At 70.1% G+C, this 115,343-nt stretch carries 86 protein-coding genes and 1 pseudogene; 58 read left to right on the top strand and 29 right to left on the bottom strand.

The window, feature by feature from the left end; translation table 11 throughout:
• Positions 1–532 precede the first annotated feature (532 nt).
• The 6 genes from ABD333_RS35715 (at position 533) to ABD333_RS35690 (ending at position 5,477) form a co-directional block, all read left to right on the top strand.
• A complete protein-coding gene (locus ABD333_RS35715; protein ID WP_344546993.1) occupies positions 533–1,507 on the top strand; it encodes a PstS family phosphate ABC transporter substrate-binding protein in 975 nt (324 codons plus the stop codon).
• Positions 1,508–2,458: a phosphate ABC transporter permease subunit PstC gene (pstC, locus tag ABD333_RS35710; protein ID WP_344546992.1), complete on the top strand. Its 951-nt coding sequence runs from the start codon at positions 1,508–1,510 to the stop codon at positions 2,456–2,458.
• Positions 2,455–3,345, top strand: coding sequence for a phosphate ABC transporter permease PstA (gene pstA / locus ABD333_RS35705; RefSeq protein ID WP_344546991.1), 891 nt, complete (start codon positions 2,455–2,457; stop codon positions 3,343–3,345). The genes pstC and pstA overlap by 4 nt, the downstream gene beginning before the upstream one ends.
• Before the next feature lie 155 nt (positions 3,346–3,500).
• Positions 3,501–4,322 (top strand): phosphate ABC transporter ATP-binding protein PstB, encoded by an 822-nt coding sequence (gene pstB, locus ABD333_RS35700; RefSeq protein WP_410557087.1) that lies wholly within the window; start codon positions 3,501–3,503, stop codon positions 4,320–4,322.
• A 19-nt stretch (positions 4,323–4,341) separates the two neighbouring features.
• Entirely contained in the window at positions 4,342–5,082 is a 741-nt protein-coding gene (locus ABD333_RS35695) for a response regulator transcription factor (protein WP_344547145.1), read from the top strand.
• Between the two features lie 119 nt (positions 5,083–5,201).
• A complete protein-coding gene (locus ABD333_RS35690) occupies positions 5,202–5,477 on the top strand; it encodes an ArsR/SmtB family transcription factor (RefSeq protein ID WP_344546990.1) in 276 nt (91 codons plus the stop codon).
• Positions 5,478–6,089: 612 nt separating this feature from the next.
• Here ABD333_RS35690 and ABD333_RS35685 read toward each other — a convergent pair.
• Complete coding sequence (locus ABD333_RS35685; RefSeq protein ID WP_344546989.1) at positions 6,090–6,287, bottom strand: hypothetical protein; 198 nt, start codon at positions 6,285–6,287, stop codon at positions 6,090–6,092.
• 18 nt (positions 6,288–6,305) lie between these two features.
• On the opposite strand from ABD333_RS35685, the gene ABD333_RS35680 reads away from it, so the two are divergent.
• From ABD333_RS35680 to ABD333_RS35665, 4 genes are all read left to right on the top strand, one after another.
• The gene (locus ABD333_RS35680) at positions 6,306–6,659 is read left to right on the top strand and encodes an ArsR/SmtB family transcription factor (RefSeq protein ID WP_344546988.1); all 354 of its coding nucleotides are present in this window, start codon (positions 6,306–6,308) and stop codon (positions 6,657–6,659) included.
• A 267-nt stretch (positions 6,660–6,926) separates the two neighbouring features.
• Positions 6,927–7,973 (top strand): ACR3 family arsenite efflux transporter, encoded by a 1,047-nt coding sequence (gene arsB / locus ABD333_RS35675; protein WP_344547144.1) that lies wholly within the window; start codon positions 6,927–6,929, stop codon positions 7,971–7,973.
• 10 nt (positions 7,974–7,983) lie between these two features.
• Positions 7,984–8,649 carry an arsenate-mycothiol transferase ArsC gene (locus ABD333_RS35670; RefSeq protein WP_344546987.1) on the top strand — a complete coding sequence of 222 codons (666 nt, stop codon included), beginning with the start codon at positions 7,984–7,986 and terminating at the stop codon, positions 8,647–8,649.
• A gap of 8 nt (positions 8,650–8,657) precedes the next feature.
• Positions 8,658–9,068: an arsenate reductase ArsC gene (locus tag ABD333_RS35665; RefSeq protein WP_344546986.1), complete on the top strand. Its 411-nt coding sequence runs from the start codon at positions 8,658–8,660 to the stop codon at positions 9,066–9,068.
• A gap of 500 nt (positions 9,069–9,568) precedes the next feature.
• Here ABD333_RS35665 and ABD333_RS35660 read toward each other — a convergent pair whose 3' ends face one another.
• A complete protein-coding gene (locus ABD333_RS35660) occupies positions 9,569–10,366 on the bottom strand; it encodes a PrsW family intramembrane metalloprotease (RefSeq protein ID WP_344546985.1) in 798 nt (265 codons plus the stop codon).
• Positions 10,367–11,103: 737 nt separating this feature from the next.
• Positions 11,104–11,622 carry an SRPBCC family protein gene (locus tag ABD333_RS35655; protein WP_344546984.1) on the bottom strand — a complete coding sequence of 173 codons (519 nt, stop codon included), beginning with the start codon at positions 11,620–11,622 and terminating at the stop codon, positions 11,104–11,106.
• 67 nt (positions 11,623–11,689) lie between these two features.
• Between ABD333_RS35655 and ABD333_RS35650 the strand changes: the two genes are divergently transcribed.
• The gene (locus ABD333_RS35650) at positions 11,690–12,277 is read left to right on the top strand and encodes a TetR/AcrR family transcriptional regulator (protein ID WP_344546983.1); all 588 of its coding nucleotides are present in this window, start codon (positions 11,690–11,692) and stop codon (positions 12,275–12,277) included.
• Positions 12,278–12,995: 718 nt separating this feature from the next.
• On the opposite strand, the gene ABD333_RS35645 is transcribed toward ABD333_RS35650, so the two are convergent.
• Positions 12,996–13,283 carry a hypothetical protein gene (locus ABD333_RS35645; protein ID WP_344546982.1) on the bottom strand — a complete coding sequence of 96 codons (288 nt, stop codon included), beginning with the start codon at positions 13,281–13,283 and terminating at the stop codon, positions 12,996–12,998.
• Positions 13,284–13,486: 203 nt separating this feature from the next.
• Between ABD333_RS35645 and ABD333_RS35640 the strand changes: the two genes are divergently transcribed.
• Complete coding sequence (locus ABD333_RS35640; RefSeq protein ID WP_344546981.1) at positions 13,487–13,756, top strand: hypothetical protein; 270 nt, start codon at positions 13,487–13,489, stop codon at positions 13,754–13,756.
• 32 nt (positions 13,757–13,788) lie between these two features.
• Here ABD333_RS35640 and ABD333_RS35635 read toward each other — a convergent pair whose 3' ends face one another.
• A complete protein-coding gene (locus ABD333_RS35635) occupies positions 13,789–14,193 on the bottom strand; it encodes an ArsR/SmtB family transcription factor (RefSeq protein WP_344546980.1) in 405 nt (134 codons plus the stop codon).
• 101 nt (positions 14,194–14,294) lie between these two features.
• On the opposite strand from ABD333_RS35635, the gene ABD333_RS35630 reads away from it, so the two are divergent.
• From ABD333_RS35630 to ABD333_RS35600, 7 genes are all read left to right on the top strand, one after another.
• Positions 14,295–16,292, top strand: coding sequence for a heavy metal translocating P-type ATPase (locus tag ABD333_RS35630; RefSeq protein WP_344546979.1), 1,998 nt, complete (start codon positions 14,295–14,297; stop codon positions 16,290–16,292).
• Between the two features lie 102 nt (positions 16,293–16,394).
• On the top strand, positions 16,395–17,381 hold the full coding sequence (locus ABD333_RS35625) for an ABC transporter substrate-binding protein (protein ID WP_344546978.1): 987 nt from the start codon (positions 16,395–16,397) through the stop codon (positions 17,379–17,381).
• Positions 17,378–18,460, top strand: a complete 1,083-nt coding sequence (locus ABD333_RS35620) for a FecCD family ABC transporter permease (RefSeq protein WP_344546977.1) — start codon at positions 17,378–17,380, stop codon at positions 18,458–18,460. Before ABD333_RS35625 ends, ABD333_RS35620 begins: the two co-directional genes overlap by 4 nt.
• Positions 18,423–19,496, top strand: a complete 1,074-nt coding sequence (locus ABD333_RS35615) for a FecCD family ABC transporter permease (protein ID WP_344546976.1) — start codon at positions 18,423–18,425, stop codon at positions 19,494–19,496. Before ABD333_RS35620 ends, ABD333_RS35615 begins: the two co-directional genes overlap by 38 nt.
• A gap of 32 nt (positions 19,497–19,528) precedes the next feature.
• Positions 19,529–20,392 (top strand): ABC transporter ATP-binding protein, encoded by an 864-nt coding sequence (locus tag ABD333_RS35610; protein WP_344546975.1) that lies wholly within the window; start codon positions 19,529–19,531, stop codon positions 20,390–20,392.
• A 161-nt stretch (positions 20,393–20,553) separates the two neighbouring features.
• Positions 20,554–22,287 (top strand): ABC transporter ATP-binding protein/permease, encoded by a 1,734-nt coding sequence (locus tag ABD333_RS35605; RefSeq protein WP_344546974.1) that lies wholly within the window; start codon positions 20,554–20,556, stop codon positions 22,285–22,287.
• Complete coding sequence (locus ABD333_RS35600) at positions 22,284–24,002, top strand: ABC transporter ATP-binding protein (protein WP_344546973.1); 1,719 nt, start codon at positions 22,284–22,286, stop codon at positions 24,000–24,002. Before ABD333_RS35605 ends, ABD333_RS35600 begins: the two co-directional genes overlap by 4 nt.
• A gap of 97 nt (positions 24,003–24,099) precedes the next feature.
• On the opposite strand, the gene ABD333_RS35595 is transcribed toward ABD333_RS35600, so the two are convergent.
• Positions 24,100–24,705: a hypothetical protein gene (locus tag ABD333_RS35595; protein ID WP_344546972.1), complete on the bottom strand. Its 606-nt coding sequence runs from the start codon at positions 24,703–24,705 to the stop codon at positions 24,100–24,102.
• Between the two features lie 385 nt (positions 24,706–25,090).
• Between ABD333_RS35595 and ABD333_RS35590 the strand changes: the two genes are divergently transcribed.
• Entirely contained in the window at positions 25,091–25,504 is a 414-nt protein-coding gene (locus ABD333_RS35590; RefSeq protein WP_344546971.1) for a hypothetical protein, read from the top strand.
• Between the two features lie 145 nt (positions 25,505–25,649).
• Positions 25,650–26,039, top strand: coding sequence for an STAS domain-containing protein (locus tag ABD333_RS35585; RefSeq protein ID WP_344546970.1), 390 nt, complete (start codon positions 25,650–25,652; stop codon positions 26,037–26,039).
• Positions 26,040–26,045: 6 nt separating this feature from the next.
• Here the strand turns inward: ABD333_RS35585 and ABD333_RS35580 are convergent, their stop codons facing one another.
• The gene (locus ABD333_RS35580; protein WP_344546969.1) at positions 26,046–26,510 is read right to left on the bottom strand and encodes a CBS domain-containing protein; all 465 of its coding nucleotides are present in this window, start codon (positions 26,508–26,510) and stop codon (positions 26,046–26,048) included.
• 50 nt (positions 26,511–26,560) lie between these two features.
• Here ABD333_RS35580 and ABD333_RS35575 point away from each other — a divergent pair, with 50 nt between their 5' ends.
• The 4 genes from ABD333_RS35575 to ABD333_RS35560 all read left to right on the top strand — a co-directional run bounded on the left by ABD333_RS35575 (position 26,561) and on the right by ABD333_RS35560 (position 31,982).
• Positions 26,561–27,841 carry an ArsB/NhaD family transporter gene (locus ABD333_RS35575; RefSeq protein WP_344546968.1) on the top strand — a complete coding sequence of 427 codons (1,281 nt, stop codon included), beginning with the start codon at positions 26,561–26,563 and terminating at the stop codon, positions 27,839–27,841.
• Between the two features lie 168 nt (positions 27,842–28,009).
• Positions 28,010–28,501: a hypothetical protein gene (locus tag ABD333_RS35570; RefSeq protein ID WP_344546967.1), complete on the top strand. Its 492-nt coding sequence runs from the start codon at positions 28,010–28,012 to the stop codon at positions 28,499–28,501.
• 230 nt (positions 28,502–28,731) lie between these two features.
• On the top strand, positions 28,732–29,520 hold the full coding sequence (locus tag ABD333_RS35565; RefSeq protein ID WP_410557064.1) for an ABC transporter ATP-binding protein: 789 nt from the start codon (positions 28,732–28,734) through the stop codon (positions 29,518–29,520).
• Positions 29,514–31,982 carry an ABC transporter permease gene (locus ABD333_RS35560; RefSeq protein ID WP_344546965.1) on the top strand — a complete coding sequence of 823 codons (2,469 nt, stop codon included), beginning with the start codon at positions 29,514–29,516 and terminating at the stop codon, positions 31,980–31,982. The genes ABD333_RS35565 and ABD333_RS35560 overlap by 7 nt, the downstream gene beginning before the upstream one ends.
• A gap of 37 nt (positions 31,983–32,019) precedes the next feature.
• On the opposite strand, the gene ABD333_RS35555 is transcribed toward ABD333_RS35560, so the two are convergent.
• From ABD333_RS35555 to ABD333_RS35545, 3 genes are read right to left on the bottom strand one after another with little or no spacing between them, the layout of a single operon-like run.
• Positions 32,020–34,299: an acetoacetate decarboxylase family protein gene (locus tag ABD333_RS35555; protein ID WP_344546964.1), complete on the bottom strand. Its 2,280-nt coding sequence runs from the start codon at positions 34,297–34,299 to the stop codon at positions 32,020–32,022.
• Positions 34,296–34,565, bottom strand: a complete 270-nt coding sequence (locus ABD333_RS35550) for a hypothetical protein (protein WP_344546963.1) — start codon at positions 34,563–34,565, stop codon at positions 34,296–34,298. The genes ABD333_RS35555 and ABD333_RS35550 overlap by 4 nt, the downstream gene beginning before the upstream one ends.
• The gene (locus ABD333_RS35545; protein ID WP_344546962.1) at positions 34,562–36,331 is read right to left on the bottom strand and encodes a peroxidase family protein; all 1,770 of its coding nucleotides are present in this window, start codon (positions 36,329–36,331) and stop codon (positions 34,562–34,564) included. Before ABD333_RS35545 ends, ABD333_RS35550 begins: the two co-directional genes overlap by 4 nt.
• 120 nt (positions 36,332–36,451) lie before the next feature.
• Here ABD333_RS35545 and mdlC point away from each other — a divergent pair, with 120 nt between their 5' ends.
• Genes mdlC through ABD333_RS35530 form a run of 3 tightly spaced genes read left to right on the top strand, consistent with a single transcriptional unit; the run spans position 36,452 to position 40,860 of the window.
• On the top strand, positions 36,452–38,092 hold the full coding sequence (mdlC, locus tag ABD333_RS35540; RefSeq protein WP_344546961.1) for a benzoylformate decarboxylase: 1,641 nt from the start codon (positions 36,452–36,454) through the stop codon (positions 38,090–38,092).
• Positions 38,089–39,498 (top strand): FAD-binding oxidoreductase, encoded by a 1,410-nt coding sequence (locus ABD333_RS35535; RefSeq protein ID WP_344546960.1) that lies wholly within the window; start codon positions 38,089–38,091, stop codon positions 39,496–39,498. Before mdlC ends, ABD333_RS35535 begins: the two co-directional genes overlap by 4 nt.
• Positions 39,499–39,522: 24 nt before the next feature.
• Positions 39,523–40,860 carry a cytochrome P450 gene (locus tag ABD333_RS35530; RefSeq protein WP_344546959.1) on the top strand — a complete coding sequence of 446 codons (1,338 nt, stop codon included), beginning with the start codon at positions 39,523–39,525 and terminating at the stop codon, positions 40,858–40,860.
• Positions 40,861–40,880: 20 nt separating this feature from the next.
• Here the strand turns inward: ABD333_RS35530 and ABD333_RS35525 are convergent, their stop codons facing one another.
• Positions 40,881–42,587 (bottom strand): serine/threonine protein kinase, encoded by a 1,707-nt coding sequence (locus ABD333_RS35525; RefSeq protein ID WP_344546958.1) that lies wholly within the window; start codon positions 42,585–42,587, stop codon positions 40,881–40,883.
• A gap of 175 nt (positions 42,588–42,762) precedes the next feature.
• Entirely contained in the window at positions 42,763–43,434 is a 672-nt protein-coding gene (gene lexA, locus ABD333_RS35520; RefSeq protein WP_425546957.1) for a transcriptional repressor LexA, read from the bottom strand.
• A 142-nt stretch (positions 43,435–43,576) separates the two neighbouring features.
• Here lexA and ABD333_RS35515 point away from each other — a divergent pair, with 142 nt between their 5' ends.
• A complete protein-coding gene (locus ABD333_RS35515; RefSeq protein ID WP_344546956.1) occupies positions 43,577–45,415 on the top strand; it encodes an ABC transporter ATP-binding protein in 1,839 nt (612 codons plus the stop codon).
• Between the two features lie 41 nt (positions 45,416–45,456).
• Here the strand turns inward: ABD333_RS35515 and ABD333_RS35510 are convergent, their stop codons facing one another.
• The gene (locus tag ABD333_RS35510; RefSeq protein WP_344546955.1) at positions 45,457–46,341 is read right to left on the bottom strand and encodes an NAD(P)-dependent oxidoreductase; all 885 of its coding nucleotides are present in this window, start codon (positions 46,339–46,341) and stop codon (positions 45,457–45,459) included.
• A gap of 49 nt (positions 46,342–46,390) precedes the next feature.
• Here ABD333_RS35510 and ABD333_RS35505 point away from each other — a divergent pair, with 49 nt between their 5' ends.
• Positions 46,391–46,798 carry a MerR family transcriptional regulator gene (locus ABD333_RS35505; protein WP_344546954.1) on the top strand — a complete coding sequence of 136 codons (408 nt, stop codon included), beginning with the start codon at positions 46,391–46,393 and terminating at the stop codon, positions 46,796–46,798.
• 50 nt (positions 46,799–46,848) lie between these two features.
• Here ABD333_RS35505 and ABD333_RS35500 read toward each other — a convergent pair whose 3' ends face one another.
• Together ABD333_RS35500 and ABD333_RS35495 are read right to left on the bottom strand one after the other, a co-directional pair.
• Entirely contained in the window at positions 46,849–47,694 is an 846-nt protein-coding gene (locus ABD333_RS35500) for an NAD(P)H-binding protein (RefSeq protein ID WP_344546953.1), read from the bottom strand.
• Positions 47,695–47,823: 129 nt separating this feature from the next.
• On the bottom strand, positions 47,824–48,861 hold the full coding sequence (locus tag ABD333_RS35495) for a saccharopine dehydrogenase family protein (RefSeq protein ID WP_344546952.1): 1,038 nt from the start codon (positions 48,859–48,861) through the stop codon (positions 47,824–47,826).
• Positions 48,862–48,962: 101 nt separating this feature from the next.
• Between ABD333_RS35495 and ABD333_RS35490 the strand changes: the two genes are divergently transcribed.
• The 3 genes from ABD333_RS35490 to ABD333_RS35480 all read left to right on the top strand — a co-directional run bounded on the left by ABD333_RS35490 (position 48,963) and on the right by ABD333_RS35480 (position 52,141).
• Positions 48,963–49,910: a GlxA family transcriptional regulator gene (locus tag ABD333_RS35490; RefSeq protein WP_344546951.1), complete on the top strand. Its 948-nt coding sequence runs from the start codon at positions 48,963–48,965 to the stop codon at positions 49,908–49,910.
• 316 nt (positions 49,911–50,226) lie between these two features.
• Positions 50,227–51,096 carry a DUF5753 domain-containing protein gene (locus tag ABD333_RS35485; protein ID WP_344546950.1) on the top strand — a complete coding sequence of 290 codons (870 nt, stop codon included), beginning with the start codon at positions 50,227–50,229 and terminating at the stop codon, positions 51,094–51,096.
• A gap of 133 nt (positions 51,097–51,229) precedes the next feature.
• A complete protein-coding gene (locus tag ABD333_RS35480; protein ID WP_344546949.1) occupies positions 51,230–52,141 on the top strand; it encodes a hypothetical protein in 912 nt (303 codons plus the stop codon).
• Positions 52,142–52,185: 44 nt separating this feature from the next.
• Here ABD333_RS35480 and ABD333_RS35475 read toward each other — a convergent pair whose 3' ends face one another.
• Positions 52,186–53,286, bottom strand: a complete 1,101-nt coding sequence (locus tag ABD333_RS35475; RefSeq protein ID WP_344546948.1) for a ligand-binding sensor domain-containing protein — start codon at positions 53,284–53,286, stop codon at positions 52,186–52,188.
• A 1,143-nt stretch (positions 53,287–54,429) separates the two neighbouring features.
• Here ABD333_RS35475 and ABD333_RS35470 point away from each other — a divergent pair.
• Entirely contained in the window at positions 54,430–55,095 is a 666-nt protein-coding gene (locus ABD333_RS35470; protein ID WP_344546947.1) for a hypothetical protein, read from the top strand.
• A gap of 104 nt (positions 55,096–55,199) precedes the next feature.
• Here the strand turns inward: ABD333_RS35470 and ABD333_RS35465 are convergent, their stop codons facing one another.
• Positions 55,200–55,631: a hypothetical protein gene (locus ABD333_RS35465; RefSeq protein WP_344546946.1), complete on the bottom strand. Its 432-nt coding sequence runs from the start codon at positions 55,629–55,631 to the stop codon at positions 55,200–55,202.
• 412 nt (positions 55,632–56,043) lie between these two features.
• Between ABD333_RS35465 and ABD333_RS35460 the strand changes: the two genes are divergently transcribed.
• Positions 56,044–56,580, top strand: coding sequence for a hypothetical protein (locus tag ABD333_RS35460; protein WP_344546945.1), 537 nt, complete (start codon positions 56,044–56,046; stop codon positions 56,578–56,580).
• Positions 56,581–56,728: 148 nt separating this feature from the next.
• Here ABD333_RS35460 and ABD333_RS35455 read toward each other — a convergent pair whose 3' ends face one another.
• From ABD333_RS35455 to wrbA, 3 genes are all read right to left on the bottom strand, one after another.
• Positions 56,729–57,220 (bottom strand): cupin domain-containing protein, encoded by a 492-nt coding sequence (locus ABD333_RS35455; RefSeq protein ID WP_344546944.1) that lies wholly within the window; start codon positions 57,218–57,220, stop codon positions 56,729–56,731.
• Positions 57,221–57,261: 41 nt separating this feature from the next.
• Positions 57,262–57,828, bottom strand: a complete 567-nt coding sequence (locus tag ABD333_RS35450; protein WP_344546943.1) for a YceI family protein — start codon at positions 57,826–57,828, stop codon at positions 57,262–57,264.
• A gap of 87 nt (positions 57,829–57,915) precedes the next feature.
• Complete coding sequence (wrbA, locus tag ABD333_RS35445) at positions 57,916–58,524, bottom strand: NAD(P)H:quinone oxidoreductase (protein ID WP_344546942.1); 609 nt, start codon at positions 58,522–58,524, stop codon at positions 57,916–57,918.
• Positions 58,525–58,665: 141 nt separating this feature from the next.
• Here wrbA and sigJ (ABD333_RS35440) point away from each other — a divergent pair, with 141 nt between their 5' ends.
• From sigJ (ABD333_RS35440) to ABD333_RS35430, 3 genes are all read left to right on the top strand, one after another.
• Positions 58,666–59,601: an RNA polymerase sigma factor SigJ gene (gene sigJ, locus ABD333_RS35440; protein WP_344546941.1), complete on the top strand. Its 936-nt coding sequence runs from the start codon at positions 58,666–58,668 to the stop codon at positions 59,599–59,601.
• A 50-nt stretch (positions 59,602–59,651) separates the two neighbouring features.
• Positions 59,652–60,524, top strand: coding sequence for an RNA polymerase sigma factor SigJ (sigJ, locus tag ABD333_RS35435; RefSeq protein WP_344546940.1), 873 nt, complete (start codon positions 59,652–59,654; stop codon positions 60,522–60,524).
• A gap of 62 nt (positions 60,525–60,586) precedes the next feature.
• On the top strand, positions 60,587–61,744 hold the full coding sequence (locus tag ABD333_RS35430; RefSeq protein ID WP_344546939.1) for an NAD(P)/FAD-dependent oxidoreductase: 1,158 nt from the start codon (positions 60,587–60,589) through the stop codon (positions 61,742–61,744).
• Positions 61,745–61,957: 213 nt separating this feature from the next.
• On the opposite strand, the gene ABD333_RS35425 is transcribed toward ABD333_RS35430, so the two are convergent.
• On the bottom strand, positions 61,958–63,448 hold the full coding sequence (locus ABD333_RS35425; RefSeq protein WP_344546938.1) for a serine/threonine-protein kinase: 1,491 nt from the start codon (positions 63,446–63,448) through the stop codon (positions 61,958–61,960).
• Positions 63,449–63,764: 316 nt separating this feature from the next.
• Here ABD333_RS35425 and ABD333_RS35420 point away from each other — a divergent pair, with 316 nt between their 5' ends.
• Positions 63,765–64,190, top strand: coding sequence for an MmcQ/YjbR family DNA-binding protein (locus ABD333_RS35420; RefSeq protein ID WP_344546937.1), 426 nt, complete (start codon positions 63,765–63,767; stop codon positions 64,188–64,190).
• Here the strand turns inward: ABD333_RS35420 and ABD333_RS35415 are convergent, their stop codons facing one another.
• Positions 64,191–64,757 (bottom strand): TetR/AcrR family transcriptional regulator, encoded by a 567-nt coding sequence (locus ABD333_RS35415; RefSeq protein ID WP_344546936.1) that lies wholly within the window; start codon positions 64,755–64,757, stop codon positions 64,191–64,193. It lies immediately after the preceding gene.
• A gap of 84 nt (positions 64,758–64,841) precedes the next feature.
• On the opposite strand from ABD333_RS35415, the gene ABD333_RS35410 reads away from it, so the two are divergent.
• Both ABD333_RS35410 and ABD333_RS35405 read left to right on the top strand, forming a co-directional pair.
• Entirely contained in the window at positions 64,842–65,246 is a 405-nt protein-coding gene (locus ABD333_RS35410; RefSeq protein ID WP_344546935.1) for a nuclear transport factor 2 family protein, read from the top strand.
• A gap of 96 nt (positions 65,247–65,342) precedes the next feature.
• Positions 65,343–65,987: a DNA alkylation repair protein gene (locus tag ABD333_RS35405; RefSeq protein ID WP_344546934.1), complete on the top strand. Its 645-nt coding sequence runs from the start codon at positions 65,343–65,345 to the stop codon at positions 65,985–65,987.
• Positions 65,988–66,025: 38 nt separating this feature from the next.
• On the opposite strand, the gene ABD333_RS35400 is transcribed toward ABD333_RS35405, so the two are convergent.
• Both ABD333_RS35400 and ABD333_RS35395 read right to left on the bottom strand, forming a co-directional pair.
• A complete protein-coding gene (locus ABD333_RS35400) occupies positions 66,026–66,364 on the bottom strand; it encodes a hypothetical protein (RefSeq protein WP_344546933.1) in 339 nt (112 codons plus the stop codon).
• 100 nt (positions 66,365–66,464) lie between these two features.
• Complete coding sequence (locus ABD333_RS35395; protein WP_344546932.1) at positions 66,465–67,349, bottom strand: helix-turn-helix domain-containing protein; 885 nt, start codon at positions 67,347–67,349, stop codon at positions 66,465–66,467.
• A 112-nt stretch (positions 67,350–67,461) separates the two neighbouring features.
• Here ABD333_RS35395 and ABD333_RS35390 point away from each other — a divergent pair, with 112 nt between their 5' ends.
• The gene (locus tag ABD333_RS35390) at positions 67,462–67,659 is read left to right on the top strand and encodes a hypothetical protein (protein WP_344546931.1); all 198 of its coding nucleotides are present in this window, start codon (positions 67,462–67,464) and stop codon (positions 67,657–67,659) included.
• A gap of 121 nt (positions 67,660–67,780) precedes the next feature.
• Here the strand turns inward: ABD333_RS35390 and ABD333_RS35385 are convergent, their stop codons facing one another.
• The gene (locus ABD333_RS35385; protein ID WP_344546930.1) at positions 67,781–68,152 is read right to left on the bottom strand and encodes a hypothetical protein; all 372 of its coding nucleotides are present in this window, start codon (positions 68,150–68,152) and stop codon (positions 67,781–67,783) included.
• Positions 68,153–68,233: 81 nt separating this feature from the next.
• On the opposite strand from ABD333_RS35385, the gene ABD333_RS35380 reads away from it, so the two are divergent.
• The 4 genes from ABD333_RS35380 to ABD333_RS35365 all read left to right on the top strand — a co-directional run bounded on the left by ABD333_RS35380 (position 68,234) and on the right by ABD333_RS35365 (position 78,185).
• Positions 68,234–68,833, top strand: a complete 600-nt coding sequence (locus ABD333_RS35380) for a hypothetical protein (RefSeq protein WP_344546929.1) — start codon at positions 68,234–68,236, stop codon at positions 68,831–68,833.
• A gap of 63 nt (positions 68,834–68,896) precedes the next feature.
• Positions 68,897–69,997, top strand: a complete 1,101-nt coding sequence (locus ABD333_RS35375) for an NAD(P)/FAD-dependent oxidoreductase (protein WP_344546928.1) — start codon at positions 68,897–68,899, stop codon at positions 69,995–69,997.
• A gap of 113 nt (positions 69,998–70,110) precedes the next feature.
• Positions 70,111–72,471, top strand: coding sequence for a phosphoketolase family protein (locus tag ABD333_RS35370; protein WP_344546927.1), 2,361 nt, complete (start codon positions 70,111–70,113; stop codon positions 72,469–72,471).
• Positions 72,472–72,701: 230 nt separating this feature from the next.
• Complete coding sequence (locus tag ABD333_RS35365; RefSeq protein ID WP_344546926.1) at positions 72,702–78,185, top strand: ATP-binding protein; 5,484 nt, start codon at positions 72,702–72,704, stop codon at positions 78,183–78,185.
• Between the two features lie 19 nt (positions 78,186–78,204).
• On the opposite strand, the gene ABD333_RS35360 is transcribed toward ABD333_RS35365, so the two are convergent.
• The gene (locus ABD333_RS35360; protein WP_344546924.1) at positions 78,205–82,395 is read right to left on the bottom strand and encodes a trypsin-like peptidase domain-containing protein; all 4,191 of its coding nucleotides are present in this window, start codon (positions 82,393–82,395) and stop codon (positions 78,205–78,207) included.
• A 13-nt stretch (positions 82,396–82,408) separates the two neighbouring features.
• Positions 82,409–82,720 (bottom strand): CU044_2847 family protein, encoded by a 312-nt coding sequence (locus tag ABD333_RS35355; RefSeq protein WP_344546923.1) that lies wholly within the window; start codon positions 82,718–82,720, stop codon positions 82,409–82,411.
• Positions 82,721–83,052: 332 nt separating this feature from the next.
• Between ABD333_RS35355 and ABD333_RS35350 the strand changes: the two genes are divergently transcribed.
• Positions 83,053–83,256, top strand: a complete 204-nt coding sequence (locus tag ABD333_RS35350; protein ID WP_344546922.1) for a hypothetical protein — start codon at positions 83,053–83,055, stop codon at positions 83,254–83,256.
• 104 nt (positions 83,257–83,360) lie between these two features.
• Positions 83,361–83,711 (top strand): annotated as a pseudogene (locus ABD333_RS47655) (MauE/DoxX family redox-associated membrane protein); the annotation flags it as partial.
• On the opposite strand, the gene ABD333_RS35345 reads toward ABD333_RS47655, so the two are convergent.
• Positions 83,676–83,912 (bottom strand): hypothetical protein, encoded by a 237-nt coding sequence (locus ABD333_RS35345; RefSeq protein ID WP_344546921.1) that lies wholly within the window; start codon positions 83,910–83,912, stop codon positions 83,676–83,678. The pseudogene ABD333_RS47655 and the gene ABD333_RS35345 sit on opposite strands and share 36 nt — an antisense overlap.
• Between ABD333_RS35345 and ABD333_RS35340 the strand changes: the two genes are divergently transcribed.
• From ABD333_RS35340 to ABD333_RS35310, 7 genes are all read left to right on the top strand, one after another.
• Positions 83,905–84,456, top strand: coding sequence for a TlpA disulfide reductase family protein (locus ABD333_RS35340; RefSeq protein WP_344546920.1), 552 nt, complete (start codon positions 83,905–83,907; stop codon positions 84,454–84,456). The two genes, ABD333_RS35345 and ABD333_RS35340, sit on opposite strands and share 8 nt — an antisense overlap.
• Positions 84,457–84,481: 25 nt before the next feature.
• Positions 84,482–86,302 (top strand): ABC transporter ATP-binding protein, encoded by a 1,821-nt coding sequence (locus tag ABD333_RS35335; protein ID WP_344546919.1) that lies wholly within the window; start codon positions 84,482–84,484, stop codon positions 86,300–86,302.
• Positions 86,299–86,790 carry a S26 family signal peptidase gene (locus ABD333_RS35330; protein WP_344546918.1) on the top strand — a complete coding sequence of 164 codons (492 nt, stop codon included), beginning with the start codon at positions 86,299–86,301 and terminating at the stop codon, positions 86,788–86,790. The genes ABD333_RS35335 and ABD333_RS35330 overlap by 4 nt, the downstream gene beginning before the upstream one ends.
• Positions 86,791–86,849: 59 nt before the next feature.
• Complete coding sequence (locus ABD333_RS35325) at positions 86,850–87,425, top strand: hypothetical protein (RefSeq protein WP_344546917.1); 576 nt, start codon at positions 86,850–86,852, stop codon at positions 87,423–87,425.
• 328 nt (positions 87,426–87,753) lie between these two features.
• Entirely contained in the window at positions 87,754–88,887 is a 1,134-nt protein-coding gene (locus ABD333_RS35320; RefSeq protein WP_344546916.1) for an MFS transporter, read from the top strand.
• 52 nt (positions 88,888–88,939) lie between these two features.
• Positions 88,940–92,059 carry an AfsR/SARP family transcriptional regulator gene (locus tag ABD333_RS35315; protein ID WP_344546915.1) on the top strand — a complete coding sequence of 1,040 codons (3,120 nt, stop codon included), beginning with the start codon at positions 88,940–88,942 and terminating at the stop codon, positions 92,057–92,059.
• Between the two features lie 401 nt (positions 92,060–92,460).
• Positions 92,461–93,429 (top strand): ParB N-terminal domain-containing protein, encoded by a 969-nt coding sequence (locus ABD333_RS35310; RefSeq protein ID WP_344546914.1) that lies wholly within the window; start codon positions 92,461–92,463, stop codon positions 93,427–93,429.
• 62 nt (positions 93,430–93,491) lie between these two features.
• On the opposite strand, the gene ABD333_RS35305 is transcribed toward ABD333_RS35310, so the two are convergent.
• Positions 93,492–93,917: a cold-shock protein gene (locus tag ABD333_RS35305; RefSeq protein ID WP_344546913.1), complete on the bottom strand. Its 426-nt coding sequence runs from the start codon at positions 93,915–93,917 to the stop codon at positions 93,492–93,494.
• 323 nt (positions 93,918–94,240) lie between these two features.
• Between ABD333_RS35305 and ABD333_RS35300 the strand changes: the two genes are divergently transcribed.
• The 3 genes from ABD333_RS35300 to ABD333_RS35290 all read left to right on the top strand — a co-directional run.
• Complete coding sequence (locus ABD333_RS35300) at positions 94,241–94,450, top strand: MbtH family protein (RefSeq protein ID WP_344546912.1); 210 nt, start codon at positions 94,241–94,243, stop codon at positions 94,448–94,450.
• A 139-nt stretch (positions 94,451–94,589) separates the two neighbouring features.
• Complete coding sequence (locus tag ABD333_RS35295) at positions 94,590–110,585, top strand: amino acid adenylation domain-containing protein (RefSeq protein WP_344546911.1); 15,996 nt, start codon at positions 94,590–94,592, stop codon at positions 110,583–110,585.
• Positions 110,582–115,343, top strand: a 4,762-nt coding sequence (locus ABD333_RS35290) for an amino acid adenylation domain-containing protein (RefSeq protein ID WP_344546910.1), incomplete at its 3' end; no start/stop codon positions are given. The genes ABD333_RS35295 and ABD333_RS35290, both read left to right, overlap by 4 nt.

Here is a 115,343-nt window from a genome sequence, read left to right as displayed (position 1 = left end):
GTCGGCTGGGTGTCGGCTGGGTGTCGGCTGAGTGTCGGCTGGGTTGCGGGCTCCTTGCTGATGGCTGAACGCCGTTGGGTGCATTACGGCACGAGACGGACTTGTCGGCAAGGTGTCATGGAGAAGGCTCGGACCGTCGCGGAGGTGCAGCGTCGCCTCCTATCCCGGGCCGGCGTCGGCCTATAGACGAAGATCGATGCCTTCGTGCTGCTCTCCCGGTGTCCGAGGCTGGACAGCCCGCTACGTCCAGGTTCCGTTTTGACTGTGGAGCGCCCGCGTTTCCTGACATGGACTCACTGATCGTTCACTCGCCGCCTGTCCGTTCCGGCGCGGCGGTGTGCACCCGGTGATCAGGGCCAAAGCCACATGTGGCCTAGATCACCTCATAGACATTTATCTATATGACTGCCGGGGTTCATGACCGGTTCATATAGGCGGCCTTCGATGTGTACCGACAGAGTCGCGCCAACCTATGGAAGCGACCTCTCGCGGCGGAGCGGCTGCGGGCAGACACGAGATAGAAGGACACGACGTGGGCATCCCATTGCGTAGCTCGACCAAGGCCGTCACGGCCTCGGCGGCCCTGGTCGCGGCGCTCGCCGCGTGCGGCGGCGGTTCGGGCGATGACGGCGGTGGCGGCTCGGGGGGCAAGGAACTGCGCGGCACGGTCAAGGTCGACGGGTCGAGCACGGTGGCGCCGCTGACCACGGTGGCGTCGGAGTTGTTCAAGGAGGAGCAGGGCCGGGTGCAGATCCCGGTCGCCACGTCCGGCACCGGCGGCGGGTTCGAGAAGTTCTGCGCGGGCGAGACCGACATCTCCGACGCCTCGCGGCCGATCAAGGACGAGGAGAAGGCGGCCTGCGAGAAGAAGGGCATCAAGTACTCGGAGTTCGCGATCGCCAACGACGCGCTCACCGTGGTGGTGCACAAGGACAACACCTGGGCCCAGTGCCTGACGGTCGCGCAGCTGAAGAAGATCTGGGAGCCCGGCTCCAAGGTCAGCAACTGGAACCAGATCGACCCCACGTTCCCCAGCCAGCCGCTGAAGCTGTTCGGCGCGGGCACCGACTCGGGGACCTTCGACTACTTCACCGACGAGATCAACGGCAAGGAAGGCGCCAGCCGCAAGGACTACCAGCCCAGCGAGGACGACAACGTCACCGTGCAGGGCGTCTCGGGGTCCAAGGGCGGCCTGGGCTACTTCGGCTTCTCCTACTTCGAGGAGAACGCCTCCAAGCTGAAGGCCGTCCAGGTCGACGGCGGGAACGGCTGCGTCGCGCCCAGCGTGCAGACCGCGCAGGACGGCACCTACAAGCCGCTGTCGCGGCCGCTGTTCATCTACCCGTCGGCCGCCGCGCTGAAGAAGCCCGAGGTGCTGGCCTTCGTGGAGTTCTACGTCGCCAAGCACGCCGAGATCGCCAAGCGGGCCAAGTTCGTCCCGCTCAACCCGACGCAGGACGCCAAGCTCAAGCAGGCTCTGGCTCAGTTGAAGTCGCAGGCCGGCTAGATGGCGCACGCAGCCTCCGCGCGGCCGGCCGCGGGGACCCCGGGCGGGTCCCTGCGGCGGCAGCGTCCCCGTTACGGCGAGGCGATCATCAAGGGAGTGTTGCTGGCCGCCGCGCTGGTGTCGGTCGCCACGACCGTGGGCATCGTGATCTCGCTGCTGCCGCCGACGCTGCGGTTCTTCGAGCGCGTCGGCGTCTGGGAGTTCCTGACCGGCACCGAGTGGAGCGCCCTGTTCGATCCGCCCAGCTACGGAGTCCTGCCGCTGGTCGGCGCGACCCTGCTCATCACGGTGATCGCGATCGCGGTCGCGGTCCCGCTGGGGCTGGCCGCGGCCATCTACCTGAGCGAGTACGCCCATCCGCGCACCCGCAAGGTCTTCAAGCCCGTGCTGGAGGTGCTGGCCGGCATCCCCACCGTGGTGTACGGCTTCTTCGCCCTGGCCGCGATCACGCCGCTGCTGCAGGACCACTGGCCGTGGGGCGAGGGCCCCGAGGTCTTCAACGCCCTGTCGGCCGGCCTGGTGATGGGCGTCATGATCATCCCGACCGTGGCGTCGCTCTCGGAGGACGCGATGACCGCCGTTCCCCAGTCGCTGCGTCAGGGCGCGTACGCGCTCGGCTCGACCAGGCGGATCGTCGCCATCCGGGTGGTGCTGCCCGCCGCGCTGTCGGGCATCGTCGCCGCCGTCGTGCTGGCGATCTCCCGGGCGGTCGGCGAGACGATGATCGTGGCGATCGCGTCCGGCAACCGCGCCAACCTCACCTGGGACCCGCTGCAGGGCATGCAGACGATGACCGGCTACATCGCCCAGGCCGGTGAGGGCGACCTGCCGATCGGCTCGTTCGACTACACGACCATCTTCGCGGTGGGCGGGCTGCTGTTCCTGCTGACGTTCATCATGAACGCGGTCAGCATCCGCCTGGTCCGCAGGTTCCGGGAGGTGTACGAATGACCGCGACGCTGCAGCAGACACCCGCGGCCGGCACACTGGAGGGACGCCGGCGGCCCCTGGAGCCGGTCTTCAAAGCGATCCTGCTCGCCAGCCTGGCCGTGGCCGTCATCTTCCTGGGCATCCTGCTCGCCTACGTCATCACCGAAGGCTGGGGACGCCTGGACTCGCGGCTGTGGACCAACTTCCCCTCCAAGCTCTATCCCGAGCGGGCCGGCGCACAGTCGGCCATCATCGGCACGGTCTACGTCGTCGGGCTCACCGCGATGTTCTGCGTGCCCATCGGCGTGATGACGGCGATCTACCTGGAGGAGTACGCCGACCGCGACCGATGGTGGAACCGGATGATCGAGCTCAACATCCAGAACCTGGCGGCCGTGCCCTCCATCGTCTACGGCATCCTCGGCCTGGGCATCCTGGCCCGCGGCTTCGGACTCGGCCGGACGCTGATCACCGCCGCGCTGACGTTGTCGCTGCTGGTGCTCCCGGTCGTGATCATCGCGGCGCGGGAGGCGATCCGCGCCGTTCCCGGCTCCATCCGGCAAGGCTCGCTGGCGCTGGGCGCCACCCAGTGGCAGACGATCTGGCGTCAGGTGCTGCCCGCGTCGGTGCCCGGCATCGCCACCGGCACCATCCTCGCGCTGTCACGGGCGATCGGCGAAGCGGCACCGCTCCTGCTGCTGGGCGCCGTCACCCACATCACGTTCAACCCCGAAAGCGTCACCGACTCCTACACGGTCCTGCCGATCCAGATCTTCAACTGGATCAAGCTGCCGGAGGCCGAGTTCCACACCCTGGCGTCGGCGGCGATCGTGATCCTGCTGGCCATCCTGCTCGTCATGAACTCGCTGGCCATCTGGCTGCGCAACCGCTACCAGCAGCGATGGTGAGGCCGGTGACGACCCCGACATCCCATGGAGCTTCCGTGCCGGACACCACCAGGCAACAGAAGACGACCGGGCACGACCAGGCCACCCGGCATGACCGGAGCCGGCAGAACCAGACCGGGCACGACCAGACCGAGCGCGATCAGGAAGACCTCCCTGTGCAGACCATTCACTTCGACTCTGACCGCGAAGCCCCCGACCTGGTAGACCCGGTGTTCGAGGTGTCGGACCTCAGCGTGTTCTACGGCGACTACGAGGCGGTCCGAGACGTCACGATGACCATCGGGCGACGGCAGATCACCGCGATGATCGGCCCGTCCGGCTGCGGCAAGAGCACCGTGCTGCGCTGCTTCAACCGGATGAACGACCTCATCCCCGGTACCCGCATCGCCGGCAAGATCTCCTACCACGGCCAGGACCTGTACGGCACCGACGTCGACCCGATCGAGGTGCGGCGCCGTATCGGCATGGTCTTCCAGAAGCCCAACCCGTTCCCCAAGTCCATCTACGACAACATCGCCTACGGCCCGCGCGTCAACGGCGTCAGGCGCGGCCTGGACGACATCGTCGAAGAGTCGTTGCACGAGGCGGCGTTGTGGGATGAGGTGAAGGACAAGCTCAAAGACAGCGCGCTGGCGCTGTCGGGCGGCCAGCAGCAGCGGCTGTGCATCGCCCGCACCATCGCCGTCAAGCCCGAGGTGATCCTCATGGACGAGCCCTGCTCGGCCCTGGACCCGATCGCGACCGCCAAGATCGAAGACCTCATGCAGCGGCTGGCCCAGCGATTCACCATCCTCATCGTCACCCACAACATGCAGCAGGCCGCCCGCGTCTCCGACCGCACCGCGTTCCTCACCGCCGACGTCGACGATGACGGAGTCCGGCACGGCCGGCTCATCGAGTACGACATCACCGGGCACATCTTCACCACCCCGTCCGACAACCGCACCGAGGCCTACATCACCGGTCGCTTCGGCTGAGGAAAGGCCCTTGACCGCCATGACCGACCAGGCCGCCAAGGTGGCCGGATTCCTCACCGCACCAGAACCGGTGCACGTGCCTTTGCTCCTGGTCGCCGACCCCGACGAACGCCTGGGGCACGAGCTGGTCTTGGCCATGGCCGAACTCGGCATCGAGGTCAGCGTCAGCACCGACGGCGCCGGGGCGCTGCTGCGCACCGGCGCCCTGCACCCGGACATCGTGCTGCTCGCCGCCAACATCACCGCGGTCGACCCGGTCACCTTCGTACGGACCGTCCGCCAGAACATGTCGACCCCGGTCATCGTGGGGGTCGGCCCCGACGACGCCGACGACGCGGTCAAAGCCCTGGCGGCCGGCGCCAACGTCTGCGTCGCCCGCCCCTACCGGCTGCCCGAACTGCTCCCTCTCATCCAGGGCATCCGCGGCGAAGGCGCCCCAGGCGAAGTCGGCTCGCCGACCCAGACCTGCGGGCCGATCACGCTCGACCCGGTCTCCCACGTGGTGCGGGTCGGCGGCGAGGTCGTCCAGATGCCGCTGCGCGAGTTCGAGCTGCTGCACTACATGATGCTCAACGCCGACCGCGCCGTCAGCCGCGAGCAGATCCAGAACCATGTCTGGAAGGCCGAGAAGCTCATCACCAACACCATCAACGTGCACGTCCGCCGGCTCCGCGAGAAGCTCGGCGACGACCCCGAGAACCCAAAGATCATCTTGACCGTGCGGGGAGTCGGCTACCGGCTCACGACCGGCACCGGATGACCTCAGCCAACGAATCGGCTCCCTCTGCACAGCGGGCCCACTGTGCCAGATTGCTCCCGATGACCCCGCGACCCGCGCCAACGGCAGACGGTTGTCACGACCGCCCGCCGATCGCCGCCATGGAGCGGGACGAGGCGGAACGGATCGCCCGCGTCCTCAAAGCCGTGGCCGAGCCCACCCGCCTCCAGCTCCTCAGCATGCTCCAGGCCAGCCCAGCCGGTGAGGCCTGCGTCTGCGACCTCACCGCGCCGCTCGGCCTGACCCAGCCCACCGTCAGCCACCATTTGAAGGTCCTCGTCGACGCCGGGCTGATCGCCAGGGAGAAACGCGGCAGATGGACCTGGTACCGCATCGTCTCCGGCGAGCTTCCTGCCGTCCGCAACCTCGCACGCTGAAAAGAAGCAGGGTCGGCGTCGCGGCACCCGCCCCGGCGGATCGCCTACCGCGACGCTGGCATCCTTGCGCCCGTGATCATTTCGCCCCTGAACGCGATGGTGAAACCGAGAGCCGGACTCGACTTCGTCATCCTGGACGCCCAGGAACATGCCGGTGGCGCATGGCAACACCTTCCCGTGCGACGACCCGTACGGGTACGCGGCGTCCACCGCGACGGCGAACTGCTGCGCGTGGAGACCGACCACGGCACCTGGCGCGCCCGCCGGGTCATCAGCGCGACCGGCACCTGGTGGCAGCCTTACGTCCCGTACTACGCCGGCCGCGCCCTGTTCGAGCTCGCCGCACGCAGGCGAGCGGCGATGTTCAACGGGGACGACGGCGACCAGGGAATCGCCGGGCTGGGCGACATCGTTGCCGTCCCACCCGTACGCCAGGCCCGCGATCGCGGCGCGCTGAAGGCTCGGCCGCCTCGACTGCGATGCCATCATCTCGTGCACCGGATTCCGGCGTGCCCTACGGCATCTCACGCCCGTCCGGCTCCGGCGCGCCTCGGGACTCGTCCAGGTCACCGGCACCCAGGCCGACGACGAGCCACGCCTGCATCTCGTCGGCTACGGCGACTGGACGGGAGCGGCCTCGGCGACGCTCGTCGGCGCGGGCATCAACGCCCGCGACGCCGTGGACCACATCGCCGTCTCCCTCGGCAGGCCCTCCATCCGCCGCGGCCGCCGTACCGTGACCTGAACGTCCGCCGGCCCGGCGCCACAGCCGCTGACGTCGATGTTCACCACAGGTTGCCGTTTGTTCACTTTTCATACACTGACTGCGTGGACGATGTCAGAGTGCTGCAGATGATCGATCCCGTCGACGAGGACACCTGCCAGGAACACGTCGAGCTCGTTCCCATGGAACGTGCCGAGGCAGAGCGCGCGGCACGGATGCTCAAGGCGGTCTCCGACCCGACGCGGCTGCAGCTGCTCAGCATGATCCAGTCCAGCCCCAAGGGCGAGGCCTGCGTCTGCGACCTGACCAAGCCATTGGGGCTCACGCAGCCGACCGTCAGCCACCACCTCAAGCTCCTCGCCGACGCCGGCCTGCTCACCCGCGACAAGCGCGGCATCTGGGTGTGGTTCGCGATCGTGCCGGAGCGGCTGGAAGCCATCCGGGCTTTGCTTGCCTGAGCTGCACAAACTTCATCCCCTGTTGGATTGACATCCGTCAATATAGATGTATATCTATATCTGGTGGATCGACGGGTGGCGACGCGACCGTCGCAGAGCCGTTCCGGACGATCGTTCGACGGCGATCCACCGGCGGGACCGTGAACCCACGACCTGCACCGCCTCGTTCGAATTCGTCCGACACGGAAGGTCGTCATGCTGCCCAACGCCGTCGAAGAGGATGCGGCCGGCTCCCCATCGGCCCCGCCGTCCGGAGTGGTCGGCGGGATGTCGTTCCTGGACCGTTTCCTGCCGCTGTGGATCGGCGCCGCGATGGCGGCCGGACTGCTGCTGGGCCGATCGGTATCCGGCCTGGACGACGCGCTGGACGCGATCAAGGTCGGGGAGGTTTCGCTGCCGATCGCGCTCGGCCTGCTGTTCATGATGTACCCGGTGCTGGCCAAGGTCCGCTACGACAAGCTCGGGTCGGTCACCGGCGACAAGCGGCTGCTGGTCAGCTCGATCGTGCTCAACTGGGTCCTGGGTCCGGCGCTGATGTTCGCGCTGGCCTGGATCTTCCTGCCGGACCACCCCGAGTACCGCACCGGCCTGATCATCGTGGGCCTCGCCCGCTGCATCGCGATGGTCATCATCTGGAACGACCTGGCCTGCGGTGACCGCGAGGCCGCCGCGGTCCTGGTGGCGATCAACTCGGTGTTCCAGGTCATCGCGTTCGCCGCGCTCGGCTGGTTCTATCTGGAGGTCCTGCCGTCCTGGCTCGGCCTGGACACCTCGGCACTGGACGTGTCGGCCTGGGACATCGGCAAGAGCGTGCTGATCTTCCTGGGCGTCCCGCTGCTGGCCGGCTACCTCACCCGCAGGTTCGGTGAGCGTGCCAAGGGCCGCACCTGGTACGAGGAACGCTTCCTGCCCAGGATCGGCCCGGTCGCGCTGTACGGCCTGCTGTTCACCATCGTCATCCTGTTCGCCCTCCAAGGCGACACCATCACCTCCCAGCCAGGCGACGTGGCCCGAATCGCGCTGCCGCTGCTGGTGTACTTCGCGCTCATGTGGGGCGGCTCGTTCGCCCTCGGCCGCGGCATCGGCCTCCCGTACGACCGGTCGGCGACCCTGGCCTTCACCGCCGCGGGCAACAACTTCGAACTCGCCATCGCCGTGGCCATCGGCGTCTTCGGCGTCACCTCAGGCCAAGCCCTGGCCGGAGTCGTCGGCCCCCTCATCGAGGTTCCCGTCCTGGTGGCGCTGGTGTACGTCAGTCTGTGGGGCCGCAAGTTCTTCCGGCCCCGTACCGCCACCCCTGCCTCGGAGCGTTGAGGTGACCTCGATGACCGACCACGGTCCCCCTGGCCGGCCCCCGCTGGTTTTCCCCGAGAACGTCCTCTACAGGGTCTCGGACGAGCTGGCCGACGACTTCGCCGGGACTTTCTCCCGCGAGACGATCGACCGCTACCTCATCGACTCCTACGACCTACTGCGCATGACTGCCAAGGTCGGCATCCACCTCCCGGTGCTGGCCTCACGCTTCGCCGCCGACCGGCTCACGGCCCTCGCCTACGCCGAGGGATTGCAGGTCAAGAAGATCCTGCAGATCCTCTTCGTCTGCGTACACAACGCCGGACGCTCCCAACTCGCAGCCGCCCTGCTGCACAAACGTCTGGGCGAAGCCGTTCAGGTGCGCTCGGCGGGCTCCTCCCCAGGTGCCGAACTCGACCCCGGCATCGTCACGGTCGCCACCGAAATCGGCCTCGACCTCAGCCACGAGATCCCCAAACCGCTCACCGACGAAATCGTGCGCGCCGCCGACATCGTCGTCACCCTCGGCTGCGGCGACGCCTGCCCCATCTATCCGGGCAAGCGCTACCTCGACTGGCCCGTCGCCGACCCCGAAGGCGCGTCCCCGGCCGCCATCCGCCGGATCGCCACCGACATCGACACCCGCCTGGCCAGCCTCATCCACGAACTACTTCCGGACCATCCGGCCGATCTCTAGGGGAACCCATGTCCGACAAGCCCAGCGTCCTGTTCGTGTGCGTGCACAACGCCGGTCGCTCCCAGATGGCGGCCGGCTACCTCTCCCACCTCGCGGGCGACGCCATCGAAGTCCGTTCCGCCGGTTCCGCGCCCGCCGACACCATCAACCCCTCCGTCGTCGAAGCCATGCGCGAAGAGGGCATCGACCTCACCGACCAGAAGCCCAAGATCCTCACCACCGACGCCGTCCAGGCCAGCGACGTCGTCATCACCATGGGCTGCGGCGACGTCTGCCCCGTCTTCCCCGGCAAGCGCTACCTCGACTGGCAACTCGACGACCCCGCAGGCCAAGGCGTCGACGCCGTCCGCCCCATCCGCGACGAAATCCGCACCCGCATCGAAAAGCTCATCACCGAACTCATCCCCGCCAACGGCTGACACCGCGCTCTAATCCTGGCTCGGGAAGGCCCGCCAAAGCCGCCTCAGCTCAGCGGCGCCTGGATGGCCGTCATGCGAACCGAGGCGGGAGCTCAAATCTTCTGGCCCGGTCATGAGATCGGTGTCATCGGCCCGGAGTTTGTGTGGTGCAGGGGCGGTCTCGGCGTTCGTCGCGCCTGACATCCCGCGCGCGCGTTGGGAGGCCGAGGCGGCGCATAGCCGCTTCAACCGCGCGCAGGTCGTTGATTTCGCGGCACCGTGCGTGCAGTGGTGTTCGAGCCGGGCCAAACAGTTCCCGCGTTGCTGCGTGTCGGCGCCAACGTCCCGGCCTTTCTCCACACCGATGGACGGATCAGCATGGTCGGCTACCGCGAAGGCGTGTTCAGAGCCGGGCGAACCATCGCCCGGCACGGTCGGCGCTGCCAGTGCCGAGGGCGACCATCAGCGCGATGCGAGTACGAGGCTCGGCGGCTGACACCGCGACCGTGCCGCTCTCACAGTCAACTGTGACGGGATGCGGCCGGCGGGGTGTCGTACCGCACAGTGTTGCTGCGGTGCAGTTCCCAGAGCAGCCAGCTCAGGGAGATGACCCCGACAACGAGGTAGGTGATCAGGCCGCCGATGCCGTCCCAGCACGTGTGCAGGGCGATGGCGGCCACGTACGTGGCGAGCGCGCCGATGACGGTCTTCGCAGTCGGAGTGGTGGCCAGGCGCCAGAGGGCGCCGCAGGTCAGGCCGGTCCAGGCGATGTGCCCGGCGGGGGAAAGAAGCCCGCGCAGGAACAGCGTCTGTTCGACGTCTCCGACATTGCCGCGAGAGGCGATCAGCGTGGTGAAGGCATAGCCCATGGTTTCCAGAGCGGCGAACCCCATTCCGACTGCGACACCGATCACCAGCCCGTCTCCGGGGTGCAGGCGTTTGCGTGACCAGGCCCAGATCACGATGGCGACCGGGACGATGAGCTTGGTGGTCTCCTCGATCACCGCGATGAACAGTGCGGGCAGGACACCCAGGTCTCGGATGGTGTCGTACTCCAGCAGCCCCGCCGTGACCGTGCCGATCACCCCTCCGAACAGCGCGGCGAACCCGAGCGTCAGCGCAGGCACCTGCCAGTGGCCGCTGCGGCCGGCGGCGAAGGTCAAGAACGTCACCGGCACGACCGTGGACCCCAGAAGGATCATCGAGGGCACATAGTTGGGGTTGTCGGTGTCCACCAGGGCCGCCAGCACCACCAGATACAGGACCAGCCCGACCAGCAGCACCAGCACCCATGCCCACCTACGGATCACGCTCGCCATACCGGCATGCTCGCATCTGAGCAGAGCGATGCCCAGCGACCTTCGACTATGGCAGATCGGGCCTCCGTTCACGTGCCATCGGCCCAGGCGCTCATCCCGACCCGACAGACCAGCCACGCACAGTGGACAGCCCACGTTCAGCAGCATCAAGCAGGTGCTCAAGCGCTGCCGGGATGTGGACGTGCACCTCTCCCTCGTCCACATCCAGCGCGTCCCGACACCTACGCGCGGTACCGCGAGCACGGCGCCCAGATCGTCACCCGTCGCCCCTGGCCGAGACGTGGTCATATCCCGCATTTGCAGGCCAGCGCCAGCCACACCGCCCGCTCGCGGCTGGCGACCAACTCACCGTGGTTGTCGAGGCGAGACGCCCAATCTCGACCGGCGAGCAGAGCACCAGCGACGCTGAGGAGCGTGACGGCAACGACCACGACGGCGCCCCGCAACCCGATCCAGCGTGAGACCTGGGCCGACGAACTGCGGGCGGCACCATCTGGCGACCAGGGCAGCGGCGGCGGCCGGCCACCGGTCGGCCTCACCCCGTCATATGGACTGAGGCCCTCGCCGATGCTTGCCTGCAGCGGCCTCGTGCACCTACCCGGCGTCTCCTGCACTACGGGTGTGTACGCATCTCGTCGACCTCCCGCTTCCAAGATGAGTCGATGGCCCTCCCACCCCACTGCGCCATGCCATAGATAAGAGGGGTGACCGGCATCGTCGACAGGCCCCCAGGTGCTTCAGGTAGGACGGCTGACTAGACGTGCCGCGAGCCGGGCAAGCCGGCGAAGTGTCCGCACGTATCCGCTCCACTGGTTCGGGTGCTCCACAGAGCCGTGCACGGCGAGTTCGGCCCGGTCCAGGCAGTCCTCCAGCAGTGCGTCGTGCATGCGGCGGAAGAACAGGGGCCAGGTCAGCCTGGCACGGCCACGCAGGCGTACGGCCATGGTGTGGCGGAGCAGGGAGCCGGAGTCCGGCGCCGGGTGGACGGTGAACTCGTGGAAGCCGTGTACCCCGGCCGGGCCGCAGAAGCTGAAGCGTACCCACTGGCCCGGCGCGTAGCCCTCGACGGTGTAGCGCACCGGCCCGTGCCCTCCACGTGCGCCCACGCCGAGCGGGCGGTCGAAGCGCATGGAGGGCCACTGCCCGCGCTCGGCGGGCCAGAGCCGGTCGTCGGGGCCGGCCAGGGAGTCGAGGATCGGGGCGAGGTCGGATGGCTCCGCTCGCAGCAGTCGTTCGTGGATGTTCAGCACGGCCATGGCGGACCCCTCTTCGCAGAGTTTCAGAGAACACTCTCTAATTGAAGTAGAGAGTACTCTCTATTACATGGTCAGACCATCCCGCTACGACAGCGGACAGTTCCTCGACGCCGCCGCCCGGCTCGCGGCGACAGGCGGCCCTCCAGCGGTCACCATGGCGGCTGTCGCAAGGGAGATCGGCGCGCCGAGCGGCTCGGTATACCACCGCTTTCCTGACCGGGCGGCGCTGCTGTCAGAGCTGTGGCTGCGCGCTCTGGAGCGCTTTCACGCCGCCTACCTGCCGGCCTTGGACGACCCCGCCGACCCACGGGCCGGCGCGGTGGCTGCCTCCCGCGAGATGGTGCGCTTCTGCCGCGACCAGCCGCTGGACGCCGTCGTGCTCGGGCACGGCGCCGCGGACTTCGGCAAGGACACCTGGCCGCCGGAGGCGGTAGAGCGGCTGGACCGTGCGAACGCGAAGGTCATGGGTGCGGTGAAGACACTCGCCCGGCGGCTGGGGGCACAGGACATGATCTCCAGGGAACGTGTGCAGTTGGCGGTCATCGACTTGCCCTATGCCCTCGTCCAACGCTATCTACGGGACGGCGATCCGCTTCCGCCACACGCCATCGCCCTTGCGGCGGACTGCACTGACGCAGTGCTACGCGACCTGTAAATGTCGACCCCGTGTACCCCTCTCGAGAAGCCACACCCGCCCCCTTGTGGGTGTTGAACAACCGCCGAGGTGGGGAGTTGCTCAGCGATCTGCAGATCGGTAAGTGAGGTGCTGACCGGGACGTCGCAGTATCAGCGATCGTCTTGACGCCAGCGGAGCACGCACGGATATGCCGCTCATCTTTAGCGGCATCTCCGTCACCCAGATCAGATCTGAGATCACCTCACGATCATGGAAGGTGCCGGTATAACCACCGCTGGAACTGTCCGCCGTTGCACGGCAGGACGTAAACATTCCCTCGGTCCGGCGACCTGACCTCCGACTGGGACGCCAATCACGTAGGCGACGACATCCCGTCCAGTCTCCCGTCCTGAAGAATCGACGCCTCGGAAGCCTCACGGAACGGCTGGCGGGCTGACAGCCAGGACGCCGTCGCCCTGCTTGAACCGGCGGCTGGCTGAAAGACATCGACCAGCAGATAGCTCAAAAAGAAGACGTCGTCACCTGGAAGGCCGGGCCGGCGACCTGGCCCTACCGTCGAGCAGCGCAAAGGCACGGGAATTGAAACGTCGAAGCCTGGTGTTGAACGCATGTCGTACAAAAGCCTCGCTCCTTGAGGGGCGAGGCTTTTGCATGATCACTCAGCCTGTGTCCGCGCTTTACAGGTACATGAGCGAGTGAATGTACCGGCGGGCGAACGGCTTCATCCCGCCGGCCGCTACCTCCATCGATAATACCCGTAATCCAGGCCACCAAGATTCGCGCAGTAGGCATACGACCAGCCATTGTAGTTGATGCTGCCGTGGGCATAAGATCCGTTATTGCACTTTGCCATTGCCTGGTACCAGCGCTTGGAGCCTGAGCAGTTTGCGCCGTAGGTGTTTCGGTCCTGCCACTCTTCACAGGCAAGGACGGTGGACTGCGCGCTGGCGGGCGCGCCAGACATCGGCACCCCCAATGCCCCGACGATTGCGGTGGTGGCCACGACGGCGAACGAGCGTTTCACATTTCCTCCTGGACGAGGATCCTGGCGCCGCGCGGTCGGACCGTTCAAAGCAGTTGAACCCGGCGAACACCCGGCGCTTGATCTCGGTCATCACTGACTTTGATCGTGGCCCGTTGCCCTAAGTCGGGATAGGGCCCTAGGACCCTATGTCTGGATAGGGCCCTAGGGCCCTGCTGGAGTCCACGGGCGCGTTCAGCACGCTGATGGGGCGCTGGCTGATCCAACCGGCTGACGCCGATGCCAATCGCCGTCATATCGCCGAGCCTGCCAAGGCGCCAAACGCCTCACCACCCCACATACTCTCCAAACTCGTCGAAGCCCGCGCCCGCGCCCACGCTGGTGACCGCCGCGCTGCCGGACTCCTCTTCGGCAAGGCCAGGCCGTCCGACGACGAACCCGACTGGATCGACTTTCACGTCCACGCCTTCTTGCCAGCGTTCGATCAACCGGCCGCAGGTGAAGGACATCCGTGACCGCGCTGGCGTGTGCTGAGATCCACTGCCGATCACGGGCGTTGGCGCGCCACCTCGGCGGACTGGTCGGGGAGTTGCTGGCGAGCAGGCATGTCGGTGAGGCCGAGGCTGAGGTGCTCTACGTGATAGACGGCCTGGTCGAGCAGTGCCGCTACGTGGTCGTCATGGAGGGCGTAGACGATCCTTCGGCCTTGCCGGGTGCCGGTGACCAGGCCGAGGTTGCGCAGGAGTCGTAGCTGGTGGGAGCAGGCGGACGGCTCCATGGCGACGGCGTCGGCGAGTTCGGTCGCGGCGCAGGGACCCTCGCGCAGGCGCGCGAGGATCAACAGGCGCGACGGTGTGGCGAGGGCCTGCAACGTGGCGGCGACTCGCTGAACGTTCGTCGAGGTCAGCCGGGTATCCGGTGTGTTTTCTGGGGGCGCTGCTCCATGGCCCATGACGCCATCCTACGGATATCTGGACTTGAACAATTGAATTCTTCTTCAAGTGTTTCTAGATTGGGCCCTTCGTCGGCCTCCCTGAAGGAAGTTGTGATCGCATGCCCTCCGCCACGCTCGCCGTCCCTGCCCCTCCCGGTCGTGCTCGCCGGCCTCCCCGGCGGCGCACCCGGGTGCTGGAGGTGCCGGAGGCCCGATGGGCTTTGGTCGCCTTGGGGTTGTTCCTGGTGGCGCTGCCGATCCAGATATCGGGCGGGCCTTCCTGGCTGTGGGGAGCCTTGTACGCCGCGGTGTACGCGACCGGCGGATGGGAACCGGGATGGGCCGGGCTCAAGGCTCTCCGGGGACGGGCACTGGACGTCGACCTGCTCATGGTCGTGGCGGCGCTGGGCGCGGCGGCGATCGGTCAGGTGACGGACGGCGCGCTGCTCATTGTGATCTTCGCGACGTCGGGGGCGCTGGAGGCGGTGGCGACCGCGCGGACCGCGGATTCGGTGCGCGGCCTGCTCGATCTGGCGCCCGCCCGTGCGACCAGGCTCCGGCCCGGCGGTGGTGCTGAGGAGACCGTGCCCGTCGATGCCCTGGCGGTCGGTGACCTGGTGCTCGTCCGGCCGGGGGAGCGGATCGCGGCCGACGGCCGTGTCGTCTCGGGGGAGAGCGAGGTCGACCAGGCCACCATCACCGGTGAGCCGCTTCCCGTCGCCAAGCTCGCCGGGGAGGAGGTGTTCGCCGGCACGGTCAACGGCACCGGCGCGCTGACGGTACGGGTCGAGCGCGAACCCGCGGAGTCGGTGATCGCCCGCATCGTCCGGATGGTCGAGGAGGCATCGGCGACCAAGGCTCCGACGCAGTTGTTCATCGAGAAGGTGGAGCAGCGGTACTCGATCGCGATGGTCAGCGCCACCCTGCTTCTGTTCTTCGTGCCGCTGGCCTTCGGGGCCGACGTGGCAGGCGCGTTGTCGCGTGCCATGACGTTCATGATCGTCGCATCGCCGTGCGCGGTGGTCCTGGCGACGATGCCGCCGCTGCTGTCCGCGATCGCCACCGCGGGCCGCAACGGCGTCCTGGTCAAGTCGGCGGTCGTCATGGAACGGCTCGCCCAGGTCGACATGGTCGCTCTCGACAAGACCGGCACTCTCACCCAGGGCGCCCCGCGTGTCGCCGAGATCCGTCCGATCCCCGGCGGGAAGGCGCTGACCGAAGGCGCGCTGCTCGCGCTGGCGGCGGCTGCCGAGCACCCCAGCGAACATCCGCTGGCTCGTGCGATCACCGAGGCCGCCCGAGACCGGGGACAGCAGGTCTTCCCGGTCACGGATTTCTCCTCCACGCCGGGCGTCGGGGTCGCGGCCACGGTGGCGGGAGGCCTCGTCGAGGCCGGTGCGCCCGCCCGGCTGCTGACCGGCACTGACGTCCGGACGGCGGCGGCCCGTGACGTCGCGGCCGATCTGGAGGCCGACGGCCTCACCGCGGTGGCCGTTCTGCTCGACGGGAAGGCGGTGGGGCTGCTGGGCGTCGCCGACGCCCTGCGCGCCGACGCCGGTGCCGCGGTCGCCGGCCTCGCGACGCTGACCGGCCGGACGCCCGCTCTGCTCACCGGAGACAACCGCGCGGCGGCTCGCCGTGTGGCCGCGGACGTCGGCATCACTGACGTGCGCGCCGGCCTGCTGCCCGCCGACAAGGTCACCGCCATCGGCGACCTGACCCGGCAGGGGCGCAAAGTGCTGTTCGCCGGGGACGGGGTCAACGACGCTCCGGCTCTCGCCGCCGCGCACACCGGCATCGCCTTGGGCCAGGCCGGATCGGACCTCGCCCTCGACACCGCCGACGCCATCGCGGTGCGCGACGAACTCGCCGTGATTCCCGCCGTCATCGGGCTGGCTCGCGCCGCCCGCCGCCTGGTCGTGCAGAACCTGCTCATCGCCGCGGCGTTCATCACCGTTCTGGTCGCCTGGGACCTGCTCGGCCACCTCCCGCTTCCCCTCGGCGTCGCGGGTCACGAGGGCTCCACCATGATCGTCGCTCTCAACGGGCTGCGCCTCCTGCGCCAGAGCGCCTGGAGCCGCCATGCCCCAACGGCCCGCACGAGTATGCAAGGATAATGAAAACGGTTATCATCCCGTCTCATTGCCTGCGGAAACGCCTTGATGAGGCCATTTCCACCGGCGTGTCACCGCCCCAGAACGAAAGAGAACGCCCCGATCATGCGCACCCTGAACCGCCTCCTGCGGCATGCCGCCGTGCTCGCCACCGCCGGCGCCCTGCTGTCCGCCTGTGGCGGAGACTCCGCCGACGAAGGTCCCGGTGCGGGCGCCGGAGCCACGAGCGGCGCGGCCACGAGCGTGGGACCCGTCTCGCCTGTCGCCGACGCCGACGCCATCACCGATGTGCGGGGCCGGAAGGTCGCCCCCAAACGCACTCCCGAACGCATCGTGTGCCTGGTCGCGCTCTGCGACGACATGCTGACCGAGCTCGGCATGGTGCCGACCGCGACCAACTCGGTGCTCCTGGCCCATCCGCGGTTCCTCGGCAAGGAGAAGGCCAAGCAGGTCGCGGTCATCCCGGGAGGATTCATCAGCCCTGAGGTCGAGGCGATCCTCTCCCACAAGCCCGACCTGGTCATCGGGCTTGAGGACACCCACGGCAAGCTCGCTCCGGCGCTGCGCGGCGCCACCACGTTCTGGGCGGTGCAGCCCACCAAATGGCAGGACAGCATCGCCTACCTGCGCGACCTGGCCGCGCTCACCAACCGGGGCGATAAGGCGGTCACCGCCGAGCAGCGGTTGCGTGACAAGCTGGCCCGCGCCGAGAAGGCCAAGAGCGACAAGACCGTGCTGATCGTGTTCGGCAGCGACGAGAACTTCGGCGTGGCCTCGCCGGGCCGGGACGTGGCCGCCGGGATGTTCCCCCAGATCTCCGACTACCCGTGGAAGGACCGGGGCATCGAGGGCACCTACAGCCTGGAGGAGATCCTGGCCAAGAACGTCGACGTCCTGTTCGTCGAGACGATCGCGTTCGGCGCGCCGGGCAAGAAGCTGTCGGAGAAGATGGCCGGGAACCCCTTGTGGTCGCAGATCCCGGCGGTCAAGAACGGCAAGGTGATCGAGGTCGACCCGGAGGTGTGGGCCAAGGGCCGCGGCACCCGGTCCCTCGGCATCGTCCTGGACGAGGCGACGGCCGCACTGCGATGAGCCGGACGGTCGTCCTTGCGGCGGGGCTGCTGGCCATGGCGGCGCTGTGCGCGCTCTGCCTCGGCACGCCGAACATCCCGCCGTACCGGCTGGTCACCCTGGCGTCCGGCGGGTCGGGGGATGGGCTGGAGGCGCTGGTGGTCCGGGAGATCCGGCTGCCGCGCCTGCTGCTGGCCCTGGTCGCAGGGGCCTGCCTCGGCGCGGCCGGGCTCGTCATGCAGGAGGCGTTGCGTAACCCGCTGGCCGTTCCGGAGATGCTCGGCGTCTCGTCGGGCGCGGCCCTGGGCGTCGCCGCGCCGCTGGTCCTCACGCTCACGCTGCCCGGCTGGGCGTCCCCGATGCTCGCCCTGGCGGGGGCCGCGCTCGGCGGGGTGGTGACGCTGATCGCGGCCGCGTTCGGCCGCAACCCGTCGGCGGTGCTGCTCACCGGGGCGGCGGTGGCGGCGGCCTTCCAGGCCGCGCTGCTGGTGCTGATGCTCATGGCCGACCAGCTCGATCTCCAGGTGATCTTCCGTTACCTGCTGGGCAGCCTGTCCGGACGTACCTGGCAGTCCTGGCAGGGCGTCTGGCCGTGGCTGCTGGCGGCCGTGCCGCTCCTGGTGCTGTGCGCCCCGATGCTGGCGGTGCTCCGGCTCGGCGACGAGGACGCCACCGCCCTCGGGCTGCGGGTACGGCATGCCCGGCTGGGCGCGCTGGCCGTCGCCGTGCTGCTGATCTCCCCTGTGGTCGCGGTCTGCGGGCCGATCGCCTGGGTCGGGTTCCTCGCCCCGCACCTGGCACGGCGGCTGCGCCCGCAGGCCGACGTGGTGCGCTGGCTGCCCTGGGCGGTGGTGTGGGGAGCGGTGGTCACCGTGTGGGCCGACCAGGCCGCCCGACTGGCCCTCAAGCCGGTGGAGACCCCGGTCGGGGCCTGGACCGCGCTGGTCGGCATACCCGCGGGGGTGGCACTGCTGCGCGGCTTCCGTACCCCGGCGGACTCCGCAGCGAGCCGCCGCACAGGGCCGCCGCAGAGCCGCCGTACCGAGCCGAGGGAGGTGCCCGATGACGCTCACCGAGCGCGCGCCGACCACGGCTCCTGATCCGGCACGGTCCAGGCCACGCCGGCGACGGCCCCTGCTCGTCTTGGGCGCGCTGCTGCTCGCCGTCCCGCTGGCGGCCATGCTCGACCTCGTCGCGGGACGGGCACTGTCGATCGGTGAGACGTGGCAGGCCCTCACCGGCGGCGCCGCGGATCCGACGGCTCACCACCTGGTCTGGCAGGTCCGGCTGCCCAGGGTGCTGGTGGCGCTCGGCGCGGGTGCCGCACTCGGCCTCGCGGGGCTGATCCTCCAGGCGGCCCTGCGCAATCCGCTGGCGGCGCCCGAGGTCACCGGGGTCACCCCTGGCGCGGTGCTCGGCGCGGTCGCCGCGACCGGAGCGGGTCTGGCCGACTGGGCGTCACCGGCCGCCGTGATGCTCGCCGCGGTCGGCGGCGGCCTCGGGGGAGCGGGCCTGCTGTGGCTGCTGACCGGCCGCAGGCACACCGACCCGGCCGAGATCGCCGTGCACGGCGTGCTCGTCTCGGCGGCCCTCGGTGGGCTGACGGCGGTGACCCTGCTGGCGGCGCCGGGCGAGATCGGCAGCGTCGTGCAGTGGATGGTCGGTACCACCGAGGCACGCACCTGGCAGCACTGGACTCTGCTGTGGCCTTGGGCGTTGGGCTGGGGCGTCCTGGGCTGCCTGACCTCCGGTCCGCTCATGTTGCTGCGCTGTGGTGAGGAGGTGGCCGAGGCGGCGGGCCTGGCACCGGTCAGGGCACGCGGCTTGGCGCTGCTGTGCGCGGTGGCTCTGACCGCAGGAGCGGTGGCCTCGGTCGGAGCCCTCGGATTCATCGGACTCGTCGTGCCGCATGCCGCGCTGGCCCTGCTCGGTGCAGACCTGCGGGTCGCGCTGCCCGGGGCGGCCCTTGCCGGCGCCGTCGCGGTGTGCGGCGCCGACGCGGCAGCCCAGCTGATGTCACGAGTGGTCAACGCCTGGGGAGCCGAACATCTCAGCGTCCCGGTCGGCGCCGTCACCACCCTCGCGGGCGCCGCCGTGCTCCTGGTGGTCGCCCGCCGCCATGCCGTCGAACCGTGATCCGTCCGTCCAGAACGAGGAGTGCACTGACCGTGTCCGAGCTGATCGGCGAACCCGAGCCCGCGACCGCGAACCCGCCCGCGGATCTCGCCGTCCCCGGGCCTCCGGCCGCGCTGGACGTCGACCGGGTGACCTTCGGCTATCCCGACCGACGGGTACTCGACCAGGTGAGCCTTCGGGTCAGGCCCGGCGAGTTCGTCGCGCTGGTGGGCCTGAACGGCTGCGGCAAGAGCACCCTGCTCCGCCTCGCCGCCGGCGTGCTGCGTCCGGAGTCCGGGCGGGTGACCGTGGACGGCGCCGACCTGTCCCGGGTCTCACGCCGCGAGGCCGCTCGCAAGGTCGCACTCCTGCACCAATCCGCCCCTGCGGTACCGGGGCTGACCGTACGTCAGTTGGTCCGGCAAGGCCGCTACGCCTCACGAGGCCCGCTGGGCATGCTCCGCGTCGGCGACGACGAGGTGACCGCCCGGGCGATGCGGGACGTCGGCGTCGAGGACTGGGCGGACCGGCCGGTGGACGCGCTGTCGGGCGGCGAACGGCAGCGCGTGCGACTCGCCCTCGCACTGGCCCAGGACACACCCGCCCTGCTGCTCGACGAGCCGACCACCTACCTGGATCTGCGGCACCAGCTGGAGGTGCTGCGACTGGTGGGACGGCTCCGCGACGAGCGGCGGCTCACGGTGCTGATGGTCCTGCACGACCTCGACCTGGCCGCTCGCTTCGCCGAACGCCTGGTCGCGTTGCGCGACGGGCACGTGGCCGCCGATGGCCCGCCGGACAGTGTGGTGACCCCCGGCCTGCTTCGGACGGTGTTCGGGATCGAGGGACGGGTCGGCCGCGATCCCGAGCGCGGCTGGCCGGTCTGCTATCCCGACCGGCCTCTCGACCTTCCTTGAACGCGGTCGCGCGCCGTCCATGAACGCGGTCGCGCGCCGTCCATGAACAGCCGGGCACCGGCCCACCGCCTAGCGCCCCCGCCTCCCTCCCCGTCTCGCGCCCCCGCCTCCCTCCCCGCCTCGCGCCCCGTCTCCCTCCTCGTCCCCTGGAGCGACCGTCGATGATGCTTCATCCTGAGCTGCTGCGTGCGGCCCGTACCGCTCCGGGTCCTCTCGTGCGCGCCACCGGCCTGCTGATCGCGGTTACCTGCGCCCATGTCGTCCAGGCAGTGCTGCTCGCCATGGCGCTCGCCGACATGGCCGGTGGCCGCACCGGCCGGTTGCCGGTCCTGCTCGGCGCGGTCGCTGCGGTACTGCTCCTGCGCGCGCTCCTCATCTGGCGGCAGCGGGTCACCGCCGCCGACGCCGGGGCACGGATCCGGGCGACGCTGCGCGACGAACTGCTCGTCCAGCTCAGCCGTCTCGGGCCGGCGCATCTCGGCACCGCGAGGGCAGGGGCGCTGCGCGCGACCGTCGTTGACGGTGTCGAGGGCGTCAACATCTACCTGTCGCGCTACCTGCCGCAGTTCGCCGTGGTGTGCCTGGTCACGCCGGCGCTGCTGGTGGCGGTCGCCGTGGTCCACTCGCAGGCGGCCGCCGTCCTCGCCGTGGCGGTCGTGCTGGCGCTCCTGGTTCCGCGGCTGTGGGATCGGGCGCTGGCCAAGCGCGGCAAAGAACACTGGGACAGCTACGAAGATCTGGCCGCCGACTACCTGGAAGCGTTGCAGCAGATGCCGACCCTGCGCGCGACCGGAGCCGTACTGCGCAAGCGCGCGTCCCTCGAAGAACGGTCGCAACACCTGCACAGGGCCACTGTCGCCAAGTTGCGTGTCTCACTGGTCGACACCGCCCTCACCGACCTGGCCATCCAGGCAGGCACCCTCCTCGCCGTCCTGTTGGCGTGCCTGTCAGCCGCCACCGGCCGGGCCACGAGCGCCGAGTCGTACCTGCTGCTCATGCTCGCCGCCGAATGCTTCCGGCCACTGCGCGACCTGTCCAGGGAATGGCACGCCGGGTACGTGGGTGTCTCCGCCGCTGATGGAATCGCGGCGCTGCGCACCGCCCGTCCCCTCGTGCCGGACACCGGGACGCTCGTCCCTCCGCTGTCGCCGTCGCCCGCCGTCTCGTTCGTCAACGTCCGTTTCAGCTACCCGGGCGCCGACCGTCCCGCCCTCGACGGCATCGACCTCGAATGTCCCGCAGGCCGCACCACCGCGCTGGTCGGACGGTCCGGAGCGGGCAAGTCCACACTGCTGGCGCTCTTGCAGCGCCACTACGACCCTGACGGCGGAGCGGTGCTGCTGGACGGCGTCGACCTGCGCGAACTCTCGCTGGCCGCGCTGCGCCGCTGCGTCGCCGTGGTTTCCCAGGACGTCCATCTCTTCGCCGCCTCCATCGCCGACAACCTGCGGCTGGGCGATCCCGACGCCGACGACGGACGGCTCGTCACCGCCTGCCGGGACGCCGGAATCCACGACGAGATCGTCGCGCTCCCCGACGGGTACGCGACCGTGCTGGGAGAACGCGGCGCCACGTTGTCGGGGGGCCAGCGCCAGCGCCTGGCCCTGGCCCGCGCGCTGCTCAGCGACGCCCCGCTCCTGCTGCTCGACGAGGCCACCAGCGCGGTGGACGAACGGCGCGAACACCAGATCACCGAGACGCTGCGCCGGGTCGCGGGGGACCGGACCTGCCTGATCGTCGCCCATCGGCTGGCGGCCGTCCGGCACGCCGACCAGATCGTGGTCGTGGACCACGGCCGCGTCGACGCGGCCGGTGATCATCAAACCCTGGTCGGTACGGGCGGCACCTACGCCGCGCTGGCCACCGCCGACCTGAGCCACGGAGAGACCGGATGAGCGACCGTCCACACGCCTTGCGCGGACTCCTGCCGGCCCTCAGGCCGCACCGCCGGATGGTCCTGCGCACGACGCTCGCGTGCCTGGTCGATCAGGTCGCGCTCGTCGTCCTGGTCACCTGGCTGGCGCACAGTGTCGGACGAGCCGTCATCGACGAAGCCGCACCCGGCCTCCCGATCATCTGTGCTCTCGCCGGCCTGGTCGTCCTCCGTGCCGTCGCGACCTGGCGGCAGATGGACCTGTCGCACGACCTGGCATACCGGGTGCTCGCAGAGCTGCGGGTGCGAATCTACGACGGCCTCGCCCGCAGCGCTCCCGCCCGCATCGCCGGGCGACGCAGCGGGGACCTGGCGGCGACCGCGATGAACGACATCGAGAAGCTGGAGTTCTTCTACGCCCACACCACAGCCCAGCTGGTGGCCTCCAGCCTGGTCGTCGGCGCTGGGACGATCGCACTCGGCGTGCTCGACCCCTGGCTGGCGCTCGCCGTCCTGACCACGGCCGCCGCTCTGATGGCGCATCCGCTCCTAGACGACCGCGGCCGTACCGCCCGTGGAGAAGAGGTCCGCACGGCCACGGCACGCCTGTCGGCCGATGCCGTCGAGACCGTCGACGGCATGCGCGAACTCCTCGCCCGCAACGCCTTCGACCGGCACCGCATCCGACTCGCCGACGCAGGCGACAGGCTCGCGCTGGCCCAGCGCGCCGAGGCCCGTCACGACGGCGCCTTCACCGCCGTCCAAGACGTCCTGGTGGTGCTGGCCCTGATCGCGGTGGTCGCCGCGGGAAAGGGCACCTGGGCTCCGGCCGCGCTGGCACTGGCGGTCTCGATCCTTGCCCCGGTGGCCGCCTCCGCGGACGCCCTGCGCCAGGCCGGCAGCCTGCGCGCCGCCGCCGCACGGGTGCAGGCCGCGACCACCACCCCGCCGACCGCGCCACCCTCCCGGCGACCGCGACCGCTTCCCGGCGGGCCGCTCGGTGTCCACCTGCGCAACGTCCATTTCTCCTACGGCGCCACCCCGGTGCTGCGCGGCCTGGACCTCGCCGTCCCCCCGGGGAGCACCATTGCCCTGGTCGGAGCCTCCGGCGCTGGCAAGACGACACTGGCCCACCTCATGGCCCGCTTCTGGGATCCCACAGAAGGCACGGTGGAGCTCACCAGCGCCAACGAAGCCGTCGACCTCAGGGACCTGACCGACGACGACCTGCGTTCCGCCATCGCCCTCGTCGGCCAGGACGCCGCCCTCTTCCACGGAACGCTCCGCGACAACCTGCGCATGGCCGCTCCCCAGGCCGACGCCGAACGGCTCGACCACGTCATCGAACGATGCGGCGTGGACCGGATCGCCGCCACCCTTCCCGACGGACTGGACAGCCTCGTCGGGGAACGCGGCGCAACCCTCTCCGGCGGCCAACGAGCGCGCGTCGCCCTCGCCCGAGCCCTGTTGACCGACCCCAGAGTGCTGATCCTCGACGAAGCCACCGCCCACATCGACACGCTCGGCGACGCCGAACTCGCCCGCCGCCTCGCTACGAGCGACACCACCACGATCGTCATCGCCCACCGTCCCGCCACCATCCGCCGCGCTGACCACATCGCCGTCCTCGAAGCCGGCCGGATCATCGAAGAAGGCACCTGGACCACCCTCACCGTCACCCCAAGCGCACTGACCGACCTGCTGGAAGCCAAAGCCGAATCAGACGTCCGGCCTTGACCGAGGCATTGGAGCCACGCCGATGGTCAAGAACATGGGCGCTCGAGAGATGGCCCTGGCCTGCGCTGACTCATGTCGGGCCTGATTCGGGCAGGGTTCAGGCCGTGCGGTCACTCTGAGCGAGCGAGCTGTCTGTGCTGGGCGAAGGCCGCGGTACCACCGTGGTGATCCTGGCTGCCATGGTCGTGGAGACCGCGCTGCTCAGCGTGGTGGTGATCGATCCGGGCAACTGCTGGTTCAGCTGCCGGAGCACGTATCGTCCGGTGACCAGCGCAGGAAGGTAGGCGGCCGCGCCGCCGCCCAGCAACAGCAGCGCCATCGGCCAGGTCCCCTGCAGCAGGTACGCCGCGCCGAACAGCAGCAAGACCAGCGTCAGCGCCAGCAGTAGCGCGCTCGTCCCGGCCAGCAGGCCCAAGAACACCATTGCGGCCAGCGTGCGCCCCGCCACGGCCGCCGCCCGTCCCGCGCGCAGCTGCCCGGTCCGCCACGCACGCAACGCCTCAGATCGGGGCGGGAGGACCGACAGCGCCACCGCGACCCAGCACGCCGCTCCCCAGCACGCCGCGGTCAACGCGGCCTGCGTCGTCGACAGAGCCGCCCGGCTCGCCACCCGCGCCTCGCCGCGGTCATGGAACTGTTCCGCGTGCCCGCCTGGCGGGACTCCCTGTGTGGATCCTGGTGAGATATCCGGTCTGGTGCTCATGTGCTGTCCGCTGCTGATCATTGCTCGTAGTCGCCCCCAGTATTGCCATCGAGGTTGCCACCAGCCGTTCACCGGCTGTGGGACGCCCAATCAACCCGGAGGTTCCCGACAGACGACCCGCTCACCGATCGACGGGCGAGATCGGTGTGGGCGACGACGTGGCCACGAACATCACCACCATCGGAAACCAGGTCCAGGTCAAGACCCGCCCAAGAAGACGACCTACGGGCGGTACGGCGTGTGGCGAGAGCAGACCTGGGGACGTCTGACCTATCTGACCAAGGACTGTCGGATCACCAAGAACGTGGCCACCACGGCATGGGCACCGCGCCGGGTCGGCTGGCAAATCTGGGAACGCTGACCGAATATGCCTAGCACACGAGCGGTGGCGGCAGCCGCCTGCGGCCTTGTGGCCGTGCTGGCAGGATGCTCCACGGGCGCGCCGGACGAACCGTCCGCGAACCCGCGAAGCACCACGCCGGCAACCAAGCCCGCCGTTCTGCGGGTGCCCAAGCCCGAACCGGACCTAAAAACCCTCGTGGTGGCCAAACCGCACCGCGGCAACGGCGTTATCGGGACCTTCAAGGCCACCAAGGCACCGCTCTGGCTGGCCATCGACTGCCAAGGGCCAGGCGACCTGAAACTTCTGATGCCCGGGATCGGCAGCTTTGAGATTCCCTGCACACAGGGCCGGGTCAACTCCACCCTCAACCAGATCGACGTCAAGAAGAGCCGCACGCTCACGCCCCGAATACAGGCACCGCACGCGGTCCAATGGTCGGTGAGGGTGCAGCAATAGAGTTCAGAGCGCTCGGGTCTTGGGGCGCGGCGGCGCTCGGTATCGCCGTGGTCCGGTGGCCGCACTCGATATGGTGGGCGTAGGTGTGCCGGGAAGTCTGGTCGGCGATGTGTACGTGCATGGTCGAGCTGACAGGGAGCCCCCGGTGGAGCCACGTGACGAGGGCGTGAGCACCTCGGGTCCACTCTTGACGATCGTTCCGGGGCTGCACGGTCCGTGCGCGATTCTGCGGCTGGCGGGCGCGGTGACCAGTTCCACGGCGTTGCTGCTTCACGAGCACCTCACCCAGGCGCTGGCGTGGGTGAGGCCACCGCTGCTGGTCGTGGAGCTGGCGCGGGTCACCGCCCTCGACGGTCATGGTCTGGCGTTGTTGTCGGCCGCGGACCGGCAGGCCGTGAACGACCACGGCAGAATGATCGTTGCCGAGGTGCCCGATGCTGTCAGCCGGGAGTTCCGGGCGTCGGCGCATGAGTTCGGCTGCGCGCCGTCCACCGCGGAGGCGATCGCGGCGCTCACGTCCGGTGGCTTGGCCTGATGTCGGCTATGGCTGCGCGGGGAGGAGCCGGGTGAGCAGTTGCGCCACGGTGATGACGCCGATCATCGGCGCGTTGGTGCGGTGGGTGTCGTCGGAGACCGCGACGACGGGACTGTGGGCGCTCGCCATCACGCTGGCGATCTCCATGGCGGTCGCGTTGGCGTCCACGATCGGCGGTGGCCTGCGGTCCGGCTCGATCAGGTCGGCGACGCGCTTGCCGGCGAGCCGCTCGCAGAGTTTGTCGGCGTGGTCCTCGTCGAAGACGCGGGCGAGGGCGGGATCGTCTTGAACGTAGCGCGGGATGATGGCGCGCAGTACTTGGGAACCCGGCAGGACCGCCGTCGGGCGGCGCTCCGCGTCGACCACGATCAGCCCCGGCAGCCCGTGGTCGGCCAGCAGCCGCGCCGCCTCCATCGCGCTGGTGTCGGCGGACACGGTGGGGAAGTCCGCGGCGAGTTGTCGTGCGCGCACAGGTCCGACAGTAGCCCACGTCGGCCGTGCCGCAGCCGACAGGAGGCTTCTTGGCCGCCGTAGCTTTGACGATCTTCGCCGTCGCCTACGTGTTGATCGCGTCAGAGAAGATCGGCCGTACCAAGGTGGCGCTGGGCGGCGCGGCACTGATGCTGCTGTTCCACATCACCGACGCCGAGGCCGCCTTCTTCTCCGAGGACAGCGGGATCGACTGGAACGTCATCTTCCTGCTGCTGGGGATGATGGTGATCGTGTCGGTGCTGCGGCAGACCGGCGTCTTCGAGTACGTGGCGATCTGGGCGGCCAAGCGTGCCCGCGGCAGGCCGTACCGGCTCATGGTCATGCTCGTGGTCATCACCGCCGCGGCCTCGGCGCTGCTCGACAACGTCACCACCGTGCTGCTGATCGCCCCCGTCACCTTCCTGGTCTGTGAACGGCTCGGCCTGAAAGTCGCCCCGTACCTGATCGCGGAGGTGATGGCGTCCAACATCGGCGGCACCGCCACGCTGGTCGGCGACCCGCCCAACATCATCATCGCCAGCCGCGGCGACCTGTCGTTCAACGACTTCCTCGTCCACCTCGCCCCGTTGGTCGTGGGGCTCATGGTGGTGTTCTGCCTGCTGTGCCGCCTGCTGTTCCGATCGGCCTTCACCTACGACCCCGGCCGCGTGGCGGCGGTCATGGCGCTGGAGGAACGCGAGGCCATCACCGACCGCCGGCTCCTCTTCCAGGGGCTGGCGGTGCTCGCCGTGGTGGTCGCCGCCTTCGTCCTGCATCCCGTGCTGCACTACGAGCCCTCCGTCGTCGCCCTCCTGGGCGCCGGCCTGCTGGTCGCCGCGACCAAGGTCACCACCGAGCAGGCGCTGGAGGAGGTCGAATGGCCCACTCTGGTGTTCTTCGCCGGCCTGTTCGTCATGGTCGGCGGACTGGTCGAGACGGGCGTCATCGGCGGCGTCTCCAAGGCCGCCGCCGACGCCACCGAAGGCCGCCTCGGCCTCGCCACCATGCTCCTGCTCTGGGCGTCCGCCGGACTGTCGGCCATCGTGGACAACATCCCCTATGTCGCCACCATGAGCCCCATCGTCGCCGACCTCGTGCGGCAGAACGGCGGCAACGACCAGGCCCAGGTCCTGTGGTGGGCGCTCGCACTCGGTGCCGACCTGGGCGGCAACGCCACCGCCATCGGCGCCAGCGCCAACGTCGTCGTCCTCGGCATCGCCGCCCGCAACGGCCACCCGATCTCCTTCTGGCAGTTCACCAAGTACGGCCTCGTCGTCACCCTGATCACCGTTGCCCTGGCCACTCCTTACCTGTGGCTCCGCTACCTGTAGGAGCGCGAGCCGAGCCCGCGCGGCGTCGGGCGAAACTCCACGGTGGACCGCCCCACCGGTTGAAGCATTAACTGTTAAGAATCTTTCACTTGATCTTGGTTTCCGGTCCTCCATAAGGTCGTCTTCGCCGGACCAAAAATCCGGCACACCTTCCCGAATGGAGAACACATGAAGCTGCGGATGCTGGCGACCGGTGTGGCCGTGACGTCCCTGACCGGACTGGCCGGCCTGGCCTACGCGACTCCCGCCAACGCCGCCTCCCAATGCGCGACCACCTCGAAGGAGTTCCCGACCAGCGGCTTCAACGCCGACGTGAAGGTGCAGCTCTGCATCGCCCGCAACTGGGGCGGCCCGGGCGGTAGCAACAGCTACACGTGGGCGTACGCCAACGTCAGCTGGGGCGACTCGGGCGCCGGCAAGTTCGAGAACTTCGACGTCCAGGTGCGCATCGAGCAGAACGACTCGGTCGTCAAGAGCGGCACCTGCGACATCACGTCCAAGATCAACACCGGGTCCGGCTCGACGACCTGCCGCATCCCCGGCTCGGGCTCGTACCTCAACATCAGCGGCAACACCGCCGACGGCAAGGTGACCTACAACGTCAACGACGACGGCCTGGGCAACCAGCCCTGGGAGCTCGCGGGCACGCCCAAGATCTGATCCTGCCGGCAGATCACAGCCGGTCGGACTCGTCCGGGCGACCATCGTCGGCGGCGAGCCGACCGGCTTGCGCATCCCACGCCTGGTCCGAAAGCCCCGAATCGCCGCGGTCTCAGGGGACGCAGGGGTGTAGCTAGTGCCACCCCAAGACTGCCACCTATGCCAGTGCGGGCCCCGGGCCTGCGCGTTTGGGTAGTGGCATGGATCGTATGCAGACCAACCCTCATGGGATGGGGCGTCCAAGCACGCTGCCCGTAGGTGAGAACGGTGGGGCCGGGGCAACATCCGGTGATGTGGTGAGCCTCGTATCGGTGACCAGGACTTATGGGTCCCGTGACAACAAGGTGACCGCACTGGCAGGACTGTCGGTCGGCTTCCCGGCCGGACGGTTCACGGCGATCATGGGGCCGTCGGGGTCGGGCAAGTCGACGTTGCTGCAGTGCGCCGCCGGGCTGGACCGTCCGGACGAGGGCAAGGTCATCGTCGGGGGCACCGATCTCACCGAGCTGAGCGAGGCCAAGCTCACCCTCATGCGCCGCGACCGCATCGGGTTCGTGTTCCAGTCGTTCAACCTGCTCGCGTCGCTGACCGCGGAGCAGAACGTCGGGCTCCCCATGCGCCTGGCCGGGCGCCGCCCGAAGCAGGCCGAGATCGCCGAGGTGCTCGATGCCGTCGGCTTGGCCGACCGTGCGCGGCACCGGCCCAGTCAGCTGTCGGGCGGGCAGCAGCAGCGGGTGGCGATCGCCCGGGCGATCGTGACCCGGCCCGAAGTCCTCTTCGCCGACGAACCGACCGGGGCGCTGGACACGTCGACCTCGCGCGACGTTCTGGAAATACTGCGCGACCTCGCTGACCAGTACGGTCAGACGATCATCATGGTGACCCACGATCCGGTGGCGGCGTCCCACGCTGACCGGGTGGTGTTCCTCGCCGACGGCCGGCTCGTGGGGGAGATGCACCAGCCGACGGCGGAGGCCGCCGCGGCACGCATGGCCCGCTTGGAGACGGGCCCGTGCTGAGGATCGCGTTGCTCACCATCCGGACGCGCTGGGTCGCGTTCGTCGGCTCGACCATCGCCCTGACCATGGGCGTCGGCCTGGTGGCCACCATGGGTCTCGCGCTGGCGGCCGCCTTGGACACCACGGCCACGGGCGGGGCGAACCGGTACGGCGCCGCACCGGCTTTGATCAAGGCTTCGGACACGCTGCGGGTGCGGGTCGGCGACAAGACCAAGGGCCGTCCGCTGAAGGCACCGCGCGGTCTGGACGCCGCGACGGCCGACCGGGTCAGCGCGCTCGGTGGTGCCGTCAAGGACCGGGTGTTCTACGCCCAGGTCCCGGGCGCGGGCTCCGACGGCCCTGTGATCGGCAGGCCCTGGTCGGTGGCCCCGTTCGCCCCCTACCGGCTCGTCGCGGGCCGCGCTCCCGCCTCGTCCGGCGAGGTCGTCCTGCCTGCCGAAGCGCCACGCGCGGGCAGCACGGTCCGGATCCTCACCGAACGGGGGCCGGTGACGTACCGGGTCGTGGGACTGAGCGCGTCCAGCGGGACCGAACCCGCGATCCTCTTCCATGACGCCGAGGCCGCCCGGCTTTCTCCGCGGATCGACGCCATGGTCAGCACGGCCCCCGCCGCCGCGCTTCGCGGCGTCGTCGGGACATCGGCCGAGGTCCTCACGGGCGGCCGGGCCCGTTCGGCCGGACTCGCGGCGGACGAGGAGAAGCGAACGCTCAACGGGACCCGGATCATGCTGGGTACTTCGGGCGGGATCTGTGGGTTCGTCGCGGTCTTCGTCGTCGCCTCCACGTTCGCCCTCGCGGTCGCTCAACGGCGACGCGAGCTGGCGCTGCTGCGTGCCCTCGGAGCCACGCCCAGGCAGGTACGGCGGATGCTGCTCGCCGAGGCGTTCTTCGTAGGAGTGATCGCCGCGGCTCTCGGCTGCGCGCTGGGTCCGGTCTGCGCTCCCTTGCTGGGGGACTGGCTGGTCGACCGGAAACTGGCTCCCGCCTCGTTCTCGGTCCCGCTGACGCCGTGGCCATTGGCCGTGGCGTTCGCGACAGGGCTCTCGGTCTCCCTGCTCGGCGTCTGGTTCGCCTCGCGGCGGGCCGCGCGGATCCGGCCTTCCGAGGCGCTGCGCGAAGCGGCGCTGGAGACCCGCGCCATGACGGCCGGCCGCTGGGTCCTTGGAATCGGCGGTACGGCGGCAGGTCTCTGGATCATGGCCTCGGCATGGGGAGAGCCTGGCAGCGCCATCAACCGCAAGCAGTACATCCCCCTGACCATGGTGCTGATCGCGGGCTTCGCGATGCTGGCACCGGTCATCGTCCCGCCACTGGCCAGGCTGGTCACCGTGCCGCTGAGGGCGCTGCCGGGCGCCGGCTCCATGGTCGTCCGGGAGAACGCGCTGACCGCGGCACGCAGGACGGCCTCGACGGCCGCCCCGGTGCTGGTCACCGTCGGGCTGACGCTCTCACTGCTCGCGATCAACGCCAGCGTCGAGGAGGCGAAGACCGCCGAGCTGCGCCGCCACCACCAGGCCGACTTCATCGTGACGCCGTCCGGCACCCCCGGTCTTAACCAGGCCGTGGTCGAGGGCATCGCCGTGGTGCCCGGTGTGGACGCCGTCGTCCGCACGTCCACCACCCTGTACGCGATGGAGGACGGCAACGCCGTGGTGAAGTACCCCGCGCAGGGAATCGACATCGACGATCTCGGCAGAGTCGCCAGGCTCCCGGTGATCGAGGGCGACCCCAACGCTCTGCGGGACGACTCGATCATCGTGTCGCAGGAGTGGAGGCGGAAGGTGGGGGAGCGCGTCGACGTGTGGCGGGCGGACGGCTCCCGGGTCTCGCTGCGCGTGGTGGCCGTGCTGCGAACCGGCACCGGCGACAACAGCGTGTTCGTGACGTCCCGCAATGCCGTCGGATCGGGGCTGGCCGACTCGATCGATGTGAGGCTGCACCCGGGCACCGACCGTGCCGCCACGCTCGCCGCGCTGCGGATCGCCACTCACGGTCTGGGGGCCAGGCCGGTGGCGACCGGTGACTGGATCGCCGCGGGCAAGTCCGACAGCGGACGGCAGGGCCGGCTGGGCATGTACGTGGTGCTCGGCGTGGCCTTGCTCTACTGCGCCATCGCGATCGCGAACACGCTCGTGATGGCCACCGCGGAGCGGATGGGCGACCAGGCCCTCCTGCGCCTGTCCGGAGCGACTCGCCGGCAGGTGTTCCAGGTGGTCGCGGGCGAGTCAATGCTGGTCGTCGGCATCGGTACCCTGCTGGCGGTCCTGGTGTCCGTCCTGAGCATCGGGGTGGTGGTCAAGGGCTTGGACGGGCTCACCGGCCGGATCGCGGTCGCGGTGCCCTGGCCGCCGGTGATGGGCGTGGCCGCCGCCTGCGTGGTCATCGCGCTGCTCGCGTCGCTGCTGCCGGCGCACACGGCGATGCGCCTCAGTGCCATCGAAGCCCTTGGCCGCCGCGAGTAGGGCGCGGCGGCCATCGTGGTCCGGCGTCGGTCGCGGGTCAGCGTGGAATGTGGACGGGCAAACTTTCGTCGAGTCGGGCCTGGTAGGAGGGAGCGACGAGAGCGAGGATCGGCCGGGCCCGGTCGAGTCCCAGAGCGTGGACGCGGTCGGTCATCGGATGACCGGGCGTCGCGGTGAGCCGCAGGTTGCTCGCCGGATGGGCACGCTGGAGGCCGTGGGCGTTGACGAGCGAACGCAGGCCCTGGCCTTCCTGTAGCGAGTAGCAGACCAGATCGGTCGCGGGCGCGGGTGCCCAGGGACCGAGCCGGCCGGCCAGAGTCAGCAGGGTCTGGCCGTCGCGGCGGATGGCCGCCGTCAGCCGACCCTTGCCGAAGGTGGCCGTGACCTGGGCGGCGAACGCCGGAAATCCCCAGACCTCGTCGGCGACGGCGCGGGGGAGTTCCTGGTCGACGGCCAGGTCGAGCACGTGCAGGCCCGAGCGGCGCCGATCGGCGGGTTTGAGCAGGTCGGGCCAGCAACGCAGGCTGCCCGGACGCCAGGGGTCTTGGACGAGTACCGCGAGCGCCACCTCGTTGTGGGGCCCTACAGAGGTGTCGTGCAGGGCGCGCACCATCACGGCGGCCACCGCGCGGCCGCGGACGGTCACCGGGGCCAGGCCGGTGCCGGCCAGCGCTTGGGCGGCGGCCGCGGCGGGAACGGCGAACAGCAGCGTGGCGGCGGTGCCGTCGAAACAGCGCACCGGCGTCTCCACCGTGCCGGTCGAGATCTGGCGGGGCGTGGTGGGCACGGCCAGGAAGGGGAACCCGGCGGGCGGACGTATCTCGTCGAACAGCTGGTAGGCCTGGGCTCGGCTGACCTGGCCCTGGTAGGGAGCGAGGGCGGAGTCGATGTGCTCGCGCGCCTCGTGCAGATCGTTCTCCAGGTTGGCCAGGTACTTCAGGGCGTGGTGGCAGGCGGGGAACCGGTGGGTGTCGTCCTGGTAATCCACCACGTACCAGTCCGGGTGCAGGTGGAAGGGCGATCCGGGACCCTGCCCGTCCAAGCAGGGGATGAGGTCGTGCTGGTTGGTGATGGTCGCGACGAACGCCGTCTTCGGCGGGCGTTTGAAGTCGACCGGGGCGCCCACCGCGATGACGTGGGTGATGGTGTAGCGGCTGTGGACGTCGGGATCCTGTGCGAGATTCATCACCGCCGCGCCGCCTTCGCTGTGACCCATCAGCGCGATCTCGGCCCCTTCGGGTACGCCGAAGGCCTCTACGGCGCACACCAGGGCGCGAGTGTAGGGCGACTCGTCCATCAGGGTGTTGCGCCAGGCACCGACAAGGTCTTGGGGAGAGTCGTTGCGGGGCATGCCGCCCTGCATGCCGGGGGCGTACAGGATGTAGCGCAGGATGCCGTCGGCGCCGTGGACCTCCTGCAGGTAGGCACGGCCGGTGTTCTTCAGCACGGCGATGTTGCGCATCATCCCGGTGATGGTGCCTTCTGTGCTGATCTCCTCGTCCTCTTGGCGGGTGAGGTCCACCGGCTCGGCGGTGCCGCGTCCCACGTCCCAGCGGCAGACGGCGTTGACGGTCACCCCCAGCAGCGGCTCGTGGCGGATGGGACGGCCGCTGGCGATGGCCCAGCCCGACTCGTCGTTGAAGGGGTCCTCGTCCAGCAGCGCGTTGAGCGCCAGCAGTTCGGTGAAGATCGGCGCGATGTCGTTGAGCGCCCGGCTCACGTCGTCGTCCTTGGCCAGACGGCGAAGCTCCCGCATCGCCTGGATGCTCCGGTCGGAGGTGATCGCCTCCACCAGGCGGCGTACGCCCTCGTTCTCCAGCAATTCGGGGTGGGTCCGCGTGGCGGCGGCGATGCGCAGCCGCAGGGAGGCGACAGCGACCAGTGAGGCGAGCCTCTCCCTGCCGGTCAGGGTTCCGAGCTTTTCCGGCACGTTGACCAGACGGCCGCCGGTGAGGGCGAAGCCGAGCCCATTGGAGTGCACGGCGGCGCGCACCAATGCCCGTTGGGCCGCCATGCCCGTACGAGGCGACCGCGTCACCGATGCGGCCAGTCCGGAATGGGAGAGCACGGCGGTGAGCCGCGCGGACACGCCGTGGATCTCCTCGGCGGCCCGGGCGATGTCGACGGCGACCTCGCGGACGCCCGCCAGCTCGTGCTCGTAGACGCCGGTACGACTGGCGTCACGAGCCGACGACGTGGCGGCGCCACGGATGTCGTCGGTCGTCGGCGCGGTTTCGCCGCGGTGCGGTGGCGTGTCGGTGTCGAGAGGCGGCGGCGTGGTCTCGTTGTCCGCGCTGGGCTTGGGCGTGGTGTTCATTCGGCCGGCCCTCCAACGCCCAGGAGGGCTCCGGCGTGGTCGTCGAGGCGGTCGGCGGCGGCCTCCAGGTCGGCGGCGGCCGTCATGCACCGGTCGATCAGGTCCTTGATGGTCTCGTCCAGCCAGTCGGGGGCCAGCGGTCCGCCGCGCAGCGTCGCCGCGGCGTCCCGCAGGCGCAGCGCCTGCCGCTTCATCACCTGCGCGTCGGCTCGGACGCCGCCGGCCAGCAGTGCGATGCGGGCCGGCTCGGGGGCGGCCGGGCTCATGCCAGCCCCCGCCAGGGCGAGAAGGCGTTGCGGACGCCGCTGAGCGCCGGGGCGAGCTCGGGATGGTGGCGCAGCAGCACCTCGGTCATCCCGGTGCGGTCGATCCAGTCCAGCCCTTCGGGGGTGTAGGTCTCGGGCGTGTACAGGTCGGTGAAGAACGGATCGCTCTTGAGCCGGCGGGACGCCATCAGCACGAAGATGCGGAAGGCGGTGTCCGACAGCCCGAAGCCGGAGGGCTTGGGCTCGGCCAGCAGGCCGACGGTGGCGTCCACGCGCTCCAGATCGCCGTCGTAGACCTCCTCGATCTCCCGTGCCCACACGGCCTTGTCGGTGAGCTGGGCGAACTCGGTGATCGGCGGTTTGCGCAGCATGCGTCGGAAGTCGTTGTAGCGGGGGACTCCGCGTTCGCGGTCGCGCAGGACGTCCAGGGTGCCGACGTCGATGCGTTCACCGTTGATCCGCATCAGGTCGCGCATCGCGGTGGGGTGGTTGTGCAGGGTCAGCGCTCCGGGGTTCATGACGCCGAACGAGTAGAACAGGTCGGGCATGCCGTAGCGCTCGACGGCCGCGCGGGTGTGCTGGCCCTGGAGGGGCACCAGCTCCTCGGTGGTGATCGGTCTTCCGTCCTGGTGCGAACGGATCGGGTAGTCGTCGCGGATCAGAGGGTGCAGCCGGTACGAGGTGACGAACTCCTCGGTCATCGAGAACTGCGCGCCGTGGTGATCGGCCGGGGAGCCGAGGATGCCCGAGAGCACCTCGCCGCGTCCGAGACGGCCGAACCGGCGGCGGAACCGGGGACCGACCAGCCCTGACCAGTTGACGTTCATGACCAGGCGCAGGGCGGGTGTGGCCAGGAGGCCCGGCGTCCACTCCACGGTATGGATCTTGGCCATGACGGCGGCGTTGACCAGCCGCGCGGTCTGGAAGAGCCGTTCGTCGTCCCAGGAGGGATAGGCCTCGCGCAGCATGCCGCAGATGGCGTTGTGCTCCTTGACGAACAGGGTGTGCATCAGGGCCAGGCCCACCCAGTAGTTGTCACTGAAGCCCGTCAGGTCGATCCCGGCGAGGCCGGGTTCGGTCTCTTCCCGCAGCCTGCCGTCCTGGACGGCCATCATGCCGTCCTCGCCGGTGCGCAGTGACCGGCAGCGCTTCTCCGAGCTGCCGTAGATCTGCGAGCCGTCCCACCAGTGCGTGACGATGTTCTCGTACGTCGGCGGCGCACCCGGTGCGGTGTGCGCGGTGGGGTCGGGCCGGCTCCGGCGCACCCTCATGGGGCATTCGTGCCAGGTGTCTCCGTCGGCGACAGGCACCTCGAAAGGCTCGGCCAGGTGGTTGTCACCGTGGCTGAACCAGCCGTGGTTCTGGAACTGGATCCATGCCGCGGCCAGCATGTTCAGTGACGGCGCGGGGATGAACTCGTTCCTGGTCAGCAGCCGGTTGGCCACTTCGCGGGGGCTGGGCGACATCAGCCGGTCGAGCGGCTCGGGGTGGGTCATGTCGAGAGGGGCGTTGCGGTCGAAGCGTGTGCCCGCGCGTCCCATGTCGAGGTCGGCCGGGTCGCATCCGGACCCGTCGTAGCTGCGGTATCGGGGACGTTCCGGTGACGGCGTGCGCGGCCGCTCACCGCCCGCCTCCCAGGTGTCGTGGAGGTTGTGCGCCCGGAGCCCCTCACGCATCCTGACGAGCGCCGCCACCTGGAGCGGGACCGGCAACTCGTGCCACTCCCGGCGCTGCCGCCGTCCGGCCCTTTGCCTTCGACCGATCATGGCTTTGACCTTGGCCGACATCGCCACCTCCAGGTTATTGACTCTTAGCGATGAATTGACTACTCATTGTCATACCCGCGTCGGGCGAGTACAAGCAGGGGAGATTCATGGAGGAGTCACATGACCACCGTCCGTGAAGCGGTCTGGGACCTGGTTCGCCGGCACAACGTGACCTCGGTCTTCGGTAATCCGGGCTCGACCGAGCTGTCGATGCTCGACCGCTTCCCGCCGGACCTGCGCTATGTCCTCGGTCTGCAGGAGGCCGTCGTGGTGGGGATGGCCGACGGTCACGCCCAGGCCACCGGCACGATCGCCATGGTCAACGTGCACACGTCGGCCGGTCTGGGCAACGCCATGGGGGCGATCGTCAACGCCGCCGCCAACCGGACGCCGATGGTGGTGACGGCGGGCCAGCAGGTCCGGGCGATGATGACCCTGGAGGCGCTGCTGACCAACGTGGACGCGACCGTTCTGCCTCGTCCGGCCGTCAAGTGGGCCTATGAGCCACCCCGCGCGCAGGACGTGCCGCACGCGCTGGCCCGTGCCTTCCATCTGGCGGCGAGCCCACCGTGCGGCCCGGTCTTCGTGTCGTTGCCGATGGACGACCTGGAGATGGACCTGGGCGACGCGACCGGCTCCGGCTCGGCCGCGGAGGCCGCCGCGGCGGTCATCGACCGCCGCGTCGCCGCGCGGGCGACCGTCCCGGCCGACGAACTGGCCGCACTGGCACGGCGGATCGACGCGGCCGCATCCCCCGTCCTGGTCCTGGGCGGGGAGGTGGACCGTTCGGGAGCCTTCGCGGCGGCGATCGAACTGGCGGACAAGGCCGGACTGCCGGTCTGGGCCGCGCCGCTGGAGAGCGGCACCTGCTTCCCCCAGACCCATCCGCGGTTCCAGGGCTTCCTGCAGCCCGCGATCGGCCTGCTGGCGCAGCAGCTGTCCGGGCACGACCTGATCGTGGTGGCCGGAGCACCGGTGTTCCGCTACTACCCCTACATCCCCGGCCCCTACCTTCCGCCGGGCGCGGCGCTGGCGCACATCACCAGCGACCCCGATGAGGCGTCCCGCGCGCCGGTCGGGGACGCTCTGGTCGGCGACGTGGGTCATGCCCTCACGACCCTCGCCGACCTGGTCAAAGAGGCCGAGCGCACTGTGCCCCAGCGCCCCGGCCCCCACGTTCTGGCTGAGACCGGTAGCGGGGCCGGGACCGGGGCCGGCCAGGGCATGGCGCCCGAGAGGGTCTTCGCGACGATGGCCCGGGTCCTACCCGAGCACACCTTGTGGGTGAACGAATCCCCGTCCAACACCCTGATCTTCCAGGACCAGGTACGGCTCACCGCTCCCGGCTCGTTCCTGTTCTGCCAGGGCGGCGGGCTGGGGTTCGGGCTGCCCGCCGCGGTCGGCGCCCAACTCGGCAGGCCGGACCGCCGCGTCGTGGCGGTGATGGGCGACGGGTCCATGCAGTACGCCATCCCCGCGCTGTGGACGGCCGCGGCCTACGACGTCCCGGTGACCGTCGTGGTGCTGACCAACCACGAATACGCGATCCTCAAGCTCTTCGGGCGCCTGGAGAACGTGTCAGGCATTCCCGGCCTCGACATCGACGGCATCGACATCCGGGCGATCGCCACCGGATACGGCGTTCCGGCGCACCTGGTGTCCTCACCCGCCGAGCTCGCCGACCTGCTCGGCGCGGAGACCACCGGTCCGCGACTCCTGGAGATCCCGATCTCCGCCACGACCAAGGACCTCATCTCATGACCACAACGTCCGCCCAGACCACCTGGCTGACGGCGCTGCGCGAGACGCTGCCGCCGGACGCCCTCCACGTCGACCCCGAGACGCTCGCCGCGCACACCCGCGACAGCGCACCGTTCAGCGAGGCGGGCACACCCGCCGTCGTCGTCACACCCGTGACCGTCGAGCAGGTCCAAGGCGTGTTGCGGACCGCGCACGCCCACCGGGTGCCCGTCGTCCCGCAGGGCGCGCGCACCGGCCTGGCCGGTGCCGCGAACGCCGACGAGGGCGGCATCGTGCTGTCGACGCTGCGCATGGACCGCATCCTGGAGATCGATCCAGGCAACCGGCTCGTCGTCTGCCAACCGGGCGTCACCAACCGCGCCCTGTCCGACGCCGTCGCCGAACACGGGCTGTTCTTCCCTCCGGACCCCGCCTCCTGGGACACCTGCACCATAGGGGGCAACATCGCCGTCGGTGCCGGTGGTCTGTGCTGCGTCAAGTACGGCGTCACCGCCGACTACGTCATGGGCCTGGCGGTCGTCCTGCCCAACGGCGATCTCGTACGGACCGGACGCCGCACCGTCAAGGGCGTCGCGGGGTACGACCTCACCCGGTTGTTCGTCGGTTCAGAGGGGACCCTCGGCGTCATCGTCGAGGCCACCTTGGGGCTGCGCCCGCCCCGGCGGCCGTCGCTGGCCCTGCTCGCGGCGTTCGGCAGCACCACCGCCGCCGGAGAGGCCGTCGCGGCGATCATCCGGCACGGGCACGAGCCGTCCGCCCTGGAGTTGATGGACGCCGTCAGCACCAGCGCCGTCGTCGACCTCGGACATCCGATCCTCGACCGTTCGGCCGCCGCCACGCTCATCGTCGAATCCGACGACGCCGACCCGGCCCGTGCGCTCGACGAGATCGCGCGGCTGTGCCGCCAGGCGGGCGCCCTGACGGTGACCGTGGCCGCCGACCAGGAACAGACCACCGCCATCCTGGACACCCGGCGCCTGGTCCTGCCCGCCACCCAGGTCAAGGCTGAGCAGATGCCCGGCGACACCACCGCGTTCATCGAGGACGTCTGCGTGCCCCGCACGCGCCTGGCCGAGTTCATCGACCAGATCGCCGCGATCGCCGAGGAGTACGGCCTCTACATCTCCACGATCGGCCACGCGGGAGACGGCAACCTGCACCCGACCGTGGTGTTCGACCGCTCCGACCCCGACGCCGTCGAACGGGCCACCCGCGCCTACGACGCCATCATGGCGGCGGGGCTCGAACTCGGCGGCACCATCACCGGCGAGCACGGCGTGGGGACCCTCAAACGCGACTGGCTGAGCTGTGAACTCGACCCCGGAGCCCTGCGCATCCAGCACGGCATCAAGAAGCTGCTGGACCCGCTGGGCATCCTCAACCCCGGCAAGGTCCTGGCCATCTGAGTCTCCCGCCCTCGGAGGAAAGCAATGCCGCAAGCGGTTCCGCGCACGACCATGTTGGAAAGCCTGAAGTTCTCTGGCCTGTACACGCTTCCGGCGCTCCTGCGCGGAGGATTCGTGCTCAACCCCACCGCGACGCGCCTCACCGAGAGGCTGGACACCAACGCCAGGGCCGGGCGCCTGTGCATGCGGCTGCGCGTCCGCTACGGCGGCCGGTCCGTCTGGGTGAAAGGCCCTACCGGCAAGGTGCTGCTGGTGCTCTCCCAGGGCGACATCAAGAAGGCCCTGTCGGCCTCGGACTCGGTCCTGTCCCTGTGCACCAAGGAAAAGCAGCGCGGGTTGTCGGTCTTCCAACCGGACTCCCTCATTCTGTCGTCGGGCGAGCTCCGTGAAGACCGCCACCGCTTCCACGAGGCCGTGCTCGAACCCGGACGCCTGCCTCACTCCCTGGCCCCCCGCCTGCGCGAAGTCATGGCGCAGGAACTCGACGGACTCCTCGGACACCGCCAGTGCGAGCTCGACAGGGACCGGCTGCTGCGCGGCTATCACCGGGCGGTCCTGCGGTTCGTGTTCGGAGACGCCGCACGCGATGACACCCGGATCATGGAAGCGCTGCGAGCGCTGCGCCGGGAGGCCAACTGGATGGGCTTGCGGCGATGGCGCGCGTCCCAGATCAAGGCACATCGCCAGACGATGGACGGCGCCATCCAGCGCTACGTGGACGCCGCCGACGCCGACAGCCTGGTGGGCCGGTTCACGTCCGCGCCGCACACCGACGCCACCCGTCCCGCCGGTCAGGTCTCGCACTGGCTGATGGCTCTGGACGGCATCGGCAGCGCACTGCTCCTCCCCGCTCTGGCGGTGCTCGCCGGTCATCCCGACCAGTGTGAACGGGCACGCCGGGAGGCGGTCCAAGGCGGAGGCGGCTTCCTGGACGCGTGCCTGCTGGAGACGGCGCGCCTATGGCCGCTGGTCCCCACGCTGGCGCGCACTCTGACCGAGCCGCTCGACTGGCACGGCACGCGACTCCCCGCCGGAACGGACGTGATGATCCCGCTCGCGGTGCACCATCGCAATCCGCAACTCGACTACGCCGACGCGTTCACCCCTGAGGCCTGGCTGGACGGGCGCGCCCAGCAGGACTGGTGGATCGCTCCCTTCTCCCGCGGTCCCGGACAATGCCCCGGCTCCGACCTGGGCCTCCAGGCAGGCACCGCCGCGCTGGCCGAGATCCTGCGCCAATACGCCCTCAGCCCCGTCTGCCCGTTCCTGGGCCCGCACCGGCCACTTCCCCGGACTCTGGATCCCCTCTCCCTACGCCTGCGCATCCGTCCGCTCGGCAGCCGCGACGACGCCGACGACTAGCGCGACGCTGTTGTCGGTTGTCAGACGACTCGGGCGCAGAGCACGCCCTTAAGGTAGTTGTCCCAGGTCCGCGAACCGCTAGGGCATCTGCTCTTGTAGTAGCCGGTGAACTTGAGGATGTAGTTGAAGCCCTTGGGAACGGTGCTCTTGCCGCATCCCCACGAGGTCATCAGGCCGTGCCCGGTGATGGCCACCCGACCCGGCTTGCTGCCCCGCTTACCCAGGAAGCACTCGCCCTCCCTGAACTGCCTCCGTACGCACAGATAGATGTTGTCCCCGTCGTGCGTGGGGGACCTCCACCATGACTCCCCGTCGAGCGCCTCGGCGTTGCACGCGGAGCTTGAGTCCTCGATCCTGAACACCTTCAGGTAGGCGTCACTCCGGCTGCAGGAGACGGCGTTCGGCATGGTCTCGCTCCAGTCACTGGAGTCGTAAGGGTCCTGGTAGGCGTCCAGGCATTCTCCGACCGAGATCTCGTCGAACGCGTCGTACGTCGGATCGGGTGTCGGGCTCGGGCCGTAGGTATTCCTGCTGCCACTGGTGAAGCTGCTCGCCCGGCTCGGACTCGGGCTCTCGGACGGCGTCCCGGTCGGGGTGGAGCCCGCGTTGCTCGACCCGCCGGACCGATCGGCGCCGGCCAATGCGATCAACACGACGACCAACAGGACGCCCACGACCGCTGCCACGACTCCGAGACCGGGAAGGGCCGACGGCCTGCCCGGAGTCCGGCCTGGAGACCGGCCCGGCGGCTGGAATGCGGGCTGGAAGGGGGGACCCGGCGGCCCGCCCGGCGGCTGGAACGGCGGAGGACCGGTGCCCGCGCTGGGCCTCCCCACGAAGACCTCGGTCTCGGCCACCCGTGTGGCGATCATCGTGGTGAACGTCTCCGGCAGGGAGGTCACCTCGCCCGCGGCCAGGGCGGAACAGCGCTCCAGGAACTCCGCGACCGCAGGGCGGTCGTCCGGGTCCTTCTCCAGCCCGGCGGCCACCAGCGGCAGCAGTGACGCAGGGACGCCCGTCAGGTCCGGGTCCTCGTGGCGGACGCGGTAGCCGAGGGCATCCGCCGGCCCCTCCCCGAACGGGTGCCGGCCGGTGGCCGCGAACGCCAGCACGGCGGCCAGGCAGAACACGTCGCTGGACGTTCCAACGTCGCCGCCCACGTACTGTTCGGGCGACATGTACCCGGGCGTGCCCACGACCACCATGGACATGCTCTGCGAGGAGACGTCCATCGCGCGGGCGATGCCGAAGTCGATGATCCGCGGCCCGTCCTGGGCCAGCAGCACGTTCCCCGGCTTGAGGTCGCGATGGATCACGTTCTGGTCGTGGACTGCCCGCAGCCCCTCGGCGAGCCCCGCACCGAGCGCCGCCACCGCCGGTTCGGGCAGCGCGCCGTTCTCGTCGACGGCGTCCTGCAACGACGGCCCGGCGATGTACTCCGTCACCAGCCACGGCGGATCGGCGTCCGGGTCGGCGTCCACCACCTGCGCGGTGTAGAAGCCTCCGATGCGACGCGCCGCCGCGACCTCCTTGGCGAACCGCCGCCGGAACGCGGCGTTGTCGGCGAAGTGCGGATGGACGACCTTGACCGCGACCAGCCGCCGCCCCTGCGAGCGGCCGAGATAGACCTGGCCCATCCCGCCCGTTCCGAGCCGCGCCAGCAAGAGGTACGGCCCGATCCGTTCCGGATCCCCGGCCTTGAGCGCCCTGAGTCCTGCGCCGGACATTCCACCTACTCGACTCTGTCAAACACCACTGTTCACTTGAGCCAAGCGTAGAGGAGGGAGATCATCAAGGTCTGCGTCTTTGGACGCACCCGCACGGCATCCGCGCTAACGCCGGACCGAGAGAACTCGGAAATCCGTCGTGAGCGGTTAGTGGGTCCAGCCGATGACTTGGTCGTCAGATGTTGCGGAGCACGGACACGACGACGCCCAGGATGACGGCGTTGTCGCCGTCGATGACGTCGTAGGCCGGGTTGCGCGGTTCTAGGAGGACGTGGCCGTTGCGGCGCCGGTACACCTTGACGGTGGCCTCGTCGTCGATCATCGCGGCGACGATCTGGCCCGAGTGGGCTTCGGGCTGCTGCCGGACCACGACGATGTCGCCGTCGCAGATCGCGGCGTCGACCATCGAGGCACCGTGGACGCGCAGGCCGAACACGGTGCCGCGGCCGGTGAGCTCGCGAGGCAGCGACAGCGTGTCATCGACGTGCTCTTCGGCGGAGATGGGAGTGCCGGCGGCGATGCGGCCGACCACGGGTACGGTCACCTGGGCGCCGGCGGGCTCATGGGCCCGGTGTTCGCGCAGGAACATCCGCACGTCGATCGGCCGGGCCATCGAAGCGCCCCGGCTCAGGAATCCTTGCTCTTCCAGGCTCGCGAGGTGCCGGGACACCGACGATGCCGACCGCAGGCCGACGGCATCGCCGAGCTGGCGCGTGCTCGGCGGATATCCGTACTTGACCACCCAGTCCCTGATCGCGACCAAGATCTGCTGCTGGCGCGGAGGCAGCACCGAGGTGTCCAGACCCTCGAACCCATCACGATCATCGTAGGAGGTCACGCACGGCAGTGTAGAGGTCCCGCGAGGCCGAACCGGGTAACCGCCGCGAGCCGGTTGCGCGGGCCTTGTGCCGTCACGCGTCGGCGGAAAATCGTTCGCCTGGCGCAGACCGCCCACGGCAGCATGGGAGACCGGCGGCGTGGGAGGACGGGTGGCTGTGCTAGGGGTACGAGGGGGCTCCCGGGACGGCCAGTCGACCCGGAAGCGAGCGGTTCTGCTGGCGCTGCGCTACTACTGCGACGTGCTGCGCCGTTACTGGCGGATCTCGGTTCCGGCGATGGTCTTCCCAGCGCTCGGGAACACCTGTCTGTACTACCTGACACCGCTGATGGTGGCCGCTCTGGTCGGACATCTGGCCGGCGGCGGGGCGAGTGACCTCGCCGGGCTCCTGCCCTACCTCCTTGGGTTCGGCGGCCTGATGCTGGTGGGCGAGGTTCTGTGGCGAGTGGGCCTGCACTTCCTCAACCGGACGGACGCCCGGGGCATCGAACGGCTCGGCAATGTCGGTATGGACGAGTTGCTCGCCAAGGACCCCGCGTTCTTCCACGACAACTTCGCCGGCGCGCTGACCAAGAGGATCCTGGGTTTCTCCAGCGGATTCGAGCACTTCGCCGACACGCTCACGTTCTCGATCATGGCCAACGTGATCCCGCTGTCCTTCGCCTCGGTGATCCTCTGGCACTATCACCCGATCCTGGTCCTCGTGCTCGTGGGGCTGATCATCGTCACCGGCCTCCTCGTCACCCCGTTCATCCGCCGCCGGCAGGTGCTGGTGGACGAGCGGGAGGCCGCCAAGGTCCGCGTGTCGGGCCACGTCGCCGACGTGCTGACCAACATGGAGACGGTCCGTGCGTTCGCCGCCGAGGAACGGGAGGCCGCCGAGTTCCGGGGCCGGATCGCCGAGCAGTCACGGCTGTCGCTGCGTTCCTGGGACTACGGCAACCTCCGGGTCGACACGATCGTCGCCCCGATGTCGATCCTGACCAGCATCCTGGGGCTGCTCGCCGCGGTGGGACTCCGCGGCGGCCTCGGGGTGGAGGCCATCGTGGTGACGTTCAGCTACTACACCAACGCCACCCGGATCATGTTCGAGTTCAACCAGGTCTACCGGCGGATCGAGAGCACGCTCACCGAGGCCGCGCAGTTCACCGAGCTGCTCCTGGTGCCGGCGACCGTCGTCGATCCGCCCGACCCGCAGCCGTTGCGCCAGGCCGACGCGGCGGTCCGCTTCGAGCGGGTGCGGTTCGCCCACGGCGACCGGCCGCCCCTGTTCGATGGGCTGGACCTGGAGATCCCCAGCGGTGCCAAGATCGGATTGGTGGGCCGGTCCGGCGGCGGCAAGACGACCCTCACACGGCTGCTGCTGCGCCTCATGGACATCGACGGCGGCCGCATCCTCATCGGTGGCCAGGACATCGCCCGGCTGCGCCAAACCGACCTGCGCAGCCTGATCGCCTACGTTCCGCAGGACCCCGCGATGTTCCACCGTTCGGTGCACGACAACATCGCCTTCGCCAGGCCGGGCGCCAGCGATGCCGAGGTCCTGGAGGCCGCGCGGGCGGCGCACGTCACCGAGTTCGCCGAGAGCCTGCCGAAAGGCTTCGACACCCTGGTCGGCGAGCGGGGCGTCAAGCTTTCCGGCGGCCAGCGGCAGCGCGTCGCGCTCGCCCGCGCCATCCTGCGGGACGCCCCGATCCTGCTGCTGGACGAGGCGACGAGCGCTCTGGACTCCGAGAGCGAGCTCCTCGTTCAGGAGGCTCTGTGGCGCCTGATGCGCGACCGTACCGCACTGGTCGTCGCGCACCGCCTGAGCACGGTCGTCCGCATGGACCGCCTGGTCGTCCTCGACCGGGGCCGCGTCCTCGAACAGGGCTCCCACCGAGAGCTCCTCCACGCCGAAGGCCCGTACGCCCGCCTCTGGCACCACCAGTCCGGGGGCTTCCTCACCGAGGACGCCACGCCGGACGCCCTCGACCGCCGCCCGGCGTGACCGGAACTCTCAGCAGGCGAGAGTTCCGGTCCCGGGACCGGTCAGGCGCCGCGCGGTTTGCCGAACTCTTCGATCAGCACGGGATACTGCTCTCCACCGTGGCCGGCGGCGATCGAACGGTCGGCCATCGCCTTCATCAGCTTCGGCCATTCGGCGTTGACGCCCACCGCCTCGCTCTCCGCGATCAGGTGTTCCATCGCCCGTGCGTCGGTCTCCAGAGCCGACACCTCGGCCGGGAAGGAGCCGCTGTCGATCTGCTCGGCGTACCCAGGCAGCCACCCGGCCACGCCGGTGGCCATCTGCTGCGCGAACGGCGCGTACGTCGCGGCGTCCACACCGGCAGTCCTGAGAAGCGCGGTGCCCTGGAGCCAGGCGTTCAGGACGCTCCACATCATGGCCAGCCCGGCCACGTCGTACAGGGACGCCAGCCCAGGGTCCGCGCCAAGGTAGGTGGCGGTGCCGAGCGCGTCGAGCGTTGACTTGTGCGCCTCGAAGTCCGGCTGCGGCCCGCTGTGCAGGATCACCGCCTCGGCGGTCCCGATCGCCGGTGGAACGGCCATGATGGCGCCGTCCAGGTAACGGGCCCCGCGCTGCTCGGCCCATCGGGCGGCGTCGCGTGCCTGGGCCGAGTCGCCCGACGTCAGGTTGATCAACATCGTGCCGTCCAGCTCGACGCCGCTCCCGAGCAGCTCGTGCATGGCCTGGTAGTCGGTGACACAGATGATCGCCAGGGAGGCCGCCTTGAGCGCGTCGCCGACCGTTGGCGCCAGCCGTGCCCCCTGCGCCACCAACTGGTCGGCCTTCGAGGTCGTACGGTTCCAGACGGTCGTGGGATGCCCGGCCTTCAGGAACGCGCCGGCGAGAGCCTGGCCCATCAGGCCGAGTCCGATGACTGTCACGGGTGTACCGGTGTTGTCGTGGTTCATGGCAGCATCGTCAACGTTGATGCCGGTGTGAAGGTCAAGTGAGGTCGCGATGCTAATCGGGGAACTGAGCCGTAGGACGGGCGTCAACGCCCATCAGCTGCGCTACTACGAGGCCCACGGCCTGCTGCAGGCGGACCGCGGCGCGAACGGTTATCGCGAGTACGACGAGGCCGCGGTGTTGCGGGTTAAGCAGATCCGGCATTTGCTCGCTGCAGGGCTGTCCTCCGAGGACATCGCGTACCTGCTGCCCTGTGCGGTAGGCGAGGCCCCGGAACTGTTCGGGTGTCCTGAGCTGCTGACCGCGATGCGGTCACGGCTCCAGCGCCTGGACGACCAGATGGCCAGGCTCGCTCAATCCCGGGATGTCCTTGCCGACTACATTGATGCGGCCGAACGAACGGGCCGCGAGAGCTACCCGCCCTTTGACGGCACCGACCTGGAATCCGTCCCGGCCTGAGCAGTCGACTACGCTCCCGGCCGCCCCGAGGACGGGGCGGCCGGAGGCGTTCACCGGAAGGCTTCGACGTTGCGGCGGGCCCACTCGGCGAAGGAACGGGGCGCGCGGCCGAGCACCCGCTTGGCGTCCGGGCTGAGCCGCAGTTCGGCGGCGTTCGGCTCGCCGAGGACGGCCAGCGTGGTCTCCACGACCGGCTCCGGCATGAACGCGACCATCCGCGTGTACGCCTCGTCCCTGGTCAGCTCCACGAACCGCACCGGCTCACCGAGGGCCGCGCCGATGGCCTCGGCCTGCTGCCGGGGCGTGACAGGCGCCGGTCCGTTCAGCTCGTAGACCTGACCCGCGTGTTCGTCCTTGCGCAGGGCCACGGCCGCGACCTCCGCGATGTCCGCCGGATCGATCACCGGAATCCCGACGTCACCGAACGGCGCGGCGACGGTCCGTTCGGCGCGTACCGACTCCGCCCAGGCATAGGCGTTGGACGCGAAGCCGCCGGGTCGCAGGATCGTCCAGGCCAGGCCCGACTCGCGCACGGCGTCCTCCAGCGCCCGCATGGTGCCGCCGTGTGAGGGCGACTCCGGCCTGGTCACCACGCCCTGCGAGGAGAGCAGCACCACCCGCCCGACTCCGGCGTCCTTGGCCGCCTCCAGAACGGCTTGCGGGTCGAGCCCGTAGCCGCCCGCGCCGCCGTCGTGCAGGAACAGGGCCTCGGCGCCCTCAAGGGCAGGCCGCATGGTCTCCGGCGCGGACAGGTCGGCCCTCACGTGCCTGACGCCTCCCGGCAGGTCCACCGGGGTCTTCCCTCTCGACACGGCCGTCACGTGCATGCCGGCCTCTGCCACGGCCCGCACCAGCGGCCGCCCGACATTCCCGGTCGCACCCGTCACCAAGATCATGATCGTCTCCCGCGTTCTTCCTAGTGGTTTGTCGCGATGACGGGGACGCTAACAGCCTTGGGATAGTAGGTACCTAGGAGAAAGTGACTACCTCAGGCGACCATTGCCCAGGGCGGATGAGGCGCATGGTCAGCTGAATGTGCTGAGCGGGACGTGCAGTGAGAGGTGTGCGGACAGGGCGCGGAGGAAGTCCGGGGCGTCGAAGGCCGCGCCTGCGGAGACGACCCCGGTCGCCTTGGTTCGGCCGGTGAGGACACGGTCGACGGCCTCGACCGCGAGTGGAGCGCTGACGGCGTAGATGTCCTGGCCGGTGGCGACGACGCGGCGTTCCGTGCCGCCGGAGCGGACGAGGACGTCGATGACGAAGGTCTGCGCGGAGCGACCGCGTTCGTCGACGGCGGCCGGTGCGGAGGCGCCGGGCGCGGACAGGTCGGCGGCCGCCTTGGCGGTCATGTAGGTGCGCACCTCCGGGACGGCCAGGTGGCTGGGAACGGTGACGACGTCGGCCATGGTGAACTCCCCGATGACCTTCTGGGGGCCGAGCGGGGCAGGGAACGGCCACTCCAGGGTCGGCAGAGCGTCCTCGTGGTATTCCAGCCGTCCGCCGGTGAAGCGGACCCGGCGGCCACCCCGCCGCCGTCCCGAGACCGCGCCCGAGGCGAGCGTTCCTGCGGTCGGGTGCCAGCTGCTCAGGCCGTAGGCGATGTGCGCCTCGTCCGCCGCCGTCCAGTCGCCCATCGCGGTGGTGACCAGCAGGTCACCGAGGCCGCCGTAGAACGCCATCGCCGGGACCACCATCGTGCCCGCGGCGCGGGCACGCTCGGCGAAGTGCGTGAACGTGTCATGGTTCGCCTCGATCTCGGCCGCCACGTCGACGTACGGGATGCCGGCGCGCAACGCCGCCTCGATCAGCGGGGCGGCGGTCGCGGCGAAGGGCCCGGCGGTGTTGATCACGGCGACGGCGCCGTTCAGCGCGCGGTCGAGCGACTCCGGATCGTCGACCGTCGCCTGCCGCGCCTCAAGTCCCGGCTGGGCCAGTGCCAGCAGCTTGTCGCGGTCGCGACCGAGGAGCAACGGGGCGTAGCCGCGCTCGCGCAACTCCGCGACCACGAACCGCCCGGTGTGCCCGTAGGCGCCGAACACCGCCACGTTCCGACGCGATCCCATGCCTGCTCCCGCGTGCTCGAAGTGATCCACTGTGGAGATCCTGTCCCGGGCGCCCCGTCCGTACCAGTGTCCGGAACGACATGACCCGTACAATTCCCGACATGAGTTCTGTCCCGCGTTCCGTCGCGGTCGCCGCCACCGACGGGATGCTGCACTTCGAGCTGGCCCTGGCCTACGAGGTCTTCGGCTCCGCCCCGGCCGCCGTGCCAGGCCCCTGGTACGACGTCAGGGTGTGCGGTGCGCACGCCGTCCGGGTCGGCCGATTCCAGGTGGAGCCGGACTGCGGGCTCGACGAGCTGGCGAACGCGGGCACCGTGATCGTCCCCGCCTTGGTGGACGTCGAGCAGGATCCGCCGGCCGACCTGGTCGAAGCGGTACGCGCGGCCCACCAGTCGGGCGCGCGGGTGGTCTCCCTGTGCACGGGCGCGTTCGTGCTCGCCGCCGCCGGTCTGCTGGACGGGCTGCGCGCGACCACGCATTGGGCCCACACCGACGAACTTGCCGCGCGCTATCCACGGGTGACGGTCGACCCGGACGTGCTCTACATCGACAACGGCAGCGTGCTCACGTCCGCGGGCAAGGCCGCGGCGATGGACCTGTGCCTGCACCTCGTCCGCCGTGACCACGGCTCGGTGATCGCCAACGTGGTCGCCCGCCGCCTGGTCGTGCCGCCCCACCGGCCGGGGGGCCAGGCCCAGTTCGTCACCACACCGGTGCCCGCCCAGGACGGTCACCCCCTGGCCGAGCTGCTGGCCTGGGTGATGCGGCGGCTGGACGAGCCGCTCACCGTGGAAGACCTGGCCCGCCAGGCGAACATGAGCTCGCGCCACCTGGCCCGCCACTTCCGTTCGATCACCGGCACCACGCCGCTGCAGTGGCTGCTGACACAGCGGATCCGGCGCGCGCAGGAGCTGCTGGAGACGACCGACGACAGCGTCGACACCATTGCCACGGCCGCGGGCATGGGCACCGCGACGACACTGCGCCGCCACTTCCACCGCACGGTCGGCGTACCCCCGGACGCCTACCGCCGGACCTTCCGCGCCTAAGCCGCGCTCCTTCCGGCGGGAGGCCGCAGATCTCGCCTCAACGGCGTTCGATGGTCGCGAGGCCACTTGACCGGCGGAGGGCATCAGCACGCGGAAGATGTTGAGGGTGTGCCCGGTCCGGTCGAGGGCTCAGCGGGATTGGAGACGGCGGCGGGTTAAAGTCGGATGAGCCAGTAGCCGTGAGGCTCCGCGCAGGGGCCTTGACCAGGGGTAGGGGATGCAGGCAGAGGGCATGGGGGTCGGCGGCGACCACGGTTCGCCCTACGACGCCCATGGCGCCAACCCTTCTCATGGGCTTGACGGCGGAGTGTGCGAGGTGCCTGACGAAGGCCCGGTGCTGGCCCGTGTGCTGCTGGGGTTGCGGTTGCGCGAGCTCCGTCGTGTTCGCCGCATGACCGCCGGGCAGGCCGCCGACGGGATATCGGTCTCGGCCGAGGCGATCAACTGGCTGGAGTCAGGATGCGCTCCGGTCAGCCTTCACGAGGTCATCGACCTGTGCGAGCTGTACGGCGTCGCCGACCTGACCGAGCGCACCACGTTGCTGAGCCTGGCGCGCGAGGCCAACGTCGCCGGCTGGTGGGATCGCTACAAGGGGGTTGTCCCGGCGTGGCATCTGCCCTACCTGGGGTTCGAGCATGCCGCGCGTGTCATCCGGGCCGTGGGAGTCCAGTCCGTCCACGACCTGCTGCAGACCCGCGAGTACGCCCGCGCACAGCTCGAACAGGCCTACCCCCTGCTGACCGACAGCGAGATCGAATTGCGGGTGGAGTTGCGGATGGCACGCCAGCACCTGCTGCACCGCGACGCGCCACCCCACCTGTGGGTACTGGCCGAGGAGTCGTCGCTGCGGCGCCCCGCCGGAAGCCGCGCCACCATGTTCCGGCAGCTGGAGCACCTGATCGACCTGTGTGACCTGCCCCGGGTCACCGTGCAGATCATCCCGTTCGGCCGCAGCGTCCCGGCCGTCAACCGGGGCGCCTTCACCCTGCTGAGCCTGCGGGGTTTCAGCGTGCCTGGCTCGCTGCCCGATCTGGTCTACCTCCAGCAGCTCACCACCGGCCTTTACCTGGACTCCCACCCTGAGGTCGAGCGCTACCGGCACGCGCACCACGCGCTCGCCACCAGCGCCGCCGTACCGGCGTCGCAAACGCAGTCGCGGTTGCTGCGGATCAGCCGCGAGTTGTGATCGGCCTGATGGCTCCTCGGACCGCGCGATGAATTCGTGGGCGAGGTACGGAGATTGTCGTATGACACAGAAGCGCGCCGTGTGACGTGGCACCATGGCACGGACGTACCCGGCAACGAGGGCGGGTTGGTACTTGACCAGGAAGTACGCGGTACATCCGCCACGCGACGAGTTCGCCGCCCTGCTCAGGGCGTTCCACCGCGACTGCGGCAGGCCCCGCTACAGGCGGATCGTCGCCGAGTTGCCCCTCGTCCTGAAGGCCTACCCGCAGCTGCGAATCGCGGAGACGGTGAGTTTCTCCAAGTCCGCGATCAGTGAGATCCTCAACGGCCGCCGTCACGGACTGCCCGACCCGATCTGGGTCGCCTGTTTCGTGTTGTGCTGCCAGCGCCTCGCCGCCGCGTCCGGCCGCCTGCCGTCGGATCCAGGCCGCAGCACCCTGCCGCGCTGGCAGGCCGCCCTGCGCAAGGCCGAGGACAAGGCAGAACGGCTCGGCCTGCCCGTCCGCCACGGTTGCCACCCCTCGGCCTCACCGTCGCCGCCTGCTGCCGTGCCACAGAACCCCGCGCCGGTCCAGAGTCCAGCGTGGGCGGACGAGGCCCCGCTGGTGCCGCGCCCGCGCTTTCCCGACGTGGCCGAGCGCGCAGTGGTCCTGACGTCCACGATCCAGTTGAGCGAGGAGGCCTGCGAGCACGTCGCCTCGTTCGGCGATCATGCGCGCGGGCTTCTGGCCGGAGCGATGGCCCGCGACCCTGAGGCTGTGTACCAAGTGGCCATCCTGCTGTCGGGAGACCGACGGCACAGCGACGCGGCCATAGCGCTGCTGATGGCCGCCGCCGCCACCCGCCACCACCTCGCGCTGGTGCTGTTGCAGGAGAGCCCCCGCAACCTCAACCGGCGGCTGGCCGTGGCCCACGCTCACGAACTGGCCAGGCTCGCCGCCGAGAACGGCGACCACATCGCGGCGGTGACCTTCTACGAGTGCGCCGCACGGGTGATCACGCCACCCTCACGATCACAGCACTCGGCCCGCCCTCCGACCTGACAGCCGGCCGTGGGCGCCGGAGTGGTCTCCGGCGCCCGTCAGCGTCAGCGGCCGTAGCGCAAGATGACGCTTCCCTGGGGCGGGCGCCAGTTGAATCCAGCGGCCAATGCCGAATCGGTCTTGGGAACGGCGACGAGGTCGCCCCACTGGAATCCGCTAGCGACAGGCGTGAGGTTGCGCCGGGCCAGCTTTGCGCCGGTGTGGCGCAACGTGTCAATGGACAAGGTCGTGTAGGCGTAGGGGTCTGGCGCATCGGGTGTAGCAGTAATGGACTGCCGGTACGACGCCGCCCAGATTCCACCCTTGCCATCGCCGGACAGCGTGGACACCACGTCCTTGGGCAACCGGTTGTGGTGCCACTTGCCCTTGGCGCGCCGGAGCAGGACCGTGCCCGGTTGCGACCAGTCTCCCTGCTGGAACCCGACGGCGATCCACACGTTCCCGGCGGTGACCTGGACGGCGTCGAGACGCGGCCGTACCGGCCCGTAGCGGCGGTCGGGCGCGACAGGCAGGGCGATCTTGGGCAACGCCACCGTGCGCCAGGCCTTGCCGTTGAAGTGGAGGACAGAGGAACGCCCCAGCCCCCAGATGTCGTTCGGCGTACGGACGCTGACTTCGCGCAGGCCGCCGGGTGCCGGAAGACTGGTCCACCGGCCGTTGCGGAAGTGCTTGAAGAACGCCTTTCTGTCATCACGCCCGACGATCCAGGCATGGCCCGGACCGAGCACGTCAAGATCGGTGACCGTCGTCCGGCCTGAGCCCATGAGCTGCCAGCGTTTGCCGTTCCAGCGCGACACCACCGACCGGGTGCTGGAGGCGACGTCTCCCGTCCCCTTCGCCACGGCGGTGCCGGCGGTCCAGACGTTGGACGGCCCGGACGCTTCGATCAGCGAGATCTCACGCAACGGGAATCCCTTGGGGCCGACCGGGTTGCGGACGACCGTCCACCGGCCGCCGTTCCAGTGCCTGATCTGCGGAGCAGTGAAGTAGGACCCGGTGCGAGGATCGAACTCCTTGGTCCTGCGCGCCCCCGCCGCCCAGGCGTTCTTCGGACCCACACTCGCCAGATCATTGACCATGACGTCGGCCCCGCCCCGGAAACCGACCCGCCACTCAGCCGTGGCGGCGGCGGCCGGAACCGCCACCAGACCCGAACCAGCCGCGACAGCGGCCGCAACAACAACGCGATGAGTTTTCACATGAAGGTGACGGACGCCATCCGACCGCGGTTGTCCCTCCGAAGATGAACATCTCGTGATCGGAGACCACCTCCAGATCATCACCTCGCGGAGAAGTGTTCTGCGCTGGTCTGCGCCGTTCGATGTCGTGCTCGTGTGGTCGCAAACCGTTCTGATGGCGGCATTTCCCTGCATATGACGGTCATGGTCCGACATGGTTCTCACGCAGGCCGGTAGGCCGCCTATCCCCATGCAACGAAAGAGCTCTTCGCCATGCCCACGCTGCCTGCCGGCACCAAGCCACCCTTTGCCCCAACCGCCACCACAGCCACCGCGGTGACAACCGCTGCGATCACCACCGCTGCGCCGACCAGTACAACCGCAGCCACCGCTGCGGCACTCTTTGGGGTGACCACCGTGGTCTCCGCCGTTGCGCCGACTTGTGCGGCCACGTCTGCGGTCCCTGCTGCGGCATCCTCTAGGCCGCCCATCACGGCCTCCGCCGCTGTGGCGGCTTGTGCGGTCGGTGGTGCGCCATCCTTTGGGGTGACCGCCGTGGCCTTCGCCGCTGTGGCGGCTTGTGCGGCCGCGTCTGCGGTCGCTGGGGCGGCACCGTTTGCGGTGACCGCGGTGGTCTCCGCCGCTGCGGTCCGTGGTGCGGCTCCCTTTGGGGTGATCGCGGTGGTCTCCGCTGTTGTGGCGACTTGTGTGGCCGTGTCTGGGGTTGCTGGTGCGGCAGCGTTTGGGTTGGCCGCCGTGGCTACTCCGGCTCCTTTCGGGGGCATCACTGCTGCCACGTTTGCGGTCGGGTGGTGTGGCGGCGGTGCGGGGCGGGGCCGTCTGCGGGGCAGCTTGCGGTGCGCGACCCGCCGTGGGCCCAGGGGTTGGCAATGAACTGGGGGCATGGTCGACCAGAGGCTTATGGGCCGAGATCAGCCGACGAGCGGTGCCTCCAGGCCGCACTGACAATCCGCTGGATGCTCTTCACCGGCCGCAGGCTGCACGAGCGGCCGCATCTGCATGACCTTCCTGCTGACCAGCTGGTCGATTTCTGGGCCGACGACCACGTTGATCCACCAGTTCCTGACACCTCATGGAGCCGATAGCCCTATGCGCGTTCAGTACCTCCTGCGGTTGCTCACCCGAGCTCGCCAGCGGACCACCGCACACCTGCCCCGGCAGAGCGACGGACGTGGGCAGGGCAAGCACCGGCGGCAGTACGGCGTCATGTTCGTCTTCGACATAGCCGACTTCAGCAGCCGCCCCGCCTATGTGCAGGAACAGCTTCGTGACGTTCTCTACGACATCGTGGAGAAGGCTTGCAACCACGCCGGGGTGCGTTGGCGTCACTGTTTCCGCGAGGACCGCGGAGACGGAATGTTCATCCTTGACGCGCACGAGCCCGACTCAGCTGTGGTCATCAACCAGCTGGCCGTCCGCATCGCCGACGCACTGCACCGGCACAACCTCGCGGCCCGCGCCGCGGCGCGCATGCAGCTGCGCATGGCCGTCCACGTCGGCTACTTCCGCCCCGACCCCCATGGCATCACCAGCCCCGACCTCATCCACACCTTCCGGCTGCTCAACGCCGAGGCTTTCAAGAAGCACCTGGCCGCCAGCGGAGCCGACCTCGCCCTCATCGTGTCCGACTACCTCTACGGCACCGCGGCCAGCTACAACCAGATCGACCCCGGCGACTACCGGCCCATCAGCGTCATGATCAAGGACGAGGAGCATCGCGCGTGGATCAGGCGGAACATTTGCACCGCGTCGTGAGCCTCCCGCGGGTCATCGCCGATCAGGCGGCTAGATCCGACGGTGTGGCTGCCGGTTGGTGCCGCGCCTTACACCAGGGCGTCTTGCCTGGAGGAACAGCCGCGTTAGAACAGCCGGCCGGGAGTCCACGGCGGCTCGTCATCTTCGGTGCGTTCAGGCTGCACGTTCGTGGCCGCGTTTTGCTCGAAGCGGGGGCCGGGGGTCAGCGGGCCGGTGCCGGTGCTGTCGGCGAGCCAGCCCTGGTCCATGAGGCGGTTGACGAGCTGGCTGGCGTACCAGCGGCGAGCGGCGTCGGGAATCAGGGCCAGGTCGGGCTGGACGTGTTCGGCGACGGCGTACCAGGTGGGGCCGCGCTGGCGATTGCGCCAGTGATCGTCCACCCATGCCGCGACGCGTGGGCCCAGGCCGGGGTCGCGGCGGTCGCCCGCCACCCATTCGGCGAGAATCGGGTACCGGTCTCGCCGGTCCCCGGTCTGGCGAGGTTTTCGAGGCCGCCGCCGACGGCCATTGCTGGTGTTTGGCACCGCCATGGTCACTCAGTTAACCATCTGACCTTGGCCGGCGGCATTCCACTGACAAATATCGATGTCAGGTGATGTCGGCGAACTGCTCTGCGGGGTGTCGGCCTTGGTGGCTTTCATCCGGTTTTGTCACCCATTGCTAACTCCGCGTCGGTCGAAGTCATTCAAGACCAGATACGTTTCGGCGAATTCGTTGGCATCAATGGAGCCGCCCAGGCCGCCGAGCGCGTCACCAGCCGGTCGAAGTCTGTGCGCGGTGGCTGCCAATGCGGGCAGATGTCGGCCGCGCCGGTGACAACCTTCTTTGGATGCGTGAAGGGCTGCTTCGGTTCCCTCTGCCGCGAGGGATCTATATCACGATGGCGGAGTAGATCACCTCTTGCTATGTTCTCAGCGGTCTTTCGAGAATCCAGGCATGGAGGGGTCAATGAGACGGTTCGCCACGATTGTGATTACCAGCGGGGCGCTGGTGGCCGGTACGGCGGCGGGAACGTCCGTTCAGGCGTCGGCCGACGACAAGGGAGCGGTGGTGTCGGCTACCGGTGGCGGGACCGCGGTGCCGTTCAACGACGTGGCCGCGCAGTCGAAGTGGAGGTGGTTCAGGACGAGGGACATCAAGCGCGGGAACGTCGGGGGCACCGCGACCGAGGGCAAGTACCGTTACGGGGTCTACGACGGCAGCAAGGTCCGCCAGGTGTGGTTCCGCATCTGGGACGCCCGAGGCGGGCGCTACGGCGGCGTCCAGATCAACTTCTACTCGAAGGACTGGAGGCTCGACCGCGCCAACTCCGGTGTGTGGGCCGTGACCTCCAACCGTGGCGGCTGGGCGCGCTGGAAGGGCATCTCGTCCTACTACCTCGGGCACGTGTGCATGCGCGAGGTCAGCGGCAAGTGGTACCGGAACAACAGGGGCAAGCGCGCCTTCAAGGTCCAGTCGGCCGGTCGGGCGGGTTGCTGGAAGTAGTCCGTACGCCTTCTGGTCCAAGAGCCGTTGCAACACGGTGGTGTAGCGGCTGACGAGACGCTCGGCTGGGGTTTCCCAGCCGAGCGTTTCGCGTTGCCCAGCTGTTCCGGTCGGCCCGTCTGCTCGCCGTCGTTCGGACGGCGTTCGTTCAGACCATGTACTGGTCGTGGTGGTGGTAGAGGTCGTCCCACTCCTGCTCGGTGAGCTGCCGACCGCTCGCAACGATCTCCGCCAGCTCCTCGAAGTAGGCCTCGCGCGGAGCGCCGGGGGAGAACAGCACCAGCATCGAGGCCGGCCCCCGCGGGTTGGTGAACGCGTGGATCCCGCCCGGTGGGACGAAAAGGAAGTCGCCCGGATCGCCATCGACCCAGCGGTCGCCGTCATAAAGCCCGACCGTGCCGGACAGGACGAAGAACGACTCCGACATCGTCTTGTGGAAATGCGCGCCCGGGACACCGCTGGGGTCCCCGACCATGTCCCAGCGATAGAGCCCGTACTGCCCGCCGGTGGACGCGCCGGTGGCCAGGTAGTGCACCTCCGAGCGCTCACCGATCTTCAGGTCGGGTGCGGAGCCGCTCTTCCACAGTGTGCCGCTGACCTCACCCTTGGCGCCCTCGAAGAGCTCCCTGGGATACGACATCTCGGCCTCCTCGCCGTTCGTTCCTGCTACCGCGGCACCGTTCAGGAGGAGCCATCCCCGAAGCGGGCGGTGCCCCCGTCAGCTTGCCGGATCGCGACGACATCCACCTCCAGCGTCACCTTCGCGCTGACCATGAGCCGCGTCGTCGCGTTCCAGTTGACGCCCCAGTCGTTGCGGTTGATCGTTGCCCTTCCCTTCAGGCCGACCCGGTCGTTCTCGGCGTCGGTCAGCTCGACGTCCACGGTGACCGGCCTGGTCACACCTCGGATGCTCAGGTCGCCCGTGACGGCGAAGCTCGTCTCGTCGAGCCGGCGCATCCCGGTCGAGACGAAGGTGAGCGCCGGGTGATCGGCCATCCTGAGGAACGGACCGCGCAAGTGTTCGTCGCGTTGCCGGTTGCCGGTCCTCAGGCTGCCGGCCTGGATCGTGAGCCGGACGCTGGAACGCGATGGTTCGTCGCCGTCCAGGCGCGCGTCCCCCTCGTACTCCTCGAAGCGCCCGTGCACCTTGCCGCCCACCGTGTGCCGGGCGACGAAGCCGATCCGCGTACGGGCCGTATCGAGAACGTAATCGCCGGTCAGCTCACCGAGCGTGGTCATGGTCGACATATGTGATCGGCTCCTGAAGAGAGAACGGGTGGTTGATCGTTAGGTGCCGCACGGTCGCGGCCCAGTAGGAGGGTGCGGGTCAGCGGTTCAAGCGGCGCGGGCCGCCTTGAGCAAGGCCGCGGTGTCGACGACGCGGCTGGCCTGGTATCGGGCCGCCTGCAAGGCCACCTCGCCGGGCGCGCCGTCGCCGGCCACATGGGACGTGCCGTAGGGATTGCCCGACTGGAACTGGATGGGGTCGGTGTACCCGGGTGGCACGATGATGCCTCCCCAGTGATAGAACGTGTTCGCCAGTGCCAGAATGGTGGATTCCTGTCCACCGTGGGCGGTGTTGGACGCGGTGAAGGCCGAGTACACCTTGTCGGCGAGCTTGCCCTGGTACCAAAGGGGACCGGTGGTTTCGACGAACTGCCTAAGCTGGCTGGCCGGGTTGCCGAAGCGGGTGGGGGTGCCGAACAATATCGCGTCGGCCCAGGTCAGGTCGTCATGGCCGGCCTCGGTGATGTCGGCGGTGTCCTGGAGGTGCCGGGTCCAGGCCGGATTGGCGTTGATGGCCTCGGCTGGGGCCGATTCGGCGACCTTGCGCAGCCGTACGTGCGCTCCGGCCTTCTCGGCGCCCTCGGCGGCGGCCTGCGCCAGGGCGTGCACGGTGCCTGTGGCGCTGTAGTAAATGATCGCGAGGTTCACGGGTTCCATGATCGATTTCCTTTCCGCGGGGGTCCTGCCGGTAGGACGACACAGCCCGGCGCGATGTGAGGTGACGCGCCGACCTCACATTTCGAGGCGCTGTCTCGTCGAACGGGTGGAGGCGGAACGACCAAGGGAGCCGGCGACACCATGACCACCCCATCCGGGCCAGGAAACGGCGAGGCCGATCCGGGCCTGAGCGCGATCATGAGCGAGCGGCGACGGCTCATCAACCTCGCCTACCGGCTCCTCGGCTCCCTGGCCGAGGCGGAGGACGTCGTGCAGGAGACGTACGTCCGCTGGTACGCCATGTCGCGGGAGCAGCAGGAGGCCATCGAATCGGTCGGTGGCTGGATGTCGAAGGTCGCCAGCCGCATCTGCCTGGACCTGCTCGGCTCGGCGCGGGCCCGGCGGGAACGCTACGTGGGCGAATGGATCCCCGAGCCGCTGCCCGACCGTACCGAGTGGATCAGTGGACGGCCGCTCGGCGCCGCCGCCGATCCGGCGGACCGGGTCACCCTGGACGAGTCGGTCAACATGGCCTTCCTCGTCGTGCTCGAATCCATGACCCCGGCCGAACGCGTCGCGTTCATCCTGCACGACGTCTTCCGCTATCCCTTCGCCGAAGTGGCCGAGATCGTCGGCCGTACACCGGCGGCGTGCCGCCAGCTGGCGACCTCGGCCCGTCGCCGCATCCGCGCTTCGGAGGCGCCGGCCGCCCCGGTGGCCCGGCACGCCGACATCGTCAAAGGCTTCAGGCGGGCCTGGGAAGCGGGGGACGTCGGTGCCCTCATCGGCCTGCTCGCCCCCGACGCCACGGCGACGGGCGACGGCGGCGGTGTCGTCAGCGCCGCGCCCCACCCTGTCGAAGGCGCTGAGCGGGTCGCGTGCTTCTTCGCCGACCGGGCACGTACGGCCCCCGACATGACGATCGTGGAGTGCACGGTCAACGGCCGGCCCGGCCTGAGGGCGGAGGCGAACGGCGTCACCGTGGCGGTGCTGGCGTTCGAGATCGCCGGCGACCGGATCAAGCACATCTGGGCGGTGCTCAACCCCGACAAGCTCCGGCCCTGGACCACGGGCTGATGGGGGCCGTCCTACGAGTCGCACCCATCCGCAGGAGAGGGGAGCCGAGCGTGGAGCTGACCGGCGCGTTGGCTGAGACGGACTGGGAAACGCATCGCCCCGCGGTCTTCGGGGCGGCCTACCGGATCCTCGGCACCGTGACCGAGGCCGAGGACGTGACGCAGGAGGTCTGGCTGCGTGCGTCCGCCGCCGACCTGTCGGAGGTGCGGGACCTGCGGGCCTGGCTGGTGACCCTGGCCGCCCGGACGTCCTACAACGTGCTCAAGTCGGCGCGCGTCCGGCGCGAGTCCTATGTCGGACCCTGGCTGCCCGAACCGCTGTTGAGCGGGCCCGACGCCGCCACGCAGGTCCTCGTGGACGAGTCGGTGAGCACGGCGATGCTGGTGGTCATGGAAGCGCTCACCCCGGCCGAACGCGTGGCGCTGGTGCTGCACGACGTCTTCGGTTACCCGTTCGGCCGGATCGCCGAGGTGCTCGGCGTCACTCCGGCCGCCGGCCGCAAGCTGGCCTCCCGCGCGCGGGCGCGGATCGCCTCGGTCCGGGAACGGCCCCGGGCGTCCAGGGCCGAGACCGAACGCGTGCTCAGGGCGTTCAAGGCGGCCTCGGACGCGGGGGACATGGCCGCGCTCGTCGAGCTGCTGCATCCCGAGGCCGTCTATGTCGCCGATGGCGGCGGCGAGGCGATCGCCGCGCGCAGGCCGGTCCGGGGCGCCGAGCCGATCGCCCGGCTGGCGGTCAGGGTGACCGAGATCAGACGTCCCGACGCGTTCGCGATCATCGAGGTGAACGGGCACCCGGCGCTGGCGACCTACGGCGGCGGCGAGCTGGTCTGGCTCGACACCGTGGAGATCGCGGACGGGCGGATCACGGCGTGGCGGAGACTGGCCAATCCCGAGAAGCTCGCCCTCATCGGTCACATCTGAACCCGCCGTCTTGTCTCCCTGCCGACCTCCGATCCCGGGGGCGAGGCTGAAAGGACGACACGGTGGCACACGTTGTGATCATTGGAGGCGGTTTCGCGGGCGTGTGGAGCGCGGCCGGAGCCGCGCTGGCACGCGGAGAGGCTGACCTGCGCATCACGCTCGTCGCGCCGGACGAGCACCTGGTCCTGCGACCGCGCCTGTACGAGCCGGAGCCGGAGCTGGCCAAGGTCGAGCTCAGCAGGATTCTCGACCCGATCGGCGTCGAGCACGTACGCGCGCGGGTGAGCACGATCGACACCGGCCGGCGCGTGGTGGTGGCCGACGACGGCGAGGAGTTCGGCTACGACCGCCTGGTGCTGGCGGCGGGGAGCAAGCTCGTCCAGCCCCGGGGCCTGCCCGGCGCCGAACGGCTCTTCGACATCGACACGCTGGACGGCGCCCGGCGGCTCACCGGCCATCTGCGTGGCCGGGAGGGCTACTCCGCCGTGGTCGTCGGCGCCGGGTTCGTCGGCCTGGAGGCCGCGACGGCCCTGGCGGCGCGGGGCCGGGTGCTGCTGGTGGACCGGGCGCGGGCGGTCGGGGCCCAGCTCGGCCCGGGTCCGCGTAAGGAGATCGAGTCGGCGTTGGACGAACTCGGCATCGAATACCGTCTCGGGACGACGGTGACGGAGGTCGGCGACGGGTACGCCGTCCTGTCCGACGGCACCAGGGCCGAGGCCGACGCGGTGGTCTGGTGGGTGGGGATGAGGGCCGGCGAGCTCACCCGCCAGATCTCCGACGACCTCGACCACCTGGGCCGGGTGCCGGTGGACCGGTGGCTGCGCGCCCTTCCCGAGGTGTTCGCCGCCGGGGACACGGCCGCGGCACGCTTCGACGCCGAGCACACGGTCATGCAGGCCTGCCAGCACGCCACCCCGCTCGGCAAGGTGGCCGGGTACAACGCGGCGGCCGACCTGCTCGGCCTGGCGCCGCGTGACTTCACCCCGGCTCCGTACGTCACCTGCCTGGACCTGGGCGGCGCCGGTGCGATCTTCGCCCGGGGCTGGGACCGCAAGGTCATGGCCTCGGGCGCCGAGGGCGCGGACGTCAAGAAGCAGATCAACCACTACATCCGCCCACCGCTCGACGACGCCTCGAAGATCCTCGCCGCCGCCGACCACGTCCACACCGAACTGCCCTTCTTCCCCCGGCCCGAGGAGGAGCCCGTCCCGGCCGCATGACTCGGAACGTGGCGTCAGCGGCTTCGCATCCACCACACGATCGCTACGGCGAGGACGACCACCGCGGCCACGATGACCACCATTACGCTCATTGCCTCTCCTTTCTCTCCAACGATGTCGAGGGCGTTGGCGACGTCCGCTCGCGGCGTCGTCAACGCCTTCTGAGGAGCGTGACGACCACGACGGCCAGGACGACGATCACTGCCATGAGGATCACGAGTTCGGCGGCGCCCATCGCGTCTCCCTTTCCAGTAGGTCTTCGAGTGCACGGCCGTGACGCAGCTGGTCGATATAGCAGATCCGGATCCACCCGGTCTTGCGGTCACGCCAGGGCGGCCGGCCGGGGGTCTTGCCCAAACGCGGCGGCTCGTGTGCGGGAGGCCGCCACGACTGGGTGTTCTGCCACAACATCAAGGTCGGACGCAGGCCGAGCTGGCCGGTCCCCGCCACTTCGAGAGCGCCGATCTCGTGCCAGGCGTAGCGGGCGCGTCGCGTTCCCCACACGATCGACACCCCTTCGGGGCCGATGTCCAGCCGCCGGGGCATCACCAGTTCGGTCAACATGGTGACGGTCTGCGCGACGATGATGAGGAAGAGCCCGAGGGCGATCCCGGTCACGATGAACTGGGCGGTCTCCAGCGAGTTCGGCAACGTGTCGTTGGCGAAGACGTAGGAGTAGGCCACGCAGACCGCGAACAGCACATGCAGCATTCCCAGGCGCGAGGAGATCACCTTGCTCGCCCGGATGCGGCTGCTGAAGACCGGAACGTCGGACGGCTGGGCTTGGGTGGCCTCCTGGCCTGTGTCGGCGCCGGGAGTCACGGACGTCCGGGCCTCGGCATCCGCGGGAACGGAGGCCTGGTAGGCGGTGAGCATGGTCGCGACGGGTGTGGGGAGCCAGCCGTCGGACGCCGGGTCGGCGAGGCGGTCGAGGATCTGGCCTGGCGTGGGCCGCCGTTCCGGAGCCTTCTCCAGACAGGTGCTCACCAGCTCGTACAGGTCGGCGGCGAGTCCGGTGAGGTCGGGCTCCTGATGAACGATCCGGTAGTCGAGCGCCTGGGCCGGCCCCTGGCCGAACGGCCTGACTCCGGCGGCGTGCGCCAGGACGAGGCCGAAGGCGAAGACGTCGCTCGCCGGTCCGGGGGAGTCGCCGGTCAGCAGCTCCGGGGCCATGAACCCGGCGGTGCCCGCCCGCGCCGTGACGCCCGAGGCGTCGACGGCGCGGGCGATGCCGAAGTCGATGACGCGGGGGCCGTCGTCCGCGAGCAGGATGTTGGACGGCTTGAGATCGCGGTGGACGACGCCCGCGCGATGGATCGCCTCCAGCGCCTCGGCCAGCCCGGCGCCCAGCACGCGCAGCGTTCCCGCCGGAAGGGAGCCGTGCTCGGCCAGCACGTCGGCCAGCGACGGCCCGGCGACATAGGCGGTGACCATCCAGGGCGGGCCGGAGGGAGGATCGGGATCGGCGTCGACCACCGGAGTGGTGTGGAACCCGCCGACCCTGCGCGCCGCCTCGATCTCCAGGCGGAACCGCCGCCGGAACCGTTCGTCCGCCGCGTGGGCGGCGTGGATCAGCTTCACCGCGACCGGCCGTCCGCCGGGTGAGCGTCCGAAGAACACCTGGCCCATGCCGCCCGCGCCGAGGCGGGCGGAAAGCCGGTATCTGCCGACCGTCCGGGGGTCTGCGGGGGCGAGAGGTTCCATCAGCACCCACAGGGCGGCAACGGCCCCGCACAACGGAGCGCACCACGAAACGGGCCGTCCACGCGTGGACCTCCAGCGAAGACATCACGACGGCGAGATCACGGCGGGCCTCCGCCCCGTCCGGCGGCCCGCCGCTTCTATGAGACACCGGAAAACACAGATTGGTTCGGCGAGTGCCGAAAGGTTTTCAGCCGTCGGAGCCGCGGCAGGGGTCGTCGCCTCGTCGCTCACACCGCACTGCGCGGCGCTTGATCCGGCGCGGCCAGCGCATGGCCTCGCTGCGACTGTCACCTGCAGCGCCGCCTACGCTGAGGTCATGCCGGAAGACGAGAGTAGGCCCGCCCGGGTCGAGGACGTACACGAGCTTGCTCTGGCCATGCCACACGTCACCGTCTACGGCGGGACCGGTGACAATCCGATTTACCAGGTGGGCGGCAAGTCGTTCGTCTTCTTCCGCAATCCCCGGCCGGACGCGGTCGACCCCGAGACCGGGGAACGCTACCAGGATGTGATCGTCTTCTGGGTCGCGTCCGAAGAGGACAAGCAGGCGCTGGTCCAGGACGAGACCTCGCCGTTCTTCACCACCGCGCACTTCAACGGCCACCGGTCCGTGCTGCTGCGGGCCGCCCGCATCGGTGAGCTCACCCGGGACGAACTGGCGGAGATCGTTCAGGACGCGTGGTTGTCCCGCGCGTCGGCCCGCCGAGCCGCGACGTGGCTCAACGCTCATCCCCCAACGTGATCATCGCCCGTCGAGGACGTGCTCGGCGAGCCGGCGTGCGGATGCCGCGGGGCGCGTGCGGGGGCGGGTCGCTCCGGCGGCCATGACACCGTCGATGAGCAGGAGGAGCTGATCGGCGGCGACCGCGGGCTCCGCGTGTCCGAGCCTGATCAGCTCGTCCTCCAGCAACCGGTGCACGCGTTCGCGGTAGTCGCGGGTGACGGCATGGCCCGGGTGGCCGGGGTCGGTCAGGGCGAGGTCGGCGGCCAGGTAGCGACAGCCCCGGAAGTCCGGCTCGTCGACGATCTCGGCGAGCCGGTCGAAGACGGCGAGCAGCCGGGCGCGCGGATCGTCGCCGGCCGACCGCATCGTCTGCCGGTAGTGCTCCTCGTCTTCGGAGGTGCTGCGCCGCAGCACCTCGGCGATCAGCCCGTCCTTGCCGCCGAAGTGCTCGTACAGCGAGCGGCGCGCGACGTTGGCCGCCTTCAGCAGCGCATCGACGCCGATGCCGACGCCTTGGCGGTAAGTCAGTTCGCGGCCTGCTTCAAGGAGGCGTTCGCGGGGACCCGGCCCGGTACGCGTGGTCATGGGACCAGCTTCGCACCCGTTGACAAGTAGATCAACTGGTCGGTATACATAAGTAGACCGAACGTTCTATCTCAAGGAGTCATCGTGCCGCTTCGCACCACGGCCGAGGTCATCGACCGGTTCAACGACGCGTTCGCCCGCCATGCCCCCGAGGTTCTCGACGACCTGGTCGCCGACGACTGCGTGATGGAGGCGATCCAGCCGGCGCCCGACGGGGAACGCGTCGAGGGAGGCGAGGCTTGCCTGGCGTTCTGGCACGCCCTCGCCGCAGACCGCACCACCCGGTTCGAGCCCGAGGACGTCACGATCGACGGAGACCGGGCGACGATCCGCTGGCGCTACCACTACGGCGACGGCCCGTCCGACTCGGTACGCGGCGTGAACCTCATGCGGGTACGCGACGGCCGGATCACCGAGGCACTCGGCTACAGCAAGACCGGGACCCCAGTGCCTCTGGCCACCGACTCCGTGGACGGGGAGCATCACTGAGGCGCGTACGACGGGAGGCAGGCCTCCTGTCGTAGGCTGAATCCCGGACGGCGCGGACGGGAGGCCGGGGTGGCGGAGACGACGGTGGCCGAGGTGATGGCCGAGCTGGCCGCGCTCGAGGACCCGAAGATCCGCGAGGTGAACGAGAAGCACGGTGACGATCACGGTGTGAACCTCAGCAGGCTGCGCGCCGTCGCGAAGCGGCTGAGGACGCAGCAGGAGCTCGCGCGCCGGCTCTGGGAGACCGATGACACCGCGGCCAGACTGCTGGCGACCTTGATCTGCCGTCCGAGGGCGTTCGAGCGCGACGAACTGGACGTTATGTTGCGCCAGGCACGCACTCCCAAGGTGCACGACTGGCTGGTGAACTACGTGGTGAAGAAGAATCCGCACTCCGAAGAGCTACGCCTGGCCTGGTCTGCGGACGCGGATCCGGTCATCGCCAGTGCCGGCTGGGCACTGACGACCGAACGCGTGGCGAAGAAGCCGGGCGGGCTCGACCTCGCAGGCCTGCTCGACGTCATCGAGGCGGAGATGAAGGACGCCCCGGACCGCCTGCAGTGGGCGATGAACCACTGCCTGGCTCAGATCGGGATCGAGCACGCCGAGCACCGCGCCCGTGCCATCGGCATCGGGGAGCGCCTGGAAGTGCTCAAGGACTACCCGACGCCCCCGAACTGCACCTCTCCGTTCGCACCCATCTGGATCAACGAGATGGTGCGGCGACAACGCGAGAAATAGGACGACGCCCACCGGCCAGGCTGGGAAGGCCGACCGTTTTAGGTGAGGCAGTAGTTGCTCGGACCGACTGCCAGCACGGTGTGAGAGCGGACAACCTGCTGCCTCGGAGCGAGACCGTAGTTGTAGGGGTGGCTGCTGACGCAGTAGTTCAGCTTGGTCTGATTGGACACCGCCGCGACCTCCACCCCGCCGGGGAAAGCTTGTCTGTCACCCTCCTTGATAAGGATGAGCTGGTTGCTCGGGGAGTGCTCCGGCTGCAGGCAGACATAGCCGATCGGGCACACGATCGTGGCCTGCGCCGGACCGGCGGGCACCTGAACAGCGACACCTGCCGTGGCGAGGGCCAAAGCCCCGATGAGGCGCGCCTTGGCTTTCATGACCATCCCACCTTCCTGTCGTGACAACCCGAGTCTGGGGTACGGCGTGGACGTCCGATCCGGCCGATGCAGGCCTTGGCTGAGATCGGCCAGCTCGTCCTCACCGCATCTCCTCGGCGACAGCGGTGATCAGTTCCAAGGAGTCCTCAGCGGGCAGCGCGTCCTCCAGGATCGCCTCGAACGCCTCGCGGTAGCCGAGAACCCTGCGATCGGCCGCGGGAAGCACGCCGATCCCCTCGCGATAGACGACTTCGTCGAGCAGGCCGTCCTGGAACTGCAGGAGCGCGAAGGCGCCGTTCATCCCGGCGTAGGCGCCTGAGGAGACCGGGACGACACGGATCATGACCGAGGGGTCGGTCTCCACCGTCTCGGCGAGATGGGCCGGCTGGCGCGGCATGACGCCGGGATCGATCCTGATGCCGACGTGCCGCCGGATGCTCATCTCGTCGAGCAGGTAGAGGCGGCGTGGCGGGCGCTGCCGCCAGGCCAGCGTCTCCCGGCGCCGCCGGGTCACCTCGACGGTCAGCGCTCGATCTGTTCCGTCGTCGATCTGGTTACCGGCGATGATGTCGGCGTACTCGTCGATCTGGAGCAGCGGCGGGATGACCGCGGCCTGGAACTCGCGAATGAAGGAAGCGCCGGTCTCGTAACCGAGGTAGCTGAGGAACGTCGGCTCCAGCCTGCCCTGATAGCGGTGCCACCAGCCTCGTTCCCGTGCGCTGCGGGCGAGGTCGAGCAGACGCTCCACCTCACGAAGCTCGGTCACCCCGTAGAGCTTCAGCAGCGCTTCGAGGTCGGTCTTCCGGATGCCGCTCTGGCCGCCCTCGATCCGGATGACCTTCGATGGTGACCATTCCAGGTGGCGTGCGACGAACTCCTGGGTCAGATCCGCCTCCCGCCGGTACCTGTGGAGCGTCGACCGGAGAATGGCGCTGTGGACGACGGGACCGAGGTCGAGGTCCATGCCCTGGCTCGCTTTCGGCACGGGCCGACCGACGGCGCGGACAAAGGTCTGCGACGACATGGGATCTGATCTGCCGGAGCGACGGCCTCCCGGGCCGGTCGTGCGAGGACGTCCTAGCCGCCGCGCCAGCCTGGTGGCGCTCAGCATCTTCGCCGGCGTGACCCAGGGCGTGATCGCCGTGGCCAACTACGCCGCCACGCTCACCGCGCGCTACCTGTTCGTGCTGGCCGTCATGATCCTCTCGGCCGTTCTGGCCTACCTGATCACCCCGCATGACCGCCCCCTTGGACCGAGGGTGCTAAAAAAAATCGCTCAAAAAACTGCTACATAGCATTTTGCCAGTGATCCGCCCGAGGCCGAGCCGCCGATGACGCGCCTGAACCGTCCGTCATCGGCGGGCTGCGGCAGTCCGGGGACTGGAACGCGTGTCGGCTGGCCGCGCTCAGCGGCGGCTAGCCGACACCGGCCTCGGCTCGCGCCGTGATGGCGGCCCTCGCCTGAGCGGCAAAACCGTTCAGCACGTCGGTCCGCCGGGCAGGGACCGTGACCTCAAGCGAGGTCGTCTCGGCCGCGATGGTGAGGGTGAACGTGAAGAACGAGCAGCACGCGGTCTCGGCGGCGAGCAGTGCGGCGATCTCGCCGGTCGCGCGGGGGCCGGCGGACAGGCTCAGCCTCAGCCGGGCCGGTTCCATGAACTCGGCGCGCGTCACGGTCTTGGTGAAGACCTTGTCGAACTCGGCCGTCCGCAGAGGACGTTCGGCGGTCGGCAGCGTGCAGGCGTCCGGCGCCCATTCCTGGTCGGCGGCATTCGTGTTCTGATCCATGCTCCGACGGTAAGCGTGTACCTAGGTACCGGATGCAAGACTCGCACGCGCCCCGCCCAGCCCGGGGGCTACGGTCGGTTCATGTCTGTCGATGTTGTGGCCGAGCTGCCACGGCCGGTCTCCCTGGCCTCAGTGATGGGGTGCGCGGCGGGCGCGTTGACGGAGTTGCTCGGCTTGGACCGGGCACCGGAGATGACGGTCTTCGAAGGGTGGCGTACCGAGAACGACTCGAAGGCGCCGCCGCGTCGTTCGCTGACGGGTGAGGACCTGGAAGCCACGATGATCGGAGTGCGGATTCCGCCGGAGGAGGGCCAGACCGCGGGTTCGGTCGAGTTCGAGATCGGCCTTGCGGGGAAGGAGGACCGAGCCTTCGCCATGGTGATCGACCTGACCGGCGTACAGGGGGCGGAGCCTCGCGTCGAGGCGGTCGTGAGCCCGACGCGGACCTGCGTGGGCGTGGTGCTGGCGACCTCGGTCGCGCTGGGCGCGGCGACCGTGAGCGGCGGCGCGTTCGTCGATATCGAGATCGCCATGCTCGACGCGAGGGACTGGGATCCCGGCCGGTTCATCGAGGCGGCTCGCCTGACCGGCGGCGCCGGTCCCTTCGAGGAACGGTGCGAACGGTTCATGAGGCAGTTCGCGGGTCTCGGCGGCTGGCCGAGGGACCGGTCGGCGAACTGAGGCTGAGCCCGTGGCCACGTGAGGTCTTAACGTCGGCCCGGTCGTTGGGTAACAGTGGTCAGCATGGTCGAGACGGTGGTGGTCGTCGGCGCCGGTGTCTACGGTGCGGCGGTGACCGCGTCGCTGGCGCGGCGGGGAGCCCGTGCCGTCGTCGTGGACGCCGGCGCGCCGGCAGGAGGCACCTCCGGAGCGACGTTCTCCTGGATCAACTCCTGCGGCAAGCAGCCACGGGCCTACCACGAGCTCAGCGTCGCCGGCATGGAGGCCCATCGGAGGCTGGCGGCCGAGGCGCCCGACGGCGGCTGGTACCACGAGGGCGGCAATCTGGAGTGGGCCGACGACGACCTCGGACGCGAGCGGCTGCGCACGAAGGTCGCCGGGGTTCTGGCGTACGGCTACGACGCGCGTTGGCTCAGCCGCGCCGAGGTGCTGGGCCTGGAACCCGGCATCGACCCCGCCCGGCTTCCCGCCGACGAGATCGCGTACTTCCCGCGCGAAGGCTGGATCGAGCCGGCTCCTCTCGTCCACCACCTGCTGTCGGGCGCGCTCTCTCGTGGCGCCGAGCTTGTGCGCGGCGACGCTGTCACCGGCTTGGAGGTGACCGGTGGCAGGGTGCGCGCCGTCCGGCTCGCCTCGGGCCGGCGCCTGCCGGCGGACGCGGTCGTGAACTGCGCGGGCCCGCAGGCCGCCCGGATCGCCGCGTTCGCGGGGCTGGTCCTGCCGATGCGCAATGCCAGCGGCGTCGTGGTCTGCACTTCGGCGGTGGCAGCGGTTTCGGTGTCCCGGGTCGTCCACGGTCCGCGCGTTCATCTGCGCCCGGACGGCGCCGGACGGTTGCTGCTGCACACCCCTGGCATCGATGGTGCGGTACGGGCGTCCGGGGCGGTCGAGCAGTCAGCGATCGACGAACTGCTTGAGGCGGGGCGTGCCCTCTGTCCGGGCCTGCGGGCGGCCACGGTCGAAGACGTCCGGATCGGTGAACGGCCCATCCCCGGCGACGGCCTGCCGGTGCTGGGACGGGTGAACGAGCTGCCCAACCTCCATTTCGCCGTGTCGCACAGCGGCGTGACCCTGAGCGTGCACGCCGGTGACCTTGTCGCGGGAGAGGTACTCGGCGAGGACCACGGCGACATCCTCGCCCCGTTCCGCTTCGAGCGCTTCTGACGTCGCGCCGTCGCGGATGAATGGCCGGAGCGGACGCGGGCACGGGACCTGATCTCTGGCCGTTTCGGCGGCCAGGGTCTGACGAACGACGCTGACGAGCAGAGGACTCTGCGATGGCGAAGGCCAAGACCATCTCCGCTGAGGAAACCCAGTCGATCGATGCCTACTGGCGGGCCGCCAACTATCTGTCGGCGGCACAGATCTACCTGCTGGCCAATCCGATGTTGCGGGAGCCGTTGCGTCCTGAGCACATCAAGCCGCGGCTGCTGGGGCACTGGGGGACGACGCCCGGCCTGAACTTCTGCTACGCCCACCTCAACCGGCTGATCCGGGCACGCGATCTCAACATGATCTACATCATGGGGCCGGGTCACGGTGGTCCGGCGGCGGTGGCGAACGCGTGGCTGGAGGGCACCTACAGCGAGGTCTACCCGCAGGTGCCGCAGGACGAGGCCGGGATGGCGCGGCTGTTCCGGCAGTTCTCGTTCCCTGGTGGCGTGCCCAGCCATGTCGCGCCGGAGACCCCGGGCTCGATCCATGAGGGCGGGGAGCTGGGCTATTCGCTCGCGCACGCCTATGGTGCCGCGTTCGACAACCCGGAATTGACGGTGGCGTGCATCGTCGGGGACGGGGAGGCCGAGACCGGGCCGCTGGCGGCCTCCTGGCACGCCAACAAGTTCCTCGATCCGGTGCACGACGGCGCGGTGCTGCCGATCCTGCACCTGAACGGCTACAAGATCGCCAACCCGGCGGTGCTGGCGCGCATCCCCGAGGAGGAGCTGGTCCAGCTCTTCGACGGCTACGGCTACAACCCCTACCTGGTCACCGGCGACGACCCTGCCAGGATGCACCGGGGCATGGCCGCGGCGCTGGACCGCGCCTTCGACGAGATCGCCGCGATCCAGAAGGGTGCCCGCGGCGGAAAGATCCGCGAACGCCGCCGCTGGCCGGTGATCATTTTGCGTACGCCTAAAGGCTGGACCGGGCCGCGCGAGGTCGACGGTGTACCGGTCGAGGGCACATGGCGTGCCCACCAGGTGCCTTTGTCGGGCGTGCGTGACAATCCGGAACACCTCGCCCAGCTGGAGGGCTGGCTGCGGTCGTACCGGCCCGAGCGGCTCTTCGACGATCAAGGCCGTCCGCGACCCGAGATCAAGGCCCATGCGCCGGAGGGCGAGCGGCGGATGAGCGCCAACCCGCACGCCAACGGCGGCCTGCTGCTGCGCCCCCTGATCCTGCCGGACTTCCGTGACTACGCGGTGACCGTCGACAAGCCGGGCACGACCTCGACGGAGCCGACTCGCCGGCTCGGCGCCTTCCTGCGCGACGTCATCGCCGCCAACCCCGGCAACTTCCGGATCATGGGGCCCGACGAGACCGCCTCCAACCGGCTCGGTGAGGTCTTCGAGGTCACCGACCGCGTCTTCGCCGGCGAACGTCACGACACCGACGAGCACCAGGCTCCCAGCGGCCGCGTCATGGAGGTGCTGTCCGAGCATCTGTGCCAGGGCTGGCTGGAGGGCTACCTGCTGACGGGCCGGCACGGGGTGTTCAACAGCTACGAGGCGTTCGTCCACATCGTCGACTCGATGTTCAACCAGCACGCCAAATGGCTCAAGGTCACCCGGCATCTGCCCTGGCGGCGTCCCATCGCCTCACTCAACTACCTGCTGTCGTCGCACGTGTGGCGCCAGGACCACAACGGCTTCACCCACCAGGACCCCGGTTTCCTGGACGTCGTCATGAACAAGAAGGCCGAGATCGTCCGTGTCTACCTGCCGCCGGACGCCAACACGCTGCTGTCGGTCGGCGACCACTGCCTGCGCTCGCGCGACCACGTCAACGTCGTCGTCGCGGGCAAGCAGCCCGCCCTCAACTGGCTGCCGATGGACGCCGCCGTCCTGCACTGCACACGCGGCATCGGCATCTGGGAGTGGGCGAGCACCGACGGCGGCGCCGATCCCGACGTCGTGCTGGCCTGCGCCGGTGACATCCCGACCCTGGAGACCGTCGCCGCCGTCGACCTGCTCCGCCAGAACCTGCCCGACCTGCGGATACGGGTGGTCAACGTGGTCGACCTGATGAGGCTGCAGCCCGCGAGCGAGCACCCCAACGGCCTGCCCGACGCCGAGTACGACGCGTTGTTCACCACAGATAAGCCGGTCATCTTCGCGTTCCACGGCTACCCGTATCTCATCCATCGCCTCACCTACCGCCGCGCCGGCCACCACAACCTCCACGTGCGCGGCTACAAGGAGGAGGGGACCACGACCACGCCGTTCGACATGGTGATGCTCAACGACCTCGACCGCTACCACCTGGTCATGGACGTCATCGACCGCGTTCCGCACCTGGGCGGCCGGGTCGCGCACCTCCGCCAGCGCATGGCCGACCATCGCCTCGAACTGCGTGCCCACACCCGCGAACACGGCGAGGACGCCCCTGAAGTCCGCGACTGGACCTGGCCCTACTAGGGCCTCCGGTGCCGGCTCCGGTGCCGGGAGGTGACGTACCGCCGCTGACGTGGCGGCGTGACCAGAGCGATTTTTTGTCGGGTCTCTACAAGGCAATGGCTCCACAATGCGTGGGAGCGGGGCATTGGTTTACCAGGCGGTAACCGAGGAGGGTGTAGATCAAGGTGCAGGCGACGCTCCGAGGGCCGGACGTCGCCTTATGCGCATGGGGTAGTCGGGAGGCTCAGCCGGTGTTCAGTCGTGTCGCCATCGTCAACCGCGGAGAGGCCGCCATGCGGCTCATCCACGCCGTCCGGGATCTTTCGGCGGAGACCGGGGCGCGGATCGAGACGGTCGCCCTCTACACCGACGCCGATCGCAACGCGACCTTCGTCCGTGAAGCGGACGTCGCGTATTCGCTGGGCCCCGCCTCGGCCCGCCCGTACCTCGACCACGCCGTCCTGGAACGCGCCCTGACCGAGACCAAGGCCGACGCCGCGTGGGTCGGCTGGGGGTTCGTCGCCGAGGACCCGGCGTTCGCCGAGCTGTGCGACAAGATCGGCATCACCTTCGTGGGGCCGAGCGCGGAGGCGATGCGCAGGCTCGGCGACAAGATCGGCGCCAAGCTGATCGCCGAGGAGGTCGGCGTCCCGGTCGCGCCGTGGAGCCGCGGCGAGGTCGCCACGCTGGAGGACGCGCTGCGCGCCGGCGGTGAGATCGGCTATCCGCTGATGCTGAAGGCGACCGCGGGCGGCGGCGGGCGCGGCATCCGCATGGTCGCCTCGGCGGAGGACCTGGCCGACGCCTACGAGCGCACCAGCCAGGAGGCGCTGCGCGCGTTCGGGTCCGGGGTGGTCTTCCTGGAGCGCCTGGTCACCGGCGCCCGGCATGTCGAGGTCCAGGTCATCGCCGACGGGCAGGGCACCGCGTGGGCCCTCGGCGTCCGGGACTGCTCGGTGCAGCGGCGCAACCAGAAGATCATCGAGGAGTCCGCCTCCCCGGTCCTCGGCGCCGCGCAGACCGCCGAGCTGAAGGCGTCGGCCGAACGGCTCGCCGTCGCCGTCGGCTACCGCGGCGCCTGCACGGTCGAGTTCCTCTACCACCCCGGCGAGCAGATGTTCGCCTTCCTGGAGGTCAACACCCGGCTGCAGGTCGAGCACCCGATCACCGAGATCACCACCGGCACCGACCTGGTCCGGCTGCAGCTGCACGTGGCGAACGGCGGCCGGCTGGAGGGACCCCCGCCGGCCGAGGCCGGTCACGCCGTCGAGGCCCGGCTCAACGCCGAGGACCCCGACCGCGACTTCGCGCCCGCGCCCGGCCGCATCGCGCGGCTGGTGCTGCCCGCCGGGCCGGGCGTCCGCGTCGACACCGGCGTCAGCGAGGGCGACACCATCCCGGCCGACTTCGACTCGATGATCGCGAAGGTCATCGCCTACGGCCGCGACCGCGAGCAGGCGCTCGGCCGGCTGCGCCGCGCGCTCGCCGAGACCACAGTGATCATCGAGGGCGGCGCGACCAACAAGAGCTTCGTGCTCGACCTGCTGGACCAGCCCGAGGTGATCGACGCGAGCGCCGACACCGGCTGGATCGACCGGGTGCGCGCCGAGGGCCGCCTGGTCAGCCACCGGCACTCCGCGATCGCCCTGGTCGCCGCGGCGATCGAGGCGTACCAGGACGAGGAGGCGGTCAGCCGCCAGCGCCTGCTGTCCACCGCGCACGGCGGGCGCCCGCAGGTGCGGCACGACTCGGGCCGTCCGCTGGAGCTCAAGCTCCGCGGTGTCGGCTACCGGGTGACCGTCGCCCGGGTCGGGCCCAGGCGGTTCCGCGTCGGCGTCTCCGGCGGCGGCGACGTGCACCTGGCGGACGTCGAGGTGGAGCGGTTCGACGCGCACAGCGGCCAGATCGTGGTCAACGGCCGCCGGTTCCGGCTGGTGTCGGCCGTGCACGGGCCCATCCACATGGTCGAGGTCGACGGCGTCATGCACCGGGTCAGCCGCGACGAGGGCGGGGTCGTCCGTTCTCCCGCGCCCGCGCTGGTGGTCGCGACGCCGCTGGAGGTCGGCGACGAGGTCGAGTCGGGCGCGCCGGTCCTGGTGCTGGAGAGCATGAAGATGGAGACGGTGCTGCGCGCGCCGTTCCGCGCCCGGGTCCGCGAGTGCCCGGTCTCGGTGGGCAGCCAGGTCGAGACCGGCGCGCCGCTGATGCGGCTGGAGCCGCTGGCCGACGAGGACGCCGGGGCGGCGGGGCCGGCCGCCGACACCGCCCCGGTCGAGCTGCCGCCGGAGCCCCCGGCGTCCGCGGCCGAACGCGCCGAACGCGGCCTGCAGGACCTGGCCAACCTGCTGCTCGGCTTCGACAGCGACCCGCACGACGACAAGCGCGTGCTGGCCGACTATCTGGCCGCGCGCTCGGAGCTGGGCGGCGAGCCCATCGAGGGTGAGCTGGACCTGCTCACCGTGTTCGCCGACCTGTCGGAACTGAGCCGCAACGAGCCGGGCGGCGAGCTCGACGCCGAGCCGGGCAGCCCGGTGCACAGCCCGCGCGAGTTCTTCCACAGCTACCTGCGGAGCCTCGACGTCGAACGCGCCCGCGTGACCGAGGGCTTCCAGGCCAAGCTCGGCAAGGTCCTCGCCCACTACGGCATCGGCGACCTCGACCGGACGCCGGAGCTGGAGGACGCGGTCTTCCGGATCTTCCTCGCCCAGCAGAAGATGGGCACCGGCGTCGCCGTCGTGTCGGAACTGCTGCGCGACTGGCTGGCCGGCCCGCCGCCGCTGGAGTCGCTCGGCGAACGTGCCGGGCGCACCCTGGAGCATCTGGTCGAGGCCACACAGGTACGGTTCCCCACGGTGTCGGACCTGGCCCGCGGCGTGGTGTTCCGCTGGTTCACCCAGCCGCTGATGCGCCGCAACCGCGCCAAGGTCTACGCCGCCGTCCGCGACGAGCTGCGTTACCTGGACCGGAACCCGGGCGCGCCCGACCGCGCCGAGCGGATCCAGGCCATGGTGGGCAGCTCCGAGCCGCTCGTCCGGCTGATCGGCCAGCGGATCGGCCGCGACGGACGCGACCACGCGCCGCTGCTGGAGGTGCTGACCCGCCGCTACTACGGCAACCGCTGGCTCTCGGACGTCACCGCGCGCGACACCGCGGGCTGCAGGTTCGTCACCGCCGAGCACACCGGCTCGGGCGGCGTGAAGCGCGTGGTCACGACCGCCGTCGACATCTCCGCTCTGCCCGCGGCCATCGACGCCGTCGCCACGTTCGCGGCCGGCGTTCCCGAGCGCGGGCTGGTCGCCGACCTCTACGTGACGTGGGAGAACCAGCCCGACGCCGACGCGATGGCGCTACGGCTCGGCGAGATCCTCGCCGAGCGTCCGCAGCCGGCCGGCGTCCGCCGGATCACCGCCACCGTCACCGGCACCGGCGGCGCCGTGATGCACCACCACTTCACCTTCCGGCCGGACGGCGCGGGCTTCGCCGAGGACCGGCTGATCCGCGGCCTGCACCCGCAGATCGCCCAGCGCCTGCAACTGCAGCGGCTGCGCGAGTTCGACCTCACCCGGCTGCCGTCCGCGGACGAGGAGATCTACCTGTACCGGGCCGTCGCGAAGAGCAACCCGGCCGACGAGCGGCTCATCGCGCTGGGCCAGGTCCGCGACCTGACGCCGCTGCGCGACGCCGGCGGCAGGCTCCTCTCGCTGCCCGTCGCGGAGGACGTGTTCACCGCGTGCCTGGACGCGATCCGCAACATCCAGGCGCAGCGGCCGCAGAACAAGCGGTTCGACACCAACCGCATCATGATGTACGTCTGGCCGCCGACCGACCTCACCGTCGACGAGCTCAAGGCGCTGGTCCAGCGCCTGCTGCCGACGATCGCCGGTGCGGGGCTGGAGGAGGTCCAGTTCGTGGCCCGCCGCCGCACCCCCGCCGGCGCGCTGACCGAGATCGCCGTGCGGATCACCCAGGAGCCGGGCCACGGCGCGCGCCTGCACGTCGCCGGGCCGTCCACGGAGCCGGTGCGCCCGCTCGACGACTATCGCCAGAAGGTGCTGCGCGCGGCCCGGCGGGGGAACGTCTACCCGTACGAGCTGACCAGCCTGCTCGCCGGTCCCCGGGGCACCTTCGCCGAGCACGACCTCGACGAGCACGGCGTACTCGTCCCGGTCGACCGGCCGAAGGGCAGGAACTCCGCGGCGATCGTGGCGGGCGTCGTCACCACGCCGACCGAACGGCATCCCCAGGGCGTCACCCGCGTGGTGCTGCTCGGCGACCCGACCAAGGCGCTGGGCGCGCTGTCGGAACCGGAGTGCGCCCGGGTGATCGCCGCGCTGGACCTCGCAGAACGCATGCGCGTGCCCCTCGAATGGTTCGCTCTCTCGGCGGGCGCCAAGATCTCGATGAGCTCCGGGACCGAGAACATGGACTGGGTCGCGGCGGCGCTCAAGCGGATCGTCACGTTCACCCAGGGCGGCGGCGAGATCAACATCGTGGTCGCCGGGATCAACGTCGGCGCCCAGCCGTACTGGAACGCCGAGGCGACGATGCTCATGCACACCAAGGGCATCCTCGTGATGACGCCGGACTCGGCGATGGTGCTCACCGGCAAGCAGGCGCTGGACTTCTCCGGCGGGGTGTCGGCCGAGGACAACTTCGGCATCGGCGGCTACGACCGCGTCATGGGACCGAACGGCCAGGCGCAGTACTGGGCGCCGAGCCTGCCGGCGGCCCGTGACGTGCTGATGGCGCACTACGACCACACCTACGTCGTGCCCGGCGAGACGGCGCCGCGGCGGGTGCCCACCACCGACCCGTTCGACCGCGACGTCTCGGGCTTCCCGCACGCGATCGTCGGCAGCGACTTCACCACCGTCGGCGAGATCTTCTCCGCCGAGCACAACCCGGACCGCAAGAAGCCGTTCGACATCCGCACGGTGATGCGCGCGCTGTCCGACCAGGACCACCCGGTGCTGGAGCGCTGGGCGGGCATGGCCGACGCCGAGACGGCCGCGGTGCAGGACGCGCACATCGGTGGCCGGCCGGTCTGCCTGATCGGCATCGAGTCGCGGTCGGTGCCGCGGCGCGGCTTCCCGCCCACCGACGGCCCGGACACCTACACCGCGGGCACGCTGTTCCCTCGGTCGTCGAAGAAGACCGCCCGGGCGATCAACGCGGCGTCCGGCAACCGGCCGCTGGTCGTGCTGGCGAACCTGTCGGGGTTCGACGGCTCGCCGGAGTCGATGCGCAAGCTGCAGCTGGAGTACGGCGCGGAGATCGGCCGGGCGATCGTCAACTTCGACGGCCCGATCGTGTTCTGCGTGGTCTCCCGCTATCACGGCGGCGCGTTCGTGGTGTTCTCCAAGGCGCTCAACCCGAACATGACCGTGCTCGCGCTGGAGGGCTCGTTCGCCTCGGTGCTCGGCGGCGCCCCGGCCGCGGCCGTGGTGTTCTCCGGCGAGGTGAACAACCGCACCTCGACCGACCCGCGGGTGACCGAGCTGCAGGCGCTGCTCTCGGCCGCCAGCGGCGCCGAGCGCGCCGCGCTCCACGCCCGGCTCGCCGACGTCCAGTCGGCGGTGCGGGCGGAGAAGGTCGCCGAGGTCGCCACCGAGTTCGACCGGGTGCACAGCATCCAGCGCGCGGTCGAGGTCGGCTCGGTGGACGCGATCATCAGCGCCGCCGAGCTCCGTCCGCGCATCATCGAAGCCATCGAACAGGGCATGCTGCGGCGCTGACCGCGGCATCCAGACCTGGTCAGACGCGGAGGGCCTCGGGCGACAGCTGGACGGCGACGACGCCTGCCGACAGCCCGACATAGAGGATGCCCTCGCTGAAACTCACCGAACAGATCCGGTGCGGAAAGGGGATCGTCATGACGCTGGTGCGCGACGCCACGTCCCAGATCTGGACGATCCGGTCGTCGCCCACGGCCGCGAGCATGGTCCGCCGACCGGCCGTGAACGGGTAGAGCGAGGTGATGTCACCGGCGCCGCCGCTCAATGTGGCGACGAGAGAATAGTCCTGCCCGCGATAACCCTCGCCGGACGGGATCCTCCAGAGTTCGATGTGCCGTCCCTGCGTGACGGCGAGCAGCATGAAGACATCCCCCACCTTCATGGCCGTCAGGTCGCTGATCGTGCGGGTCCGGCTGAGGCTGTGATCGATGGGATGCTCGAAGCGGACGTCCGTTCCCACCTCGTCTTCGAGCCAGCGCTCGGCGACGTCGTTGAACCAGCGCTCGGTGACGATCCACGACTCGATCTGTGTGTCGTTCACCGTGAACAGCCTCAGGTCGCCGCTCATGCCCCCCACCGCGCACATGGCCTGGACGTTGCGAACGGTGGTGGTGAGCGGGACGTTGGTCAGGTCGAACGGGACCCTGTTCGGATACACCTCCAGCTCCCTGAGAAAGGCCGGGCTGAGATGGATGGCGCGCACGATGTGACCGGCGACATAAGAGATCAGGGCGCCGCCGTGGAAGGGCGTCACCGCGCAGGCGGTGACCTCGACGTATCTGCTCGACACCGGGTCGATCCTCACTTCTCCTTCGTCGTCGCTCGGGAGAAGGTAGAAACCTCGCGTGGTCGCGACGAACAGGTAGGTGCGCGGAACGTCTCTGAAGAGGTGGCAGGTCACGGCCTCCGAATGAACGATCGGGTTCTCGTCGACCGACCCCGTGTACGTCATGGCCCCCGTCGCAGGTGACCAGATGGTCAGCTCGTCGCCGTCTCCCGTGACGACGGCCGCTCCAGCAGGCCAGTTCACGGTCGCGACGCGCTCGGCGCCCATCGGCTCACGAGCGGGCCGGTCCGCGGCGACGTCGATGTCCCAGAGGCGGACCGTGCCGTCGGTGCCGCCACTGGCGAGCACGGGACGGCCGTCGACCTCGACCTGGCACACCGACCAGACATGCCCGTCGTGCCGCCCGACCTCCCGTGCCATGGCCGTCCCGACGTCCCAGAGCCGCACGGTGTCGTCGCCAGCGCTGGCCAGGAGCGCCTGGTCCTTCCAGGTGAACGAGCACACGCCCCGGACCGCGAAGGTGTGCCCGGACAGCGCGCGCGAGAACACGAGGTCCCCGGCGGCGTTCGACTCCCAGAGCGCCACCGTGTCGTCGCCTCCGGCGGAGACCACCAGCTCGCGTCCTTCGGCGGTCGTCATGGTGCAGAGGTCGTTGACGGGTCCGGAATGCCGGCGAAGGACCTGGAGGGGAGTTCCGGTCAGGGGATCCCAGCTCCTGAGCGTCCCGTCGCCGCCTCCCGACACCAGGACGCCCGAGTGCTCACAGAGTGCGTTGACCTCGTGGCGATGTCCGCTGAGGAACGTGTTGCCGCCGGTCGTGAGGTTCCAGAGGCCGATCTTCCCTTCGTGCCCTGCGGTGGCCAGGATGAGCTGATCGTGGACGGTGAGGGCGCATACGGCGTTGACCGCGCCGTCGTGGCCGCTCAGGGTCCGAATCCGTGCACCGGATTCCAGATCGACGATGATGACCTCGCCGGAGCCCAGGCCGACCGCCAGCCGCGTCCTGCCGTCGTCGAGGAAGGCGCAGACGCTCCTGGGAGCCGGCCCCTCGGAGGTCAGCACGAGCGACGACTGGCCGGTTTCGAGGTCCCAGACACGGACCTCGCGGCCGTCCGCGCTGGCGACCATGTCGGTGCGGCCGGCGCGCCGGATTCCGCAAAGGCTGCGGACCCGTTGCCCATGGCCTTCAAGGGGCGCGAGTTCGCGCCGGGGGGTGGACGAGGCCCACAAGGCCCGGTAGGCCACCTGGCCGGGAGGGGCAGGATGACGGCTGAAGGCGTATTCCAGTCCTTCCAGCGCCTCGGTGAGGCTGAAGAGGGAGACGCGTTCGGCGGGGGAGGCGGTGACCGCCCGGGGAGTGAGCTGGAGCAGCCGCGTCCTGCCGCGTCCGGCGGAGGACACCGCGTGCTTGGCGAGCGGGATCAGATGGGACAGGTCGGCGTGCAGCACATAGGTGTCATCGGTGAGCACCTCGTCGATGAGCTGAGCCGCGACGGCATGGCCCGGGAGGGAACGCAGCAGGTAGGCGGGCGCGGCGGCCCAGTTCGTGGTGCGTCCGAGCTCGGCGAAGGTGCGGGTCAGGGCGGCCTCGTCCTCCTCGGGGAGGCTGACGCCCTGGCGGTCGTCCAGGAGGGTGTCGTTCAGCGCCTGGTGGAACAGCCGATAACTGGGCGCACTCGGCTCGCCGCCGGACTCGACGAGGAAGTTGGCCGCCGACGAGCGGATGAACCTGGTCAGTGTCTCGGCGGTGAGCTCCGGCTCGTACAGGGCGTTGATGGCGTGGCGCCACAGCTCGGCGGTGAAACCGGGAGGCCGGGCGAACGCGAGCGCGGTCAGGATCTGCCCGGCGTCGAGGTCGCCGGCCGGTGGGATGCGCTCCAGGTATTTGCGGAGGGCATCCTCGACCCTCGGGGTGAACGAGATGTCGGCGGGCGCGATCGCCCGCTCGTCGTGCATGCCGTGTGCCCGGGATACGAGGCCGGCGACCAGGAAGTTGCGGTCGGCGAGCTCGGCGATCCGCCTGGCCACCGGGGCGGCGACCGCGGGGTCGTTGTAGGGGTTGTCCGAACGTTCGTCGCCGAGCAACTGGAGGGTGGCCTCGGCGTAGGCGGCCAGGTCGTCGAGCTCGAAGTACTCGGCCTTGTCGAGGTCTATCTCGCTCTTGGCCTGCCCGAAGTGCAGGAGCAGGTCGCCGCCGTCGTCGTGCCGCCGCGTGCCGACCACGACCTGGACGCCGGTGCGGGCGCACGTCTCCACGAGGGGGACCACGATCTGCTTGATGATCGCGCGGGCCTCGGCCGCCGACGTCACCTCGTCCAGCGCGTCGATCACCACGTTGAAGCGCGTTGCGCCGTCGAGCTCGGACAGGACGTCGTTGAGCGCCGGCGGCAGGTCGCCCAGCTCGGCCGGGAGCCGGGCCGAGGCGGCCCGGGCGATCTCCGTCGCGACCTCCATCGCCGTCTTGCCCTTGGCGTGCACGGCGCAGGAGACGGAGCCGAGCGGTGCCGAGACCACGGTGTCGCCGGCCGGCAGCAGCGCTGAGATCTCGGGATCGGCCGTGGTCACGATCCTGCCCAGGACCGCCGACTTCCCGACGCCGGGCATGCCGGTGACGACCAGCGCCTTGCGTGTGGTCTCGGGCCGTTCGAGCCAGTTGACGATCGCGGTGAGGGCGGCGCGACGGCCGCGGAAGCGGAAGCCGCCCTCGCTGTCCACGGTCACGCCGCGCGCCCTCGGCCGCCAGTGGGCGGTGGCCTGCGGGTCCTCGCGCAGGCGCCAGCCCCAGGCGGTCAGCGCGGCGTCCCCGGCCTGGCCGGCCGACCAGGCCGTCAGCGAGCGCAGGCCCTCGCCGGGGAGGAACCCGTCAGCGAAGGACAGGGCCAGCGCACGCCCGTCACCGGGCTGGTTGGCCTGGCCGACGACGCCGATGACGGCGCCGTAGTCGGGCGACCACAGCCCCGTTCCGCTGAAGCCCTGTTCGAGCTTGTAGCTGGAGAGCGTGTCCAGCCGGATCCAGCCATAGCCGAGGGAACCGCCGATCGTGCCGTGCGCCGCGTTCCCGAGCGGGTCGCCGCCGCCGAAGCCGAAGGCGTACCAGCGGCGGCCTTCGAGGTCGCCGGGACGCGGACACTTGAGGCGGGCGGGCGTGACGCCCTCCGGCACGGGCTCGCCGAGCACGAGAACGGCCAGGTCGGCGACCGGTTGGGCCGCCACGCGCAGCTCGGTGACGCGGCGGCGCCCGACGAGGTGGTCGGCCTTGGGAAAGGCGATCCAGATCTCCTCGCGGCCGGCGACCACGTGGGCGCAGGTCAGCAGGCGGTGGCGATCGAGGACCACCGCGGCGCCCAGGACGGTGAAGTCCTGTTCCGAGGCGTGGACCGCGGCGATCCAGGACTCGTCGACCGGACGTCCTGACTCCTCCATCGCAGCACGCGCCTCAGCTCCGGCCGGGCTCCTCCGGCTCCCAGGTCAGTGTGATCTCGAAGTTGCTCTCGGCGGCGGTCTTGGCGACCAGCCAGTCCATCTTGCCGCTGACCTTGATGCCGAACTTCACCTCGACGCGGTCGGGACCGACCTCCCGGATCTTGTGCAGGACGGCCCTGGCGGCGATCACGGCGGGCTCGACGGCCTGCTGGACGTGTCCGATGAGCTGGTCGGCGCCCACCGGCTGCCACCCGGGGGGCGGATCGATCTCGAACCGCACGACCGTCGAGTCGTCGACCTGGTACTTGACCACCTGCGTCGCCATCCAAATCCCCTTCTGCGGCCGGGAGGTGACCGTCAGCATACGGGGATTGGCGGCGTATTTCCCAAGGTTTCCGATCGGGCAAGAAGGCAGGGTGCGGGAGATTCGAAATCGCGGTGAATTGGATTCGAGAGCGATAATTGTGGCGGGTTAATGGCCGGAAGCGGTCATTGCTCGGCGGCCCTTCACGGTGCGTTACCAGTGGCGGTTACGGGAGGTGATCACCTCTCACCGGGGCGGCATTGACTTTTGCCCGGTGGCGGCTGACCTTTTGAGGGGTTGATCAGTCACGAACGGTCAGCCATGGAATCCGCACAACGGTAGAGGAGGCGTCGATGATCTCGACGGTCAGCCGGCTCAGTGACAGGCTGCTCACGCGGCTCGTTCCCAACGCGGTGGCCGCCGCCGCCAACCGCTGTAACTGCGACCGTACGCGGTGCTGTGTGACGATGGGCGCGCGTGCCGTCGAAGGCTACCGCTACTACGACTGCATCTCCGGCCACAAGTGCACGTGCTACACCACCGGCCGGAACTGCTGATCCAAAGCTCCTTCCCTCATTGCTGTAGGTGACCGTTCCGGTGCCGTCCGAGCTTTGCCGGATGGTACCGGCGGTTAACGCCGACCGGGCGGGAGTCAGGTCTCGTGGAGTATGTGCATTTCGCCTGTCGTTGTCTTATCGGCGCGGTGTTCGTCGCCTCGGTCGCCGGAAAGGCCGGCACCTCTTCGTTCCAGGAATTCGTCCGGGCGACGCGGACGCTTCTGGCCGCGGTCGTGCCCCGGAAAGCCGGCAGAAAGGCCGCCCGGCCGGTTTCGGCGGTCGTGCTGGCCGCCGAGGTCGCGGTGCCGGTGACGCTCGTCCCGGCGGCGACCGTGCGGCTGGGGCTCGGCATCGCCGCCGCTCTGATGCTGGTCTTCGGGCTATTCATCGCGCTCGCGCTCGTCCGCGGCGTGCGTACCTCATGCCGCTGCTTCGGTGGCTCCTCGGCCGCCCCGCTGCGCGGGCACCACCTCGCCCGCAACGCGCTGCTGTTCGGCGTCGCGCTGGTGGGGATGGGCGGAGACGACCTCGGGGCCGCGCACACCGGCGGCCTGGTGCTGGCGGGCGGTACGGGTCTCGTAGCCGCGCTGCTGGTGGCCCGCATGGACGATCTGATCTATCTCGTGACGCCACAGAAGGGGGCCCACGATGCTCATGCTCTCCATGGCGGTGGTCCTGGTAGGAGCGTTCTGCCTGCTGGATCTGCTGCTGACCCTGGGAGTGGTGCGGCGGCTCCGGGAACACGGGCAGCACCTGGAGCGGCTGTTGGCAGCCGGCCCCGGCTTCTTCGTTGAGCATGACACCGTGCCGGTCGGCGAGGTCGTCGGAACGTTCAAAACCCGGACCGTGGACGGCGGCACGGTGTCCCGCGACCGGCTTTCCGGTGAGACGCTGGTGGCCTTCTTCAGCCCCGGCTGCGAGACCTGCCTGGACAAGCTGCCCGAGTTCGTGCGCTACGCCGAGGGGCTGGCGGACGGGCCGTGGCGGGTGCTCGCCGTCGTGACCGGGCAGGGGGAGGAGACCTCGACGTTCGTGTCCGCGCTCAGCCCGGTCGCCCCGGTGGTGGTCGACGCCGACGAGCAGCTGACCAAGGCCTTCAAGGCCGCGGTGTTCCCGGTGTTCTGCGTCGTGGACGCCGACGGCAAGGTCATCGCCAGCGAGCTCAACCTTGCCCGGCTTCCGGTCGCCGTCGGCTCGTAGGGCGCGCCGGCGTCCGTCCGGCGCGGTGGGACGGCTCGGTGGAGCGGCCCGTCTGGTCTGGCGGGCGGCCCCACCCCAGCTGCTGGGGTATCTGGCGAACACGGTGCTCGCCGCGGGACTGCCGGTCCTGCTGGCGTGGCTGCTGAAGGGCGTGCTCGACACGTTGGCCGGGCCGGGCCCGCACCACGATCTGGCCTGGCCGGCGGCGGCGCTCGCGCTGGCCGGGCTGGTCACCGCTCTGTCGCCGCACGCCGGCGAGTACCTGGGGACCGAGCTCGACCGGCGCGTGTCGCTGCACGCGCAGAACGAGCTGTTCACGGCCGTCGAACGGTTCAGCGGGCTGAGCCGGTTCGAGGACCCGGTGTTCCACGACCGGCTGCGGCTCGCCCAGCGGACCACCACCTCGCCGAGCCGGATCGTGGACGCGGTCTGCGGCGTCGGCCGGGGAGCGCTGACGTTGATCGGGTTCCTCGGCTCGCTGGCGCTCATCAGCCTGCCGTTCACCGCGGTCCTGCTGGTGGCGGCGGTGCCGATGCTGGTGGTGGAGCTGCGCCTGGCACGGCGGCGGGCGGCGTTGCAGTGGACGCTCGGCCCGACCGAACGCTGGGAGCAGTTCTACAGCGACCTGCTCAGCAATCCGTACGCGGCCAAAGAGGTCAGGCTGTTCGGCCTCGCGGGCTTCCTGCGCGGCCGGATGAACGCCGAGCAGCGGATCGCCAACCGTGCCCTGCGGCAGCTCGACAGACGCGAGTTCTGGGTGCGTGCACTGCTGTCGGTGCTGTCGGCGTCCCTCTCCGCGGCCGGGCTGGTCTGGGCGATCAGGATGGCGGGCCGAGGGCAGGTCACCGTGGGCGACGTGTCGATGTTCGTGGCCGCGGTCGCCGGAGTCCAGGTCGCGCTCAACGGGCTGGTCGGCTCCATCTCGAGCACCGGCTACGAGCTCTCCATGTTCGGCCACTACATGGAGGTGCTGCACGCGGAGTCCGACCTGCCGTCTCCGGAACGGCCGCTCGCCCTGCCCCCGCTGCGGCACGGCATCGAACTGCGCGACGTCTGGTTCCGCTACAGCGACCAGCATCCATGGGTGCTGCGCGGCGTCAACCTCTTCATCCCCAGCGGCCGGTCCACGGCGTTGGTCGGGCACAACGGCGCGGGCAAGAGCACGCTGGTCAAGCTTCTGTGCCGGTTCTACGATCCCACTCGCGGCGCGATCCTCTGGGACGGCGTCGACCTGCGCGAGGTGCCGGTCGATGAGCTTCGCGAGCGGATGAGCGCGGTGTTCCAGGACTTCATGAACTACGACTTCAGCGCGGCCGACAACATCGCCGTGGGCGACCTCGGCGCCGTCGGGGACCAGGAGCGCCTGGAGACCGCCGCCCGGTGGGCCGGTGTCCACGGAACGCTGACCGCGCTGCCCGCGGGGTACGCCACACTGCTGACCCGGATGTTCCTCAGCGAGTCGGAAAGACAGGAGCCGGGAGCCGGGGTGATGTTGTCGGGCGGTCAGTGGCAGCGGCTGGCGCTGGCGCGGGCCTTCCTTCGCACGGACCGGGACGTGATGATCCTCGACGAGCCCAGCGCCGGCCTGGACGCCGAGGCCGAGCACGACGTGCACGACCGGCTGCGGAAACTGCGGGACGGTGCGACCAGCCTGCTCATCTCGCACCGGCTCGGCGCCGTCCGGGACGCCGACCTCATCGCCGTGCTCAGCGACGGAGTGGTCGCCGAGCTGGGCGACCATGCCGAACTGCTCGGCGCGGGCGGGCTGTACGCGAGGCTGTTCACGTTGCAGGCGTCGGGATACCAGGCCGAGGGATCCGCGTTCCAGGTCCAGGGGGAGACGTGAGGACACGTTGGGTGCTGGCGGCCGTCATGCCGTTCGCCGGAGCGGGCGTGCTCCTGTGGGCGCGGCGTCGGCTCGTGGCCATCACGGTGACCGGGCTCAGCATGACACCCGCCTACCAGGACAGGGACCGGGTGCTGGTCCGGAGGGTTCCGCTGGGCAAGGTCCGGACCGGGGACGTGGTGGTGGTCGAGCAGCCTCCGCCGCGCTGGTCGACGAGACCGGGCAGGGCCGAACTGGTGATCAAACGTGTGGCAGGGACGCCCGGTGAGGCGCTGCCGACCGAGATGAAGGGCAGCCTGCCGGACGACGTGGTGCCCGGCGGCTGCCTCGTCGTGCTCGGAGACAATCCAGCGGAGTCCTACGACTCACGGCACTTCGGCTACGTTCCGGCGGACCGGCTCGTCGGACTGGTCGTGCGAGAGCTTGGCAGGAATCCGGTGAAGAGTGGCAGTTCCCCTGTACGTGGAGCCATCGGGCATCTGCGATGATCGCTTCCGCCTCAGCCTCATGAGGCCTGTTCCGATGCTTCGACAGTAAGGACTCTTCAATGACCAACCGGGCCGGCGCCCTCGGTGCCGTAGCCGCGTTCACAGTCGCGGGGATCACCCTGACCGGCTGCGGAACCGCCAAGCCACAGGCCGCCGAGAAGGTGTCCGCGGGCCGTGCCGACGCGGCGGCAGTGGCGGCGGCCACAAGCGGTCGCGCGAAGATCTACGAATTCGTCACCAGGAGCAAGCAGGGCTATTTCTACACGACCAACCGCAAGGAAGCGGAGCGGGCGAAGAACAAGTACAAGTTCATTCCGACCAACCGCAACCTCGGATACGTCTCCACAAAGCGCTTCAAAGGCGCGCTGACCATGTACAGGCTGCGTTACAAGGCACGCTCGGCCTACCTCGTGACGCTGTCGGCCAAGGAACGCGACCAGCTCGTCAGGTCCAAGCGGTTCGTCTACGAGGGTGTCCTCGGCTACACGGCCAAGACCAAGGGTGCGGGCAAGTTCCGGCTCTGGCGGGTGTCCAAGACCAGCTGGCGTGCGGTCAACACCGTTCAGGCCAAAGCGCTCATGAAACAGGGCTGGAAGCTGAACGGGCCGCTCGGCTACGTCTGGGTGAGGCCCTGACAACATCGATATCACCTGACGTAATTAATGGGTTACTGGTTGAGTTCCAGTAATTTTTGGCGCGATAGTGAGTTTGTGCGGCGGCACCATGGTTGAACGGCCCAAACGCTTGTCTGGCTTCGTGACTCCGGTGGATACATGAGTAAATGGGGTTATGGTCCTGGCTGCCGTGTGCTACCTTCTGGCTGGGTAAACAGAATGTTGTCGAGGGTACGGGATTCGTGGCCACCCAATGCGTCATCCCTTTCTGATAAGGGCGTCCCCCGCCAAGAAGACGTCTCCGGTAATCGCTCCTCTGTCATATTCATGGATTGCCGCACTCTTCGCGGTGACCCTCGGAATGTGGATCGGGCTGCTCGCGTCCGCACAAGTCCTGGTGCCTTCACAGATCGAAGTCATCGACCCCGCACGCAAAGAGTGGGCACTGGGCGTGGTGACCGCCGCGGGCGCCCTGGCGGCCGTCATTTCGGCTCCGCTGGTGGGCATTCTCTCCGATCGCACACAATGGCGTTTCGGTAAACGACGGTCCTGGATCGTCGGCGGCTCCGCGTTGTGCGTGGCCGCCCTCCTCGCCCTGCCCATGCAGTCGTCGATCGTCGGCGTCGCGCTCTGCTGGATCCTGGTGCACGGCGGGGTGGGCGGCATCCACGCGGTCGTGTGCGCCGTGGTCGCCGACCGGGTGGCGGTGAACCGCCGCGGCACGGTGTTCGGTGTCGTCGACCTCGCCCAGCCGGTCGGGCTCGTGGCCGGGACGCTGCTGGTGTCGAACCTCCCGGTCGAGGCGGCCTATCCACTGGTCGCGGTGCTGGTGGGGCTGTTCGCCCTCCCGTACGCGCTGGTCGGGCGGGATGTGCCGGGAGCGGCACGCGACACCGGACGGTGGCTTCCCGACCTGGCGGCGCTGGGGCCCGATTTCGCCTGGGCGTGGACGGGCCGGTTCGCGGCCCAGCTCGCGACCTCGCTGGCCACGATCTATCTGCTGTACTTCCTCCGCGACGAGATACGGATGGACGACCCGGTCCAGGGCGTGGCGGTGCTCAGTCTGCTGTTCACCGCCGGAATCGTCGTGGCGGGCCTGCTGGCCGGCCGGCTGTCCGATCGTCTTCAACGGCGCAAGCCATTCGTGATCACCGCCGCGCTGCTGATGGCCGTGGCGCTGAGCGGAATGGCGCTGATATCGAACTGGACGGTGGCCGTCATCGCCGCCGCCGTGCTCGGGGCCGGATATGGCGCCTATCTGGCGGTCGACCAGGCGCTGGTGACCCAGCTTCTTCGAAATGGCGGTGACCGGGGAAAGGACCTCGGCACCATGAACATGGCGGGCAGCGGGGCGGTGGTGCTCGCTCCGGTCATCGCGGTCGGAAGCGTCGGCCACGGGGGCTACACCCTGCTGTTCATGCTGGCGGCCGGAATGGCCGTATTGAGTGGTCTTCTGATTCAGCCGATCAAATCGGTGTCGTGAACAAAGGGTTTACTGGCGGCTTCTGGATTGCGTTCGACGGGGTGGCGTGGTCATGGTGGCAGATGGTGTGTTCTTCCGGCTCCTCGGGCCGCTGGCGGTCAGCGTGGGGGAGGACGCGATCGCGCCGCCCCGTTCACCGGTTCTGCAGGGTCTCCTGGGCGCGCTGATCCTGGCGCGGGGCGAGCCGTTGCCGACCGGACGGCTCGCCGAGCTCGTCTGGACCGACCGGGCCCCCGAGACCAGCCGCGAGTCCGTTCACGTCGCGGTGTCCCGCCTGCGCAAGTGGCTGGCGCGGCCCGACCTCGGCCGGCCGGGACCTGGCCGGCCGGGTCCGATCAAGATCAGCTATCGGGACGGGTATCTGCTGGAGGGCGCCGAGGACCGGTCGGATCTCGGCAGGTTCCTGGCCGCCGCCGGCGACGCCCGGTCCATGACCGGACCGGTGCCCCGGTGCCGGGCGCTCACGTCGGCGTTCGCCGAACGCAGGGGACCGCTGCTGGCCGGGCTCACCCGGATCGACCGCGCCGACCCGCTGGTGCGCGGCATCGAGGACGAGATCCGGATGGCCGCCATGGACCTCGCCGCCGCCGCGCTGGAGGCCGACGATCCGCACGGAGCCGTCTCCGCCGTCACGACGCTGACCGAGGAGTTCCCGTTCGACGAACCCCTGCACGCGGCCCTGATCGACCTGCTGACGGCGAGCGGCCGTCCCGCCGAAGCCCTGCAGGCCTACCGGCGGCTCAGCGAGCAGCTCTCGGTCGAACTCGGGGTCGAACCCAGCGACGAGGTCCGGCGTGCGCACCTGCGCGTCCTCTCCGCCGACCGCACCCGCGACGACACCGGCGCCGCGCCTGAGCCCGCCGTCGTCCTCGAGGTCCCCGCGACACCGGTGCCCGCCCAGCTCCCGCCCGGCATCCCCGACTTCACGGGACGGGCCGCCGAGGCCGCGGAGCTCGTCGACGCGCTCGTCGGAGGCGCCGGGGCGGCGCGCCAGCGGACCGTCGCCATGGCCACCGTCGCGGGCATGGGCGGGGTCGGCAAGACCACCCTCGCCCTGCACGTCGCGCACCAGGTCTCGGAGGTCTTCACCGACGGCCAGCTGTACGCCGACCTCCACGGCGACTGCGCGAACCCCGCCGAACCGGCGGACGTGCTCGGACGTTTCCTGCGTACGCTCGGCACGCCAGGCGCCGGCGTCCCGTCGTCCCTTGAGGAACGTGTCGCGCTGTACCGCAGCCGCCTGGCCGGCCGCAGGACGCTCATCGTCCTCGACAACGTCGCCGGCGAGGCCCAGGTGCGCCCGCTGCTGCCGGGCACCCCGACGGCGGCCGTGCTCATCACCAGCCGCAACCGCCTCATCGGGCTGGAGGGGGCGAAGCTGCTGAACCTCGACGTGCTGCCCCCCGCCCAGGCGGTCGACCTGATCAGGAGCGTCATCGGCGAGGAACGCGTCGCGGCCGAACCCGGGGTCGCCGTGGAGATCGCGGAGCTGTGCGGCCATGTGCCGCTGGCGGTCCGCATCGCCGCCGCCCGGCTCCTCGGCCGCCGCCACTGGAGGCTGGCGCATCTCGCCGGGGTGCTGCGGGAGGAGCGGCGCCGCCTCGATGAGCTGGTGGCCGGTGACCTGGAGGTACGAGCCGGGTTCGAGCTGAGCTACCGGCTCCTCCCGCCGCGGACGCGACGCGCGTTCCGGATGGTCGGACTGCTCGACGCGCCCGACTTCGCGTGCTGGACGGTCGCCGCGCTGCTCGACGTCTCGGTGACCGAGGCCCAGCAACATCTCGAAACGCTCCTGGACGCGCACCTCGCCAGTGTCGCCGGCACGGACGAGACCGGCCAGGTCCGCTACAGGCTGCACGACCTGCTCCAGCTTTACGCGCGCGAGCTGGGCGAACGCGAGGACTCGCCGGTGCAGCGGGAGGCCGCGCTGCAGCGTGCCTGGGGAGGCTGGCTGGCGCTGGCCGAGAAGGCGGCGGAGCGGGTCCCCGGGTCCTCCTACACCGCCATGCACGGCGACGCTCCGCGCTGGAGGCTGCCGGACGCCGTCAGCGAGCGCCTGATCGCCGATCCGATGCGGTGGTTCTCCGCCGAACGCGCCGCCCTGGTGGCGGAGGTCGAACACGCCTGTGAGCGCGGGCATTGCGAGCTCACGTGGGACTTGGCGGCCTCGATGGAGCGGTACTGCGACGTCCGCGGGCTCTACGACGACTGGCGGCGCATGCACGAACGGGGTCTGATCCTCTGCCAGGAGACCGGTGACAAACGCGGCGAGGCCGTGCTCCTGCGCGGGCTGCTGGAGGTCACCACCTGGACGTCGCCAGCGGGAACCGGCGGCCCGACGATGATCCGGATGCGCGAGATGGCGGCCCGGCTCTTCGAGCTGTTCACCGAGCTGGGCGACCCGGCGGGGACGAACGACGCCATGGTGGCGATGGTCTGGGCCAAGGTCGCCGACGGTGACGCCGCCGAGGCACTCGTCCTCGCCGAACGGGCACTGCGCGTCGCGAACCAGGCGGACTACCTCGGCGGCCAGGCGCGCACCCTGCACGTCATGGCCGTCGCGCACGGCGAGGCCGACCCCCATGGCGCGCTCGCCTGCCTCGAACGGGCGCTCGTCATCGTCAAGGAACTGGGAAATCCCCGTTTCGTGGCCACGATCGTGCAGTTCCTCGGCGCCGCACAGGCGCTGTGCGGCGACATCGCGGGCGGCAGGCGCCTGCTGGAGGAGTCCGTCGTGATGGCGCGCGAGCTGGAGGACCGCTACCTGGAGACCTTCTCGCTGCTCTATCTGGCCAAGCTGTTCGTCCTGACCGGAGACGAGCGGGCCAGGGCGACCCTCGATCTCGCCCTGACCTACAGCCAGGTGGGCAACTTCCGCCATCATCTCGCCGACGTGCTCGGCGTCCTCGGTGAGCTGAACCTCGCCGAGGGCGATCTGCCGGGCGCCGTCGCCTGTCTCGAACGGTCCGTCGCCGTCTGGCGCACACGCGGCTGGATACCGTACCTGGCGCGGACCTTGCGCACTCTTGGCGACGCCTATCAGGCGTCCGGCGACCACGAGGCGGCGCGGGTCGCGTGGGCGGAGGCGCGCGGTCTGTTCGACCAGACCGACGACGCCGCCGGTCGTACGTCCGTCGACGATCGTCTCGCGGCCGGGGACAAGGTCGGCTAACAGCCGGCCCGACGTCCGGTTAGCGATCGGTAAGAGGGCCCTCGGTAACGTCGGAGACGACCGCGACGGGCGGTCGGCCCTTCCGGGGCTGCTCATTTCAGAGTAACCGGACGCTGTGATTCGATTACCCACTTCCCCGCACTGGGTCGACGCAGGCTCCCTGGCGCGAGCCTCCGTGCAGTGAACGGTGAGTGAGTCTGCTTTGTGGACGGCTTCATCATTCTGGTTGGGGGCTGGTCGAATTGGACGGTACCGCGCATGAGACAACCGCATCTGGGTCAATCGCATCTGGGTCAATCGCATCCGAACCGGCGGCGGACAGACCGCTGTCGAGCGAGAACGCGCTCGTTAGGCATCTGTCCCTGCAGCAGGAGGGCATCGAGCGTTCGGACGTCACGCGGGTGCCGATAGCGTCGCTGGCGACGTCGGGATCGCCGCGGCTTGAGGGCGAGGACGCCGAGCATGTGCGCATGCTCGCCGAGGCGGGCGGCGCCCTTCCCCCGATCGTGGTGCATCTGCCCTCACGACGGGTCATCGACGGCATGCACCGCCTCCGCGCCGCCGTGCTCCGCGGCGAGAAGGACATCGACGTACGTTTCTTCCACGGCACCGAGGCCGATGTGTTCCTGCTCTCGGTGGCGGCCAACATCGACCACGGCCTTCCCCTGTCGCAGCGGGACCGGCTGGCCGCGGCCGAGCGCATCTTCGCCATCCACCCCGAGTGGTCGGACCGGATGGTCGCGATCGTGGTGGGGATGTCGAACAAGAAGGTCGGCCGGTTGCGGCGGCAGGTGGCCGGCGACCTGCCGCAACCGGCCGTGCGAATCGGCCGGGACGGGCGGGCCCGGCCCGTCGACGGCGCCGCCGGACGGGAGCGGGCGGCGAAGCTGATCGCGAGCGAACCGGACGCCTCGCTGCGCCGGATCGCCCGGGAGGCCGGGATCTCGCCCGCCACGGCCGCGGACGTGCGTGCCAGGGTGCGCCGCGGGGAGGATCCGGTGTTGCCGCGGCCAGCCGCCAAGGCCACGGCCGGCGGTCCCGCTAGCGACGAAAGCGACGAGGTCGCCGACGTGGTGCCGATGGGGCCGTCGACCACGATGCTCTCGGAGTTGCTGACCGGCTTCGAACGGCTCCGCCGGGATCCCTCTCTGCGGTTCACCGACGCGGGCCGGGCGCTGCTGCGCATGTTCGAGGCGTGCCTGGCGGTCGTGCGTCACGAGGAGACCATCAAGCGGGGTCTCCCGCCGCACTGCCTGTCGTCGATGGCGGAGCTGAGCCACGCCTACGCGGCGATCCTGAAGTCGTTCGCGGCGGATCTGCAGCGGCTGGAGTCGAGGAACTCCGCCGAGGGATGCGAGAGCTTCGGCTGAGGCCGGCGGCGCCGAGCGGTCCGGCTCCCGACCGGAGCCGGGCCGCTCACGGCGGTGCCTGGCTAACCCTCGGCCCAGCCGTGTTTGCGGGATAGCGCAAGGAAACGGTCGCGGAGCCTGACGATCTGGGCCCCGGTCAGCTCGGGAGCACTCTCAAGAAGCATTTCGGTGAGGACGGTGCGCATCTCCCGGGCACTCAGGACGTAACAGAATCCACCGTCGTCGTCGCGCTCGGCGGTCTTCGCCTCGGCGGATTCGGCCGCGGCCCCGTCGAGGTCGGTTTCGGTCACGATGCTGACGTCGTACGCCTTCTTTCCCCGGCCTCCGTCCATCACCTCGAATCGTACGCGCGTTCCCGGGGTGAACCGCAGCTGGTCGCCCTCGCATTCGTTCACATGCACGAAGACGTCGGCCCCTCCCGTGTCGGGTGCGATGAACCCATAACCGCGCGCCTCGTCGAACTGCAGAATTCTGCCAAACTCCGCCACTTTGAACACTCCCAGCACTGCCCGCCCTGCCGAACAATGGCCCTGGCCGGTCTTTCCAGATCGGGGGCCATGAAACCCACTCGTAGGTTAGTGGTCGGTAGGCGATAGTCGTGCCGGAGTTGTTCAACTGGCGCCCCGCGGCGGTTGGACGCCCGGCGGCCGCGGGTCGCCTGACGGCCGCCGGCCGCCTGTCCAACTGGCGCGGGGACTCAGTTGACCATGGGCGGGACCGGTCCTGATGATTGGCCTGCCTGGCGGTGCCGGGCCGACGCGCCCGGGCCGGTCCATGGCCGCTCGCGTTCACTTCAGGAAAGGACAGCGTGGTGACCAATCCGTTCGAAGATCCCGATGCCATGTACCTGGTCCTCGTCAACGACGAAGGGCAACATTCGCTCTGGCCGGTGTTCGTCGACGTGCCCGACGGCTGGGAGTCGGTGTTCGGGGAGGCCGGCCGCCAGGAATGCCTGGACTACATCGAGAAGTCCTGGACCGACATGCGGCCCAAGAGCCTGATCGAGGCAATGGAGAAGTAGGAACGATTCACCGGCGCCCCCGCCCGGGGACGGGTGTCATTCCTCCCGGGTGGCGGGCTGAGCCTTTTCGACGCCGCATGGACCGGATATTTGGGATAGGGCTGGAATGACTGCTTTAGAAGGCGACTCTCATGACCTGATGGCAGGTCAGCTCGGTATCTGGCAGGCTCAGCAGTTCGCGCCGGACAATCCGGTCTACAACATCGGCGAAAGCCTGGAGATCCGCGGCACGTTCGACGTCGGGCTCTTCGTCACGGCGCTACGGCGTGCCCTGGACGAGGCCGACACGTTCCGGCTGCGCTTCCACATGGTCGACGGGAATCCCAGGCAGTACGTCCTGCCCCCGTACGACTACGAGATCCACGTCATCGACGTGAGCGCCGAGCCGGATCCGCTGGCGGCGGCCGACGCGTGGACGCGCGAGGACGTGCGCACGCCGGCCACGCTCACCCATGGCCAGATCTTCACCGAGGCCGTCTTCAAGCTCGGCCCCGACCACCATCTGTGGTACGAGAGCGCGCACCACGTGGTGATGGACGGGTACGCCACCCTGACCTTCGTCACCCGTGTCGCCGACATCTACGTCCAGCTGCTTGAGGGCCGGACCGACATCGACGGGGCACTGGAGCCGCTGGCGGCGCTCCTGGAGGCCGAACGCGCCTATCGCCACTCGCCCGACATCGAGGCGGACCGGGCGTACTGGCGCGAGACCCTCGCGGGCGTGACCGGGACCGGCGCGGGACGCGGGAACGGCGCGCGCCCCCTGCCGTCCGCCCTGGCCCGGCACAGCCAGACCCTCGGCGCCGAGGCCTCCGCCGGGCTGAAGGCGACCGCGCGCAAGCTCAAGACCCACCTGGCCGGGATGATGATCGCCGCCGCGGCCGTGCACCAGCACCGCACCACGGGCGAGCGGGACGTGGTCATCGGCCTTCCGGTGAACGGCCTGCCGGATCACCGCAAGGTCTTCGCGCCCGGCATGACCGCCAACATCCTGCCGATCCGGCTCAGGATCGGCCGGCGGACCACCCTCGCCGAGCTGGTCCGGCAGACCAGCACGGCGGTCCGGCAGGCGCTCAAGCACAGGCGTTACCGCTACGAGGACGCGCTCAGGGACCTCAAGCTCGTCCACGGCGCGTCCCTGTGCGGCCTGTACGTCAACGTCATGTCCTTCGGCTATCCGGAGATGTTCGGCGGCTGCACGGTCACCGGGCGGAACCTGTCGACCGGCCCCATCGACACCGCGCGCATCGACGTCTACGACAGGCCCGGCGAGGCCGGAATCCAGCTCGACCTCGACGTCAACGTCGACGTCCACGATCCGTCCGACGCGCAGGGCATCACCCGGCGTCTTCTGAGGATCGTGGACTGGTTCGCCACGGCCGGCCCCGATGACCTGGTCGGCGGCGTGGACCTGCTCGACGACGAGGAGCGGCGGCTCGTCCTCGGCGCGTGGGCGGACGGCGGGACGCGGGACGTGCCGCCCTCGACGGTCCCGGAGCTGTTCGAGGCACAGGTGAGGCTGCGTCCGGACGCCCCGGCGGTCACGTTCGAGGGGCGGACGCTGAGCTACGCGGAGCTGAACGCGGCGGCCAACGCGCTCGCGCGGCACCTGGCCGCGCAGGGCGCCGGCCCGGAGAGCCGGGTGGCGCTGCTGGTCCCGCGGTCGATTCAGCTGGTGGTGGCGATCCTCGCCGTGGTGAAGGCGGGCGCGGCCTACGTGCCCATCGACCCCGACTATCCGGACGACCGGATCGCCTTCATGCTGGAGGACGCCGATCCGGTGCTGGTGCTCACGCCCGAGGACGTGGACGTCCCGGGGGACGGCTCCGACCTCGGCGTGCCGGTGTCACCCGGCCATCCGGCGTACGTGATCTACACGTCGGGATCGACGGGGCGTCCCAAGGGCGTGGTCGTGTCGCACGCGGCGATCGTGAACCGGCTGGCGTGGATGCAGGACGAGTACGGCCTGGACGGCTCCGACCGGGTCCTGCAGAAGACGCCGTCCGGGTTCGACGTGTCGGTCTGGGAGTTCTTCTGGCCTCTGATCACCGGTGCCGGGCTCGTGATGGCGAGGCCCGGCGGGCACCAGGACCCGGCCTACCTGGTCGAGACGATCGAGCGCGAGAAGATCACGACGGTGCACTTCGTGCCCTCGATGCTCGGTGCGTTCCTGCCCGAGGTGACGCCGGGCAGGTGCGGGTCGCTGCGCACGGTGATCTGCAGCGGCGAGGCGTTGCAGGCGGGCCTGGTGGCGGAGTTCCACCGGCGGCTGACGGCGGGGCTGCACAACCTGTACGGGCCGACCGAGACGGCCGTGGACGTGACCTTCCGGCCCTGTCCCGCCGGGCAGGACGACGCCGTGGTCCCGATCGGCCGCCCGGTCTGGAACACCCGGGCCTACGTTCTCGACGATTCGCTGCGGCCCGTCCCAGCGGGTGCCACAGGAGACCTGTACATCGCGGGCGTCCAGCTCGCCCGCGGCTACCTGGAGCGGCCGGCGCTGACGTCGGAACGGTTCGTGGCCTGCCCCTACGGGGGACCGGGCGAGCGGATGTACCGGACCGGCGACCTGGCCCGGCGGACTCCCGACGGCGAGCTGGTGTTCCTCGGCCGCGGCGACGACCAGGTGAAGATCAGAGGCTTCCGGATCGAGCCGGGGGAGATCGAGGCGGTGCTGGCCGCCCATGAGGCGGTCGCCGGGGTGTCCGTGATCGTTCGCGACGAACGTCTCGTCGCCTATGTCGTCCCGGCCGGCGCCAACGCCGACGTCAGCCCCGTCGCCTGGACCGCGCGGCTCAGCGCCGAGATCCGGGATCTGGCCGCCAGGCGGCTGCCCGAGTACATGGTGCCTTCGGCGGTCGTGGCCTTGGACGCGCTGCCTCTCACAGTCAACGGCAAGCTCGATCGCAAGGCGCTGCCCGCCCCGGTGTACACCGGAGGGGAGGGCCGGGCGCCCGCGACGGTGCGGGAGGAGATCCTGTGCGCCGCGTTCGCCGAGGTCCTCGGTGTGACGAGGATCGGTGTCGACGACGACTTCTTCGAACTGGGCGGCCACTCTCTGCAGGCCACACGCCTGGTCGGCAGGGTCAGGGCCCTGCTGGGCGCCGAGCTGCGCATCACCGACGTGTTCGAGGCGCCCACCGTCGCCGCCCTCGCCGTCCGGATCGAGGACGGCGGGACCGCCCGCCTCCCGCTGACCACCCGCCCGCGCCCCGGCCGCGTCCCGCTGTCGTTCGCCCAGCGCCGGCTGTGGCTCATCGGGCAGATCGAAGGCTCCAGCCCCACCTACAACGCGCCGATCGTCCTCGGCCTCTCCGGTGCACTGGACCGCGACGCGCTGGAGGGTGCGCTGAGGGACGTGCTCGAACGCCACGAGGCGCTGCGCACGGTCTTCCCGGCCGACGACGGCGAGCCCTACCAGCGGGTCATGGGCATGGACGAGCTGTCCTGGGAGCTGCCGGTCCTCGACGTGGTCGCGACGCCGGAGTCCTACACCCGTCTCCAGCAGCTTGATGATCTGTCCGCACCGTTGCCGCAGCAGGACGACGGACCGCCCGAACTTGCCGCCGCCGTGGTGCAGGCGGCCCGCCACACCTTCGACCTGTCGGCCGAGGCGCCGGTCAGGGCATGGCTGCTCGACGCGGGGCCGGACGAGCATGTGCTCGTCATCGTGGTGCATCACATCGCCGGTGACGGCTGGTCGATGGGTCCGCTGGCGCGGGATGTGTCGTTGGCGTATGCGGCGCGGGTCGAGGGTCGGGTGCCGGGGTGGGCTGCGTTGCCGGTGCAGTATGCCGATTACGCGTTGTGGCAGCGGGAGCTGTTGGGGGATGACGGCGATCCGCAGAGTTTGGTGGCGCGCCAGGTGGATTACTGGCGTGGTGCTTTGGCGGGTGCGCCTGAGGAGCTGGCGTTGCCGTTCGACCGGCCCCGCCCCGTTGTGGCCAGCCATCGCGGTTTCACGACGGGTTTCGCCGTGCCGAGCGAGATTCACGAACGGTTGCAGGACGTGGCGCGGGCCGAGGGTGTCACGGTCTTCATGGTGCTGCAGGCCGCGCTGGCGGTGACGTTGTCGCGGTTGGGTGCGGGTGTGGATGTGCCGATCGGGTCGGCGGTGGCGGGTCGGTTGGATGAGTCGCTGGATGAGTTGGTGGGGTGTTTTGTTAACACGCTGGTGATTCGTAGTGATTTGTCGGGTGATCCGTCGTTCGGTGAGTTGCTGGGTCGGGTGCGTGAGGCGAGTCTGGGTGCGTACGCGCATCAGGACGTGCCGTTCGAGCGATTGGTGGAGGAGCTGGCTCCGGCTCGTTCGCTGGCGCGGCATCCGCTGTTCCAGGTCGTCCTCACCAAACTCAACACCAGCCTGGCACCGACCGGGCAGGGCACCTCCGTCCCGGGGCTCGACCTGCCGGGCGTCGGCGTGGAACTGCTGTCGACGGCGCGCCCGGCGGCCAAGTTCGACCTGGACGTCATGGTCGAGGAGACCTTCGACACCGAGGGCGGGCCGCAGGGCGTCCGGGGGTCGGTGACAGTGGCCGCCGACCTGTTCGACGAGCCGGCGGCCGAACGGATCACGCGGTACTGGACCCGCGTGCTCTCGGCGGTGGCGGCGGACCCGTCCGTGCCGGTCAGCGCGGTGGACCTGCTCGACGAAGCCGAGCGGCACACGATCCTGGCCGGATGGAACGACACCGCGGCCGACGTTCCGCGAGTGCCGGTACCGGAGCTGTTCGCCGCCCAGGTCGCGCGGACCCCCGACAGCGTCGCCGTGCGCGCGGGCGACGCCGCGGTGTCCTACGCGGAACTGGACATGCGGGCGAACCGCCTTGCCCACTGGCTGCGAAGCCAGGGCGTCGGCGCCGAGTCGGCGGTGGGCGTGTGCCTGCCGCGCGGCATCGACATGATCACCGCGATCCTGGGCGTAGGGAAGGCGGGGGCCGCGTATGTGCCGATCGACCCCGCGCAGCCCGCCGAACGGATCACGTTCGTGCTGGGCGACAGCGGAGCGGTCCTCACCCTGACCGCGGAGGAGGTGCTGGAGGACCTGCCCGCGGGACGGCACCGCTGGGTCGCGATCGACGACCGGCTGATGGGAATGCACCTGGAGGCGCAGCCGGACACGGCGCCCCAGGTGACGTTGATGCCCGCCGCACCGGCGTACGTGATCTACACCTCGGGGTCGACGGGCCGTCCGAAGGGCGTCGCCGTCACCCATGGCGGCCTGGCCAACTACGTGGCGTCCGTTCCCGGGCGCGTGGGGTTCGGCGATGCGGCCGGGCGGCGCTATGCGGTGTTGCAGGCGCAGGTCACCGACCTGGGCAACACCGTGGTGTTCGCCAGCCTGGTATCGGGCGGAGAACTGCACGTCCTGGACGAGGACACGGTCACCGACGCGGCCGCGGTGCGGGACTACCTGGCCGAGCACGGCATCGACTACGTGAAGGCCGTCCCCTCGCATCTCGCCGCGCTGGAAGGCGCCGTACCCGGCCGGTCGCTCGTGCTGGGCGGCGAGGCGGCATCGGCCGGGCTGGTCGAAAGACTGCTGGCCGAGCCCGGTGAGCACGAGGTCTACAACCACTACGGCCCGACCGAGACCACGATCGGCGTCACCGCCACGCGGCTGACGGCCGAGACGATCGCTTCGGGGACGGTGCCGATCGGCGCCCCCGTCGCCAACACCCGGACGTACGTCCTGGACGCTCGTCTGCGGCCGGTCCCGCCGGGCGTCGCCGGCGAGCTCTACATCGCCGGTGACCAGCTGGCCCGAGGGTACGTGGGACGTCCCGGGCTGACCGGAGAGCGGTTCGTGGCGTGCCCGTACGGGGCCGCGGGAGAACGGATGTACCGCACCGGGGACCTGGTCCGGTGGACGGCCGACGGCCTGCTGGTGTTCGCGGGCCGGGCCGACGAGCAGGTGAAGGTCCGCGGGTTCCGCGTCGAGCCCGGCGAGATCGAGTCCGTGCTGACCGCGCATCCGCAGGTGGCCCAGGCCGTGGTCGTGGCACGTGAGGACATGGCGGACGACAGGCGCCTGGTCGCCTATGTCGTCCCCGCCTCTGAGGACGCCGCCGCCGACGGGCTCGACGTGACGGCCCGGGAGTTCGCCGGAAGCCGCCTGCCCGACTACATGGTGCCGTCGGCGGTCGTCGTCCTGGAGAGCCTGCCGCTGGCGTCGAACGGCAAGCTCGATCGCCGGGCGCTGCCCGCGCCCGACTACGCCGCGGTCGCCTCGGCGGGCGGGCGTGCACCGGTCACGGCACGGGAGGAGATCCTGTGCCAGGCCTTCGCCGAGGTCCTCGGCCTGGACACCGTCGGGCTCGACGACGACTTCTTCATGCTGGGCGGCCACTCGCTGCTCGCCACGCGGCTGGTGAGCCGGATCCGCGCGGTGCTGGGAGTCGAGGTCGAGATCCGCGCGCTGTTCGAGACGCCCACCGTGGCGGGCCTGTCGGCTCATCTGACCGAGGCGGAAGGCAGCACCCGCCCCGCGCTGGCGCCGATGCGGCGTCCCGAACGGGTGCCGCTGTCGTACGCGCAGCGGCGGTTGTGGTTCCTCGGCCAGCTCGAAGGCCCGAGCGCCACCTACAACAGCCCCGTCGTCCTGCGGCTGACCGGCGCACTGGACCGGCGGGCGCTGGGCGAGGCGCTGCGGGATGTGATCGGGCGGCACGAGACGCTGCGGACGGTGTTCCCGGTCGCCGACGGCGAGCCCTACCAGCGGGTGCTCGATCCGGAGGAGCTGGGGTGGGAGCCGGTGATCGCCGACGTCCTCCCGGAACGGCTGCCGGAGGCCGTCGCCGAGGCCGCCGGACACGCCTTCGACTTCTCGGCCGAAGTGCCCATCAAGGCCTGGCTGTTCGCCGTCGCGCCGGACGATCACGTGCTGGTCCTGCTCGTCCACCACATCACGGGCGACGGCTGGTCGATGGGGCCGCTGGGCCGGGATGTGTCGTTGGCGTATGCGGCGCGGGTTGAGGGTCGGGTGCCGGGGTGGGCTGCGTTGCCGGTGCAGTATGCCGATTACGCGTTGTGGCAGCGGGAGCTGTTGGGGGATGACGGCGATCCGCAAAGCCTGATGGCGCGCCAGGTGGATTACTGGCGTGGTGCTTTAGCGGGTGCGCCTGAGGAGCTGGCGTTGCCGTTCGACCGGCCCCGCCCGGCGGTGGCCGGCCACCGCGGGCACTCGGCCGCCCTCGACATCCCCGCCGACGTCCACGCGCGGCTGCGAGATGTCGCGCGGGCCGAGGGTGTCACGGTCTTCATGGTGCTGCACGCCGGGCTCGCGGTGACGTTGTCGCGGTTGGGTGCGGGTGTGGATGTGCCGATCGGGTCGGCGGTGGCGGGTCGGTTGGATGAGTCGCTGGATGAGTTGGTGGGGTGTTTTGTTAACACGCTGGTGATTCGTAGTGATTTGTCGGGTGATCCGTCGTTCGGTGAGTTGCTGGGTCGGGTGCGTGAGGCGAGTCTGGGTGCGTACGCGCATCAGGACGTGCCGTTCGAGCGATTGGTGGAGGAGCTGGCTCCGGCTCGTTCGCTGGCGCGGCATCCGCTGTTCCAGGTCGTCCTCACCAAACTCAACGCCTCACCGGAGCTGGAAAGCGCTCCGACGACCCTGTCCCTCCCCGGGATCGAGTCCCGGTCGTTGTTCTTCGGCAAGCCCGTCGTAAAGTTCGACCTCGACGTGCTGGTGGGCGAGGTGTTCGACGACGACGGCGCCCCCGCGGGCATCAGCGGCCTGGTGACCGGAGCCCTTGACCTGTTCGAGCCCGCGTCGGTCGAGCGCCTCGCCGACGCGTTCCGCCGGGTCCTGGCTGACCTGGTCGACGATCCGTCGCTTCGCGTGAGCGAAACGGACGCGCTGGGCGACGCCCAGCGCCGCAGGGTCCTGACGGAGTGGAACGACACCGCCGTTGAGGTGCTGCACGCGACGATCGCGGAACGGTTCGAGCGGCAGGCTGCCTCGACACCCGATGCGGTGGCCGTGGTGGCCGGTGATGTGCACGTGTCCTACGCGGACTTGGATGCGCGAGCCAATCGGCTCGCTCACTGGCTGCGGAGCCAAGGGGTCGGTGCGGAGTCGGTGGTGGGCGTGTGCCTGCCGCGCGGCGTCGAGGTGATCACTGCGATTTTGGGTGTGTGGAAGGCGGGGGCAACGTATGTCCCGGTCGATCCGGAGCAGCCCGCTGAGCGGATTGTGTTCGTCCTGGCCGACAGCGCCGCGATCCTCACGCTGACCTCTGAGGAAGTCCTCGAAGATCTGCCGGTCGGACGCCATCGCCTGGTGGCGTTGGATGACCGGTTGACGGCGATGCAGCTTCAGACGCAGCCCGAGACTGCGCCCGAGACGGACCTTGCGCCGGATCAGGTCGCGTATGTGATCTACACGTCGGGTTCGACGGGGCGTCCGAAGGGTGTCGCTGTCACGCACCGGGGCTTGGCCAATTATGTGGCCACGGTTCCGGAGCGGGTGGGGTTCGGCGCGTCGGGTGGTCGGTATGCGGTGTTGCAGGCGCAGGTCACCGACCTGGGCAACACGGTGGTGTTCGCCAGCCTGGTAGCGGGCGGTGAACTGCATGTCCTGGGCGAGGACATGGTCACCGACGCGGTCGCGGTGCGGTCGTATCTGGCCGAGCACGCCATCGATTATGTGAAGGCCGTGCCCTCGCACGTAGCCGCCCTGGGTGGTGTGGTGGCGGGCCGTTCGCTGGTGCTGGGCGGCGAGGCGGCATCGGCAGAGCTGGTCACCGAGCTGTTGTCGGCTGGCGGGCAGGAGGTGTTCAACCACTACGGGCCGACGGAGGCGACGATTGGTGTGGCCACGACGCGGTTGACGCCGGAGCTGGTGGCTTCAGGGTCGGTGCCGATCGGTGCCCCGGTCGCCAATACCCGGCTGTATGTGCTGGACGATCGGTTGCAGCCGGTCGCCATCGGGGTGGCCGGTGAGCTGTACGTCGCCGGAGCTCAGTTGGCGCGCGGCTATGTCGGCCGGGCGGGGTTGACGGCTGAACGGTTCGTGGCCTGCCCGTACGGCTCTTCGGGCGAGCGGATGTATCGCACCGGGGATCTGGTTCGGTGGACCGCTGACGGCCGGCTGGCGTTCCTTGGCCGGGCTGACGACCAGGTGAAGATTCGCGGGTTCCGCGTCGAACCCGGCGAGGTCGAAGCCGCGCTCGTCACTCACCCGCAGGTCGCCCAGGCCGCTGTCGTTGCCCGCGAGGACATCCCCGGCGACAAACGCCTAGTCGCCTATGTCGTCCCTGTCGCGGGCACTGATTCGGCAGGGCTGGCCACCGCACTCGGTGATTTCGCCGCCGTCCGGCTTCCCGGTCACATGGTGCCCTCGGCGATCGTCGTTCTGGAGAGTCTGCCGTTGGCGTCCAACGGCAAGCTCGACCGCAAGGCGCTGCCCGCCCCCGACTACGCTGCGGCGGGCGGCGGAGCGGGGCGGGCACCGGTGAGCCTGCGAGAAGAGATTCTCTGCCAGGTGTTCGCCGAGGTGCTGGGACTGGACAGAGTCAGCGTCGACGATGACTTCTTCCTCCTGGGCGGGCATTCGCTGCTGGCGACACGGCTGGTCAGCCGGGTACGCGCCGTGCTCGGTGCGGAAGTCGAGATCAGGGCACTGTTCGAGGCGCCGACGGTCGCCGGTCTGGCCGCGCGCATGACCGACGCAGGCGTTGCGCGGCCCGCCCTGGCGCCCTTACGGCGCCCAGACCGGGTGCCACTGTCGTACGCACAGCGGCGGCTGTGGTTCATCGGCCAGCTCGAAGGGCCGAGCACCACCTACAACAGCCCTATTGCGCTCAGGCTCACCGGCGACTTGGACCGGCGGGCGCTCGAAGGGGCGCTGCGGGACGTGGTCGCCCGCCACGAGGTTCTGCGGACGGTGTTCCCCGTCGCCGGCGGCGAGCCCTACCAGCAGGTCCTCGGGGTGGACGAGATCGGGCTCGAACTCCCCGTGGCGCAGGTGACTCCCGAGCAACTGCCGGAATCGATGGCGGCGGCGAGCGGGCACGCCTTCGACTACTCCGTTGAAGCGCCGATCAAGGCATGGTTGTTCAGGGTGCGTCCGGACGAGCACGTTCTCGTCCTGGTGCTGAACCACATCGCCGGTGACGGGTGGTCGATGGGCCCGCTGGCACGGGACGTATCCGTGGCGTACGCGGCGCGCATCGACGGACGCGAGCCGGAGTGGACGCCGCTCCCGGTGCAGTATGCGGACTACGCGTTGTGGCAGCGGGAGCTGCTGGGCGATGGCGACGACCCCGCCAGCATGGTGTCGCGCCAGATCGCGTACTGGCGCGAGGCGCTCGCCGGGTCGCCCGATGAACTGGCCCTGCCGTTCGACAGGCCGAGGCCGCAGGTCGCCTCGCGCAAGGGGCACCAGATCCCGCTCGAACTGCCTCCCGAGTCGCACGCCCGCCTCCGGGAGCTGGCCCGCTCCGAAGGCGTGACGACGTTCATGGTCATGCAGGCGGCCACGGCCGTACTGCTGAACCGGCTGGGCGCGGGCGACGACATCCCGATCGGCTCGGCGATCGCGGGCCGTCTGGACGAGGCACTGAGCGACCTGGTCGGCTGCTTCGTCAACACGCTGGTCATCCGGAACGATTTGGCCGGAGACCCGACGTTCGCCGAACTGCTCGCCCGGGTGCGCGAGACGAGCCTCGGCGCCTTCGCGCACCAGGACGTGCCGTTCGAGCGCCTCGTCGAGGAGCTGGCTCCGGCCCGTTCGCTGGCGCGGCAGCCGCTCTTCCAGGTCGTCCTGACAATGCACGACACCGCCGACGCCGTACCGCGCCTCCCCGGCCTGACGTACGAGCGAATGCCGACCGAGCGTCCGGCCGCCAAGTTCGACCTTGACGTGATGGTGGAGGAGACCTTCGCGGTCGACGGGGCGCCGCTGGGCGTGCGCGGCTCGGTCACGGTGGCGGCCGATCTGTTCGAGGAGTCCACGGCCGAGCGGCTGGCGAGCGGTCTCGTCCGGGTCCTGACAGCGGTCCTGGACGACCCGTCGCTGCGGCCGAGCACGGTGAGCCTGCTCGATCCGGATGAACGCCGGAAGGTGCTGGTCGACTGGAACGACACCGCGATCGAGGTGGCGGCCGGAACCGTGCCGGAGATGTTCGCGGTGCAGTCGGAGCGGACGCCGGATGCGGTGGCTGTGGTGGCCGGTGATGTTCGGGCCTCATACACGGAGCTGGATGCGCGGGCCAATCGGCTCGCTCACTGGTTGCGGGGTCAGGGTGTGGGTTCTGAGTCGGTGGTGGGTGTGTGCCTGCCGCGTGGCGTGGAGATGGTCACCGCGATTTTGGGTGTGTGGAAGGCGGGGGCTGCGTATGTGCCGGTTGATCCGGAGCAGCCTGCTGAGCGGATCGTGTTCGTCCTGGCTGACAGTGCTGCTGTCCTCACGCTGACTTGTGAGGAAGTTCTTGAAGATCTGCCGGTTGGGCGTCATCGCTTGGTGGCGTTGGACGATCGGTTGACGGCGATGCAGCTTCAGATGCAGCCCGAGACCGCGCCTGAGACAGGTCTCGCGCCGGATCAGGTCGCGTATGTGATCTACACGTCGGGTTCGACGGGTCGTCCGAAGGGTGTCGCTGTCACGCACCGGGGTCTGGCCAATTATGTGGCCACGGTTCCGGAGCGGGTGGGGTTCGGTGCGTCGGGTGGTCGGTATGCGGTGTTGCAGGCGCAGGTCACCGACCTGGGCAACACGGTCGTGTTCGCCAGCCTGGCAGCGGGCGGCGAGCTACACATCCTGGAGGAGAACACGGTCACCGATGCCGTCGCGGTGCGGTCGTATCTGGCCGAGCACGCCATCGATTATGTGAAGGCTGTGCCGTCGCATGTAGCGGCGCTGGGCGGCGTCGTGGCAGGACGTTCGCTGGTGCTGGGCGGCGAGGCCGCGTCAGCCGAGCTGGTGAACGGGCTGCTGGCTGAGGCCGGTGGGCAGCGGGTGTTCAACCACTACGGGCCGACCGAGACGACGATCGGGGTGCTCACGGCGCCGTTGACTTTCGAGACGATCGATTCCGGTGTGGTGCCGATGGGCGCGCCGGTGGCCAACACATGCGTGTACGTGCTGGACGATGGTTTGCGTCCCGTGCCGGTGGGCGTGGCCGGTGAGCTGTACGTCGCCGGCGCTCAGGTGGCGCGCGGGTATGTGGGACGGCCAGGGCTCACGGCGGAACGGTTCGTCGCCTGCCCGTACGGGACTTCAGGCGAGCGGATGTATCGCACCGGGGACCTGGCGCGGTGGACGGCCGAAGGTCAGCTGGTGTTCGCGGGGCGCGCCGACGAGCAGGTGAAGATCCGGGGGTTCCGCGTCGAGCCGGGCGAGGTCGAGGCGCTGCTGACCGCGCATCCGCAGATCGCACAGCTGGCCGTCATGGCGCGCGAGGACGGCCCGGGGGACAGGCGCCTGGTCGCCTATGTCGTTCCGGCCTCCGAAGACGCTGATGACGGGCTGGACGTGGCGGTCCGGGAGTTCGCCGCCGCCCGGCTGCCCGACTACCTGGTGCCCTCGGCCGTCGTCGTCTTGGCCGCGTTACCCCTGGCGTCCAACGGCAAGCTGGATCGCCGGGCACTGCCCGAACCCGACTACGCCGCGTCGGCCAAGGTCGGTGGGCGCGCTCCCGTCGGCGTGCAGGAAGAGATCCTGTGCCGGGCCTTCGCCGAGGTCCTCGGTTTGGACGGCGTCGGGGTCGATGACGACTTCTTCATGCTCGGCGGCCACTCGCTGCTGGCGGTGAGGCTGGTGGAGCTGCTGCGCCGCCGTGGTGTGGGCGTGTCGGTACGGGCGCTGTTCCAGACTCCGACACCTGCGGGCCTGGCGGCGACGGCGGGACCGGCCGAGGTCGTCGTGCCACCCAACCGCATCCCGGCCGACGCGGTAGAGATCACCCCGGAGATGCTGACTCTGGTCGACCTCTCTCGGGAGGAGATCGAGCGCCTGGTGGCGGCCGTTGACGGTGGCGCCGCCAACATCGCGGACGTCTACCCGCTCGCTCCGCTCCAGGAAGGTATCTTCTTCCACCACCTGATGGCCGCCGAAGGCAGCCGGGACGCCTACGTCCTGCCGGTCGCGCTCGGATTCGACTCGCGCGAGCGCCTCGACGCGTTCCTCAAGGCCCTGCAGCAGGTGGTCGACCGCCACGACATCTACCGCACGGCGATCGTGTGGGAGGGGCTGCGCGAGCCGGTCCAGGTCGTGACCCGGCGGGCGACGCTGCCCGTCCGGGAGGTCGCCCTCGACCCCGGCGGCTCCGACGCCGTGGAGCAGCTGATCGCGGCGGGCGGCGCGCGGATGGAGCTGTCGGGTGCTCCGCTCCTCGACGTGCACGTGGCCTCCGAGCCGGGCACCGGCCGATGGCTGGGCCTCGTCCGCATCCACCAGATGGTCCGCGACCACACCACCCAGGAATCGCTGCTCAAGGAACTGGAGGCGATCCTCGCGGGCCGGGAGGCGACGCTGCCCGAGCCGCTGCCGTTCCGGACCTTCGTGGGCCAGGCGCGGCTCGGGGTGCCGCGTGAGGAGCACGAACGCCACTTCGCCGGTCTGCTCGGCGATGTGGAGGAGACCACGGCCCCCTACGGATTGCTGAACGTCCATGGAGACGGCGGCGACGTCGAGCGCGCCCAGGTGCCCGTCGACGACGAGATCGGCGCCCGCGTACGGGAGACCGCCCGTGCGCTGGGTGTCAGCGCGGCGACCATCTTTCATCTGGCGTGGGCCCGCGTTCTGGCCTCGGTGAGCGGCCGTGACGACGTCGTGTTCGGGACGGTGTTGTTCGGGCGCATGAACGCCGGGGCGGGCGCCGACCGGGTCCAGGGACCGTTCATCAACACGCTGCCGGTCCGGGTCCTCGTCGCCGGAGCCGGTGTCGGCGCGGCGCTCGACGGCCTCCGGAGCCAGCTCGCGGAACTGCTCGTCCACGAGCACGCGCCGCTCGCGCTCGCGCAGCGGGCGGCGCGGGTCCCGGGCGGGGCTCCGCTGTTCACCTCCCTGTTCAACTACCGCCACAACCACGTGGCGGACCGGGCCGGTGGCGCGGCGCCCGAGGGCGTGAGCCTGCTGCTCACCCGGGAGCGCACCAACTACCCGCTGGTCGTGGCCGTGGACGACACCGGGACGGGATTCCGGTTGACCGTCGACGCGGTGCCGGCCGTGGACCCGGAGGCGGTGTGCGGGCTGTTCCACACCTGCGTCGGCAACCTGGTGACGGCGCTGGAGAAGGAACCGGCGGCCCGGCTGTCGGCCGTGGAGATCCTCGGCAAGGCCGAGCACGATCGCCTCGTCCGGGAGTGGAATGACACCGGCGTCCCGGTCGTGCGCGCCTCGGCGGCCGAGCTGGTCGCGGCCCAGGCGGCGCGCACCCCGGACGCGGTCGCGGTCGAACACGGCGATGTCCGGCTCACCTACGCCGAGCTGGACGCCGTGACGGACCGGCTGGCGCACTGGCTGCGCGGCCACGGCATCGGAGCCGAGTCGATCGTCGGAGTGCGCCTGCCGCGCGGCATCGAGTCGATCACCGTGCTGCTGGGAGTGTGGAAGGCGGGCGCGGCGTACCTGCCGCTCGACCCCGGCCAGCCGGCCGGTCGACTGGAGTTCATGCTCGCCGACAGCGGCGCGCAGGCAGTGATCACACGGGACGGAACGGCCGGCGCTCCGCCCGGCGTCCTCGTCCTGGACCCGGACGATGTGTGGCTCGCGGACATGCTCCCGGCCATGCCGGAGGCGCCGGTGGCGCTCGGGCAGACCGCGTACGTGATCTACACGTCGGGGTCGACGGGGCGTCCGAAGGGCGTGGCGGTGCCGCACGCGGGGCTGGCGAGCCTCGTGGCGGCCCAGGCCGAACGCTTCGCGGTGGACGGGTCCGCCCGGGTGCTGCAGTTCGCCTCGGCGGGCTTCGACGCGGCGATCTCCGAGATCCTGGTGACGCTGTCATGCGGTGCCCGGCTGGTGCTGGCCGACCCGGCGCGGTTGCTGCCGGGTGCCGGGCTGGCCGAGGTCGTGGCACGGCACCGGGTCACGCACGCGACGTTGCCGCCCGCGGTCCTGGCGACGCTGGAGCCGCGTGATCTGGCATCGGTGGTGTCGCTGACGTCGGCGGGCGAGGCGTTGAGCTCCGGCCTGGTCGCGCGGTGGGCGCCCGGCCGGCGGCTGGTCAACGCCTACGGGCCGACGGAGACCACGGTGTGCGCCACGATGTCGGCCCCGCTCCGGCCCGGCGACGGCGCGGGCATCGGCGGGCCGATCGCCAACACGCGGGTCTTCGTGCTGGACGGCGGATTGGCGCCGGTGCCGGTGGGTGTGGTCGGCGAGCTGTACGTGGCCGGGGACGGCCTGGCCCGTGGCTATGTCGGCCGGCCCGGGCTGACCGCCGAACGGTTCGTGGCCTGCCCGTTCGGCGGCCCGGGAAGCCGGATGTACCGGACCGGCGACCTGGTGCGCCGCACGGCCGACGGCCAGCTGGACTACGCCGGACGGGCCGACGAGCAGGTGAAGATCCGTGGCTTCCGGATCGAGCCGGACGAGGTCCGGGCGGTCCTGGCCGGTCATCCCGGAGTCGCCCAGGTCGCGGTGATCGCCCGCGAGGACGTTCCCGGTGAGACGCGCCTGGCCGCCTACGTCGTTCCGCACGGACAGGACGGACACGACGGGCAGGACGACGGCGACCTGCGGGAAGGGCTGCGACGATTCGCGGTCGAGCGCCTTCCGCACTACATGGTGCCCGCGGCCATCGTCGTCCTGGACACGTTCCCGCTGAACCCGAACGGCAAGCTCGACCGCCCCGGGCTGCCCGGCCCGGACGGCGCCGGGCTCGCCGGCAAGGGCCGGCCTCCCGAGACAGAGCAGGAGAAGGTGCTCTGCGGTGCCTTCGCGCAGCTGCTCGGGTTGCCCTCGGTCAACGTCGACGATGACTTCTTCGTCCTGGGCGGGCATTCGCTGATGGCCACCCGGCTGGTGAGCCGGGTGCGGTCGGCGCTGGGCGTCGAGCTGCCGATGCGGCGCCTGTTCGCCACCCCCACGCCCGCCGCCCTGGCCTCCTGGCTCGCCGACCACGGCGGGCCGGCGGAAAGAGCCAGACCCGTACTGCGCCCGATGCGCCGACAGGAGGAGTCCCGATGACCCCGCTCTCGTTCGCTCAGCGACGGTTGTGGTTCCTGGCGCAGATGGAGGGGCCGAGCGCGGCCTACAACCTGTCGATGGCGCTGCGGCTGACCGGCGACCTGGACCGCCGTGCGCTCGACGAGGCGCTCCGCGACGTGCTCGGACGCCACGAGGTACTGCGGACGACGTTCCCGGCGGTCGACGGCGAGCCGTACCAGCGGATCCTCGAACCGGCCGAGTCCGGCTTCGAGCTGCCGGTGGTGGAGGTGTCCCAGGCCGAGCTGGCCGAGGCGTTGCCTGCGGCGACAAGGCTGCCGTTCGACCTCGGCGCGGAGATCCCGCTGCGTGCGCGGCTCTTCGCGGTCGGGCCGCGCGAGCACGTGATCCTTCTGGTGGTCCATCACATCGCCGGTGACGGCTGGTCGTTGAAGCCGCTGGCCCGGGACGTGGCGGCGGCGTACGCGGCGCGGTGCGAAGGCCGTGCGCCCGACTGGACGCCGCTTCCGGTGCAGTACGCCGACTACGCCCTGTGGCAGCGGGAGCTACTGGGCGAGGCGGACGACCCGGAAAGCGTGCTGGCACGTCAGGTGGCGTACTGGCGCGAGGCGCTGGCGGAGGTGCCGGAGGAACTGGCGTTGCCATTCGACCGGCCCCGCCCGGCGGTCGCCTCCGATCGCGGGCACGCCGTTCCCCTGGAGCTCTCGGCCGAGGCGCACGCCCGGCTGACCGAGGTGGCCAGGGAACACCGGGTCACGGTGTTCATGGTGCTGCAGGCGGCGCTCGGCCTGACGCTGTCGCGCGCGGGCGCGGGCACCGACGTCCCGATCGGCACCGTGGTCGCCGGACGCCTGGACGAGGCGCTGGACGACCTGGTCGGCTTCTTCGTCAACACCCTGGTCATGCGCGTCGACCTGGCCGGGGACCCGACGTTCGCGCAGCTTCTCGACCGGGTGCGGGAGACGGGACTCGGCGCCTTCGAGAACCAGGAGGTGCCGTTCGAGCGGCTGGTGGAGGAGCTGGCCCCGGCGCGTTCGCTGGCGCGGCATCCGTTGTTCCAGGTGATGCTGACCGTCCGCAACGACGGCCCGGACGAGCTCAGGCTGCCCGGCCTGCGAACCGAAGGACTCTCGACGCGGGCGTTGTCGGACGCGACGTCGATGAGGTTCGACCTGGACGTCTCGATGACGGAGACGTTCGATCACGGCGGGGCCCCGGCCGGGCTGAAGGGACGGCTCGTCGTCGCCGCCGACGTCTTCGACGAGCGCACGGCCCGCCGGTTGGCGGAATGGCTGACCCGGGTGGTCGAAGCCGTGGTGGCGGCACCGGACACTCCCGTCGGCGCGGTCGGGATCCTTGACGCGGGCGAGCGCGAACGTGTCCTGTTCGGCTGGAACGACACCGCGGCGGACGTGCCGGGCGTGTCGGTGGTGGAGCTGTTCGAGGCCCAGGCCGCCCGTACCCCGGACGCGGTCGCGGTGATCGCAGGCGACGTCGAGCTGTCGTACGCGGAGCTGGACGCGCGGGCGGAACGGCTCGCCCGGTCGCTGGCCGCCCGGGGCGCCGGTCCGGAGTCGGTGATCGCGGTCGCCCTGGAACGGGGCGCCGAGCTGATGGTCGCCGTGCTGGGCGTGCTGAAGGCCGGCGCCGCCTACCTGGTGCTCGACCTTAACCAGCCGGGCGAGCGACTGGCGTTCGTCCTGGCGGACGCGAGGCCCGCCATGGTGATCACGGACCCGGCCGGAGCGGACGCCGTGCGGGGATTCCCGGGGCCGGTCATGGCCGTCGACGCTCCCGGCTCCGAGGAGGAGCCCGAACGGACTGCGGCCGTGCGGGCCGACCATCCGGCTTATGTGGTGTACACGTCGGGGTCGACGGGGCGTCCGAAGGGTGTGGTGGTTACGCAGGCCGGTTTCGCTAATACGGCGATGGCGGGTCGTGGGCGGTTTGGGGTGGGTGTGGGTTCGCGGGTGGCGCAGTTCGCGTCGGCGGGTTTCGACAATTTCTGTTTGGAGTGGTCGGTTGCGTTGTCGTCGGGTGCGGCGCTGGTGGTCGTTCCCGATGCGGCCAGGCTGGGTGATGAGCTGGCCGGGTTCGTGGTCGGGCAGCAGATCTCGCATGTGTCGTTGCCCCCGGCGGTGCTGGCCGGTGTGCGCGAGGAGCTCATCCCCGCTGGTGTGGTGATTGAGGTGGGCGGTGAGGCGTGTTCGCCGGAGTTGGTGGCGCGGTGGTCGCGGGGGCGGGTGTTGTTCAATACCTATGGCCCGACCGAGACGACGGTGGACGCCACGTTCTGGAAAGCCCGGCCCGACGCAGCCGACGTGCCGATCGGCACGCCCATCCCCAACGCCCGCGTCTATGTGCTGGACGATGGCCTGCGGCCGGTTCCGGTGGGTGTGATCGGAGAGCTCTACGTCGCGGGCCCCGGAGTGGCGCGCGGCTACACAGGACGGCCCGAGCTGACCGCCGAACGCTTCGTGGCGTGCCCATTCGGCAGCGCGGGCGAACGGATGTATCGCACGGGCGACCGGGTGCGGTGGACGGCGGACGGGCTGCTGGTGTTCGCGGGCCGTTCGGACGAGCAAGTGCAGGTCCGTGGCTTCCGCGTCGAACCGGCCGAGATCGAGGCGGTCCTGGCCGACGATCCGGACGTGGCGCGGGTCGCGGTCGTCTCCCGGACGGACCTGCCCGGTGACGACCGGCTCGTCGCCTACGTCGTCCCCGCCCGCCCAGATCACGACGGTCGCGGCCTGCCCGAACGGTTGCGCGCGCTGGCGGCCGGGCGGCTGCCGCACTACATGGTGCCTTCGGCGATCGTGCCGCTGGAGTCGCTGCCGCTCACCGTGAGCGGGAAGCTCGACCGCAAGGCGTTGCCCGCCCCCGACCACGCCGGACGCGAGGGCCGCGCGCCCGCCACGGCGCGGGAGGAGATCCTTTGCCAGGTGTTCGCCGAGGTGCTCGGCCTCGACGCCGTCGGTGCCGAGGACGACTTCTTCGCGCTCGGCGGGCATTCGCTGCTGGCGACCCGGCTGGTCAGCCGGGTGCGCACGGTCTTCGGGGTCGAGGTGCCGCTCCGGGCGCTGTTCGAGGCGCCGACGGTGGAGGCGTTGGCGGCTCGGCTGGACGGGGCGGGCTCGGCGCGTTCGGCGCTGGTGCCGGTGGAACGTCCGGCTCGTGTGCCGTTGTCGTTCGCGCAGCGGCGGTTGTGGTTCCTGGCCCAGCTGGAAGGCCCGAGCACGACCTACAACAGCCCGGTGGTGCTGCGGCTGACGGGTGAACTGGATCGCGGGGCGCTCCAGGCCGCCCTGCGGGACGTGCTGGAGCGGCACGAGGTGCTGCGGACGGTGTTCCCGGCGGCCGGCGGCGAGCCCTACCAGCGGGTCCTTGAGGTGGACGAGACAGGATTCGAGCTGATCCTCGCCGATGTGGCCCCGGAGGGGTTGCGGGCCGCCGTGGCCGATGCCGTACGGGGGACCTTCGACCTGGCGGCCGAGATTCCGTTGAGGGCGTGGCTCTTCGCGGCGGGACCGAACGAGCACGCCCTCGTCGTCCTGGTCCATCACATCGCCAGCGATGGGTGGTCATTGGCGCCGCTGGGCCGTGACGTGTCGGCTGCCTACGCCGCGCGTTGTGAAGGTGAGATGCCGGAGTGGTCGCCGTTGCCGGTGCAGTACGCCGACTACGCGATCTGGCAGCGGAAGCTGCTCGGGGACGAGGACGAGCCGGACAGCGTGCTGGCACGCCAGGTGGCGTACTGGCGCAACGCATTGGCGGGCGTCACGGCGGAACTGGGTCTTCCCTTAGACCACCCGCGTCCGGCGGTGGCCTCGTACCGCGGCCACCGGCTGCCGTTGGAGGTGCCGGCCGCGGTGCATGCCCGGCTGTGCGAGGTGGCGCGTGCCGAGGGCGTGACGGTGTTCATGGTGCTGCAGGCGGCGCTCGCGGTGACCCTGTCGCGGCTCGGCGCCGGTCGCGACGTGCCGATCGGTTCGACGGTGGCGGGGCGGCTGGACGAGGCGCTCGACGACCTGGTCGGCTTCTTCGTGAACACGCTGGTGATCCGGACCGATCTGGCCGGGGACCCGACGTTCGCCGAGCTGCTGGCCCGGGTCCGCGAGACGAGCCTCGGCGCGTTCGCGCATCAGGACGTGCCGTTCGAGCGGCTGGTGGAGGAACTGGATCCGGCCCGTTCGCTGGGGCGGCATCCGCTGTTCCAGGTGCTGCTGACCCTGCTGAACACGGGCTCGGCGGAACTGACCCTGCCGGGCGTCCAGGCCTCCGGCCTTCCGGTGGGCGAACCCACGGCCAAGTTCGATTTGGAGATGATCGTCAGCGAGGTCTTCGACGTCGAAGGCGCGCCGGCGGGGGTGCGCGGCACGGTGACCGCTGCCGCCGATCTCTTCGACCAGCCGACGGTCGAACGCTTCGCGGGCGCCTGGATGCGGATGCTGTCGCAGCTGGTCGGGAATCCCGAGGCACGGGTGAGCACAGTGGAGACACTGGACCCGGCCGAACGCCACCGGATGCTGACCGAGTGGAACGACACGTCGGTGGAGGTCGCGTCGTTGACGTTGCCGGAGTTGTTCGAGGCGCAGGTGGCGCTGACTCCGGATGCGGTGGCGGTGGTCGGTGACGGTCGTCAGGTCACGTACCGGGAGTTGGACGCGCGTGCGAATCGGCTTGCTCGGCATCTGCTTGCCCGTGGGGCGGGTCCGGAGGCCGTGGTGGCGGTCGCGATGGAGCGTGGCGTCGACCTGATCGCCGCGCTGCTGGGGGTGT

The sequence above is a fragment of the Actinomadura fulvescens genome (assembly GCF_039533225.1).
Taxonomy (GTDB): Bacteria; Actinomycetota; Actinomycetes; order Streptosporangiales; family Streptosporangiaceae; genus Spirillospora; species Spirillospora fulvescens.
Note: the sequence above shows the minus strand (reverse complement) of the source record. Positions and strands in the feature narration are given on the sequence as shown.

Coding starts and splice junctions, on each gene's coding strand:
- pstC (WP_344546992.1), top strand. CDS start 1,508: ATGGCGCACGCAGCCTCCGCGCGGCCGGCCGCGGGGACCCCGGGCGGG.
- pstA (WP_344546991.1), top strand. CDS start 2,455: ATGACCGCGACGCTGCAGCAGACACCCGCGGCCGGCACACTGGAGGGA.
- ABD333_RS35695 (WP_344547145.1), top strand. CDS start 4,342: ATGACCGACCAGGCCGCCAAGGTGGCCGGATTCCTCACCGCACCAGAA.
- ABD333_RS35690 (WP_344546990.1), top strand. CDS start 5,202: ATGGAGCGGGACGAGGCGGAACGGATCGCCCGCGTCCTCAAAGCCGTG.
- arsB (WP_344547144.1), top strand. CDS start 6,927: ATGTCGTTCCTGGACCGTTTCCTGCCGCTGTGGATCGGCGCCGCGATG.
- ABD333_RS35670 (WP_344546987.1), top strand. CDS start 7,984: ATGACCGACCACGGTCCCCCTGGCCGGCCCCCGCTGGTTTTCCCCGAG.
- ABD333_RS35665 (WP_344546986.1), top strand. CDS start 8,658: ATGTCCGACAAGCCCAGCGTCCTGTTCGTGTGCGTGCACAACGCCGGT.
- ABD333_RS35660 (WP_344546985.1), bottom strand. CDS start 10,366: ATGGCGAGCGTGATCCGTAGGTGGGCATGGGTGCTGGTGCTGCTGGTC.
- ABD333_RS35655 (WP_344546984.1), bottom strand. CDS start 11,622: ATGGCCGTGCTGAACATCCACGAACGACTGCTGCGAGCGGAGCCATCC.
- ABD333_RS35650 (WP_344546983.1), top strand. CDS start 11,690: ATGGTCAGACCATCCCGCTACGACAGCGGACAGTTCCTCGACGCCGCC.
- ABD333_RS35640 (WP_344546981.1), top strand. CDS start 13,487: ATGGGGCGCTGGCTGATCCAACCGGCTGACGCCGATGCCAATCGCCGT.
- ABD333_RS35635 (WP_344546980.1), bottom strand. CDS start 14,193: ATGGGCCATGGAGCAGCGCCCCCAGAAAACACACCGGATACCCGGCTG.
- ABD333_RS35630 (WP_344546979.1), top strand. CDS start 14,295: ATGCCCTCCGCCACGCTCGCCGTCCCTGCCCCTCCCGGTCGTGCTCGC.
- ABD333_RS35625 (WP_344546978.1), top strand. CDS start 16,395: ATGCGCACCCTGAACCGCCTCCTGCGGCATGCCGCCGTGCTCGCCACC.
- ABD333_RS35620 (WP_344546977.1), top strand. CDS start 17,378: ATGAGCCGGACGGTCGTCCTTGCGGCGGGGCTGCTGGCCATGGCGGCG.
- ABD333_RS35615 (WP_344546976.1), top strand. CDS start 18,423: ATGACGCTCACCGAGCGCGCGCCGACCACGGCTCCTGATCCGGCACGG.
- ABD333_RS35605 (WP_344546974.1), top strand. CDS start 20,554: ATGATGCTTCATCCTGAGCTGCTGCGTGCGGCCCGTACCGCTCCGGGT.
- ABD333_RS35600 (WP_344546973.1), top strand. CDS start 22,284: ATGAGCGACCGTCCACACGCCTTGCGCGGACTCCTGCCGGCCCTCAGG.
- ABD333_RS35595 (WP_344546972.1), bottom strand. CDS start 24,705: ATGAGCACCAGACCGGATATCTCACCAGGATCCACACAGGGAGTCCCG.
- ABD333_RS35570 (WP_344546967.1), top strand. CDS start 28,010: ATGAAGCTGCGGATGCTGGCGACCGGTGTGGCCGTGACGTCCCTGACC.
- ABD333_RS35565 (WP_410557064.1), top strand. CDS start 28,732: ATGGGGCGTCCAAGCACGCTGCCCGTAGGTGAGAACGGTGGGGCCGGG.
- ABD333_RS35555 (WP_344546964.1), bottom strand. CDS start 34,299: ATGAACACCACGCCCAAGCCCAGCGCGGACAACGAGACCACGCCGCCG.
- ABD333_RS35550 (WP_344546963.1), bottom strand. CDS start 34,565: ATGAGCCCGGCCGCCCCCGAGCCGGCCCGCATCGCACTGCTGGCCGGC.
- ABD333_RS35545 (WP_344546962.1), bottom strand. CDS start 36,331: ATGATCGGTCGAAGGCAAAGGGCCGGACGGCGGCAGCGCCGGGAGTGG.
- mdlC (WP_344546961.1), top strand. CDS start 36,452: ATGACCACCGTCCGTGAAGCGGTCTGGGACCTGGTTCGCCGGCACAAC.
- ABD333_RS35535 (WP_344546960.1), top strand. CDS start 38,089: ATGACCACAACGTCCGCCCAGACCACCTGGCTGACGGCGCTGCGCGAG.
- ABD333_RS35530 (WP_344546959.1), top strand. CDS start 39,523: ATGCCGCAAGCGGTTCCGCGCACGACCATGTTGGAAAGCCTGAAGTTC.
- ABD333_RS35525 (WP_344546958.1), bottom strand. CDS start 42,587: ATGTCCGGCGCAGGACTCAGGGCGCTCAAGGCCGGGGATCCGGAACGG.
- ABD333_RS35510 (WP_344546955.1), bottom strand. CDS start 46,341: ATGAACCACGACAACACCGGTACACCCGTGACAGTCATCGGACTCGGC.
- ABD333_RS35505 (WP_344546954.1), top strand. CDS start 46,391: ATGCTAATCGGGGAACTGAGCCGTAGGACGGGCGTCAACGCCCATCAG.
- ABD333_RS35500 (WP_344546953.1), bottom strand. CDS start 47,694: ATGATCTTGGTGACGGGTGCGACCGGGAATGTCGGGCGGCCGCTGGTG.
- ABD333_RS35495 (WP_344546952.1), bottom strand. CDS start 48,861: ATGGGATCGCGTCGGAACGTGGCGGTGTTCGGCGCCTACGGGCACACC.
- ABD333_RS35490 (WP_344546951.1), top strand. CDS start 48,963: ATGAGTTCTGTCCCGCGTTCCGTCGCGGTCGCCGCCACCGACGGGATG.
- ABD333_RS35470 (WP_344546947.1), top strand. CDS start 54,430: ATGCGCGTTCAGTACCTCCTGCGGTTGCTCACCCGAGCTCGCCAGCGG.
- ABD333_RS35460 (WP_344546945.1), top strand. CDS start 56,044: ATGAGACGGTTCGCCACGATTGTGATTACCAGCGGGGCGCTGGTGGCC.
- ABD333_RS35455 (WP_344546944.1), bottom strand. CDS start 57,220: ATGTCGTATCCCAGGGAGCTCTTCGAGGGCGCCAAGGGTGAGGTCAGC.
- ABD333_RS35450 (WP_344546943.1), bottom strand. CDS start 57,828: ATGTCGACCATGACCACGCTCGGTGAGCTGACCGGCGATTACGTTCTC.
- wrbA (WP_344546942.1), bottom strand. CDS start 58,524: ATGGAACCCGTGAACCTCGCGATCATTTACTACAGCGCCACAGGCACC.
- sigJ (WP_344546941.1), top strand. CDS start 58,666: ATGACCACCCCATCCGGGCCAGGAAACGGCGAGGCCGATCCGGGCCTG.
- ABD333_RS35425 (WP_344546938.1), bottom strand. CDS start 63,448: ATGGAACCTCTCGCCCCCGCAGACCCCCGGACGGTCGGCAGATACCGG.
- ABD333_RS35420 (WP_344546937.1), top strand. CDS start 63,765: ATGCCGGAAGACGAGAGTAGGCCCGCCCGGGTCGAGGACGTACACGAG.
- ABD333_RS35415 (WP_344546936.1), bottom strand. CDS start 64,757: ATGACCACGCGTACCGGGCCGGGTCCCCGCGAACGCCTCCTTGAAGCA.
- ABD333_RS35405 (WP_344546934.1), top strand. CDS start 65,343: ATGGCCGAGCTGGCCGCGCTCGAGGACCCGAAGATCCGCGAGGTGAAC.
- ABD333_RS35400 (WP_344546933.1), bottom strand. CDS start 66,364: ATGAAAGCCAAGGCGCGCCTCATCGGGGCTTTGGCCCTCGCCACGGCA.
- ABD333_RS35385 (WP_344546930.1), bottom strand. CDS start 68,152: ATGGATCAGAACACGAATGCCGCCGACCAGGAATGGGCGCCGGACGCC.
- ABD333_RS35380 (WP_344546929.1), top strand. CDS start 68,234: ATGTCTGTCGATGTTGTGGCCGAGCTGCCACGGCCGGTCTCCCTGGCC.
- ABD333_RS35375 (WP_344546928.1), top strand. CDS start 68,897: ATGGTCGAGACGGTGGTGGTCGTCGGCGCCGGTGTCTACGGTGCGGCG.
- ABD333_RS35370 (WP_344546927.1), top strand. CDS start 70,111: ATGGCGAAGGCCAAGACCATCTCCGCTGAGGAAACCCAGTCGATCGAT.
- ABD333_RS35360 (WP_344546924.1), bottom strand. CDS start 82,395: ATGGAGGAGTCAGGACGTCCGGTCGACGAGTCCTGGATCGCCGCGGTC.
- ABD333_RS35355 (WP_344546923.1), bottom strand. CDS start 82,720: ATGGCGACGCAGGTGGTCAAGTACCAGGTCGACGACTCGACGGTCGTG.
- ABD333_RS35350 (WP_344546922.1), top strand. CDS start 83,053: ATGATCTCGACGGTCAGCCGGCTCAGTGACAGGCTGCTCACGCGGCTC.
- ABD333_RS35340 (WP_344546920.1), top strand. CDS start 83,905: ATGCTCATGCTCTCCATGGCGGTGGTCCTGGTAGGAGCGTTCTGCCTG.
- ABD333_RS35345 (WP_344546921.1), bottom strand. CDS start 83,912: ATGAGCATCGTGGGCCCCCTTCTGTGGCGTCACGAGATAGATCAGATC.
- ABD333_RS35325 (WP_344546917.1), top strand. CDS start 86,850: ATGACCAACCGGGCCGGCGCCCTCGGTGCCGTAGCCGCGTTCACAGTC.
- ABD333_RS35315 (WP_344546915.1), top strand. CDS start 88,940: ATGGTGGCAGATGGTGTGTTCTTCCGGCTCCTCGGGCCGCTGGCGGTC.
- ABD333_RS35295 (WP_344546911.1), top strand. CDS start 94,590: ATGGCAGGTCAGCTCGGTATCTGGCAGGCTCAGCAGTTCGCGCCGGAC.